Genomic DNA, 112502 nt, shown 5'->3' with positions numbered 1-112502 from the left:
AGGAAGCAAGCTGCCATGTCTCGCCATCGTCCCGCCTTCAAGCAAACGCGACTCACCCAGTCCATCCTCGCCGCCCTGCTCGCCCTGCCCTTTGCTGCTGCCCACGCCCAGACTGCCCCGGAAAGTCTGGGCACGGTGCAGGCCGGCACACAGGGCAGTGACCAGACTGCCGCCGAGCGCGAAAAGGCCAAACAGGACAGCGCGCCGCAGCAGGCACCCACGCAAGGCTCGCTCAAGGCGGCGCAGCCGCAGTCCATCATCAGCAAGCATTACATCGACAACACACAGTCGCAAACTGCAGATTACAGCGACATCGTCAGCATCGCGCCGAGCGTGGTCGACATCGAACCCAACGGCCCGGGGCTTGGCAACAGCAAGGGGCTGAGCATTCGGGGGTTCACCGATGGCCAGTACAACCTGACCTGGGACGGCATCCCGGTGGGAGACGCCAACGACTTCACGCACCACTCGGCTGAATACTTCATGCCGCAGGACATTGGCAGCATCACTGTCGATCGTGGCCCGGGCAATGCCTCGACCGTGGGCTATGCCACCTTTGGCGGCACCATCGCGATCTCCACCATCGAACCGTCGGACAAGGCGTCGGCCCGGGTCTACGGCAGCATCGGCAGTTTCAACACCAAACTGCTCGGCGCCGCATTCAACACGGGGCTGATGAACAACTGGGGCGACGCCCGCGCCTATCTCGACTATCGCCAGCTCAAGAGCGACGGCTATCTCACCGGGGCCAACATCGACCGCAAGAATCTGTTCTTCAAGCTGGAAAAGCCGGTCGGCGACAACACCCTGCTGACCTTCGTATCGATGTTCAACCGCAACAGCGGCAGCAACGCCGCCATCGTCGGCGCGACATCCTTTCCCTACGTTGCCCCACAGAAGCCACCCTACACCAGCAGTCTGCCCGGCCAGATCCAGCAGTTTGGGCCGAACTACGGCCTGAGCAGCAATCCGCAGAGCCAGGCGTACACCGGCTACAACTACGACGACTTCCAGACCGACTTCGAATACCTCGGGCTGAAGTCGACCATCGGCAATGTGCAGGTCGACAACAAGCTCTACACCTACGCCTACTACCACAGCGGTTGGAACGGCCTGGACCCGAATGGCGGCGGCTGCGATGACGGCCAGGTCAACTGCCTCAACCCGGACGGCACCTTCCCCAAGGGATATGACACGCCCAACGGCACGGTCTATGGTGCCAACAACATTCCGGGCCAGCAGATGTACCTGAACTATCGCAACTGGGGTGACCTGCTGCGCTTGAAGCAAGCCCTCGGCCCAGGCGAGCTGCACTATGGTCTGTGGGCGAACTACCAGACCTACCACCGCTACCAGGCGGAGATCGACTTCTCCAATAACGACGCGTTCAACGTCAAGCCCGGCAGCGTCTATCCGAACGGCTACAGCAAGGCGATCGACCGCCTGATCAACGGCACGCTCACCGTCGCCCAGCCGTATGTGCAGTATGACTGGGACATCACCAGTCAGCTGCAGTTGCGCGGCGGGGTGAAATATGCCTGGTTCCAGCGCCACGACAAGGCACCGATCGAACAAAAGAGCAAGCAGCCGCTGGACTACAGCCAGACCTGGAGCAAGCTGCTGCCGGCCGTGGAACTGCACTACGCCATCGCGCCGAACTGGAGCGCCTACGCGCAGGCGGCCAAGGGGTATCTGGCACCGAACGAAAACCTGTACTACATCCCCAATCCGTCGCTCGGAACCAGTGGTGTGGAGCCCGAGCAGACGACCAATTACCAGATCGGCACCACCTGGCGCAGCCAGCGCCTGACCCTGTCGGGTGATGTGTACGCCATCGACTTCAGCAATCAGGTGCAGCAGGTCAAGGTGGGAAGCAACACCTTTTTCACCAATATCGGCGGCACCAGGTACCGTGGCGTGGAAGGCGAGGCAACCTATTACGTCGGCGGCGGCTTCAGCACCTACGCCAATGCGTCGTACAACCGTGCCCGGCAAGATTCCAACGGCCTGCAATTGGCCAAAGTCCCCGACAAGACCGCAGCGCTCGGCCTGATCTACAACCGCGGCCCGTGGTATGCCTCGCTGATCGGCAAATACATCGGCAGCACCTACGGTGCGATCGACACCAAGAACAACAACACCCCGGTGTATCAAATCCCATCGTCGACCATCGTCAATGCGGCAGTCAACTACACCGTCGAGAGCGCCGGCATGCTGCCGCACGGCACCAAGGTCGGGGTGCAGGTGTTCAACCTGTTCAACAACACCAAGATCAGCAGCTACGCCGGCAGCACCGGAAACGGCATCCCGCTGTTCTACACCACGGCCGGCCGCAGTGTGATGGTCAATTTCTCCGTGCCCTTCGAGTAAATCCAACATGACGGCCGGGTTTCTTCGTGCTGTCACAACACCCGGTTAGCGTCCACGGTTTTGCTGTTTCCACCGGAGTTCAACCATGTCGTTCGACACCCTCATCCACCTTGCCCAGACCTCGGGCGGGATTCTCTACATCATGGCGCTGCTGCTGTTCGTCGCGCTGGCGGTCAGCGTCGAGCGTTTCTGGGCGATTTTGCGCATGCTGGCCTCGGCCAAGGGCTGGGTGCGGGAGCTCAAGAGCCATGCGCACGTGGACGCGAATCAGCTCAAGGCCAAGGTCGAGGCCGACGCCGGCTCGCCTGCGGCGCAGGTTGTCGCCGTCGCCCTGCAGCATGACCTGGCCGACCCGCTCGACCACTTCTCCGACCGGCTGGAAGAAGCGGTGATGGATCAGGCACCGCGCATCGACCGCGGGTTGTGGGTGCTCGACACCATCGTCACCCTGGCGCCGCTGCTGGGGTTGCTGGGCACCATCATCGGCATGTTCAACACCTTCTCGGCGCTGTCCAACCCCGGCGCGGCGACGCAGGCGGTCACCGGCGGCGTCGGCGAGGCGCTGCTGGCCACGGCGGCAGGCCTGTTCATCGCGGTGCTCGGGCTGGTGGCATTCAACGCGCTCAACCAGCGCGTGCGTCTGGTGATGCACCAGTTGGAGCGCATCAAGCTCATGCTCTCCAACCGCATGTATCCGCATTACCGCGAAGGCGGCGTGCGCCCGGTGGTGGTGACGCATAACGGACAGGGCGTGCGCCCGGCGCTGCAACCCTCACCGGTGCTGCAGCAGAAGATGGCCTGACCCTGGCGCTGCTGTTCCCGAACCTCTCCAGGTCGCGTGCGCTGGAGTTCGCACGCTTGGGCTGCGGCGTCACTGCCGCGGCATTTTTGCTGGACCGCCCATGAAATATTTTGAAGCCAAGAAGGCACGCATCGAGATCATTCCGATGATCGACATCATGTTTTTCCTGCTGGTGTTTTTCATCATGGTGACCCTGCACATGATTCCCGACGCCGGCATCACCTCGCGCCTGCCCACCAGCAGCACGGCGCAGAGCATGCCCAAGCCGCAGATCACGCTGGCCGTGGACAAGGACGGCGCCATCCATGTCGACAGCAAGGTGCTGACTGCGCAGCAGCTCACCGCGCTGCTCAAGAGCAAGCCGGACACGGATGCACTGCAGGTCACCATCGCCGGTGAGGAAGATGTGTCGCTGCAACAGCTCATGGCGGTCATGGATGCCTGCCGCGTGGCCGGAGTTACCAAGATCGGTCTGGCCGCAAGGCAAGCCGGGGACAGCGGGCAATGAGCGCGGTGCTGCAGCATGCGCCCGCTCCGTGGCGCGACGACGAGGACGGCAAACGCTGGCCGGTGGCGGCGCTTGCGGCGCTGCTGCTTGAAGTTGCGCTGATCGGCGCCGTCGTCTGGTGGAGCAACCACCCCGCGCCGCCGCCTCCACCACCGCCGATCCAGATCGTGCTCGAGGCGCCCAAGCCCGCGCCCAAGACGGTCGCGCCACCGGCACCCAAGCCCCCGGAGCCCAAGCCTGTGCCCAAGCCTGTGGTCAAACCGCTGCCCAGGCCCATGGTCCACAAGGTGCAACCCAGGCCGGTGCAGCCCAAGCCGGTGCAGCCCCCGACGCAGCCCGCGCCCCAGCCCATGCCCAAGGTCGAGGCGCCTCCGGCCCCTGCGCCCGACACCAAGCCAGCCATGCCCGTGGCCGCCCCCACGCCACCCGCCCCGCCACCGCCGCCCGCACCTGCGGCGCCGGATGTGGCCTCGATCAAGGCCACGTTCGAGGCGGAACTGCGCAGTGCCATTCAGGCCGCTGTGCGCTATCCGCAGGCTGCGAAGATGATGCAGCTCACCGGCAAGACGCTGGTGGGTTTCGACTTCCAGGATGGCACCGTCAGCCATCTGCGCGTGCTCACGTCCAGCGGCGCCGACGTGCTCGACCATGCCGCGCTCGACGCGGTCCGCAACGCCCCCTACCCTGCGACACCCCGGGAACTGCAAGGCAAGTCCATGGCCTTCACGATCTGGGTGCGGTTTCACCTGAGCGATTCCTGATGTCCCCCTTTCTTTGCAGACGTCCACGCGGCCTGCGGCGCCTTGTGACCGGCGCCACGCTGTGCTGTGCCGCCCTGGGCACGGCCCACGCCGCCAGCCTCACCGTGTATGGTGCGATGGGCTACGACCAGCATGTTGCGCAAGCCTTCACCAAGGCGACCGGCATCCCGGTCAACCTCATCCATCTGAGCACCGGCCCGCTGCTCGCGCGCGTCCAGGCCGAAGCGCGCAACCCACAATGGGATGTGCTCTGGCTCGACGGCAACCAAGCGATGCAGACCTTTGCCGCGCAGGGCCTGTTGCAATGCGGCTGGTCACCCGCCGTGCGCTACACCGTGCTGGGTGAGCAACTCGTGCCGCCCAGTCATTGCTGGCTGCCGGTGGGCGTGACCTATGCCGGGGTCATTCTCTACAACCCCAAGGCGATTGCCGAGACCGACTGGCCCAGAACCTGGGACGATCTGACCCGACCTGCGCTGCGCGGCAAGGTCGGGATGGACAACCCAGCCATCTCCGGCCCGACCTATCCGCTGGTCGCAGGTCTGCTGCAGCACTTCGGGCAGGGGCCGGGAGAAGCGTACTTCGAGCGCCTCAAGGCCAACGGACTCAAGGTGTTCCCGACCAACAGCGTGACCCTGCGCGCGCTGCAATACGGCCAGATCGACGCGGCCGTGGTGCAAAGCTCGGCGGCGATCGGCTTCCTGCATGAAATGCCCGAGCTGCGCATCGCCACGCCGGCACCGGCTACCGTGCTGCCGTCGGACCTGGCGATCGGCAAGCACGCTACCGGGCCGCTGCAGCAGCAGGCGCGGCGTTTCGTGCAATGGGTGCTGTCCCCTGCCGGACAAGCGGCGATGCAACAGGGCGACCCCGACGCCGACTCGAACTATGAACCCTTGGTCGAAGGCACCGCTGCGCTTCCCAGCCTGAAGCGGCTCGGCACGGTGCAACCGCTGGTGCTCGACCCGGCGGTGTGGGGGCCGAAGGAGCCGCAGGTGATCGATTGGTTCACCGCGCACATCGCGCGCTGAGCAGCCCATGTCTGCATGCGCACCATGATCGCCCTGCTCCAGGCCATGAACTGGCGGCCCGCCGCCACTGCCTCGTTCGGCGCAAGCGACCCGTGGGCAAGGGTGCGGCGCTGGACCCTGCCGCTCGGTCTGCTGCTCGCTGCTGCCGTGTTCGTTGCGCTGTGGGCCTATCCACTGCTGGGCTTCTTGCTCTCTGCCTTCATGCCGCACCTGCTGCAGGGCGCGCCCCGGCCCACTCTTGCGCCGCTGCGTGAGGCGTTGCAAGGCTATGAACTCCACGCCTTGTTCAACTCGCTGTGGGTGGCGCTTGCCGTCGGGCTGCTTGCGCTGCCCTTCGGCCTGTGGCTGGCCTGGCTGCGCGAGCGCACCGATCTGCGTGGACGCAGCTGGATCGAAGCCGGGGTGTGGCTGCTGCTGATCTTCCCCGATTTCTTTCTCGCTTCGGGCTGGATGCTGCTGGCCGCGCCCATCGGCCCGCTCGCGTCATGGCCTACTGCGCTGCACGCCGCACAGTTGCTGCTCGGCCCGGTGGGCATCGTCCTCACCCTGGTGCTCAAGGTCGTGCCCTATGTGTTCCTGGTGGCGCAGGGCAGCCTGCGCCACACCAGCGCGGAGCAGCAGGAAGCGGCACGGGTGCATGGCCTCTCGACGCTGTGGCGGCTGCGGCTCGGGCTCGTGGCCCTGCTGCCCGCGCTGGCCGCCGGCTTTGCCATCGCCTACGCCGAATCGCTGCGCAACTTCGCGGTGGTGGCCACGCTCGGCGCAAGCAGCGGCTTCACCATGGGCACTTACGCCATCTACCAGGCGGTCAACGGCATGCCGCTGAACTTCCCGCTGGCCGCGGCCACGTCCTGGTTGCTGCTCGGTCTGGTGGTTCCGGCGCTCGTCCTGCAGCACCGCGTGGGCCAGCGCGCCAGCCTGCACCAGACCCTGGGCGCCAAGCACCGGCCCGCAGCGAGGGTGCGGCTGCGTGCCAGCCATCGATTGCTGCATGGCGCAGCGCTGATCGCGCTCGCCGCTTTCGCGCTCGGCCTGCCCACTTTCGCCGCGCTGGGGGTGGCGTGGCCGCACGCGGGTTGGGTGCAGATTGCAGCCAGCCTGCCGCCGCTGCTTTCGGCCATCGGCTATTCGCTGCAATTGGCGCTCGTCGCGGCCACGCTCACCGTGGTCATCGCCCTGCCCGTGGCCTGGCTGATCGCCCGGCCCGGGCGGGTGGGCCGCGTGCTCGACGTGGCCTTGCTGGCGATGATGGCGCTGCCACTCATCGTGCTGGCCGCCGCGTATCTGCAGGCGTACAACCAGCCCTATGCGCCGCTGTATGGCGGCAGTCTGCTGCTGGCCATGGCCTATGTGGCGCTGGCCGTGCCGGCCACCAGCCGCGTGCTGATGGGGCCGGTGGCGCAATTGCACCGCTCGCTTGCCGACGCCGCGCGGGTGCATGGCCTGTCGCGCTGGCAGACCCTGCGCCACATCCATCTGCCGCTGCTGTCCGGCGCGCTGTTCTATGGCTGGCTGCTGGCGGTGCTGTCGATCGCCTTCGAGCTGCCCGCCTCGGAATTGCTGTACCCGGCCGGTCACCCGCCGCTGGCGGTGGCGCTGCTGCAATACGCCGGAGGCTTTCAGTTGCATCAGCAGGCGCGGCTGCAGGTGCTGGGCATGGCCGTGCTGCTGGCCTTTGCCCTGCTGGCGCGCTGGGTTTACCAGCGATTCACTCCCGTGGCGTGGCGCCAGCTGGGCTCGATCTGAACACACCATGACATTGCTCGACATCGACTCCGCGCGCAAGCGCTTTGGCACGACCACCGCGCTGCACGACCTCAGCCTGCAACTGCACGAGGGCGAAATCCTCTGCCTGCTCGGCCCGTCCGGCTCGGGCAAGACCACGCTGTTGCGGCTGGTCGCCGGGTTGGAACGGCTCGACGGCGGCCGCATGCGCCTGGGCGCGACCGTCATCGACGCCGCAGGCGGCCCCTTCCTGCCGCCGGAACGGCGCCAGCTCGGCATGGTGTTCCAGGACTACGCGCTGTGGCCGCACCTGAGCGCGCTCGACAACGTCGCGCTGCCGCTGCACCGCCTGGGCCGCAGCAAGGCACGTGCGCAGGCCCGGGAGATGCTGGCCGCAGTCGGCCTGGCCGATCTGGCCGAGCGCCATCCGCATGCCCTGTCCGGTGGCCAGCAGCAGCGTGTGGCGCTGGCGCGGGCGCTGGCCGTGCGGCCCCGGCTGCTGCTGTGCGACGAGCCGCTGTCCAACCTCGACGCCGGGCTGCGCGAGGAGCTGCGCGACCTCATCGGCAGCGTGGTGCGCGCGCACGGCATCAGCGCGCTCTACATCACCCACGACCACCGCGAGGCCCTGGCCCTGGCCGACCGCGTCGGCGTGATGGCGCAGGGCCGCCTGCTGCAACTGAGCAGCCCGCGCGAGCTGCTGCGCCAGCCCGCCACCGACTTCGTCGCCCGCTTCACCGGCGCGCACGGGCCGTGGCCGGTGCGCCTGCAGTTAGGCCGCCTGCATGCGCCCTGGGGCGAGGTGCCCGCGCCGCCCGGCTGCGCGGCGCTACCCGACGGCCCGCACACCCTGTACCTGCGCGCATCGGCGCTGCATCTGCCACACGCTCGCCTCGACCCCGACACCCCACACTGGCCGGTGCAGGCGCGTGTGCTCGGCCACCTGACCGTGGGCGAACACGCCGAACTGCGCATCGACCTGCACGGCGTGGCGCTGCGCCTGCCGGTCACGGACGCACAACACTACAGTGCCGGCAGCACCATCACCCTGCGCGTCGCCGCAGCGCAGACCCTGCTCTATCCCGCACTCCCGACGAAAATCCCAGAGGAACACCCTGCATGATCCCCACGCTGAACCCAACCCTGAACCCCACCCAATGGGGCGGCATGACCGCCATTTTCCTGGCCGCTGCCGTCGAGTGGGTCGAGGCCTTCACCATCGTGCTCGCCGTGGCGCTGACCATCGGCTGGGCGCGTGCCGCCGGAGCCGCCGCTGCGGCGCTGGCGGTCGTCGCCGCGCTCATCGCCGTCACTGGTGTGGGGCTGAGCGTGGTGCAGGCGGACATCGATGCGATCCGCGCCGCGATCGGTCTGTTTTTGCTGCTGTTCGGCCTGCGCTGGTATGTCAAGGCGATCCGCCGCTATGCCGGGCGCACCAAGCTGCACGACGAAGCCAAGGAGTTCGCCCAAACCCGTGAAAAGATCGACCACGCCGAAGCCCGCGTCGCCTGGGCCGTGGCGTTCAAGGGGGTGTTGCTCGAAGGGCTGGAAGTGTGGCTGCTGGTGGTGGCGCTGGGCCGCACCATCAGCTACGGCCAGGCCACGGGCAGCGCCGTGGCGGCGTTGCTGGCCGTCATTGCCGTGGGCCTGGTGCTGCGCCAGCCGCTGACCAAGGTGCCCGAGAACACCCTCAAGTTCACCGTGGCCTGCGCGCTGCTGGCTTTCGGCACCTTCTGGAGCCTGGGCGGCTTGCTCGACGAGGCGCAGGTCTGGCCGCTGGGAGACGCCACCCTGCTGCTGCTGTTTGCCGTCTATGCCATCGCGGGCCGCCTGTCTGCCATCAAGCTGCGTGTACCCAAACCCGCCACACCAGGAGTGCGCGCATGAAAAAGATTCTGCAGCTGATCTTTGGCGACGTCCGCAACGTCGCCTCGGTGGCCATCGCCGTGGCACTGGCCTGGGCCGCCGCGCAGGTATTGCCCGCGTCCAGCGGCTGGGTGCTGGTGGCCGCTTTGATTGCCGCAGCGATCTGGCAGGCGGGGTGAGCGCTGCCGTCGAGGCGGTGTTCGGTGCGTCAGGCTGACTTCGCCTTCTTCGGACGCCCGGTCTTGATTGCGGGCACCGCATCGAGCGCGGCGATCAACGCGGCGTCATTGAGCGTGGCGAGCAAGGCGATGCCAGCACGCAGCACTTCGCTTTTTTTCGCTGGGCGCGCCAGTTGGACGAGGCGCGCTTTCAGCGTGTCCAGGGTGTCGTACTCGTTGCGGGGAATGGTGAAGCTGTCGCGTACCAGTTTGATTTTGGGCGGCTTGACATCGGCCACGGCAGTGGCAACGGGCTTGGCGACAGCGGACTTCAATGCAGCCGACTTGCGAGCCAGCGCCTTGGCGGGTGCGGGCTTTGCGGCGCGTGTAGCGGATTGGCGCGCCGCAGGTCTGGCGGTGCGCGCCGTGACGGTCGCGGCCTTGGCCGTCTTGACGACAGCGTTGGTTTTGGCGGTGGGCATGTTGCTCTCCTCAAAAAGAATGACATAAATAGTTTATACGGTATTTTAAGTTTTCCAGTCCTCGCGGCAGGCCTTCTTTCTCTCACGCAGACCAGAACATGCCACGCAACAACACACTTCCCATCCTGCTTGCCCTACTCGGCAGCATCGCCTGCGTCTCGGCCACCGAACCGGCGGCCGGGCAACCCGCCGTGTTGCCCAGCGGTCGCCTGCTCACGCCCGTCGGACAACTGGTGCAGACGCCCAACTTCCCGACGCAACTGGCCATCAGCGACAACAGCGTGGCCGTGCTCACCGGCGGCGCCAGCAAGGTGCAGGAGATCCTGCGCTTCTCCGCGGACGCACTGCAGCCGCAGGGTGGGGTGTCCACGCTGTTCGACAAGGACAAAACGCATGCGGCACCCGGCGCCACCATCGCGCAGGGCAAGCAGGGCGGCGATGGCGCTCGGCAGAGCGAGAAGGTGATCCACGGCCAGAGCCTGTTCCAGGGACTGACCGCAGGGCCGGATGGCACGCTCTATGCCACCGGCGGCAACAGCGACGACCTGCTCGCCCTGGCGGTGCGCGATGATCGCCTGCAGTTGCTGCGGCGCTACCCCTTGCAATGGCAGCCGTTTCCGCGCACGCAGTACCCCTATCAATACGCCGGCGACTGGCAGCAGCCGCGGCATTTCTACCCGGACAGCGTGGTGCTCGGCCCGCAAGGGCGTCATGCCTATGTCACCGGGATGCTGGCCAACAGCCTGGCGCGCATCGATCTGCAGACTGGTCAGACCGACTATCTCAACGTCGGCAGCTATCCCTATGCCGTGACCCTGGCCGATGGCGGCAGGCGGCTGGTGGTGAGCGACTGGGGCGGCAATGGCGTGACCGTGATCGACCGCGCTGCGTGGCGGGTCGTCGGCCCAGTGCCCACCGGCCCGGTGCTCGGCCCGCGCAGTGGCGCAGCAGGCGCGCATCCCACCGCACTGGTCGCGCAGCCGGGAACGCCGCTGGTCTGGGTGGCCGACGCCAATCTCGACCGCATCGTCGCCGTCGATACGCAAACCCTGAAGCCAGTGCGCGTGATCGACGACAGCCCCTACCCCGGCGCGCCGCCCGGCGCTTACCCCGACGCCCTCGCGATCGCGCAGGGCCGGCTGTTCGTCGCCAACGCCGGCAATGATGACGTGGCCGTGTTCGACCTCGCCAGCGGCAAGCGCATCGCGCTCATCCCCACCGCCTGGTACCCCACGGCGCTGGCGGTGCGGGGCGACGCCTTGTTCATTGCCTGCGCCAAGGGCATGGGCAGCGGGCCCAATCTGCATCATCAGTGGGTGGGTGATTTCATGCATGGCGCGCTGCAACGTGTGAAGTTGCCCGACCTGTCCACGCACGCGGCGCAGTGGACGCAGACCGCTTTATCGAACGATGGATTCAGTGCCGCGCAACGCCTGCAGCGAGCCATGGAAAACGCCCGCGCCACTGCCTGGCTGCGCGGCCACGTCCGGCACGTGGTGTTCATTCTGCGCGAGAACAAAACCTTCGACGAAGACCTCGGCAGCTACGCCGCCGCAGGCCACTGGGCCGACCCTGCGCTCGATCTCTACGGCCCGCGCGAACTGCCCAACCTCTACCGCACGGCGGGCAGCGGCGCGCTGTTCGTCAACTTCTTCGCCGATGGGGAAGTGACCTCACAAGGCCATCAGTGGACCACCGCGGGCTCGGACTCCGACTTCCTCCAGCGCACCTGGCCGCTGTACTACTCCGGCCGCGGCTTTGTGGCCAATTCGGGGTGGACGCAGTCGCTCGCGCCCGGCGCCAGCGACGCGCGCAACCCGTATGCGATCTACCAGAATCTCTCGGCGCTCGGGCACTGGAGCAACCCTTGGATCACCTACCCTGCGCGGCTTTTTCTGTTCAACGATCTGCTCGCGCACGGCGTGAGCTTCGAGGACTTCGGCGAGTTCGCCTCACGCAACAAGATCGGCGACATGTCCCCCGCGCTGCGCGCGCATCTGGCAATGGACTACCCGGCGTGGGATCGCCTCATTCTCGACACCGACCGCGCCAAGGTGTTCGACCGCTGGGTGCGTGCCCACGCCGCGCACCTGCCGCGCGTGCTCTACATCTGGCTGCCCGACGACCACACCGCGGGCCGCGCCCCCTGCCTGCCCAGCCCCGACAGCTATGTGGCCAATAGCGACCTCGCCACCGCGCAGGTCATTCATACCCTGTCCACCCTGCCGAGCTGGAAACACACCCTGGTGCTGCTCACGGAGGACGACGCGCAGTCCGGTGCCGATCACATCGACGCGCACCGTACCTTCGCCGTGGCGGCAGGCCCCTGGGTCAAACCCGGCGTGCTGGTGACGCAGCATCTGTCGCAGGTCGATCTGTTGCGCACCATCGAAGCGGTGGCCGGCGTTCCGCCGATGTCGCAGTGGGACGCCAACGCGCATGTGCTGGCCGGCATCTGGCGCACACATCCCGACCTGACCCCGACACCCGTATTGCCGGCAGAAGTGCCGCTGCAACGCAACCCCGGTGTGTGCCCCTCGGATGCGCCGTTCCGCGATCTGCCTGTGGCGCAGCCGCCTGGCGCGCCAACCCCTGCCAGCGGGCCGCGCTACACCCCGACCGCGCTGCTCGAGGTCTCCGGCCCCGAGCAGATGCGGCAGGAATGGCTGGCGAGCAAGGGGACGCAGGCCTATGCAGCGATGCAGGCGCATCTGCAGGCGCTGGCGCACGCACAGCACAGGCCCATGTCGAGCCTGGTTGCCGGGGACGATTGACACCGCGCGCCGCGCCAAACTGTTGCGCGCAACAAACGTCACCAAATCTTCACAGGCGTTTCAAAAGGCTTTCATCGGCGGTTCCAACAATGGGGGGATTCATCTTTTCTCATCCCTCTTTTGGAGACCTTTTCGTGGCAGCCTCGAACTCAAACGTTGCGTTCCGTCCTCGTCACATCGCGCTGGCCGTCGCGCTGAGCTGCGCGCCCGCAGCATGGGCGCAAACCGCGTCCAATCTCGGTGAAGTCAGCGCCCAGGGCCAAGGTGCAGGCGGCTCCACCGGCAGCGGCCTGTTCCTCTCCGCGCCTGCCGGTACCGTGCAGTCCATCCCGCAAAAGCAGTTGGACAACGTGCAGTTGTTCAATCCGACTGCAACCCAGGCGCAGACCGAGATCACCCCCGGCCAGTATCAGACCCTGAGCCCGACCGACTCGTTCACCAGCGCGCTGAAGGTGCTGCCCAATGTGGTGGTCACCAGCGACGGCGACAGCCAGAACGGCGATACGGTTTACATCAACGGCTTTGCGCAGAATCTGATCAACTGGACGCTCGACGGCATTCCGCTCAACGACAACGACAGCTATGCCTTCTACACCAACGAGTTCATTCCCACGCGGCTGATCGCCGGAACACGCTACTTCCCCGGCGCGGCGTCCGCGGCGATTCCGGGCCTTGCGGCCTTCGGCGGATCGGTCGAGACCTACTCGCTCAACCCGGGGCCCAAACCCTCGCTCAGCCTGTTCGGCGGCGCCGGCTCGTTCGGCAAGCGCAGTTATGGGCTGCTCGCCAACACCGGTTTGCTCGGCGCCAACACCGGCGCGCCGACTGCCATCTGGTTCTACGCCAACCGCAACAAGCTCGACGGCTATGACGACAACACCCCGAGCGACCAGCGGCAGTATCTGTTCAAGAGCGTGACCCAGCTCGGTCCAGGGGCGCTGACCCTGTTCTACACACAGAACAATCAGGATTTCAATTACTACGGCGGCTGCACCGCGGCCAACCTCGCCAAGTTCGGCGTCACCTGCAACGTCTATACCGCAAGCCCCACGATCAACGGCAAGCCCAACGGCCTGTTCACCGGCTACAACAACAACGTCTACCAGAACTGGCTGACCTACGCCAAGTACGAGGCCAAGTTCGGCCAGGTCACCTTCTCCAACCAGCTCTACTACTACCGCGGCAACGGCTTTGGGGGCGGCGCCTACACCAACGCCACCTACAACCTGCTGCAGCCCAACGGCGCCTATGGTGCGGTCAAGGCGCCGGTGGGTGGGCTGTTCGTCTCGCACGGCATCAACGACACCCGGCGTATCGGCAACATCCTGCGACTGGCGATGCCGCTGGGCAGCATGGTGAGCATGGAAGCCGGCCTGTGGCTGAACAAGAACGACACCACGCACGACCAGCAATTCATCAGCAGCACCACCGGGCAGTACCTCGGGTCGGTGTACAAGGAGCCGGTGGCGACCAAGCTGTACGAGCCGTATGTGAACTTCACCTTCAAGCCCACGCACGCGCTGACCCTGCAGGCGGGGTTGAAGTATCTGCATGTCAGCCGCGACTTTACCGACTTTGCCGTGGTGGCCAAGACCGGCGGCAAGCAGGGCATCTACAGCAACACCTTCTCGACCACCATGCCCTCGCTGGGCGTCAACTTTGCTGCGGCCAAGGGCATCAACCTCTATGCCAACGTCACCCGCAACACCAACCCACCGCAGTACAACCAGTACTACACCGGCACCTACAACCCCAACCTGGCGCCGCAAAAGGCCACGACTTACGACGCGGGCGTGGTGTACGACTTTGGCGTCTGGAGCGGTGGGCTCGACATCTTCCGCGTGAATTTCGACGACTACATCCAGAGCTACACCTACACCCCACCGGGCTCGACCGGCTCGGTCACCATTCTGGCCAACGATGGCAAGGCGGTGAACGAAGGCATCGCCTGGCAGAACAACTTTGCACTGAGCAACAACTGGTCGGCATACGCCAACCTCGGTCTGCTCAATGCGCAGTTCACCTCGGCCAAGCTGCCCATGCCCTACGCCCCGCACAGCACCGTGGCCACCGGTCTGACCTACCGCACCGGCCCATGGAAAGCCAGCTTCGGACTACGCCATACCAGCGAGGCCTACTGGACCGACAGCAAATCGCCCATTGCCGCGCACACCACGGCAGACGCCGCCCTGCGCTACACCTGGAAAGCCGGGGACACTGCAGGCGGCCTGGGCTTCAAGCAACTGAGCGTGAATCTGAATGTGAACAATCTGTTCAACGAGCAGTATGTCTACAAATACAAGACGGGATTTCCGGGGAGCACGAGCAATCCGCTGCTCTACACCAGCAAGCCCCGCAGTGTCTTCCTTGGCCTGGAGGCACAGTTCTGATGGGCGCCGCGCCTGACGTTCCTCCCGTGCTGCCCACGCGGCGGGGCTTTCTGCGCGGCGGGCTTGCCGCCACGGCCCTGCTGGCCACCGGCGGCTGGAGCTTTCCGCCGGCCTGGGCAGAACCGGCGCCACCCGGCAGCCTGTTTGCCGGGCCGATGCAGGGCTATGTGGCCGCACGCTCGGCTGTGGTCTGGCTGCAGACCCCCGGCGCGGCGGAGGTGGTGCTGGAATACGCACCACTCGATCAGCCCGACAACAGAAAACGCACTGCGGCTCGCCGCACCGATGCGGCCGGGCAGTTCTGCGCCCACATGGTGCTCGACGATCTCGCCCCCGGCACCCACTATGTCTGCACCGCCCATGTGAACGGCAAGCCGGTGCCCGAGCGCAGCATCACGGTGCGCACGCAGAAGATCTGGCTGTTCCGCAGCCCGCCGCCCGACTTCACCGTGCTCACCGGCTCGTGTGCCTACATCAACGATCCGCCCTTCGATCGTCCCGGCAAGCCTTACGGCGGAGGCTACGAGATCTACGGCCCCATGACCGCAGAGCGGGCAGACCTGATGGTGTGGCTGGGCGACAACCTGTATTACCGCGAGGCCGATACCCTGAGCCCCGAGGGCATGGCGCTGCGTTACCGCGTCACGCGTGGATTCGCGCCGCTGGACAGTTTCTTGCGCTCCACGCCGCAAGTCGCCATCTGGGATGACCATGACTACGGCCCGAACGACAGCGACAGCAGTTTCGAGTTCAAGGACGACGCGCTGCAGCTGTTCAAGACCTATTGGGCCAACCCGACTTACGGGGTGGGCAATGTGGCCGGGGTGTTCACCAAGGTCAGCCTGTTCGATGCCGACATCTTCCTGCTCGACGATCGCTGGTGGCGCAGCGCGGACGCCACCATGCCGGGCGAACGCGGCAAGGTCATGTTCGGTCCGGCGCAGATGCGCTGGCTGCGCAATGCCCTGCTGTTCTCGCGCGCCCGGTTCAAGATCATTGCCGCGGGGGGTCAATTCTTCAATGACGACGATGCGTATGAAGGCTGGAACCAGTTCCCGGTCGAGCGCGCGGAGTTTCTGGGCTGGCTGCAGCAATACCGCATTCCGGGCGTGCTGTTCCTGTCGGGAGACCGTCACATCACCGAACTGATCAAATTCCCCCGACCCGCCTACAGCGGAAAACGCGACTATCCGCTGGTTGAATTCACCAGCTCACCGCTGAACTCCGGGCCCGCCAGGGGCGATGACAACTCGAACCGCGTACCCGGCACCCTGGTGACGGAACGCAACTACGGCGTGCTGAAATTCAGCGGCGCAGACAAGAGCCGCCGTCTGGAACTCGTGACCAAGAGCGTGGACGGCAAGGTGCTGTGGTCGCACGCCCTTGGCCTGGCCGATCTGGGCTGGAGCTGAACGGCCGCGCTGCCCCCGCCGTCTCACCACGACGCCTCGCGCTCCGGCGTGGCGGTGATGCGGTGGATGGACAGGTCGGCGCCGTTGAACTCCTCCTCGGCATCCAGACGAATGCCGAGGAGCTTTTTCAGCACCCTGTACACCACAAAGCCGCCGATCAACGCGACGGAGATGCCCATGAGCGTGCCCACGATCTGCGAGACCAGCGACACCCCACCCAGCCCGCCCAGCGCCTTCATGCCGAAAATCCCGGCGGCAATCCCGCCCCAGGTGCCGCACAGCCCGTGCAGCGGCCACACGCCGAGCACGTCGTCGATCTTCCAGCGGTTCTGCGTGAGCGTGAACATCCAGACGAACAGCGCACCAGCCACGGCACCGACCACCAGCGCGCCCAGCGGATGCATCACGTCCGATCCGGCGCACACCGCCACCAGCCCGGCCAGCGGGCCGTTGTGCAGAAAACCAGGGTCGTTGCGGCCCGCGACCAGCGCCGCCAGCGTGCCGCCGACCATGGCCATCAGCGAATTCACCGCGACCAATCCGCTGATCTGGTCGAGCTTTTGCGCGCTCATCACATTGAAGCCGAACCAGCCGACGATCAGGATCCACGAGCCCAGCGCGAGAAAGGGAATGGACGACGGCGGGTGCGCCGACATCTGCCCGTTGGCGTGGTAGCGGCCGCGCCGCGCCCCAAGCAGCAGCACTGCGGGCAATGCGATCCAGCCACCCATCGCATGCACCACCACCGAGCCGGCAAAGTCATGAAACGGCGCGCCGAAGGTCGATTGCAGCCAGGCCTGCACCCCCAGGTTACCGTTCCAGACGATGCCCTCGAAAAACGGATAGACGAACGCGACGATGGTGAAGGTGGCGATGAGCTGCGGCCAGAACCTGGCGCGCTCGGCAATGCCGCCGGAGATGATGGCCGGAATCGCCGCGGCGAAGGTCAGCAGAAAGAAAAACCGGGTCAGCGCATAACCATGCTCCTTGGTGAGCACGTCGTCGCCCACCAGGAAGTGCTGGCCGTAGGCGATGCCGTAGCCGATAAGGAAATAGGCGATGGCCGACACCGAAAAGTCGGTCAGGATCTTGGACAGCGCGTTGACCTGGTTTTTCTTGCGCACCGTGCCGAGTTCGAGAAAGGCAAAACCGGCATGCATCGCCAGCACCAGAATGGCACCGAGCAGGATGAACAACACATTGCCGCTGGAGGGATCGTGCACCATGATGAGCGTCTTGCAGGAGAAGGACATGCACCACAAGCAAACGTCATGCCCGAATTTGTGGCACGGTACATGTAAAACAGAAACAAATGCCAACATCTTGCCCGATCGCGGTGCATGCCTCGCACCGAGCGCCCTGAAATGCGGCACTGACGCACCGTCTCGGTGCGTTTGAGCGCTGCAGCGGGCTGCATAGAATGGTGGTTCCGTCTTCCCCCTCTTCGAGCGAAACCCCATGCCCTTCAAAGTCAAGCCCTATGTGTCTGAAGTGACGCATTTCCTCCAGGACCTCAAGCAAAGCGATCCGCAGCTCGAGGCCAAGCAGAAGGAAGGTCGTGCGCGGCTTTGGGACAAGCCGCAAAACCCCGAACTGGCCAAGGCCTTCAAGGCCGCCCGCGTGCCGCAGAAGGCCTACGTCTACGGCAGTCATTGAGAAGACGGGGCATGCCCGACACCGCCCAGGACGCCGCGCTGATTGCCCCGGCGATCGACAGCACCCCGGCCACGGTCGACGGCATGGCGGTGGCACGCCTCTATGGCGAGCCGCTGTTCGAGCTGCCACAAGACCTCTACATCCCGCCTGACGCACTCGAAGTGTTTCTGGAGGCCTTCGAAGGGCCGATGGATCTGCTGCTCTACCTGATCCGCAAGCAGAACTTCAACATCCTCGACATTCCACTGGCGCAGGTCACGGCGCAGTATCTCAGCTATGTCGAGCAGATCCGCCATCACAACCTCGAACTCGCCGCCGAGTATCTGCTGATGGCGGCCATGCTCATCGAGATCAAGTCGCGCATGCTGCTGCCACGCCCGCCCGCAGAGCCCGGCGCCGAACCCGAAGACCCCCGTGCCGAACTGGTGCGCCGCCTGCTCGAATACGAGCGCTTCAAGCTCGCCGCGCAGCAACTCGACGCTCTGCCGGTGCTCGGGCGCGATTTCTGGCGCGCGCAGGTGCTGTTCGACCGCGACGCCGCGCCGCGTCTGCCCGAGGTCACGGTGAGCGAATTGCAGCAGGCCTGGAGCGACATTCTCAAGCGCGCCAAGCTGCACACGCACCACAGGATCACCCGCGAACAGCTCTCGGTGCGCGATTACATGAGCCGGGTGCTGCGTCAGCTGCAGGGCCAGCGCTTTCTTGAATTTCACGAGTTGTTCGAACCCGCGCTGGGCGTGCCCGTGGCCGTGGTCACGCTGGTGGCGCTGCTTGAACTCACCCGCGAGGCGCTGGTGGAAATCACCCAGGCCGAGGCGTTTGCGCCCCTGTATGTGCGGCTGGCCTACAGGCCAAGCTGAGTGCCGCGAATCGAACGCTCGTTCGCCTTGTTCAAGCCCGCATGGCACACCCACGGCATAATGCCCCGGTTCCTTTTTCCGTCTCGCCATGACTGCCGAATCGACCGCACCCCCTTCCCCCTATGGCGCGCCGTCGCGCGAGACCGCGCCGCGCAAGCCACAGACCTTGCACCGCCTGCGCGCCCTGCGTGAAGCGGGCGAGAAAATCGCCATGCTCACCGCGTATGACGCGGCCAGCGCCCGCCTGCTCGACGACGCCGGGGTGGACTGCCTGCTGGTCGGTGATTCTCTCGGCATGGTGATGCAGGGCCATGCCTCCACCCTGCCGGTCACGCTGGAGCAGATGGCCTATCACACCCAGTGCGTGGCACGCGGCAACCGCACGGCGTGGCTGATCGCCGACCTGCCCTTCGGCAGCTATCAGGGCAGCACCGAGCAGGCCATCGCCAGCAGCGTGGCACTGATGCAGGCCGGGGCGCAGATGATCAAGCTCGAAGGCGGCGGCTGGACCGCACCGCTGGTGCGTGCGTTGGTGGAGCGCGGCATCCCGGTGTGCGCCCACCTGGGGCTCACGCCGCAGAGCGTGCACGCCCTGGGCGGCTATCGCATCCAGGGCCGCGACGCACAAGCCGCCGACACCCTGCGCCAGCACGCCGCCGAGCTGGGCGCAGCGGGCGCAGCGATGCTGGTGCTCGAACTCGTGCCGTCCGATCTGGCTGCAGACATCAGCGCCGCCTTTCCCGGCATCACCATCGGCATCGGCGCGGGAAGCCGCACCCACGGCCAGGTGCTGGTGCTGCACGACATGCTGGACATCACCCGCGGTCCCAAGCCGCGCTTTGTGCGCAACTTCATGGAGGGCGCCCCCAGCATGCTCGACGCGGTGCGCAGCTATGTCCATGCCGTGAAAGACGGCAGCTTTCCGAACGACGCCCTGCATGGCTACACCGCCTGACCTCTTGCCCTGCCTGTCATGCTGACCGTCCACACCCTTGTCGATCTGCGGGCTGCGCTGCGTCAGCAGCCGCACTGGGCGCTGGTGCCCACCATGGGCAACCTGCACGCCGGGCACCTCGCGCTGATCGCGCGGGCGCGGGCCGAACACGTTCCGGTGGTCGCCAGCATCTTTGTCAACCGCCTGCAATTCGGCCCCCACGAAGACTTCGACCGCTACCCCCGCACCCTGCAGCGCGACGCCGAATTGCTGGCCGAGGCCGGCTGCGACCTGCTGTTCGCTCCCGACGAAGCCGAGATGTACCCGCAGCCGCAGACCTTCCGCGTCCTGCCCGACCCGGCGATTGCCGACATCCTGGACGGCGCCGCCCGCCCCGGGCACTTCGAGGGCGTGGCCACGGTGGTCATGAAGCTGTTCCAGATGGTGCAGCCGACCCACGCCGTGTTCGGCAAGAAGGACTACCAGCAACTTCTGCTGATCCGCGGCATGGTGGAACAGTTCGCCCTGCCCATTCACATCATCGGCCTCGACACAGTGCGCGCCGAAGACGGTCTGGCGCTGTCCTCGCGCAACGGCTACCTCACGCCCGATGAACGTGCGCAGGCGCCGCAACTCCAGGCCGCGCTGCGCGCCCTGGCGGAAGACGTCCGCGGCGCCGCCACGCCCGAGCAGGTGCATCTGCTGGAACAACAAGCCCTCGCGCGGCTCAACCAGCTCGGCTGGACGCCCGACTACCTCACCCTGCGCCGCCGCAGCGATCTGCAGCCGCCCACCGCGCAAGACCTGCACCGCGGCACGCCCTGCGTGGTACTGGCCGCGGCGCGCCTGGGCCGCACGCGGCTGATCGACAACCTGGAGTGCTGACCCCCATGCCTCAAAGCGATGTGTTGATTCTCGGCGCCGGTCTGGCCGGTCTGTCCACCGCGCTGCATCTGGCCGAGCGCCAGAAGGTCACGGTGCTGGTCAAACGCACGCTCGACGTGTCGTCCAGCCAATGGGCGCAGGGCGGCATTGCCGCGGTCCAGGCCGAGAGTGACAGCGTCGAGGAGCATGTGCAGGACACGCTGGTGGCCGGCGCAATGCTCAACGATCTGCGGGCCACGCGCTTTGTCATCGAGCACGGCCCTGACGCCATTGCCTGGCTGCGCGACATGGGCGTGCCCTTCGACGTGGAGGGCAACGCGCTGCACCTCACCCGCGAGGGCGGGCACAGTCAGCGCCGCATCGCCCATGTGGTGGATGCCACCGGCGCGGCCATCCAGACCACGCTGCTGGCCCGCGCCAAGGCGCACCCCAACATCACCCTGCTCGAAAACCATGTCGCGGTCGACCTGATCACCGACCGTCATGTGGATGGCAAGGCCAGCCCGCGCTGCTGGGGCGCCTATGCGCTCGATACCGCCAGCGGCCGGGTGGAAACCTTTGCTGCCGCACACACCGTGCTCGCCACGGGGGGCGCGGGCAAGGTGTACCGCTACACCACCAACCCCGACACCGCCAGCGGCGACGGCCTGGCCATGGCCTGGCGCGCCGGCTGCCGCGTGGCGAACATGGAGTTCATCCAGTTCCACCCCACCTGCCTGTACCACCCCAAGGCCAAGAGTTTTCTCATCACCGAGGCGGTGCGCGGCGAGGGCGGCCGGCTGGTGCTGCCCGACGGCACGCGTTTCATGCCCGCGCACGACCCGCGCGCCGAACTCGCCCCGCGCGACGTGGTGGCCCGCGCGATCGATTTCGAGATGAAAAAGCGCGGCCTGGATTGCGTGTATCTGGACATCACCCACAAGGGCGAAGCCTTCATCCGCCAGCATTTCCCGACCATCCACGCCCGCCTGCTCGAGCTGGGCATCGACATGGCGCGCGAGCCCATCCCGGTGGTGCCCGCTGTGCACTTCACCTGCGGCGGCGTGCTCACCGACCTGTCTGGCCGCACCGACCTGCCCGGTCTGTACGCTGCCGGCGAAGTGGCCTACACCGGGCTGCACGGCGCCAACCGCCTGGCGAGCAACTCGCTGCTCGAATGCGCAGTGTTCGGCAAGGCCGCAGCGCTGTCCATCCTGCAGGCCGAACCGCCCGCCGTGCCCACCCCGCGCCGCTGGGACGAAAGCCGCGTGAGCGACGCCGACGAGCTGGTGGTCATCAGCCACAACTGGGACGAACTGCGCCGCCTGATGTGGAACTATGTCGGCATCGTGCGCACCGACAAGCGGCTCGAGCGCGCCGCCCACCGCATCGCCCTGCTGCAGGCCGAGGTGGACGAGTTCTACGCCAACTTCCGCGTCACCCGCGATCTGCTGGAATTGCGCAACCTGCTGCAGGTCGCCGCGCTGATCGTCCGCTCGGCGCAGCTGCGGCATGAAAGCCGCGGGCTGCATTACAGCCTGGACTGGCCGCAGACCGCCGCGCCTGCCGCGCCCACCATCCTCGTGCCCTGAAGAACGCGTGAACTCACCTGCCGCAACCTCGCCCGACCTTGCCTTGGTAAGCGCCCTGCTGCGCCACGCCGCCCGCGACGAAATCCTGCCCCGCGCCCAAGCGCCTGATGCACGCCTGAAAGCCGACGGCACCTGGATCACCGACGCCGATCTCGCGATGCAGGCCAGAGTGCAGCGCGAGCTCGCCGCACTCTGGCCACGCATCCCGCTGCTCGGCGAGGAAATGACAGCGCAGGAACAGCAGCGCCTCATGGCCGAGGAGGCTGCCGCGCCCAACGGCCCCGGCCTGTGGGTGCTCGACCCGCTGGACGGCACCAGCAATTTCTCCGCCGGTCTGCCGGTGTTCGGCCCGTCGCTGGCCTGGATTCAGGGCGGCAAAGTCCGCCTGGGCGTGGTGGTCGACGTGATGCGCGATGAGGTATTTGCCGCCGCGCTGGGCGCTGGCGCCTGGCTCAACGGCCAGCCGCTGGGCGTGCCCGCCGCGGTACCACCGCTGGCCAAGACCATTGCCTGCATCGACTTCAAGCGCCTGTCCGCACCGCTGGCCACCGCGCTCGCCATCCGCCCGCCCTACGCCTCGCAACGCTCCATCGGCTCGGTCGCGCTCGACTGGTGCTGGGTCGCCTGCGGACGCTTTCACCTCTACCTGCACGGCAGCCAAGGTCTGTGGGATTACGCCGCGGGCAGTCTGATCCTCGCCGAGGCTGGCGGCAACAGCCAGACACTTCCCGGCGAGCCAGTGTTCAACAACACACTGGACAAGCGCTCTGCGGTGTGCGCGGGTGATGCAGGCCTGTATGCACAGTGGGTGCAGTGGCTGGCGGCAAACAGCGCCCCATCCCCTTGAGCTTCCAAATCACGGCGCGCCAAAACACTGCGTCGATGTCGTCAGCCCGGCACGATTCAGAATCCGTTTCCGTTCGTCCATCACGACGAAAGCGCAACTTGAACGCTGGCGCGGAGAACTTGCCCGGGTGTGCGACCTGGGCCATTCGCGTGGCGATTGTGTTGATCATCATCCTGCAACAGATCAACCCGCTTGAAACCCAGACCACAGCGATTGATCAGGCTCTTTTCGGTCCACACAAGGCGACTTGTTGACACGTCCCGAAGCGCCAGTTATATTTCGCTGCTTTGCTGTTCCTCGATAGCTCAGTCGGTAGAGCGCCGGACTGTTAATCCGTAGGTCCCTGGTTCGAGCCCAGGTCGAGGAGCCAATCAATTCAGAAGAAAATCAAGGCCTTGCAGAGCAGTCTGCAGGGCCTTTTCGTTTTTCCCGGCCAGAGAACGGGGCATGTCAGTGCTTTTGTCCGTGACATGCTGTCGCTGCGTGCCACGCGGTGTCGCGCATTGTCATCGGCCACAAGGCGGTTCACTTGAACCACCCACCTCTGCTGCCGGCAATCACTCGACGAGTTTTTCGAGCCTGGCTTTGTCAAAGTGCTCGGTGCGCAGGGCTTCCGGGGGGCATGACTCCGGAGGGCAGACTCCGTGGCGTTCGAGTGCCTGCCAGAGCAAGGCCACCTGATGCTCAAGTTGCGCTGCGTGGTCGATCAGACCCAATACGGCGCGTGACTGCGGGTCATCTCCGTTCTGCGTGACCGCGTAGGCAGAAAAACCCATGCGTGCGGCTGTCGCTTCGCGCTGCTGTTCCACATCTTTCTGGATGATGCGTGCCGGGTTTCCCACCGCCGTCGCGCCAGCGGGAACCGCCTTGACCACCACGGCGTTCGAGCCGATGCGCGCACCCTCGCCCACGGTGAATCCGCCGAGCACCTGCGCTCCCGCACCCACCACCACGCCGGTCTCGAGCGTTGGATGCCGCTTGGCGCCTTTGTAGAGCGACGTCCCCCCCAGAGTCACTCCCTGGTAGATGGTGCAGTCATCGCCGACGATTGCTGTCTCTCCGATCACCACACCCATGCCGTGATCAATGAACACGCGCCTGCCGATGGTGGCTCCGGGATGGATTTCTATGCCGGTGAACCAGCGCCCCCAGTGCGAAATCCAGCGTCCCAGCCAGTACCAGCCGCGCGTCCAGCAGGCATGCGCGGCACTGTGGAACAGCAAGGCGTGCAAGCCGGGATAGCAGGTGATGACCTCCCAGGTGGAGCGCGCAGCCGGGTCGCGCTCCAGGATGGTCTGGATGGTTTCACGCAATCGTTGCAGCATAGACCGGGTTCTTTGGGCGGATTCGAACGGTTGATCAGTGTATTGAAGGGACGCAAATCCTGCCCGACGGACAAGCGGCTCAGGGCGACGGCACCTTGCGCAGAATGGCGGCGCACACCCCACGCAGAATCTGCACCTCCTCGCGCGAGAGTTCGGCACGCGATGCCAGGCGCTGCAGACGCGGCAGAAGCTTGCGCGGCGCATCCGGATCAAGCACCTCCAGTGCGCGCAATGCCTGCTCCACATGGGCCAGCATGCCCTCGACTTCGCCTGCCGTTGCCGCAATGGCCTGCGCTTGCGCGGGCTGCACCGTGTGCACCCCGACGGCCTTGCGCCACTCCCACGCGATCACCTGCACGGCCTGCGCCAGATTGAGCGAGGTGTAGGCGGGATTGGCGGGAATGCTCAGCAGCGCGTCGCAACGATACACGTCCGCGTTGCTCAGGCCATAGCGTTCGCTGCCGAACACAAAGGCCACGCGTCTTCCCTGCTGCGCACTGCGCTGGGCCAATTGCGGCAACCAGTCGGGCGTGTGCAGCGCAGGCCCGAAATCGCGGACCCGTGCAGACAGGGCCACCGTCAGCCCGCAATCGGCCACGGCAGAAGGCAGGTCGGGGGCCACTTGTGCCGCTTGCAACACGTCCTGCGCGCCGCTGGCAAATGCCAGCGTCTCGGGCAGCGTGAGCACGTCCGCAAAGCGCGGCGCCACGAGGCGCAAATGGCCAAAGCCCATGTTCTTGATCGCGCGCGCGGCAGCGCCCACATTGCCCGGATGACTGGTGCCAACAAGGACGAAAACCGTCTGATCCGGCACGTGTGCAGCCTGCGGCTGCCCGGCGTCGATAAAATGCGCGTGTTCCATCTGTTCTTTGTCACCCTCCGAATCTCTCGCGCCATTGTCGCTGCTGGCGCTCAGGACACCATGCACCCCATGCTCAATGTGGCCGTTCGCGCAGCGCGCGAAGCCGGCAAGATCATCAACCGCGCGAGTCTCGACATCGATCTGCTGCGCGTGGCGCAAAAGGCCGCCAATGACTTTGTCACTGAAGTGGACCGCGCCGCCGAGCAGGCCATCATCGACGTGCTGCTCAAGGCTTTTCCACAGCACGGCATCCTGGCCGAAGAAACCGGCAGCACCTTCGGCGATGCCAGCTCGGAATACCAGTGGATCATCGACCCGCTCGATGGCACGACCAACTTCATCCACGGCATGCCGGTCTACGCCGTCTCCATCGCGCTGGCGCATCGCGGCGTGGTGCAGCAGGCCGTGGTCTACGACCCGACGCGCGACGAGCTGTTCACCGCCACCCGCGGCGCCGGCGCATTTCTCAACAGCCGTCGTATCCGCGTGTCCAACCGCGTGCGCCTTGAAGACAGTCTGATCGGCACCGGCTTTCCGTTCCGCAAGAGCGACGACATCGACACATACCTGGAGATGTTCAAGCGCGTGGCGCAGCGTTGCGTCGGCCTGCGCCGACCGGGGGCTGCCGCCATCGATCTGGCCTATGTGGCCGCTGGTCGTTACGACGGCTTTTTTGAAACCGGCCTCAAGCCCTGGGACATCGCCGCTGGCAGCCTGCTCATCACCGAGGCCGGCGGCCTGGTCGGCAATTTCGCAGGAGATGGCAATTTTCTGTTCAGTGGCGAAGTGCTTGCCGCCACGCCACGGGTCTATGGACAGCTCGTCGCGCTGCTGCAGCCCTACTCCACAGTGTCCCCCTCAAAGCCGGACGACGTCGCCACGACTCAGGCTCCCACGGCGGCAGAGGCGCAAATCAGCGCACTGAACGCCGCAGCCACAAAGAAAAAGTCTGGAACCCTGGCCATGCCCGAGGACAAACGTCCCAAGGCCGTGCCGCGTCGCATCAAGGCAAGCGATGTCTCCAAACCGCGGCAGACCGAAAAATCATCTCCACCGTCGGTATACAAACCCAAGCGCCATAGGGAGTAGACGTTCAAGTCATTGATTTTTCTTTGGAAAATTAATTTGCTGCGACGCACAAATTTTTCTTGCATTTCGGTTTCGACGCTCTAGAATACGTTTTGTGCAGTGCACAAGAACCAGAGCAGACCGTCATCAGCATGACACCGTTCGAGGTTCAAAATGTGTTGGCTGCCGCCCCCGTAGCCAATGCCCCTTCACCTTAGGAGAAACATCATGATGACCCCCGAACAGTTCGCAGCCGCGCAAAAGACTCAATTCGAAACCCTTTTCGGCCTCGCCAGCAAATCCATCGACAACATGGAAAAGCTGGTCGATCTGAACATGCAGGCCATGAAAACCTCGCTGCAGGAAGGCGCCGATCACACCATGGCACTGATGTCGGTCAAGGACCTGCAGGAACTGTCGAGCCTGCAATCCGGCTGGATGCAGCCCATGGCGGAAAAAATGCTGTCCTACACCCGCCACGCCTATGAAATCGTCTCCGGCGCGCAGGCAGAACTGGCCAAGACCGCGGAATCGCAGTTTGCCGACTCGCACAAGAAATTCATGGAACTGGCCGAGACTGCTGCCAAGAATGCCCCCGCAGGCTCTGAAACTGCCGTGGCCATGATGAAAAGCGCCATGAACGCCGCCAACAACGCCTATGACTCGGTGCAGAAAGTCACCCGGCAAGCGGCGGAAGCGGTCGAAGCCAATATGAATGCGGTCACCAGCACGGCCATGAAGGCAGCGCAGTCCACCCGTGCCGCTGCCAAGCGCACGGCAGCCTGAACGCAGCAAATCCTCCAGCGCGGCGTGTCATCTTTTTGATGATGCTCCGCGTTTGAACCTCACAGGGCAAGTCGGCGAGTCGCCCCCAGGGGGCGCTCAAAACCGTCGTGACTGCCAACAAGTTGTCTCCTCGGTACCCCAAAGGTACCCTTCCAGCCGGTCTTCTGACCGGCTTTTTTTTGGGAGTCTTTGGGAGTTCTCAGTGCGTACAGACCTGGCGATCGAGTTCACCGAGCAGGGCGCTCAGCACCTGCAGGGTGGGCATGGGGTGGTGAGCGCGGCTTGCCATTTCCAGCGGGGCATGGAGCAGCGCGGCGATTTCCAGCGCACGGCCCCGTTCCAGGTCCTGCAGGGTGGAAATCTTCACCGGGCCAATGCCGCGGGCGATATCCAGACGCTGATCGATGCTCACCAGCGGATCACAGTCATAGGCACGCGCCAGGCCCATGATCTCTGCCATGCCGGAGCGAATCAGGTCGATCAGTTCCGGGTTGTCGCAGATGGCGTTCATGCGCGCCCGGGTCAGGCCAGCCACCGGGTTGAAGGTCGCGTTGCCGACCAGCTTCATCCAGATCGCGTCGCGGATGCGCGGGGTCACCTGCGGGTCGCAGCCTGCGGCGCCAAGCAAGTCGCCGAGCGCCTGAACGCGCTCCGTGATCTGGTGCGTGGGCTCGCCCACCACATAGCGGTACTGCCCGTTGCCGTGGATCACGCCGGGGCTGACCACCTCGGCGCTGGCGTGCACCACACAGCCGATCAGATGCGCGGGCTCGAGATCGGTCAGCATGCGCCCGCCAGGGTCGATGCTGCGCAGATGCGCCGTGTGGCCGTCCATGGTCTTTGCAAAGGCGCTGGAATCTCCATGGAAATACCACCAGGGCACACCGTTGATCGCAGGCAGCACCACGGTGTCTGGACGGAGAAGGGGGCGCAATTGCGGCAGCAACGGGGCAATCTGATGCGCCTTCACCCCCAGAATGACCAGATCCTGCGGGCCGAAAGTGGCCAGATCGTCACTGGCCGGCAGATCGACACAGAGGCGTTCGTTCGGGTCTTCCAGGCACAGCCCGGCGCGCGCAATGGCCTGCAGATGCGCCCCGCGCGCCAGCACACCCACCGCATGACCGGCCGCCGCCAGCTTCACCGCCAGGGTGCCTCCCACGGCGCCCGCGCCCACCACCACGATCTTCCAGGGTCTTGTCATCTGTTGTTCCAGTTTTGTCTGTCGCCCATGCGCCGCTGAGTGTGCGGCTTGCCATCTGCCAAGGACAATAGCATGCCAACACCCGCCATGCTGACGCCCCGCCAGGTTCTCATCCTCGTCCACGGCCGCTACTTCACCAGCGGGCTGGTGTCTGCCGTCGGCGTGGCCGTGCTCGGTCTGCTCACCTATGCGCTGGCTGGCCTGGGCCCGGCCATTGCGCTGGGCAGCGGTGCGCTCACCGTGTGCTTTGCCGACAATCCGGCCCCCACGCGGGTCAAGCGCGTGGAACTGCTGTTCACCAGTGTGGCCAGCACGGTGGCGTTTGCGCTGGTCAGTGCCAGCCTGTGGTGGCCGCCGGTGCAGATTGGACTGATTCCGCTCCTGGGCTTTTTCAGCGGGCTGATCGCGGCATGGGGCAAGCGGGCGCTGGCCGCGAGTTTCAGTGTGCTGTTCATCTCGGTCATCACCCTGGGCTCACCTGCCATGCAGAACCTGGCGCAGCTTGCCGCCGCCGTGGCGCTGTTTCTGTTCGGGGCGCTGCTCTACACCGCTTATGCCCTGCTGCTGGCGCACTGGCTGCGGCGACGCACCAAGCAGCAGGCGCTGGCCGAGTTGCTGGCCCAGCTCGGCCAGTTTGCCCACTGGCTGGCCGACAGTTTCAGCGCGCGCTCCAGCAATGTGAACGACGCTGTAGCCCATCTCACTGCGATCAACGACACCCTGCAGAACACCCGCGACATTGTGTTGCGCGATGTGAACTCCGAGGCCGACCGTGCGCTGGCGGCCCGCCTCATCCTGCTGCTGGAGGTCAATGAGGCGCTGCTGGCCAGCCAGACCGATGTCGAGCTGATCCGCAGCCAGTTCGATGCCACCACCGTGCCGGATGCCCTGCACGACTGGGCAACCACCATCGGCGACGCACTCGATCAGCGCGCCGATGCGTTGCTGCGCGGCACGCAGGCCAGCACACTGCCCACCCGGCTGCCCTGCGCGCAAACCATCGCCCATGCGCTCGAGACCTTGCAGCCCAGCCAACCCAGCGCCGTCTTCGATCAGGCCCGCATGGCCCTGCGTGCCACCGCGGACAAGCTGCAGCGCATCACCGATCTGCTGGGACAACTGCCGCAGACTCATGCCACTGCCGAAGCCGACCCGCTGCAGGGCATGGATCTGCAGGCCTTCCTCAGCCCGCTGCACTACGACCCGAAAACGCTGTGGCGGTCGATCCACTGGGAATCGCCCATCCTGCGCTATGCCATTCGCCTGGCGCTGGCCATGCTGGCAGGCGAACTGCTGCTGCGCGCCCTGCCCTACCACCCGCATGACTATTGGGTGCTGCTGACCATTGGCGTCATTCTCCGGCCCAACTACAGCGTCACCCGCCAGCGCATCAAGGACCGGGTCCTGGGCACACTGCTGGGCTGCGCCATGGTGGCAGCGCTGCTGAGCCTGCATCCGTCCCTCACGGTGATGGCCCTGTGCGTGTTTGTCTCCCTGGCCCTGGCACGCACCTTCATCACCCTCAACTACCGTTTCACCGCGCTGTTCGCCAGTGTCAATGCCCTGTTGCTGGTGGCCCTGCTGGAGCCGGGGAGCCAGTTTTTGGTGACGCTGCGTCTGCAGGACACCCTGCTCGGCGCCGCGCTGGCCTGGGCCTTCAGCTACGTGCTGCCCCGCTGGGAAGCCAACGATCTGCGCCGCCAGGTGGATGCCCTGCAGCGCGCCGCGCTGGGCTACGCCAAGGCCGTGCTCGACCCGCAACAGGTCAGCGATCTGAACTACCGGCGCGAGCGCAAGCGCATTCAGGACACCCTCGCCGCCGTGGGCGGACTGCACGCGCGCATGCTGGAAGAGCCGCGTCAGCATCAGCGCATGCGGCGCGAACTTGCTGATTTCATTGCCCACAGCGACGTGTTCAGCGCCCACCTGGCCACCCTGCGCGTGTTGCGGGCGCAGCGCGGCGACCGCGTGCTCCCTGCGCCGGAACGCGAACGGCTGCGCATCACGCTCGACCGGATCGCGCACTGTCTGACCCCGGGCAGCAACCTGGCCTGCGCCGATGCAGCCCCGACCGGTCCGGTGGACAATCCGGTCGAGCGTCGCCTGCGCGAGGTCGAGGCCGAGGCACGCACCATGGCCCGCCTGTCGCGGCAGCTCCTGTCGCCCGCGGGCACCTAAAATGCCAGTCTGCCCGGCAGTGTCCGCTCTCGCGGGCAAGTTCGTCTCCTCTTTCTGCCGTGCCACTCCCTTTTCGCTCACCATGACTTCCAAGCGCCGTCTGTTCGTCACCACCGCACTGCCCTACGCCAATGGCCCGTTCCACATCGGCCACATCATGGAATACATCCAGGCCGACATCTGGGTGCGGTTCCAGCGCATGCAGGGCAACGAGGTGCATTTCGTCGGCGCGGACGACGCGCATGGCGCGCCGATCATGATCGCCGCCGAAAAGGCTGGCAAGACGCCCCAGCAATTCGTCGCCGACATCGCCGCCGGGCGCCGGCAATACCTCGACGGCTTTCACATCCGCTTCGACAACTGGCACAACACCGACGGCCCGGAAAATCATCAGCTGGCACAGGACATCTACCGCGCACTGCGCAAGAACGGCCTGATCGCGGTGCGCGAGATCGAGCAGTTCTTCGATCCGGTCAAGGGCATGTTCCTGCCCGACCGCTACATCAAGGGCCAGTGCCCAAAATGCGGCGCGGCAGACCAGTTCGGCGACGCCTGCGAAGTCTGCGGCGCGGTCTATGCCCCCACCGAACTGAAGCATCCTTACTCCGCGCTGTCCGGTGCCACCCCCGAGCTGCGCAAGAGCGAGCATTATTTCTTCCAGCTCTCGTCCGACCGCTGCGCCGAATTTCTGCGCGACTGGACGCAGGCCAGCAATGCCCACGGCCAGCCCCATCTGCAGACCGAGGTGCTCAACAAGGTGCGCGAGTGGTTCACCACCGACGAAAACGGTCACGGCGGCCTGGCCGACTGGGACATTTCGCGCGACGCGCCCTACTTCGGCATCGAGATTCCGGATGCCCCCGGCAAATATTTCTACGTCTGGCTCGACGCGCCGATCGGCTATCTCGCCAGTCTGAAAAACCACTTCGACAAAGGCCAGGCCGCGCAGCACTGGCACGTGCCGTCGCGCACCACGCAGAGTTTCGATGCCTTCGTCGCCGATCCGCAGGTGGAACAGGTGCACTTCATCGGCAAGGACATCGTCTACTTCCACACCCTGTTCTGGCCTGCCACCCTGCACTTCTCCGGCCGCAAGACCCCGAGCCAGATCAACGTCCACGGCTTTGTCACCGTGGGCGGCGAGAAAATGAGCAAGAGCCGTGGCACCGGCATCTCGCCGCTGAAATATCTCGACCTCGGCCTCAACCCCGAGTGGCTGCGCTACTACCTCGCCGCCAAGCTGTCGGCGCGGGTGGAAGACGTGGATTTCACCCCGGAAGACTTCGTTGCCCGAGTCAACAGTGACCTCATTGGCAAGTATGTCAACATCGCCAGCCGCGCCGCCAAGTTCATCAGCCAATACTTCGACGGCAAGCTGGGCTACACCGAACCGACCGCCCCCTTGCGCGACGCCGCCCGCGCCTTGGCCGACGACGTCGCCGCAGACTTCGAGGCGCGCGAATACGCCCGCGCACTGCGCGAGATCATGGCCTACGCCGACCAGATCAACACCGCGTTCGACGCCGCCCAGCCCTGGATTGCCGCCAAGGATGCGTCTCGCCGCGCCGAACTGCAGGACGCCTGCTCGCGCGCGCTGGCCGGGTTCTGGCTGCTGTCGATCATGCTCACACCGGTGCTGCCTGCAGTCACGGCCCGCGTGGCGCGCGAGCTGTTTGGCCTCGACCGTGATTTCCTCTGGCTTGACGCCGCCGAGCTGCCGCAGCATGTCGCCCCTTACCAGCATCTGATGCAGCGCATCGACCCCAAGCTCCTCGACCGGTTGTTCGAGGTCGACTCTCCCTCCACCGCGCCAGCCAGCCCGGCTGCCGCCACGGCCAACGGCAAACCCATGTCCCCTGCAACAGAACCCACCGGGCAAGAGGCCTTCATCAGCATCGACGATTTCGCCAAGATCGACCTGCGCATTGCCCGCATCCAGCATGCCGAAGCCGTGGAAGGTTCCACCAAGCTGCTGCGCCTGACCCTCGACGTGGGCGAAACCACGCCCGACGGCCAGCCACGCACCCGCAATGTGTTCTCGGGCATTTCCAGCGCCTACAAGCCCGAGGATCTGATCGGCAAGCTCACCGTGCTGGTGGCCAACCTCGCGCCACGCAAAATGAAATTCGGCCTCAGCGAAGGCATGGTGCTGGCCGCCAGCAGCGCAGACGAAAAGGCCCAGCCCGGCCTCTACATCCTCGAACCCCACGCCGGTGCCCAGCCCGGCATGCGGGTGCGTTGATTTGTCCGCGACACCATCGCGCTCCCTTGACCCATGCCCCGATCGCCATGAAACGTGTTGAACATGCTTTGGAATTTCTGATTTTCAGCAGCCGCTGGCTGCTGGCGCCGTTCTACCTCGGACTGGTGCTGGGCATCCTTTTGCTGCTGGTGAAGTTTGTCAAAACCTTCGTCGGTGCGGTGTCCGTGGTGTTTTCGGGCACGGGCGGCGAAGCCATGCTGGCCATCCTGTCGCTGGTGGACATCGCACTGGTGTCCAATCTCCTGCTGATCATCATCTTTGCCGGCTACGAGAACTTCGTCTCCAAGATCAACACAGGCGACAGCGAAGATCGCCCGGGCTGGATGGGCCATGTCACGTTTTCCGACCTCAAGCTCAAGCTCATCGGCTCCATCGTGGCCATTTCCGGCGTGGAATTGCTCAAGTACTTCATCAATGTGCGCGAGGCCAATCGCGACGACATGCTGTGGGCCATCAGTATCCACCTCGTGCTGGTGTTCTCCGGCGTGATGTTTGCGCTGATGGACAGACTGTCTGGCATCAAGGCAGACAGCCACTGAGCGGGGTAGGCTGACCCTTTTCGCAGGAGAACCCCCATGGCCGCTCTCGACGATATCGTCCGCAATTTCCCCGACACCGACTGGAGCGCTGTCCCCACGGAGCGCGCGCCGACCACCCATGTGGAGCATCTGCTCGAAGGCGGGCATGTGCTGTGCTTTCCCCATCTGGCGTTTGCCTTGTCCGCGCAGGAACAGCGCTTTCTCACTCCCGCGATCAGCGACGGCAAGGCCAAGAACATCAGCCTGCGCGACGACGGCAGCATCCGCGGTGCCAGCGGCACTGCACAAGACCAGAGCGAACTGCGCGACATGATCCAACGCTTTTCCAATCAGGCGCAACATCTGGTCGAGCGGCTGTTTCCGCACTACTGCGGCAAGCTGCGTGCAGCCAAGGCCTCGTATCGTCCGATGCAGGTCGAAGGCCGCGACACCAGCTGGCGCAAGGACGACACCCGGCTGCATGTCGATGCCTTTCCGTCCAATCCGGTGCACGGGGTGCGGCTGCTGCGCGTGTTCACCAACCTCAACCCGGCTGGCGCGCCGCGCAAATGGCGTGTGGGCGAGCCCTTCCCCGATTTTCTGCAGCGTTTCGCGCCACGGCTCACACCGCCCGTTCCTGGCTCCGCAGCGGTGATGCGTGCACTGAAAATCACCAAATCGCAGCGCACGGCGTACGACCACTACATGCTGCAACTGCATGACAAGATGAAGGCCGATCTGGCCTATCAGAAGGACGGGCCGCAGCGCGACGTGGATTTCGCTCCCGGAACCACCTGGGTCGTGTTTTCCGATCAGGTGCTGCACGCCGTGATGAGCGGGCAATACATGATGGAGCAGACCTTCTACCTCGAGCCCGCGCATCAGCTCTATCCCCACACCGCACCGCTCAGGGCGCTGGAAGACATGCTCGGCAAGGCCCTGCTGCCCGCCGCATGACGCGTCTCGCCCTGCCGCTGCAGTGGGGACAGAACGGCCTGCCGGCCGCGCCGCGCCGCATCCTGCTGGTCCAGATTTCCGCCATGGGCGATCAGGTGCAGACCCTGCCGGCCGTGTCCGACATTGCGGCGCGCTGGCCCGGCATCGCCATCGATTGGGCGGTGGACGCGCGCTTCGCCGACATTCCGCGTCTGCATCCCGCTGTGCGCCGGGTGTTTGCGCTGCCGCTCAAGTTCGCCCAGCAGCAGCGCAGCATCGCCGGGCTGCGCGCGCTGTGGTCGGTCGTCAGCGCCCTGCGTACCGAACCCTACGATCTGGTGTGGGATCCGCACAGCGTGCTCAAGAGCGCCTTGGTTTCCCGCCTGGCGCGCAGCCCGCTGCGGGTGGGTTACCGGGCGCAAGACTGTGGCGGCGAACCGCTGGCGGCACAAGCCTATCACCTGCACTTCGCCCGTCCCGCCGGGGTCCACGGCACCGCGGGACGGCGGGTGTTTGCCCAGGCGGTGCTCGACACCGATCCCACGCGCCCGGTGGACTACGCCATGGATCGGCGCTTCCCCCACATGCCCGCAGCGACGGCCACCGTGTTTCTTGCCCATGGTGCGTCCAAGCCCGAAAAGCTCTGGCCGCTGGAGCACTGGCAGCAGATCGCTGCAAGACTGGTGGAGGGCGGCATGCAACTGCAGTTGACCTGGGGCAACGCGCAGGAGCGCGAGCGCGCGCAAGCCATCATCGCCCGCCTGCCCGGGGAAGCCGCACACTTGCTCGACCGTCGCAGCCTGCTCGACATGCTGCCGGTCATCGCGCAGAGCAGTCTGGTCATCGGTGTCGATACCGGTTTCACCCATCTGGCCGCCGCGCTGCGCCGCCCCGTAGTCGGACTGTTCGTCAGCACCGGGCCGGAACTGTTCACCCCGACTTCCCCCGATCTGGCACGCACCCTCGGCGGAGACGGCGTGACGCCCAGCGTCGATGCCGCCTGGCAAGCTGCGCAGCAATTGCATCCAGAACTTCAACGCGGTGCTGTCGTCGCAGCCGCATGAACCCCGGCGGGTCAAACCCCGCGCACGCACGCTCCAGTCGCACCCCGAACATGCACAACACACGCCGCATTCCTGCCTTCACCACGCCGCAGGTCCATTGGCTCGGCAGCATCGGCAAGCGGGAGGGTTGGGTGGCTGTCGACATGCAGCAGGCACAGTCCTTGGCGAATCAGGGCCAGTTTGTGCTCGCGGTCTGGGCCAATCCCGACCCGAGGCGATCGGGGCATATTGCCATCGTGCGTCCCAGCGAGCAAAGCCCCACGGATCTGCGCCTGCACGGCCCCGAGCTGACCATGGCCGGACATCTCAACGCCCTGCGCATCTCCACGGCGCGTGGCTTTGAGGACCACAAAGGCGCCTGGCAGGAGGACGGCAAGGGCAGTGTGCAGTATTTTGCCCACCCTGTGGATTGGGCTGTGCTGAACACGCCCGGCACAAAATAGGCGCGCAGCAAAAAAGGCCGCCATCTGGCGGCCTTTTTTGTTGACAGCGGACTTACTTGGCGGCGTAGCGCGCTGCGCTGGCGGTGATTTCTGCGCGGGCGGCGTCCACGCCGGCCCAGCCCTCGGTCTTCACCCATTTGCCCGCCTCGAGGTCTTTGTAATGGTTGAAGAAATGCTCGATCTGCCCCAGCAGTTCGGCGGGCAGTTCTTCGGGTTTGTGGATGTTGCGGTATTGCGGCAGCAGCTTGTCCACCGGCACGGCGATCAGCTTGGCGTCCACGCCGGCCTCATCGGTCATGCGCAGCATGCCGATGGGGCGGCAGCGCACCACACAGCCATGCACCAGGGGAATGGTGGTGACCACCAGCACGTCCACCGGGTCGCCATCTTCCGACAGGGTCTGCGGGATGTAGCCGTAGTTGCACGGATAGTGCATCGCGGTGGACATGAAGCGGTCGACGAACAAGGCGCCGCTGGCCTTGTCCACCTCATACTTCACCGGCGGGGCATGGGCGGGAATTTCGATGACCACGTTGAAATCATCGGGCAGGCTCTTGCCAGCGGGAACGTCACGCAAACTCATACACAGTCCTCTCGAAGTTGGGAATGGGGAAATGGGTGGAAGGGGCGATCAGGCAGGATTGTTGCCGCGCGGTTCGGGTGGCGGCGCGTTGGTCTTCTGCGGGTTTTCGATCTGCTGCAACTGCTGCTCGCTGATGATGTTGAACATGGTCACGACCTTGGACACGCCAGTCGTGCTGCGCGCAATCTCCACGGCGCGGTCCGCCTCGCGCTGGGTGACGATGCCCATCAGGTAGACCACGCTGTTCGACGTGGTGACCTTGAAGGCGTTGCCGAAAATATCGTGCGCGTCGATCAGACGGGCGCGCACCTTGGTGGTGATGAGGGTATCGGTGGCGCTGCGGTTCAGATCGGCCACCGGCCCGACATCGATCTCATTGAGCACCGCCTTGACATTGGGCACGCCCTGTACAACTTCTGCGGCCTTGAGCTTGTCGGCCTCGGTCGGCACCTGCCCCACCAGCAGCACCTGCTGGTTGTAGCTCACGGCGCGGACATTGGAGTATCCACCCAGCGCCGTGCTGATGCGGTTGTCTGCCTTGAGTTGAATCGTGTTGTCCTCGAGGATCGAGCCCGCCGTGCGCCGGTCGGTGGCCACGTACGCGGTCGTGCCCACCGCGCCCAGGCCGAGGACGAAACATCCCTGCAACTGCGTGGCCGCGAGCACGACGGCCAGCAGACTCGCCGCACGCCACATGCCGCGCCCTCTGCGCGGCGCGGCTGCAGCAGGAACAGATCGGGAAGGATTGTGTGCATTCAACTGTGTCATTCCGTGGACTCCGGTTCACCCATCAAGACCCAGTCTAAGCCATCGCAAAGACAGTGCAGGGTCAGCAGATGCACCTCCTGGATGCGCGCGGTGCGGTCGTTGGGTACGGCTATGTGCACGTCGGCATCGCGCAGCAGACCTGCCACCCGCCCGCCGGTGCGCCCGGTCAGCGCCAGCACGATCATCTCGCGCGATTGCGCAGCACGCACGGCTTCGACAATGCTTGAAGAATTGCCGCTGGTACTGAACGCCACCAGCACGTCACCGGGCAGCCCGAGCGCACGCACCTGCTTGGCGAACACATGGTCGAAACCATAGTCGTTGGCAACCGCGGTGAGGGTGGACGTGTCGGTGGTCAGGGCGATGGCGGCAAGCTCCGGGCGCTCGCGCTCGAAGCGGCCCACCAGTTCGGCAGCCAGATGCTGGCTGTCGGCAGCCGAGCCACCGTTGCCGCAGATCAGGATCTTGTGACCATTGGACACTGCGGTGGCAAGCAGATCGACCGCGCGCGCGATCGGCCCGGTCAAGACCTCCGCCGCCTGATATTTCAGATCGGCGCTGTCGAAAAAATGCTGCTGGATCCGCTGTTCGAGCATGATGTGTCAGAGGTGCAAAGCGGTCATGTTAGGGCCTGTTCACGCGATTGGTACACCCGCGCCAGGGGTCTGGGCGGATGCAATGCGAGGCGCAGGCCGCGCCGTGGTGTGTTGCACCACAAGCGGACTGCAACGTGGCAGTGCGCCGCCCAGACCCCCGGCCCGCAGGGTTGCCCCCAGGCGGGGCGTCTGCGGCGTTGTCAGCCAGGGGCAAGGCGTCCAGCCTTGCCCCTGGCCTCCGCCTTGCATCCATCCCCGCCTGGGGGCAACGCGGGTGCACCAATCGCGTGAACAGGCCCTAGTCGGCCCCGAGGGACGATTGACTGTACAAGCCCACCGACTTCAGCCCTCTGCGGCAAACGCGCCGGGCAGCCACTGCAGCCGGCCGGCGTCCAGCGTGACCACGTCGAAACGGCAGGCGGGCTCTTCGGGCAGGCGCGCCAGATAGTGCCGCGCCGCCAGGATGATGCGCGCGCGCTTGCGCGCACCGATGCTGCCCGCAGCGCCGCCAAACCCGTCGTGGCTGCGGGCGCGCACCTCCACGAACACCAGTGTGCCGTCCGGCGCTCGCAGGATGAGGTCGATCTCGCCGCCGCGCACCCGATAATTGCGCTCGATCAGTTGCATTCCGCGCTCCAGCAATTCGGCGCAGGCCTGATCCTCTGCCGATTGCCCCAGACGGCGCGCCGCGCGCTGTCGCCACAACTGCATCATGCCCACCCTGCCCTCCTTCACTCAAGCCGCGCTGGACCATTGCGCCCAGCAGGATTTTCCTCCCGCGCTCTACATGGTGGCCACGCCCATCGGAAATCTGGCGGACATCAGCCTGCGCGCCCTGGCCGTACTGCACCATGCCGACCGCATTGCTGCCGAGGACACGCGGGTGGCGCAGCGGCTGCTGGCTGCCTACGGCCTGCAAAAACCTGCGCTGCGCTGCGACCGGCACCGCGAGGCGCAGGCGGCGGAGCACATCGTTGCAGCAGTGGCTGCGGGCGAGCGCGTGGCGTTTCTCAGCGACGCGGGCACGCCGGGAATCAGCGATCCGGGCAGCCGCATTGCCGCGGCCATGCATGCCGCCAACCTGCGGGTGATGCCCATCCCCGGTGCCAGCGCCGTGCCGACTGCGCTCAGCGCCAGCGGGCTGGATCTGCAGGCCGGCTATTGCTTCGCGGGGTTTGCGCCCGAGAAAGCCGCAGCACTGCGCGCCTTTCTGCAGGCTGCGTTGCTCAGTCCGCGGGTGACCGTGTTTTTTGAAGCGCCGCACCGCATTCACGCCTGCCTGCGCGCCCTGCAGGACCTCGATCCGCTGGCGCATCTGGTGCTGGCCAAGGAATTGAGCAAGCAGTTCGAGACCGTGTTACCCGGCACCGCGCAAGCTGCGCTTGCCTGGCTGGACGCCGATCCGAAACGCGCCCAGGGAGAATTCGTGTTGCTGCTGCAACCCCGGCAGGCCCAGGCGTCACTGGATGCCCAGGCGTTGACATTGCTGCAGAGACTGGCGCAGGAGCTGCCGGCCTCACGCGCTGCAGCCGTTGCCGCCGACCTCACCGGGCTGAAGCGCGATGTGCTGTACCGCTGGCTGCTCGACCACAAGGACGCGGCGGCAGATTGAGCGTCAGGCTCAAACCGCGCGCGGAAACTCGCCCGTCCAGAGTTCCACCCGGTTGCGCCCGGCCTGCTTGGCGCGGTACAGCGCCTGATCCGCGCGATCGAGCAGCTCGTCCACGTCCACGATGGAGGCCGTGGGCAGGAACTCGGCGATACCGATGCTCGCCGTCAGGGTGAGATGCATGTCTGCCCTGGGCGCCACGGGCAGGCAGCTCGCCTCCTGAAAGCTCAGGCGCAGGCGTTGCGCCACGTCGAACGCCACTTGCCGCGTGGTCTGCGGCAGCAGAATGGCAAACTCGTCGCCGCCCAGTCGCCCGCAGATGTCCTGGCCGCGCAGCTGCTGCATGCAGGTCTGGGCAAAGCAGCGGATCACCGCATCGCCACCCTGGTGCCCGAGGGTGTCGTTGATCTGCTTGAAGCGGTCGATATCCAGTGCAAGCACCGCAAACGGGCTGCCTTCGCGCTGCGCCTTGCGCAGTTCCAGCGCGGCGCGCGCAAGGAAATAGCGCCGGTTCGGAATGCCGGTCAGCACATCGGTGTAGGCCAGGTTGCGCAGCTCGGCTTCGCGCTCCTTGGCCTCGGTGATGTCCTTGAACGCGAAGATCAGCGCGTCGTCGTCGCGGTAGCGTCCGCGGGTGACCGACAGCAACAGCCAGACCTCGCTGCCGTCGAAGCGCCGGAACTTGGCCTCCAGCCCGCGCACCACGCCGCCCTCGCGCTGCAGCCGGGTCACCAGCCTGTCGCGGTCAGCCGGATCGGCCCAGACCTGACGCATCGACAGGCCGGCGTTCTGGCTGTAGGTGGCGCGAAACAGATCGTCTGCAGCCTTGTTGGAGAACAGCAGCGCAGCATCACCCATGCGGGTGATGACCAGGGGCACCGGCGACTCTTCCGCGAGAAAGCGAAAGCGCTGCTCGTCCTCGCTGAGTTGCTGCTGCAACTGCTTGATCGCGGTGATGTCCTGCATGCTGGTGACCACACCGACAATCTGGCGGCTCACCGCGTCGCGCACCAGCGCCTTGTTCAGAATCCAGACGGTCGGATCGTGATCGGGATGCAGATAGGTGGCCTCGCGCGTCACCTGCAGACTGCCGCTGAGCAGTTCGCTGTCCATCTCCTCCCAGATGCGTCCCAGCGAGGGGCCGAGGATCTGCGAGCCGGTGCGCCCGTGAATTTCGGGGCTGCCCAGCGCCACCAGCAGATTGAACGCCGTGTTCACCCGCGTGAACCTGCCTTGCGGATCGCTGAACGCCACGGGGTTGGGCAGCGCGTTGAGCAGCGACTCCTGAAAGCGCAGCTGCGCATGCGTCGTGGCCTGCGCAATCTGCAGCGCAGCGGTGCGGCGGCTGACCTTCTTCTCCAGCGTGGCATTGATGTCACGCACCTGCTTGAGCGCCAGCGTGCGCTCGTTGGCCATCAGCCCGGCCAGCAGCAGCGCGCTGGACAGGGCCAGCAGAATGATCTGCATGGCCATGAACCGGTCGGCTCCCACCATGCTGTACATCGGACCGTGCTGCAGCAGGGTTGCCGTGACGATGAGCACACTGATTGCCGCCATCAGCGCCGCGGTCACCACCAGCGGCAGGCGCAGCGCCGTCCACAGCAGGGGCAGCATGACCAGGCTGGCCAGGCCAATCGGCAGCGCGCTCTCCCCGGTCGGCAGCAGATACACCAGCAGGGTGCCGCCGATTGCGAGCACCGGCAGCAGCATCGCCTCCCAGTGCAGAGCCAACCGCAACGCCGACCACTTCTGTCTGCGCAGCAGCTCCGCGACCGGCGTGAGCACCACGATGCTGGTCATGTCGGTGATCCACCATTGCAGCCCCAGATTGCTCGATGCCGGCGAACTGCCAAAGCCGAAATACGCCGCCGCTGTGGCACCAACGACGGCCGACACTGCCGCCGCCAGGATGCCCATGGCCCCGATGAACCAGGCCCCATCGGTCATCACCTGGAAACCCTGCCATCCACCGGGGCGACGCTGCAACACCCACAGGCCCAGCAGCGGCCCCAGCACATCTCCCAGCGCAATCAGGGAACTGGCCTGCAGCCCCCAACCCAGCAAGAGGTGATCGCTCAACCAGGAGGCCAGCACAATGGCCGGAATCATGCTGGGCCCGCGTGCGAGCATGGCAAACGCAGCAACTGCGGCCGAGGGCCACAGCACCACCTCGCCCGACCGCACACCGAGCACCGCCCACGCCAACAGCACGTAAGACGCCACAACCCCGGCTGACCAGAGCAGCCAGCGAAGCAGGGGGCGTGTTGGGAAGGCGGGCATGTCGGAAGTCCGAAGGGTTCAGTCGCGGTTCAGTCCATGAGCCAAGAGAAAAGCAGTCCGCACGAGAGGAGACAATGGCAAACGAATTGGCGCAGCATGCGATCTGGCAGAACCGTCGAGTTTTTGCATGTCATTTCAGCCTCGGGCGAATTTACATTTGTTCTTTTGATGGAAACATCTGATCACCTGCATTATTCATGGGGCATGGCGCACAGATCGATTGAGCTTGAGCAGATTCTCCCGAACATGCCGACACAAGTCCGTGAATTCCGTCACGCTTCCGAAGTGTCAGGCGTTCGATCGCCTTGGAGTTTGTGCGAAAGTGACAACTTGTTCACAGAATCCGCAGGACACACGGCGCGCATAATTTGCCCATTCCCACTCCTCGTTGCGCGCTTTCGTGTTCAAACTGTTTCGCCCCAAGCCGGCCACGGCTCCAACCGCATCCCCCTGCCCGGCCAGCGCCGAGTTGCGCGGCACGACCACGGAGGGCTACCACTTCGCGCTGCGTCTGGACCGCAACAGCAAGGGTCAGGCGCAGCGTCTGATTGGCTGGCACGGCTCGTCCCGAGGGGGCGCCCGGGTGGAAATGCAGTGCGGCCCGGACGGCGTCTGGCGCGATCTGCTGGGGCGGCACGCCACGGTCATCGACGATCTCATCCCGCCGCCGATCCGCCTCAGCGCGAGCTGGGCCACGCAATGGGCGCAACTGGCGCACGCCGATCCGCAGCCCAGCGCCATCGATGAAGACGTCCCTCCATCCCGACCCGTCCTGGACGCTCGATGAGACCTGCATGGCCCACGCCCTCGACCCGCCGCCGCGCGCTGCTGCACGCCACCCTCGGGGCGCTGCTGTGCGGTCCGTGGTGGGCTGCGGCAAACGTGCGCGCTGCGGTCAATCTGGCCACCGTGCCCATTGGCCGGATGGATCTGCCCTGGTGGCGCAAGCGCTTCGAGACCTCGCTGCAGCAGGTGCGCAACAGTCAGCCGGAACTTGTCTGGCTCGGTGATTCCATCACGCAGAACTGGGAGCGCAGCGGGCCGCAGCCCTGGGCCGATTACCAGCCCATCTGGCAGCGGGAGTACGGTCGCTACCGACCACTCAATCTCGGCTTCATCGGCGACACCACGGCAAGCGTGCTGTGGCGGCTCGATCACGGCCAGGTGCAGGGCATCTCGCCGCGGGTGCTGATTCTGCTGATCGGCGCCAACAACCTCGGCCGGCCGCACTGGGGTGCGCACCTGACCGTGCCGGGCATCGAGGCGGTGGTGGACAAGGTGCATCAGTTGCTGCCGCGCACCCAGGTGCTGCTGCTGGGCGTGCTGCCGAGTCGGCGCTCGGCATGGATCAGCGCCGAGACCGTCAAGATCAACGCCGCCCTTGCGGAGCGCTACGCACAGAGCACCCGTGTGCGCTTTGTCGATGTCGGCCATGTGCTGCTGGGCGCGAACGGCCAGCCCGATGCGCAGCTCTACCTCGAAGGGCACGCAGCGCACCAGACCGTTCTGCTGCACCCGGATGCGCAGGGCATGGAGCGCATCGCCGAAGCCATTGCGCCCATCGTCGCGCAGTTGATGCACACCGGTTGATCGACGTCTCCTGCACGGCCGCAAGGCGCAGCAATCCATGACATACTGCCCGCGCACGCCCCTGCCCATTCCAACCAGAGCAATTTCACATGCAGGAGACCACCATGCCCATGCGTTTGACCCATCTGTCTGCGGCGCTCTGCCTGGGCGCGCTGCTTGCAGCCCCGGCGCGGGCCGCCGAGCCCCTCACCGTGACGGTGCACCGCCTGACCCTCGACACCGCCGAGCGCATTGCCCAGGGCGCGATCAAGGCCTGCCGCGCCAAGGGCCTGCAGGTCAGCGCCACCGTGGTCGATCGCAATGGCATCGTGCAGGCCACGCTGCGCGACACCCTGGCGCCGCCGGTGTCGCTGGACATCAGCCGGCAGAAGGCCTACACCGCCGCGATGTTCGGCATCAAGGGCACGGCAATGGGGCCGCAGGCTGCGTCGTCTCTGGCACTGCTCGGCGACGGCCTGGCCTTCACCGCGGGCTCGGTGCCGATCGAGGCCGGTGGGCGCATGTACGGCGCCGTGGGCGTGAGCGGTGCACCGGACGGCAAGATCGACGAGGAATGCGCCCAGGCCGGGCTGGACGCCGTGCAGCCCGATCTGGACATGCAGTAAGCACGCACCCCAGGCGCCGGGAAGGCGCCAGCGCGCTGCCTACAATCGGGCGGGACCATCGGGCATGCAGGTGTTACTGCGCTGTTCTGCCCTGCCAACGGTCTGCCTTTTTTTTAGGCACCCCGATCAACCCGCATGAAATCAGGGGTTTCCGGCAAGCCACTGTGACATTTTCCCCAGCCTCTGGGGATAACTTCGCAGCGCCGCCAAACCTGTGGATAGTTTTTGACCTTCACCGCCCTTCCCCTCTCAACCCGCAATGGCCAGTCGCCGCCCTCCCGCCTATTCTGAATCGTCCATCCGCGTGCTCAAGGGTCTGGAACCCGTACGCCAGCGGCCGGGCATGTACACCCGCACCGACAACCCGCTGCACATCGTGCAGGAGGTCATCGACAACAGCGCCGACGAAGCGCTGGGCGGCTACTGCCGGCATATCGCGGTCACGCTGCACACCGACGGCAGCGTCAGCGTGGAGGACGACGGCCGCGGCATCCCCTTCGGCCTGCACCCGGAGGAGAACGCGCCGGTGGTCGAGCTGGTGTTCACCCGGCTGCACGCCGGCGGCAAGTTCGACAAGCTGCAGGGTGGCGCATACAGCTTTTCCGGCGGGCTGCACGGCGTGGGCGTGTCGGTGACCAACGCGCTGTCCGCGCGGCTGGAGGTCACGGTCTGGCGCGATGGACAGGTGGCGACCATCGCGTTTGCCGGCGGCGAGGTGGTGCAGCCGCTTGCCGTGCGCAAGGCCACGCGCGACGACCGCAGAAGCGGCACCCGGGTGCGCGTCTGGCCCGATGCCAGCTATTTCGACAGCCCGCAGTTGCCGCTGGGCGATCTGATCCATCTGCTGCGCAGCAAGGCGGTGCTGCTGCCCGGGGTCAAGGTCGATCTGCTGCAGGAAAAGTCCGGCGAAGTCACGCATTGGGAATACGCCCGTGGCCTGCGCGACTACCTGCAAGGCAGCCTGCCCACCGACCCGGTCATCGACCTGTTCGAAGGCGAGCATTACGCCAGCGCCGCCGATGGCGAGAGCTTCGCCGAGGGAGAAGGCGCCGCCTGGTGCGTGGCCTTCACCGAGGAAGGCGCAGCCCTGCGCGAGTCGTATGTCAACCTCATCCCCACCCCGGCGGGCGGCACGCACGAAGCCGGTTTGCGCGAAGGGCTGTTTCAGGCGGTCAAGGGCTTCATCGAGTTGCACAGCCTGCAGCCCAAGGGGGTGAAGCTGCTGCCCGAGGACGTGTTCGCCCGCGCGTCGTTCGTGCTGTCGGCGCGGGTGCTCGATCCGCAGTTCCAGGGCCAGATCAAGGAAAAACTCAACAGCCGCGACGCGCTGCGGCTGGTCGGCCAGGCGGTGCGCCCGGTGTTCGAACTCTGGTTGAGCGCCCATGTCGATCAGGGCAGGAAACTCGCCGAACTGGTCATCCGCCAGGCGCAGAGCCGCCTGCGCGCCGCGCAGAAGGTGGAGAAGAAAAAAGGCTCGGGCGTAGCCGTGCTGCCGGGTAAACTGACCGACTGCGAAAGCCGCGACCTGTCGCGCAACGAGCTGTTTCTCGTGGAAGGCGACTCGGCCGGCGGCTCGGCCAAGATGGGCCGCGACAAGGAATTCCAGGCGGTGCTGCCCTTGCGTGGCAAGGTGCTCAATTCCTGGGAGATCGAACCCGACCGGCTGTTTGCCAATACCGAGATCCACGACATCGCCGTCGCCATTGGCGTCGATCCGCATGGCAAGGACGACACGCCCGATCTGTCGAACCTGCGCTACGGCAAGATCTGCATCCTCAGCGATGCCGACGTGGACGGCTCGCATATCCAGGTCCTGCTGCTCACGCTGTTCTTCCGTCACTTCCCCAAGCTGATCGAGCATGGCCACGTCTGCGTGGCGCGACCGCCGCTCTATCGCCTGGACGCCCCGGCGCGCGGCAAGAAGCCGGCGCAGAAGATTTACGTGCTGGACGACGCCGAACTGCAGGCCGCGCAGGACAAGCTGCGCAAGGACGGGCTGAAGGACGGCGCCTGGCAGATCTCGCGCTTCAAGGGTCTGGGCGAGATGAGCGCCGAGCAGCTCTGGGACACCACCCTGAACCCCGACACCCGCCGCCTGTACCGTGTGCGCCTCGATGACGCGCAGGCGCTGTTTCATCAGCTCATGGGCAAGGGCGAGGCCCAGGCCCGCCGCGGGCTGATGGAGGAATACGGCGACCAGGTCGAAGTGGATATTTGAGTCACGACATGAGCGAACAAGCCACCCTCGCATTCGACGACCGGCCCGACGACGCGGCCGACACCCTGGCGCTGGGCGACTACGCCCGCCGCGCCTATCTCGACTATGCCATCTCCGTGGTCAAGGGCCGCGCCCTGCCCGATGTGTGCGATGGTCTCAAACCCGTGCAGCGGCGCATTCTCTATGCCATGTCGCGCATGGGGCTGACCGCCGACGCCAAGCCGGTCAAGTCCGCGCGGGTGGTGGGCGACGTGCTCGGCCGCTTTCATCCGCACGGCGATCAGGCCGCCTACGACGCGCTGGTGCGGCTGTCGCAGGACTTCGCACAGCGCTATCCGCTGATCGACGGCCAGGGCAACTTCGGCTCGCGCGATGGCGACGGCGCCGCGGCGATGCGCTACACCGAGGCGCGGCTGTCTCCCATTGCACGGCTGCTGCTGGCCGAAATCGATGCGGGCACGGTCGACTTCATTCCCAACTACGACGGCTCGACCACCGAGCCGCGGCTGCTGCCCGCGCGGCTGCCATTCGTGCTGCTCAACGGCGCCAGCGGCATCGCCGTGGGCCTGGCCACCGAGATTCCGTCACACAATCTGCGCGAGGTCGCCAGCGCCTGCGTCGCCTTGCTCAAAAACCCGCGGATGACGCTCGACGAGGTGCTGACCTTGCTGCCCGGCCCGGACTTTGCCACCGGCGGCCAGCTCATCTCCAGCCCGCAGGACATTGCCGCGGCCTACGCCAGCGGTCGCGGCAGCCTCAAGGTGCGGGCGCGCTGGACCATCGAGGAACTTGCGCGCGGCCAGTGGCAACTGGTGATCCATGAGCTGCCGCACGGCACCAGCGCACAGCAGGTGCTCGAAGAAATCGAGGAACTGAGCAACCCCAAGATCCGCCCCGGCAAAAAGACGCTGATGCCCGAGCAACTCGCGCTCAAGGCCAGCCTGCTCAACCTGCTCGACACCGTGCGTGACGAATCCGGCCGTGAGGCCGCGGTGCGGCTGGTGTTCGAGCCGCGCAGTGCGCGCGTGGACCAGATGGAGTTCGTCAACACCCTGCTGGCGCGCACCAGCCTGGAGACCAATGTGCCGGTCAATCTGGTGATGATCGGCACCGACGGCAAGCCGCGGCAAAAGGGGCTGATGGACATCCTGCGCGAGTGGATCGCGTTCCGCCGCGACACGGTGCAGCGCCGCAGCCGCCACCGGCTGGAGCAGGTGGACGCGCGCATCCACATCCTCGAAGGTCGGCAGCAGGTGCTGCTCAACCTCGACGAGGTGATCGACACCATCCGCAACAGCGACGACCCCAAGCCCGCGCTGATGGCGCGCTTTTCCCTCACCGAGCTGCAGGCCGACGACATTCTGGACATGCGGCTGCGCCAGCTTGCGCGGCTGGAAGCCATCCGCATCGACAAGGAACTCGAAGCGCAGCGCGCAGAAGCCGCCGAGCTGCGCAAGCTGCTGGCCGACGACAAGGCCATGACCCGCCGCATCATCAGCGAGATCGAGGCAGACGCCAAACAGTTCGGCGACGATCGCCGCACCCTGATCCAGCCGGAGCAGCGGGCGGTGGCCGAGGTCAAGGTGGTCGACGAGCCGGTCACGGTCATCGTGTCGCAAAAAGGCTGGCTGCGCACGCAAAAAGGCCACGGCCTGGGGCTGGAGTCCCTCACCTTCAAGCCGGGCGACGCGCTCTACGCCACGTTCGAGTGCCGCAGCGTCGATCCGCTGGTGGTGTTCGGCAGCGATGGCCGGGTGTATTCACTGGCGGTCGCCGACCTGCCCGGCGGGCGCGGCGACGGCCAGCCGATCACCGCGTTCATCGAACTCGCCCCGGGCACGCAGGCGTTGCACTATGTTGCCGGCGCGCGCAGCACCCAACTGCTGCTGTGGACTGCGCAGGGCTTCGGATTCCTCACCACCCTGGGCGACTGCCTGAGCCGCCAGCGCGCCGGCAAGACCTTCGTCACCCTGGAGGGCGGCGACAGCCTGCAGCGGCCCTTGCCCCTGTTGACCGTCGACGGCGGCGATGGCCCGACAGGTCGACTCGCCTTGCTCAGCGCGCAAGGCCGCCTGCTGATCTACGCGGCAGCCGAAGTCAAAACCCTGGCGCGCGGGGGCCGCGGGGTGACGCTGATGGCACTGGACGCCGCCGAGTCGCTGGTGAGCATCGCCCATCTCGCGTCCGAGCGCGATGCCCTGCTCCTCACCGGCAAGGGCCGCGGCGGCGCGGATCGCAGCACCCCCCTCAGCGCCCTGCAGCAAGCCGTGTACGCAGGCAAGCGCGCCAGACGCGGACGCCAACTCGACCTGACCTACAAGCCAGACCGGGCCAGCCGGGCCGCATAAACCACAACGCCCTGCGCAAAGGCAGGGCGTTGCGCGATGCAGTGCCCGATTTACTTGACGACCACTTCCACGCGGCGCGCTTCGACCGCATTGGCGCCACCGGTCGCTTCCGTCGGCTTTTCCAGGGTGATGCGATCGGCAGGGATGCCCTGCGCTTGCAGGGCGTCGCGCACCGCCAGCGCGCGTTTTTTCGCCAGTTCGGCGTTCAGCGCCGCCGAGCCGGTGGCATCGTGATAGCCGCTGACCACGACCGAATGCCCCTGCGCCACGGCCTGCGCCACCTGCTTGAGCGCAGCGTCCGCGCCCGCCGCCAGATCGGCCTTGCCGCTGGCGAAATAGAACTTGACCACACCGTTTTCCACCACCACCCGCGCCTCATCCGCACCTGCGGCCTGCGCCTGCGGCATGGAAGCCGCCAGCACCGGAGCCGAAGCCGCCGCTGTTGCGGCAGTTCCCGAACCGCCATCCTTGATGGCCACGCCCACAATCACCGCAACCGTCGCCAGCACGGTTGCGAGAACCACACCGACGATGGGCACGTAGTTGTCGTCATCCTGAAAAAACATCGCAAATCCTCCTGAGTGTTCTGTGGGTCATGGCGTCATGGCCTGCCGGCGTGCGGCGGGATCATCGGCGCGCATTCTAAGGACACGCCATGACCGGCCAGCACACGCGCGGCGGCAAGGTCACGGCGCCAGGGTGAGGAACAGGAAGGCCGCAAACACCACCAGATGCACTGCGCCGAGCATGAAGTCGGTGCGGCGTGCGCTCAGCGACACCACGCTGACCAGCAGGCTGAGCACCAGCAGCACCATGTCCTTGTCGCCGAGGCCGAAATCGATCGGCAGACCAAACACGATCGCCACCCCCACCACCACTGGAATGGTCAGGCCGATGCTGGCCAGCGCGGACCCAAGCGCGAGGTTCAGGCTGGTCTGCAGACGATTGGCCAGTGCCGCGCGCACCGAGGCGACGGTTTCCGCCGCCAGCACCAGCATCGCGATGATCAGGCCGATCACCGCATGCGGCAGTCCGGCGCCCAGCACCAGCGCCTCGATCGAGGGCGACAGCGTCTTGGCCAGACCGACCACAGCCACCAGCGCCAGCAGCAATGCCCCCAGGCTGATCCAGGCGTCGCGCCGGGTCGGCGCCTGCGCGTCTGCGGCGTGCTCTGCCGCCTCTTCCGCATCGAGAAAATACTCCCGGTGCCGCACTGTCTGCCCAAAGATGAACACCCCCCACAGCACCAGCGAACACGAGGCGATGAACAGCATCTGCGCCACGGTGTACTGCCCGCCCGGCGCGCTGACGGTAAACCGCGGCAGGATGAGAATGAGGGTGGACAACGCCAGCAGGATTGCCAGCGCCGGGCGCGCGCCCTCGGTCTGAAAGCTCTGCACCCGGTGACGCAGGCCACCTGCGAGCAGGCTCAGGCCAAGCACGCCGCCAGTGATGATCATGACCGTGGAGTAAATGGTGTCACGCGTGAGCGTGGCGGCCTTGGCCGGATCGGAGGTGAGCATCATCGAGACGATCAACGCCACTTCGATGATGGTGACCGCCAGCGCAAGCACCAGGGTGCCGAACGGCTCGCCCACCCGGTGCGCCACCACTTCCGCATGATGCACCGCCGCGCTGACCGCACCGATCAGCGCCACGCCACTTGCCAGCAGCACGAACGCCTGCCCCGGCTTCCACAGCGCCATGCCGAGAACGCCCAGCGCCAGCAGCGGGAACAGCGCAAACAGCCGCTCCCCCAAGGACATCACGGTCTCATTCTTCCGCTTCATGCGCGCTCCGGGGGTCGAAAACACGCTTGTGGGCCTGCGTCGGCGTGATCGAGATCCAGGCTGAACACATGCTGCACCTTCTGCTGCACAAAACCCAGCCGCTGGTAGAACCGGTGGGTACGCAGGCGCTCGGCGCGGCTGCGCACAACCAACGTGGGCAGGCCCTGCGCCCGCGCCCAGTCGGCCGCGCGCTGCACCAGCGCCGCCCCGATGCCCGCGCCGCGCTGCGCCTCATCCACCACCAGCCCGGCAATTTCGGCAAACGGCCCGGTCTCCAGATGCAGCACCGCGAGCACATGCATCCAGGCGATCACCTGCGCGTTGCGCACGGCGACGAACACCGCATGATCGGGCGCGGGCAGCAGCAGCGCCAGCCGCTGGCGCATCGCGCCGACGTCTGCCGGATAGCCGAGCTGGGTGGACAAACCGGCAAGCGCCGATGCGTCGTCCAGGCAGGCCGAGCGGATCAACTCAGACCTCGGCGATGAGCTCGATCTCCACTGCGGCGCCCATCGGCAGCTGCGCCACGCCGAAGGCGCTGCGGGCATGCGCACCGCGCTCGCCGAACACCTGCGCGATCAGTTCGGACGCGCCGTTGATCACCAAGTGGTGCTCGGTGAAGTGCGGTGCCGAGTTCACCAGGCCCATCAGCTTGACCACGCGCCTGACCCGCTCCAGATCACCCACGGCCGCCTGCAATGTGCCCAGCAGGTCGATGGCAACGGCACGCGCCGCCTCCCTGGCCGTCGCGGTGTCCATGTCCGTGCCGAGCTGGCCGGTCCACACCTTGCCGTCTTTTTTCGCAATGTGGCCGGACAGAAAGACCAGATTGCCGGTCTGCACAAAGGGCACATAGGCAGCGGCAGGGATGGACACGGGCGGCAGGGTGATGCCCAGATGCTTGAGGGTTTGCGCAATCGACATGAGAAGCTCCGACAGGAAAGCCTCAGTTTAGGGCCAGTGCCCAGACGCCCGCGCTCATGGAAAGATCACAGAGTGGGCGTTGAAAGGCCTTGAAGAGCCCCACGATCTGTCGGCCGGTGTCGGCCCAGGAGCGATCGCTCGGAAACCGTCACGCACTTGCAGGCTCGATGGCGTGGCCGTAACGTAGAGTTTGATGGGCGCGGAAACAGGCGCCGAAGCCGGTTGTTGTAGCGTCCCCCTCGAAGCGATTATTAGCCGTGGTTTTAACGAACAACGGCACGATGTTTCCTTTCCTCCACACGAACCATTTTTCCTTCCCGCATGAGTAGGCCAAGAACACTCCATGCGAGATAGTCTTTGGAACCGCCGGCGTAATCGCTCTGAAGGCCAAGAGACTTGGACGCGTCGGAATTGGTGATACCTTCAGGGTTGGCTTGGGCTAGCTCAAGAATTGCGGCTTTTAGGAGTTCCAAGCCAATTTGCGCTTTTTCGACAACGCCAGCGGGAACCGTTAAGTTACGCCGAGTCTTTGGTGCGGTGCCAGACGGCATTACCGAGTTTGTGAGAAGCCCGCCTATGTCTTCAGTGCCGAACGCCGCGATTAACTCAGCTTCCAATTTCAGCGCCTGTGCTTCGGTTAATTGGTCGCCCCTGCAAAATTCGTTTTCCGTTCCCCAACCGGACGGAACGCCACCCCATGAGACAGCCGCGTCGGGATTGGGGCGGCGAGCCCACAGTCTCAGGCCAGTGCCCAAGCGGGGCAGCGGGCGGGCGGTGAGGCGCCCATCGCCCGCGCACCCCCCAGCGCCTGGCGCAGCAGGCGCAAAAAAACCGGGCCCAGGCCCAGACGGACGATGGCGCGCAGCAGCCATTTGATGTTGTAGCCCGCCGCGCAGCTCAGGGCGTGCAGCGCATCGCCCAGCGCCCCCTTGAGCCAGCAGCGATCCAGGCGGTGATCGGCCTTCAAGTGTCCGATGGCCGGCTCTACCGCCGAGCGGCGGCGCAGCCAGGTGCGCTGCTGTGCAGTCAGGCGCTTGAACTTGCCGCGGTGCAGGATGTGCCGGCCCGGGTTGTCGGCATCCACCCCGCGAAAGCCCAGATCGACGACGACATGTTGGATGGTCACGGCCCAGTCCTGCATCAGAATGGTGGCCTGTTCCAGTGCCGCATGCAGGATGTGGCCGTCATAGGGATTGCCGGGGAAGGTGCGCGCCCCCAGCATCAGCCCCTGCTGGTGCGAGACCACCACGGCCGTCTTCACCCCAAACTCGTAGGGCTTGCGCGCCTTGCCCTTGCCGATGCACTCCACCTCCGGGGCATGCAGGGCGTAGAGTTTGTTCTTGTCTTTGGGTTGCTGCGTGCGCACGGCTTCAGCCCGGGCCATCCACTCCTGGAGCGCAGCCAGCGCTTTGGGGGAAGACGGGACAAAGTCCGCCGCCTGAAGCGTGCGCTGCACCGCGCGCAGCACAATCCCCAGGATCGTGCGCTGGCGTTTGATCACGCGCTGCAGACGCCGCAATTGCTTGGCGTGGGCATAGCCTGCCGCCTTGAAGCGCAAGGCCTTGCCTTCCTTGGCGTAGGTCTGCTTGAGGGGGATGCCTGCTTGTTTGGCGCTGCGCACCACCTTGTGGCGGGCGATCTCCAGCAGGCGGCTGTCGGTGGGGTGGGCGATGGCCTTCTCCTGCACGGTGGTGTCGACGATCACCCGCTGCAGCTCCTGGGGCTGCACGGCGCGGGTGGCCACAGCCGTGTCGATGGTGGCCTTGAGGAGTTCTTCCAGGCCGTCTTCCCCCAAGGCGCGGCGAAACCTCCCGACCTGGGTCGCGTCGCACGGCAGGCGGTGTTCAAAGTACGCCTGGCCCGAGAAGAACTGCCACAGCACGTTCTCGCTCCAGCGCACGACCAGTTCCTCATCGCTGACGTTGAAGGTGTGCTTCAGATACAGCAGGCTGATCATCAGCCGCAGGGGCAGCCGTGGACGACCCGCAGCACTGGCGCCTGCACCCACAAGTGCCTGATTGGGGCCGAACAGGTCCATGCCTTCGACCACGGTGCCTGCGCGCACTTGGCGCGCAAACTTCTCGGCAATGGCCGCCTCCAGTTGCGCCCAGGGCAGTCGTGTGGCCAGCACCGCCAGCGGGTCGCCCAGGTTGATCATCGCGTCGATGCGGCTGCGGAAAAAGTCGGGCGTTGCCATCCAGAAATCCCTCAGAAAATCGCCTCCACCATAACGTTTCTCAAGGGATTCGGTGCACCGAAAAACACAACAAAGTGTGCATTCATGCGGGGTGCAGGGGTTTTGCAGGGGGGACTAATTGATCGGCAAGCACTGCCGTTACGACCTCATGTCCTTGTTTTTGAATTTCAGCGATGCGTTTCCCCTTGCGCGTCGCGTCGACGCGCAAGGTGTGATCCCACGCGCGATTGCCTGTGCCTTTCCCGATGTAGAAGGGCTTTGCCGGAGAAGACCTCGGATCTTTCAGTGCATAAATGTAGTAGGGACTCATGACGCTTTACTGATCCGACCAGATAGCGGCTAACGTAGAGTTGGGGGGCGGCGCGCTTTTGCGCCGTACTACTCGAACGGCAGGTTAGCCCTATACGAAATCAATTGCATAAGCCTCAAATTCCGTTATCGCTTTGGTTTCAACACCAAGCGCGTAGCGAGGACGGCCAATGAACTTCACTTTGTTTTGGCCAGGCTCAGCGTATCGAATTTTGTCGAATAGATCGGGTTCAAGATATACCGTGCATTTTCCCCTCTTCGATTGTCGAATTGCAACGATTCCGCTGTTTGGATAGAGCTTGAATACTTCACCAGTAATTTCTTGAGCTTCACCAAGAAAATACTCGTCACGAAGAGAATTAATTTGTTCTTTTTTTGCTTCATCAAATAGAAGGGGTCGAGCGTTCGGTAAGGACGGGGCATTTATTTCTATGCCGTGAATTGCCGCCCCACCGTCTATGCGGCCAATAATGTTAGTCACTTCTGAGTAAATGGAACCGATAAACAGTTTCTTTGTTTCGTCTTTTTCGCTTCTCAGGCGTTCAATGACCTTGCCAGAGTAATAACCAACAACCCCGTTGAATACGGCATCAGCGCAGTACTTTAGGGTTTGAAGTGTCGTTGTGTTTGTAATGATTGGTATTAACCCAAATGCATCCGATTTGCGGCGCCTTTCTCCAATTTGCAGAGAAAGTTCTTGGCGTTGATTCTTATCAGGGAAAGCACCTTTACGAACGTTGTCGGTTTTTGCCAAATAAGCCTTGTGCACAAGGCGCTGAAATGCCACGAGTGTTAAGCCAAGGTCATAAATGCCCACGCCAACTGTATCAAGCTTCGGGCCGATGAACCGAACTGTAAACAGGCTTTCTTCGTAGCGCTTCATATTTCTCCCTATGGGCTAACGAAATGTAGATCGTCGAATAACTCGACAACCCGATGTTATCCGACAGAATAACCTCGGTGTTCCACTCTTGCCCTGAGCGCGCCGATCGTCTGGAAGCCACCTGACAATGAGCTTGCGGGCGATGTACTGTTTATAAAAACAATAATCCAGATCGCCATCAACCCGGTCGCCTATTCTCCCCAGTCACCACGCCTGCTCGATCAGTTGAGCGAGGTGATGCGGTACAGGCACTATAGCCTGCGCACCGAGCGGCATATCGGTATGGGGTGCGGTTTTTCGTGCGCTGGAGCGGCCGGGGTGGGTCGATGCGGCACCCTCGGGAGATGGGCGCCGGGGACGTGCAGGACTTTCTGTCCATGCTGGCAAATGAGCGCCAGGTCTCGGCGTCCACCCACAACCAGGTGCTGAGCGCGCTGTTGTTTCTGTATCGTGAGGTACTGGGCGGCGAGGTGCCGAATGCGCTGGCGGTGAAATATCCCAACCTGGGGCGCCGCTGGGGCTGGTTCTGGGTGTTTCCGGCGCCCAGGCTGTCGCTCGATCCGCGCTCGGGCTTCGAGCGTCGGCATCACCTGGATGGGGAGCGTCTGCAGCGCGCCATCAAGCTGGCCAGCGCGGCGGCACACATCGCCAAGCCCGTGTCCGTGCACACCCTGCGCCATTCCTTCGCTACGCATCTGCCGCAGGCCGGCACTGACATCCGCACGGTGCAGGAATTGCTTGGCCATTTGGACGTGAGCACTTTGATGATTGACACCCATGTGCTGAAGGTGGCGGCGGGCGGCGCGGCCAGCCCGCTGGATGCGCCCGGCGGCTTGGCATCATGACGGACGATTCCGCTTGGTCTTGCGCAGCCTTTGACGGCTCAAACGTCACTGGCTGCAGCAGGTCGAGATCGCCCCTCATGCCTGTTGACTTCCAGCCCCTCTCCACACGCCCATAAAAAAGCGGGGCCAGCGGCCCCGCCAAACACTGCTTGGAGGAAAGGAAGTGAGCGGTTGCGGACGCTCAGCCGATCTGCACCGGCACGAAGATGCGATTGCTGCCGCGCTGAATCAGCAGGGCCACGGACTTGCCCGCGCCCTTGAGAATGTTGCGCACCTGGTCGATGGTGTTGACCGACTTGCCATCGACCGCGATCAGAATGTCTCCCGGCTGAATGCCCGCTTCTTCTGCCGGGCCGCTGACCCCCTCGACCAGCAGGCCGTGCGACACGCCAGCCTGCTGCTCTTCGCTGGCGTTGAGCGGACGCACCACCAGGCCAAGGCCGCCGTGATCGCCGTGCGCGCCCGGGCTGGCCGACGCCAGGGTGACGTTGTCGCTGAAGTTGCCCAGCACTGCGGTGACCGTCTGCTGCTTGTGGTCATGCCACACGCCCAGAGTGACCTTGGTGCCGGGCGCGGACAGGCCGATCATCATCGGCAGGTCGGCCGAGTCGTTCACCGGCTGGCCGTTCACGCTGAGGATGATGTCGCCCGGCTGCAGACCCGCCTTGGATGCGGGGCTGTCCTTTTCCACCTGCGCCACCAGCGCACCGCGCGGGGTCTGCAGGCCGAAGGACGTCGCCAGGCTTTGCGACACGGTCTGCACCGCGATGCCCAGGCGGGCATGCTCGACCTTGCCGTGCTCGATGATCTGCTTGGCCACGCGCTCGGCCACATTGATCGGGATGGCGAAGGACAAGCCTTCAAACGCGCCGGTCTGGGTGAAGATCTGCGAGTTGATGCCGACCACTTCGCCCTTGGTGTTGAACAGCGGGCCACCGGAATTGCCAGGGTTCACCGCCACGTCGGTCTGGATGAACGGCACCATGCTGTCGTCGGGCAGCGAACGGCTCTTGGCGCTGACGATGCCGGCAGTCACGGTGTTGTAAAAGCCATAGGGCGAGCCGATGGCCAGCACCCAGTCGCCCGGCTCGAGGTTGTTGGGATTGCCCAGGCGCACGGTCGGCAGATTGGTCGCCGGGATCTGGATCACCGCGATGTCGGTCTTGGTGTCATAGCCCAGCACCTTGGCCTTGTAGGTGCGATGGTCGGTGAGTGTCACCCGCACCGAGCTGGCGCCCTTCACGACGTGCGCGTTGGTCAGAATCAACCCGTCCGAGCTGATGATGAACCCGGAGCCCAGCCCTTCGGTGGGCACTTCCTGCTGCTGGCCGTTGTTGAACTGCTGGAAGAAGCGGAAGAACGGGTCGTTCTGGAACTGCTTGGGAATCTGCTGCTGCACCGCTTCCTTGGTTTCGCCCTTCACATTGATGTGCACCACTGCAGGCCCGTAGGCTTTCACGATGGAGGCGAAATTCGGCGCACTGGTCACCACACTGGTCATCGGCGCCACCGGCGGATTGTTGAACAGCGGCACGACCTTGTGGTTCATCTCCACTTGCGGTGCCTGCTCGGCGTAACTGAACTGGTAGGCCATGGTGCCTGCCCCGGCGATGATGCCCGCTGCCGCGAGAGCGGTCCAAAGTTTTCTGGTTTGCATGACGACCTCCGAAACGAGTCAAACGAAATTGCGATGGGGGAATGTTCGCTGCGTCGCCTTAGACTCGCCTTAAGGCCTTGATCGCAGGCCATTTGGAGAGTCAGCATGTCATTGCGCCAACTGCAGCACACCACCGTTTCGTTGATCGCCAGCCTGATGCTGTGCGCCGCCGCCTCGGCCCAGACCGCAGCGCCACCGCCCGTCGGCGTGGTTGATCTGCAGGCCTCGGCACAGGTTGAGGTCGTGCCTGATCTGGCGGTCATCGCCCTGGCCGCCGAGCGCAGCGGGATGGATTCCGCCAGCCTCACCGCGCAGGTCAGCAAGAGCCTCGACGCTGCGCTGCAGCAGGCGCGCGCCGTGCCGGGCGTGGAAGCCAGCAGCGGCGGTTTCAGCACCCAGCCGCGCTGGAAAACGGTGAACAACCAGTCGCAGCGCGATGGCTGGACGGTGCGCGCCGGGCTGATTCTGAAATCGCACGATGTCGCCGCACTGGGCAAGCTCGCCGGGCAGCTCGCCCAGCAGGGCTTGATGATCGACTCCAACGGCTTCGAGGTGTCCCGCGCCCTGCGCGAGCGCGAGGAAACCGCCTTGATCGAATCGGCCATCGCCCGCTTCAAGGCCAAGGCCGCCACTGCGGCGCACGCCCTGGGCTATGCCGCCTATACCCTGCGAACCTTGCAGATCGAACCGTTGCAAGGCCAGATGCCGCAACCCCGCCCGATGCTGATGCGCGCCGAAGCCACCATGGCCGCCGACAGCGCACCCGCCGTGCCGCTGGCAACCGGGCGCACCCCCTTGCAGATCAACGTGCAAGGCTCCGTCCAACTCACCCGCTGAGCACCGCAAAGGGCCATGGCGCCTGCAGGCGCCATGGCGGCCGGGATGGCCTTCCGGCCTAAAATCGCGTGCTTTGCCGTTCAACCCACCGCCGCCAGCGCGGCCCGGTATGCCGCACACCAACCCAGAATTCGTTCTCACCCTGTCCTGCCCGGACGCGCCGGGCATCGTGCATTCGGTCTCTGGCCTGCTCTACCAGGCTGGATGCAACATCATGGATTCGCAGCAGTACGGCGACGCCGACACCCAGCTGTTCTTCATGCGGGTGCATTTTTCCGCGCCCGAGCACCTGCAGGACGCCGCCCAGCTCGCTCTGTTGTTCGGCGACGTGCGCAAGCGCTTTGACATGCAGGCGCAGTTCCACGATCTGCGGGTGCGGCCCAAGGTGGTGATTGCCGTCAGCCAGCACGGGCATTGTCTCAACGACCTGCTCTACCGCTGGAAGGCCGGACAACTGCCCATGGACATCGGCGGCGTGGTCTCCAATCACACGGTCTTTGCCGACCTCACCCGCAGCTACGGCCTGGACTTTCATCATCTGCCGCTGGCCGCAGGCGCCAGTGCGCAGGACAAGCGCACGCAGGAGCAAAAGATTGCCGAGATCATGCAGCGCACCGGCGCGGAACTCCTGATTCTTGCGCGCTACATGCAGATCCTCAGCCCCGAGTTCTGCCAGCAGCTCGACGGCCGCGCCATCAACATCCACCATTCCTTCCTGCCCAGCTTCAAGGGCGCGCGCCCCTATGCGCAGGCGTACGCCCGCGGCGTCAAGCTCATCGGCGCCACGGCGCACTATGTCACCGCCGACCTCGACGAAGGCCCGATCATCGAGCAGGATGTGGAGCGTGTCGATCACACCATGACCGCCGCCGACCTCACCGCGGTCGGGCAGGACGTGGAGAGCGTGGTGCTCGCCCGTGCGGTGCGCTGGCAGGTGGAACACCGCATCCTGCGCAACAGTCACAAGACCGTGGTGTTCCGCTGACGCCATCCCCACAACCGAGACCGCCCATGCCCCGCCGCAAGCTCCCACCCCAGACGCCCTGGACCAACTCTCCCGATGATGTGGAAGCCGCGTTTTACGACGCGCTGGCCAGCGGCAACCTCGATGCGCTGATGGCGCTGTGGGCCGAGGACGAAGAGATCTGCTGCATCCACCCCGGCGGGCAGCGGCTCGACGGCACCGCAGCCATCCGCGACGGTTTTGCGCAGTTGTTCTCCAACGGAGCCCTGCAGATCAACGCGGAAGTGCAGCACCGCTGGCACAGCATGACCAGCGCAACGCACAGCGTGGTCGAGCGCGTGCAGGTGGAGGTGGATGGCAAGCCGCAATGGGGCTTCGTGCTGGCCACCAATGCCTTCGTGCAAACCGCCTCCGGGTGGCGCATGGTGCTGCACCACGCCAGCCCGGGCACGCCCCAAACCCCACTGGACGCCATGACACCCGGTGACATGCTGCACTGACTCCGCTGGTTTGCGCTAACGTGAAAGGCGTGCGCGCTTCTGCCACGCCACTTCTGCCAGCTTCTGCCGTCCTCGCGTCCATGCCCGCGCCCAGACCCGTCCCGCCGTACACCGCGCCGCGCTGGCTGCCCGGCGGTCAGTTGCAGACCGTTATCCCTGCGCTGATCTCGCGCGCAGCAGACCGCGCGCCGGCGCTGCGCCGCGAGCGCTGGACAACGCCCGACGGCGACTTCATCGATGTGGACTGGCTTCAGGCGCCGCTGCCGCCCGAAGCCCCGCTGCTGGTGCTGTTCCACGGCCTCGAAGGATCGTCGCAGAGCCACTACGCCCAAGCCGTGCTCGCGGCCTGCGCTGCAGCGGGCTGGCAATGCGCCGTGCCGCATTTCCGCGGCTGCTCGGGCGAAGACAACCACGCCCCGCGCGCCTATCACTCCGGCGACTTTGCCGAGATCGACTGGATTCTGCAGCGTTTCGCTGCGCTGCAACCGCACACGCGCCTGTACGCCGCGGGGGTCTCGCTCGGCGGCAACGCACTGCTGCGCTGGGCGCAGGAGCAAGGCGCCAGCGCGAGCAGCCGGGTGTGCGCGATTGCTGCGGTGAGCGCGCCGCTCGATCTGGCCGCGGGTGGCCAGGCGATTGCCACCGGGCTGAGCTATCAGATCTACACCCGCATGTTTCTGCGCACCCTCAAGCCCAAGGCCCTGCGCATGATTGCACGCCATCCCGGTCTGGCCGATGCCCAGCGTGTGCGCCGCGCCCGCGATCTGGGCGCGTTCGACGACGCCTTCACCGCGCCCATCCACGGCTTCCGCGACGCGGCCGATTACTGGGCGCGGGCGTCGAGCAAGCCGCATCTGCGCCAACTGCACCTGCCCACCCTCATCCTCAACGCCCGCAACGATCCGTTCCAGCCCGCAGCCGTCCTGCCCGATGCCCGGCATGCGTCCAACTGGGTACGTCTCGAACAGCCGGCACATGGCGGCCATGTGGGCTTTGTCCAAGGCGGCCTGCCCGGGCGCCTCGATTGGCTGCCCAGGCGACTGCTCCAATTCTTCCAGCATGGCACCTGAAGTGAAAACACCCACTGACTGATATGGACCCAGCCGTTCTCCAGGCCATGGCACGCTGGCCACATGTCCCGCGCTGCACCGGCTGGCTGGCGCTCGACCAGCGCGGGCAATGGTGGATGCGCAATCACGCCGGCCCCGCCGTCTGGCCGCGCGACGCACACGGCCGCCTGGACAAGACCGATGCCGGCCCCGTGCTGCACGACGGACTGGCTGCGTTCATCGGCCGCAATTACGCCGCGGATGCGAACGGTTCGTGGTTTTTCCAGAACGGCCCGCAACGGGTGGATGTCAGCCTGGAAGCCGCTCCGTGGATCGTGCGGCTGCAACACACGGCGCAGGACGGCTGGCTCTGGCGCACACAGACCCGGCTGACCTGCGCGGTGGAATCCATCTGGCTGGATGCGCTGGGGCAGGTCTGGCTGCGCACCGACCGTGGCGGTGCCCTGCTGCACAGCAACGACATTCCACTGTTTGCCGATCATCTTGACGCGCAGGGCATCCAGTTGCGACTGCCCGGCACACAAGCGCTGCCCATCGGTCAGTTCTCCAGCGCCCCGGCGGCGTTTTTCGGATTTCAACCCGATCCGGCTGCGTAGACGCCGACAAAAAAGCCCGCGTGACGCGGGCCTTTCCGATTCGAACCGCTCAACAGGGTTGATGGAACCCGGAGCGGTCAGGGCATGCTTACTTCGACTGCGCCACCATGTAATCGACGGCCGCCTTCACGTTGTCGTCGCTTGCCGTTGATCCCCCCTTGGGCGGCATGACGCCATGCTTGCCGGTATAGCCATGAATGGCGCGGTCGTACAGCACCGCTTCACCCTGGGCAATGATGGGCGCCCACGCAGCCTTGTCGCCCACCTTGGGTGCACCGGCCACACCAGCACCATGGCAGGCGATGCAGGTCGATTCATACAGTCCCTTGCCGTCCACCTTGGTTGCGGCCACCGGCATGGCAGCTCCACTGCCGGAACCCGCCGGAGCTGCTGCGGCAGACGCCGCAGGCGCCGCCGCAGCCACCGTCGACATGGACGCGGCATTCGCCGCAGCGGCGGCCTGACTGCTGGCCGCCACTGCGGCAGAACCCACCTGAGCAACACGCGCATCCACCGCCGCGGTCGACAGCGATTCCGACCCGGCAGGCGGCTCGCTGCTGCTGCCAATGTAGAAGGCGATCAGCAACAACAGAATGATCGGGACGGCAAAACCAATGCTCATCACAACCAGGATTTTGCGCAAGGTGGGCGCAAAAGGCAGGTCAGACATGTCATTGGTGCTGGAGGAGGCCGAGTGGGAGTTCGAGTGCGGTGCGCTCATAGCTGTGAATTGGAAAGTGGAAAGACTAAAAAATCCAGACCGCATGATATGCGTTGCACACGATCCCTCGACCGGGTCAACCCCAACACCGCCAGAAGCAGCCCATGAAATTGATCCACATCACAGGCTGTTACGTTCAGTCACGCGACATACTGTCGCAGCCTGGGTTGTCAATCAACCTGCGCAGCCGCAGTCACCGCACCTCAACATGCGGCTGACAGGTGCCCCCATGGATCAGGTTAAGATGCTGGTCTGCGCAGAACTGGCATCTCTACGGTCTGCGTCCGTAGCTCAGTGGATAGAGTATCGGCCTCCGAAGCCGAGGGCCGCTGGTTCGATTCCAGCCGGACGCACCATTTTTCCATAAGAATCAAGTGGTTGGGCTCTTGTTTCGATAAACTGCCAGCCCGGCGATTGGGCACAAACAGCAGCAAGACGGCTCGGCACCGTCTCACGACCGGGCGCAACAGCCATCGCAACCCCGCTGCGCGCGAGACTCTTGAGCGCAGCCGTGATTGCAGTTGTACCCATGCCGTGCCCAAGCTGCGCCCATTTCGTGCCCACAGCGGATCGCGGCGAGCAGGCACGCCCAGGCTTTTGATCCTTGCGCGCCGTGCCCATCCACAGTGATTCGCCACTCTCAGCAACCGCGGTCGCCTGGTCCGCTCGCCTCGCGTCCTGCCACCGCCCCCCCACGCCGTTACGATCCGAAGTCATGCGTGTTCTGACCTACAAAGGCCTCGATCCAGGCCGTCACAAAGCGGCTGTCGATCGGCTGAGCAAGGCGATTGCCTCAGAGGATTGGCGAGCGGCCAACATCAAGAAACTACATCCCACTCCCTACTGGCGTGCAAAGCTATCCGACGCCGACCGGCTGCTCCTGCAATTCCTGCGCACGGGCGACGAGACCGTTTGTCTGCTGCTTGAGCTGATCGCCAACCATGCTTATGACAAATCCAGGTTCCTGCGCGGCGCCGAACTCGATGAGACCAAGATCGAGGCACAGTCCTGGGTCGACCGCCCTGCCGTGGAGCAGCACAGCGCCGAGTCCCCGACCTTGCGTTGGATTGGGCCAGACAGCCAGCGCTTCGAACTGCTGGACAAGCCAATCGTGTTCGACCCCGAGCAGGAGGGCGCGCAACGTCAGCCTCTGCCCGCGTTGATCATCGGCGCAGCCGGGTCGGGCAAGACTGCGGTGACTCTGAGCCGCCTGCGCGAGCAGACCGGCGCCGTTGCGTACATCACCCAGTCGGCCCACCTCGCACAGTCCGCGCGGACTTTGTTCGAAGCGCATGGGTTCGTCAATCCAGACCAAGAACCGCTGTTCCTCAGCTTGCGCGACTATGTCGACACCCTGCAGATTCCTGCGGGCCGGGAAGTGACCTTCGCTGCGTTTGCCGCCTGGTTGGCGCGACGCCGCCACGATCTGCGCGGCCTGCCTCCGGAACTCGACGCTCACGCCCTGTACGAGGAGTTTCGCGGTGTGCTCGGGGCTGCAGCCAGTGGCCCGCTTGACCTCGACGTATATCGGCAGCTTGGGATCCGTCAGTCACTGGTGCCGCCCGATCTGCGCGAGACCGTGCACGCGCTGTTCCTCAAGTACCGGCAATGGCTCGGCGAGGACGGCCTGTTCGACCTGAACTTCGTCGCCCATGCACTGCGGCCCCAGGTGCAGCCGCAGTTCGACTGCGTGGTGATCGACGAGGTGCAGGACCTCACCCCCGTGCAACTCGATCTCATTCTTGCGAGCCTCAAGCGACCAGGACAGTTTCTGCTGTGCGGAGATGCGCATCAGATCGTCCATCCCAACTTTTTTTCCTGGGCAGCGGTGCGCGCGCTGTTTCGCGAAGCGGGGGCCGATCAGGCCGCGCAGCAGGTCGTACGCATCCTGCAGGGCAATTTCCGCAATGCGCAGGCCATCACCCGTCTGGCCAACGACCTGCTGCGCATCAAGCATGCGCGCTTCGGCTCGGTCGACCGGGAGAGCAACCATCTGGTGCGCAGCACGGCGGCAAGCGTCGGCGAAGTGCGGCTGCTGCCCGCGAAAGAGGCGGTCCTGCGCAACATCGACGCCGCAAGCCGGGCGTCGGTGCACCATGCCGTCGTCGTGCTGCGCGACGAGGACAAGGCCACTGCGCGCGAGCATCTGCGAACGCCGCTGGTGTTTTCGGTGCACGAGGCCAAGGGGCTCGAGTATCCGCATGTCATTCTGTTCCAACTGGTCAGCGGCCAGCGCAGCGCCTACGCCACATTGTGCGAGGGCGTCACGGCTGACGATCTGCAGGTGGAGGAACTGGCCTGGTCAAGGGCGCGCGACAAGGCGGACAAGTCGCTCGAACTGTTCAAGTTCTACATCAACGCGCTGTACGTCGCCGTCACCCGCGCGGTCGAAACGGTCACGCTGGTCGAATCCGATGTCGGGCACCCCTTGTTCGGCGTGCTCGGCCTGCAGGAGAAAGCCGCGGTCGATGGGGTACCGCGCACCGAATCAACCCGCCAGGAATGGGAGATGGAAGCGCGCAAGCTTGCGCTGCAGGGCAAGGAGGAACAGGCACGCGCCATCCGCGAAACCTTCCTGGCCAGCAAGCCGGTTCCTTGGACGCCGTGGACACGCGCGTTCATTGAGGAACTCGCCCCCAGGGCACTCGACCGCCGCCAGCCTTCCAACAAACCGCGGCAGGCGCTGCTCGATTACGCCCTCTGGCACGGTCAACACCGGTGGATCGAACGGCTGGCAAGCGAGGCCGCTTTCGCCCAGGCGCGAAGCATCGCCCCCGATGGCATGTATCCGGTGCGCGACCCACGCATACGCGTCACAGAGTGGGATCGGCAGGCGGAGTTTGCCCAGCGGTCATGCCAGGTCATGCGCCAACGTCTGCTCCAGCCCTACGCAGGCAATGCATTCAAGGACATCCTGCGGCAATGCGACGTCCACGGCGTTGACCACCCCACCCCCACGGGAGCGACCCCTCTGATGATGGCAGCAAAGGCAGGCAATCTGGCATTGGTCGATGCGCTGCTGGCGCGCGGCGCCGACCCGTCGGTCCGCGACGAGTTCGGCCAAGACGCCTGGCTCATCGCACTGAACCGCGCCATCGAGGAACCGGCCTATGCCCTACGCTCCCTGGGCCCCTTGATCGATCGCATTGCACCACCGGCTCTGGACGTGCAGACCGAAGGCCGTCTCGTGCGTCTGGAACACGGTCAGGCGGAGTACTGGGTGCTGAGTGTGATGTTGGCGGGCTTGAAGACCCTGACATCGCGGGTCACACCCAAGAGCCTGCCACGGTACAAATATGCGCGCGGCTTTTTTGCTGACATGCTCCTCGATGTCCTGCTCACCCTGCCCGAGACGGTTTGGCCTGCGCACCGGCGCAAGCGCAGTCATGTGAATCAGGTGCTGGCGCGTGCCGAGGCACAAAGCAGCTACCGCCCGGCTCGGCGCCTGTGGATCCGAACGGCCAACGGACACTACCTGCCCAACACCGACATGCTGCTGCGCACAGGAACGGACGCGCAAACCTGGGCGCCGGTCTACGGAATATTGCAGGCCGACTGGGTTCTGCGGGGCACAGGCGATGAGGACGATCTCACCCGAGCGCCCTCGACGGTCCAGGATGCAGCCGTTTGATGTCTGCGGTACGAGTTGCATTTCTGCAACAGTAAACACATTCAATGCATGAGGCTTCGAAAGCACGCATGACGTCGTGCTGCAATGCAGCAACGCATTTCTGCAGCACACGGCATGTCCTGGATTCTGCATTCCCTACAGCTTGGTCAGGTTGGTGAGGAGCACCCTGCCGTCGACGCCTTTCTTGCCGAACTGGGTCTACCGCCACCGCGGCTGCCCGATCTGCCGCTTCCCCTGGATGACCGCGCACGCTCGACGCTGCTGCGGCTCGCTGAAGTCCTCCCCATCCGCGCAGTCGCTGTCCGCCCGGACGGCGCAGAACCGGCTTACCGCGTTGTCGGGGGCATCCGCACCGCGCGTTTCCTGAGCAGCGTCATGGCACCGGATACGCTGGTATCGGTCCGGCCGCCCTGGTGGGCGGAAATCTACCGATTTTTCCTGCGGCGGTTCATCGGGGTGCGGTAACAGGCGCAGGGGCGCTGTCGGAGTTGATCGCCTCCTTCCGCAACCCGCTTTGCGCTGTACCGACGAGCGGTTGCCCCACGCCGTCGCCGAGCAGCCGCTGTGCTGCTTCTTGCGCCGCGACGCGGATGCCGTTGGCGAGCGTCAATTATTTGGACCGGCGTATTTCCCGGCGGGGCGGCCCTGCGTTTCCCTGAGATGGACATTGCGCAGTTTTACGAAGCAGGCATGCCCTCCAGCGTTTTCGCGGCCTCAAGCAGCCCGCTGAGCACTTTGTCGGCCACCTCCTGGGAGAAGCCCTTGGGCAGCTGGGCCTGCACTGCCTCGACCACCGCCGGCGTGCGCGCGATGAACTCCTGCAGTAGCGGCTCAGCGTTCTCGCCGTAACCCACCTTCCTGGCCGTGCTGTTGAAATGCCGACGCTGCACAGTGTGCATGAGGTAATGCCGGTTCTTGCCCATGAGCGCCATCGCCAGTTTCAAATCCTGCCATGACCATTTATTCCGCCCGTCGCCGATGACGGGAAGGGCCGACATCACGTCGTACAGCGGCGTGAGACGAAAGCGGCCCATCTGACCAGGCAGCAATTGGATGCTGAAATTTTTGGCGTGACCGTCCGGCGCCCGCAGCATCCAGAAGAGAATTTGCGAGGCCATCAGCGTGCGCAGGTCATGCTCGGCATTCACAGATTGCTGCAGCAGCGTGAAGATCTTGACCAGTCCTGGGCCGCCCTCGTTTTCGTACTTCACGAGCGGCGAGGTCCCGGTTGCCTGACAGAAATCCTCCTGCACGAGCCGAAAGAGACGCTTGCCATCGTTCGACACCACACGATCGAAGCGCTGGACCACCAGCACACGCTGCTTGCCAAAGGTCGCAATGTCTGCGTTCGCCACAGGAAGCCCGTAGGCCTTCATCAGGCGCAGGCACAGCCACTCGTTGTCCACCGACGTGCTGAAATCCGCCTGACGGCCGCCCACCAAACCCATTGGCAGCTTGAAGATGTGCGTGGTTGGCGTGGCGCCACGCGGTTTCAGCCACTGCCCGTTCCACCGGAGGAAAGCATCCTTCTCCTGAGCACCGGCCAGTGAGATGCGGAAGTCATCGTCCGGATCCTGGCCTGCAAAGCGGTCCGGTGCCACAACCTCGAGCAGGTGGCGCTCAATGGCCTCATCGTCCACAGGCACGCCCTCGACTTGGTCGAGTCCTGTGGGCTCCTTGCCGTCTGGCAGCAGTTGCAGCGCCCCGACGCAGTCGCGGCCAATCGCTGCCAACAGATCGAACGCCTCCGTCGAACCGGTCTTGAAGCGGGCAGCCACGCGCCGGCGAATGGCGTCGCTGTCTGGCAGCAACCCCTCGAAATAGTGTGCAACGTTGTTGCCCTTGAGCGGCTCGTTGTTGAAGTTGAACGGCAGCGAGAGCGACAGTGGCCGTCCGAATGGCGAGGCGATCCACCCTGGGTCGTACTGCAGTTCCATGTCGCCGCGGCCGGAGACGGTCCAGCGGCCGACGCGTTCCCCGTTGGCCCAAAGAACGAGAGTCTGGCTGTGCGAGCGACGTCCCATGTCACCACTCTGTCGGGTTCGTCGGCGCGGCCGTGTCACGCTCGCCCAGACGCAATTCCAACCCGACGACGGCACACCAGGCGAGCAGCTGCTCAAAGCTGAGCTCGTTGGGATGCGACTCCAGGTAGGACACGCGGTTCTGACTCAGGCCGAGGCGACCCGCTACGGCGGTCTGCGTGAGGTTGCGGCGCTTGCGAGCAGACTTGAGCAGTTGGCCAAGCTGCGTGGCAGTGACCAAAGCCTGCGAGGCGCGGGTGGGTGTCATGGTTGTATCCGGTATGCAGCTATATGGAATTTAGCTGCATAGCAGATATTATGCAAATATCTGGATTTCAGATAAATGTCAAATCACCGTAATGCGGCTGTCTTTCAGCCTGAGGCCGCCACGTCCGCAACCGGTGGCACAAGCCTCGGCGCAACGTGAATTGCTACTCGCCTCGGCCTACTGGAACAGGTGCTTCGCAAAATTTTGTGCTGACGCCGTTTGGCGTGCCGCTGCATCCATTCGAGGCTGGCGTGGATCGCGTCGGTGGCGCTCTCGAGGATGTAGAGCATGGGAAACTCGAAGCCGAGGGCCGCTGGTTCGATTCCAGCCGGACGCACCAAGAATACAAAGCATCAGTCATTTGCAGCGGTGATGCCCTTGACCAGACAGGTCAAGGCTGGATCAACAGCGGAATGCGCGTCCATGCCGATTCCCGTGACAAAAAGCTGTAATCGTCTGCGCACTCGATGTCGCAAAAGCTCAGAACAGGCTGCTCAGCCCGCCGTACACCCCGAGACCAGCGGTCAGCGCCACCACAGCGACCACCACCCAGAAGTAAGCGCCGCGCAAGCGGTGTTCGGGCGGCAGCGCTCTCACCGCCAATGCGACCAGGAAACCCAGCACCAGCGGCAGCAGCAGCGCGTTCATCACTTCCACCGCGATCGACAGCGCCACCAGATCGGGCACGAAGGCCACGACCAGTGCGCCGCCGATCACGCCCGCGCTGAACACGGCGTAGAACCAGGGCGCTTCTGCCGGATGTTGTTCGAGCGAATGTCTGTAGCCGGTCACCTCGCCAAAGCCCCAGGCCGCCGCGAGCGCCACGACGATGGCGGCCACCATGGCTGCACCCAGGATGCCCAGGCCGAACAGGGTGCGCCCAAGCGTTTCTCCCAGCGACGGGGTGAGCGCCTGCGCGATCTGCCCCACGGTGTTCAGCGGCGCAGTGCTGTGCCCATTCCACAGTACTGCGGCGGTCACCATGAGCACAGCGGCCATGATGAGCTGGGTGAGCACCGCGCCCACAGCCGTATCCCAGCGCGCCGCGGTGTACTGCGCGGGCCGCAGCCCCTTGTCGGCCACGGCGGACTGTTGATAGAACACCATCCACGGCATGATGACCGCGCCGATATTGGCCGCCACCAGATACCAGTAGGCGGGATGCCGAATCGGCACATGGCCCAGCCCCTGCAGCACCTGCCCACCGTGAATCGGCGCATGAAACGCCACCCATACGAATACCAGCTCGAACAGCCCGAGCAGGATGGCGATGCGCTCCACCCGGCGGTACGACCCGGTCCACACCACCACCAGCAGAAACAGTGCCGCCAGACTCAGACTCCAGCCACGCGGCACGCCAAACAGCGCGCCCACGCCTGCCACGCCGGAGAACTCGGTGATGATCGCCCCCACCGAGGCCACCGCCAGCCCTGCCACCGACACCCAGGCCCAGCGCGCGCCGAAGGTTTCGCGGATCAGTTCGCCATGTCCCTTGCCGGTGAAGATGCCCAGCCGCACCGTGAGTTCCTGCACCACATACAGAATCGGGATGAGCACCAGCTGCAGGCTGAGCAATTGGTAGCCCCACTGCGCTCCGCTCTGCGCAGCGGTGATGACGCTGCCGACGTCTGTATCGGCCAGCATGACCACCAGGCCGGGGCCGAGCACAGCGAAAAACACCGCGAGGCGGGAGAGCGGCAGCGGGCCGGGTTGCGGCAATGACGGTGTGGCGGACATGGCATTTGCAGTTTGCCATCGCGGCTGCGACGACTCTGATGCAAATGCTATTTACTTTTATTTGAAATTCAATTCCATTTACTCTTGTTCACACCTTTGACGCCCTCCTTCAGCCCAGGAGTTTCCAGAGCAGCAGGACGTTCAGTCCGATGATCAACGCCGTCACCGCCCAGCCCAGCCGCCGCAGCAGGGGTGTGTTGGCCAGACCGCCCATCAGCTCGCGGCTGGAGGTGAACAGCAGCAGCGGCACCAGCGCGAACGGAATGCCGAAGGACAGCACCACCTGCGAAAACACCAGGGTGCGGGTCGGGTCGATGCCCAGCATCACCACGATCACCGCTGGCAGGCTGGTGAGCAGGCGGCGCAGCCACAGCGGGATGGTGAAACCCACCAGCCCCTGCATCACCACCTGACCCGCCATGGTGCCCACCACGCTGCTGGAAATGCCGCTGGCCAGCAGCGCCAGTGCAAACACCGTGGCCGCGCCCGTGCCCAGGATGGGCGTGAGGGTGCGATAGGCCTGGCTCAGATCATGGGCCGCCACACCCTGCTGGTGAAAAATGGCGGCGGCAACGACCAGCATGGCCATGTTGATCAATCCGGCAAGCCCCAGAGCCAGCCCCACATCCTTCCAGGCAAAGCGCACCAGCAGGGCGCGACGCTCGGAGGGAACCTGAATGCGTCGCTGGGTCAGGCTGGAATGCAGGTAGATGACATGCGGCATGACGGTCGCGCCCAGAATGCCCACAGCCAGATACACCGCATCCGGGTGACCGCCAAAACCAGGAATCAAGGTGCCCTTCACAATCGGAAACCAAGCCGGGCGGCTCAGCGCAAGCTGAAGGCCGTAGCCCAGCGCAATGACCCCCACCAGCGCAGCCACCACTAGCTCCAGCGGCCGAAAGCCCCTGCGCTCCAGCATCAGAATGCCCAGGACAACGACAAAGGCCACCAGCACCGCGCCACCCATCGGCAAGCCAAACAGCAGGTGCAGCGCCAGAGCGGCACCCAGAAATTCGGCCAGATCGGTCATCATCGCCACGATCTCGGCCTGCACCCAGTAGAACCACACCAGCTTGCGCGGGAAGCGCGCGTGGATCAGCTCGGGAAGATTGCGCCCGGTTGCGATGCCCAGCTTGGCTGAAAGTCCCTGCACCAGAATGGCGGCCAGATTGGCCCAGAGCACCACCCACAGCAGGGTGTAGCCATGCTGCGCGCCCGCCTGAATGTTGGTCGCGAAATTGCCCGGATCGACATAGGCCACCGACGCCACGACCGCCGGGCCGATGAAGGGCAGCACCCGCCGCAACCCGCCTCCGCCCGACGCGGCGCCACCCAGTGCGCGGTGCGCCGCTTGCGTGGTGCGCTGATCGAGTGTGGAGGCATACGACATCACCATCTCCTGCATTGGGGTCCTTTCGATAATTTAGATCAATCATTTGAGTTTTCTAATTGCAATTTTTTATTGATCATTTAGCCTTTGGTGATGCTGGAACCAGCGCGAAATTTGCGCCACCGCAGAGACCGTCCTGCGCGGCGGTATTGCGTGACAAATTAAACTGCATAGCTTTGACCCTGCGTTGCGGAGAACCGATGAACATCGAGCAAGCCCGTTTCAACATGATCGAACAGCAGATCCGCCCTTGGAATGTGCTGGACGCCGGCATTCTCGATCTGCTGGCCAGCGTGCGCCGCGAAGACTTTGTTCCGGCGGCCTATCGCGGTCTGGCGTTCATGGACACGGAAATTCCTCTGCCTTGCGGCCAGAACATGCTGTCTCCCAAGGTGGAAGCGCGCATCCTGCAGGAACTCGCCGTGCGCAAGGATGAATGGGTGCTGGAGGTGGGTGCGGGCAGCGGCTTCATGGCGGCGCTGCTCGGTCATCGCGCCGCCGCAGTGCAGACGCTGGAACTGCACGAGGAACTGGTCGCCCTGGCGCGGGCCAATCTGCACCGCGCCGGCATGAGCAATGTCACGGTGGAACAGGCCGACGGCGCGCACTACACCAAGCGTGCCGAGTTCGACGTCATCGTGCTCTCGGGCTCGGTGGCGCAGATCCCGCAGGACTTGCTGCAGCGCCTCAAGCCCGGCGGGCGGCTGGCGGCCATCGTCGGCGACGAGCCGGTGATGCGCGCGCAGATCGTCACCCGCGCCACCGAAACCGACTTCCGCACCCGCGATCTGTTCGATACCGTGGCCAAGCGGCTGGAGCATTTTGCCGAGCCGTCCCGCTTTCAATTCTGAACCAGAAAACAAGGAATCCCTGATGATCAAGCAACTGAGCGTGCGCGAACTCGCCGACAAGATCGAAGCCGCGACCGCACCCATCACCGAATGGCAATTCCTCGACGTGCGCGAGCCGTGGGAGTTCCAGATGGCTGCGATCAAGCACCCGCACTGCCCCGTCAACCACATCCCGATGAGCATCGTGCCGCTGCGGCAAAACGAGCTCGATCCGAACAAGCCGGTGGTGGTCATCTGCCGCAGCGGCAACCGCAGCATGATGATCGCCCGCTTTCTCGAGCAGAACGGCTTTGGCGAGATCTACAACTTGAACGGCGGCATGACCGCGTGGTCGCGCGAGATCGATCCGTCGGTTCCGCTCTACTGAGCCCGCGGCGTCGACCCGAACGCAGCGGCGATCCACTGCGCCTGACGCTGCGCCGCACCCAAGTGCGCTGTGGCGAACTCCAGTGCCCGCTCCGCCGCCCGATTGCGCGCCTGAGTGTCGTCGAGCCAGTGCGCCAGCGCCGCCCAGACCTGCGCCGCGTCGCCGACCTGCACTGCTGCGCCCGCCTGCAGCGCCGCCTGCGCTGCTGCCGCGAAGTTGAACTGTGACGGCCCCAGCACCACCGGACAACCGCAGGCGCAGGCCTCGATCAGATTCTGCCCGCCCAGCGGCAGCAGGCTGCCGCCGATGAACGCCGCGTCGGCCATCGCGTAATAGGCCGCCATCTCGCCGACCGAATCGCCCAGCCACACCGCGGTGTCTGCCGCTGGTGGCGCAACGCTGCGGCGCTGCACCGCCCAGCCACGATCCGCGAGCAATCGCGCCACCGCGTCGAAGCGCTGCGGATGGCGCGGCACCCACACCAGCAGCGCGCGCGCCGCCAGCGCGGTCGGCAGCGCGTCGAGCAGCAGCGCCTCCTCGCTCTGCCCGCCGCTGTCGCGGGTGGAGGCCAGCAACAACACCGGACGGCCAGCGGCGGCCTTCCACTGCGCCCCGCGCGCGAGCAGTTCCGCATCGGGCCGCATGTCGAACTTCAGATTGCCCAGAACCTGCACCTGCGCCGCACCCAATGCGCGGATGCGCTGCGCATCCTCCTCGGTCTGCGCTGCGGCCTGCAAACCGCTCCAGGCGACGCGCGCAAGCGTCGGCCAGCGCTGCCAGCGGCGGGCGCTGCGCGCGCTCAAGCGCGCATTGACCAGCAGCAACGGCACCCCGGCACGGCGGCACTGCGCAGCCAGATTCGGCCACACCTCGGTCTCGAGCAGCACCGCCGCCTGGGGCCGAAAGCGCCCCAGCAACCGCCGCATCGCTCCCGGCAGGTCATAGGGCAGCCAGACCTGCACATCGCCGGGCTGCAGCAGTTCAGCGCCGGCCGCGCGGCCCGTGGCGGTCATGTGCGTGAGCAGCAGGCGCATGCCGGGCAAGCGGCTGCGCAAGGCCGCGATCAGCGGCGCTGCGGCCCGCGTCTCGCCCAGAGACACCGCGTGCACCCAGATCACCGACCCGGCCAGCGCGGGCTCGGCACCATACCAACCCAGCCGCTGCGCCAGATGCTGCCAGTACAGCGGTTCGGCCCGCCCGCGCCACCACAGCCGGACGAACGCCAGCGGCAGCAGCACACGCCAGGCGGCTGTGTAGAGATGCAACGCCAGTCTCATGCCGCCACACCGCTGCCCGCCTGCAGCACGGCCATCGTTGCCTGCAGCACTGCGTCCACCGAGGGCTGTTGGCCGTTCTCGCCCAGGCTGCGCCACGGCCCCGCCGACTCGAACTCCACGCTGTGCGGCGACGACCCGGTGTAGATCGCCACCGCCGGTGTGCCCACCGCAGCCGCGAGATACAGCAGCCCGGTATCAACCCCGACCACCGCGCTTGCAGCGCGCAGCACCCGCATCCAATCGGACAGCGCAAACGCCTCCGGTGCGACCAGGGCAGAAACCGCCCCGTCATCGCCCCACCCCACGCGTGGGGTGGGGGTGCTCTCCCCTCCCCCATGCAGTGGGGGCGTTTGGGTGGGAGTCGCGTCCGCCGCGCCTTGCATCGCCACAGCCAGGCGCTGCGCGCGCTCCCGCTCTGCGGCATTGCCCCAGGCCAGCACACACACCCTGCCCTGCGCGACGAGCGCCCGACCCAGAGCGATCCACCTCGCCTCGTCCCACAGCTTGCGGTCTTTTGCCGTGGCGCTGAGCAGCAACACATACGGCGCGTCACCCGGCAGCCACGGCGGGCGGGCTGCATCCAGTCGCAAGCCATACTGCGGCTTGCCCTGCGGGGTATGGCCCAGCGCCCAGCCGACCAGCGCGCGGTAGCGCGGCACTGCGGCCTCGGTGCGGTGCAGCGCGGTTTGTTGCCGATGGGCATAGAACAGCGGGGCCAGCGCTTCGCGCGCGCTGGCCCAGGACAGGCCGTAAAGCGGCCCGCGCGCCAGCCGGGCGATCAGCGCGCTCTTGACCAAACCCTGCAGATCGATCACCGCGTCATAAGGCTGGGCGCGCAGCTGCGCTTTCCAGTCGCGCCACTCCTGCCGAATGTCACTGCGCCAGAACGCCTTGCGCCAGCGCCGCAGTGCCAGCGGGATCACGCGGCGCACGCCGGGATGGGCGCGCACGATGTCGGCGTAGGCTTCCTCGACCAGCCAGTCGATTTGCGCGCCGGGGTGGGCGGTGAGAATGTCGTGCACCACCGGCAGAGCGTGGACCACATCGCCCATCGAGCTGGTCTTGACGATCAGCACCCGCGGCGGCTGCGCAGTGGAGGGCGTGACCGGGCTCAAAACGGCAATTTCAGTGTGGCGTCCAGCGCCAGCAGCGCGGCGCGGAACTCGGCCTGCACCCGCTCGAGCGCCTGGGCGTCGGTGCCTTCGAAACGCAGCACCACGCACGGCGTGGTGTTGGACGGGCGAGCGAGTCCGAAGCCGTCAGCGTAGTCGGCGCGCACGCCGTCGATGGTGCTGACCTGCACCGCGCCAGGAAAGCGCCCCTCGCGCTGCAAGCGTTCGCACAGGGTGAAGTTTTCGCCCTCGGCGGTGTCGAGCTTGAGTTCCGGGGTGGAAACCGAGTCCGGCAGCGCCTCGAGCACCGCGCCGGGGTTGGCGCTGCGCGAGAGGATTTCCAGCAGCCGCGCAGCGCCATACTGCGCGTCGTCGAAGCCGTACCAACGGTCCTTGAAAAAGATATGCCCGCTCATCTCCCCGGCCAGCGGGGCGTCGATCTCCTTCATCTTCGCCTTGATCAGCGAGTGCCCGGTGCGGCCCATCACCGGATCGCCGCCATGCCGCCGGATCCACTGCGGCAGCTGCGCGGTGCACTTGACATCGAACAGCACCGCCGCTCCCGGATGGCGCGCCAGCACCTCCTGCGCATACAACATGAGCTGGCGGTCGGGCCAGATGACGGCGCCGCTGGGCGTGACCACGCCGAGCCGGTCGCCGTCGCCGTCGAACGCCAGGCCGAGCTCGGCGCCAGTGCGCTGCACGGTGCGGATCAGGTCTTCGAGGTTGTGCGGGTCGGCGGGGTCGGGATGGTGGTTGGGGAAGTTGCCGTCCACCTCGCAGTACAGCTCTTCGACGGTGCAGCCGAGCTCGCGCAGCAGCCGCGGCGCAAACGCGCCGGACACGCCGTTGCCGCAATCGACCACGACATGCATCGGGCGCGCGAGCTTGATGTCGCCCTGGATGCGGCCGATGTAGTCGGCCACGATGCTGGTCTGCCGCAGCATGCCCGCGCCAACGGCGTAGTTCTCGCTCTGGGTGAGTTCGCGCAACGCCTGGATCTGCGCGCCGAACAGCGCATTGCCGCCAAGCACCATTTTCAGGCCGTTGTATTCGGGCGGGTTGTGGCTGCCGGTGATCTGGATGCCGCTTGTCACCGGGGTGGTCGCGCAGGCGAAGTACAGCATCGGCGTGGCATTCATGGCCAGATCGATCACGTCCACCCCGCCTGCGCGCAGGCCTTCAGCGAGCGCCGCCGCCAGCGCCGGGCCGGACAGGCGACCGTCGCGGCTGATGTAAACCGCCGTCTCGCCGCCGCGCCGTGCCAAAGTGGCAAACGCCCGACCGATATGGCGGCAGGCGTCCTCGGTGAGGGCCTTGCCGACGACACCGCGAATGTCGTAGGCCTTGAACAGGGTGGGATCGAGCTGCGCCATGCAGGGCTCCAGTGAGCAGCGGGCAGAGCACGTGTCGACCTGCCTCGCTAGGATGATGAATCTGATTTCGGCATTCTAGGGAGAGGTTTTTGGCGACCTATCTGATCGGCGATGTGCAGGGCTGTGCGGATGCGTTCAGCGCCCTGATCGACGCGCTGCGCTTCGACCCGGCGCGCGACCGGCTCATCGTGCTGGGCGATCTGGTCAACCGCGGCGCGCAGTCGCTTGCCAGCATGGAGCGACTGATCGCCCTGGGCGACAGCGCGCAGTGCCTGCTGGGCAATCACGACCTGCACCTGCTGGCCGTGGCGCATGGCGTGCGCAAGGCGCACCGCACCGACACGCTGGACGACATCCTGCAGTCGCCGCGCCGCGCCGAGTTGATCGACTGGGTGCGCCGTCGCCCGCTGGCCTTGATGGAACAGGGCTGGCTGCTGGTCCATGCCGGGGTGCTGCCGCAATGGACTGCGCAGCAGACCCTTGCGCTTGCCGCCGAAGTCGAGCGCCGTCTGCGCGCGCCCGACTATGTGGATTTCCTGCGGGTGATGTTCGGCAACCAGCCCGACGAATGGAGCGACAGCCTCACCGGCTTCGACCGTCTGCGCATCGTGGTCAACACCCTCACCCGCGCCCGCTTTCTTCAGGCCAGCGGCCCGCACACCGGCCGGCTGGACTTCCACAACAAGCAGGCGCAGGCCAATGGCGCCTCCGCCGAACTCCAGCCCTGGTTTGCGCTGCCGCAGCGCCGCACCGCGCAGACCCCGATCGCTTTCGGCCATTGGTCCACGCTGGGACTGCGCTGGGAGCACAACGCGCTGAGCCTGGACAGCGGCTGCCTGTGGGGCGGTGCGCTCACCGCGGTGAAGCTGCCGCCGATCGGCCAGCCCTGGCTCGACATCACACAAATGCCCTGCGCACGCAGCCTGGAACCGATGCCGGACTGAAGCGCGCACGATTCTTTCGGTGTTGTGACGCAGGCGTGCAGCGCACTACGATCGTTGCACAACAACATCCGGAGACGACCATGCAACACGCCCATCCCGACTTCCTGCACGCGCGCGATGTTCTGCTGCGCCACCGCACCGACTACGTCCGCGCGTACGCCGAGTTTCGCTGGCCGGCGCTCGACCGCTTCAACTGGGCGCTGGACTATTTCGACCGCATCGCCGAGGGCAACTCCGCGCTGGCGCTGTGGATCGTCGAGGAAGACGGCAGCCAGTCGCGATTCAGCTTTGCCGACATGGCGCAGCGCTCGGCGCGCATGGCCAATTTCCTGCGCGCGCACGGTGTGGCGCGCGGCGACCGCGTGCTGCTGATGCTGCCCAATTGCGTGGCGCTGTGGGACGTGATGCTCGCCTGCATCAAGCTCGGCGCGGTGATGATCCCGGCCACCACCCTGCTCACCCCCACCGATCTGCAAGACCGCATCACCCGCGGCGGGGTGCGGCATGTGGTCTGCCTGCCCGCCGACGCCGCCAAGTTCGACGCGCTGCCACAGGCCGTCTGGTCGCAGGTCGCGGGGCGCTTCGCCGCAGACAGCGCACCTTCCGGGTGGACCGCGCTCTCCAGCTCCGACGCCGCCAGCGCCACGTTCACCCCGGACGCCCCGACCCTTGCCACCGATCCGCTGTTGCTCTACTTCACCTCCGGCACCACCTCCAAGCCGAAACTGGTGCTGCACACCCATCAAAGCTACCCGGTGGGCACGCTCGCAACCCTGTACTGGATCGGGCTGCAGCCGGGAGACGTGCACTGGAACATCAGCTCGCCGGGCTGGGCCAAGCATGCGTGGAGCAGTTTTTTCGCGCCGTGGAATGCGCAAGCGGCGATCTTTGCGTTCAACCAGAGCCGGTTCAACGCCGCAGCCACACTGCAGACGCTCTCGCGCTGCGGCATCACCACGCTGTGCGCCCCGCCCACGGTCTGGCGCATGCTGATCCAGGAAGATCTCAAGGCCTACCCCGTGCAGTTGCGCGAGCTGGTCGGCGCCGGCGAGCCGCTCAACCCCGAGGTCATCGAGCGGGTGCGCGCCGCCTGGGGCATCACCATCCGCGACGGCTACGGCCAGACCGAGACCTGCGCGCTGATTGGCAACAGCCCCGGGCAGCCGGTCAAACCGGGCGCGATGGGCCGGCCCATGCCCGGCTACCGCATCCGCCTGGTCGATCTCGACGGCAACCCCGCCGATGAAGGCGAAGTCTGCGTCGAGACCGACCCGCGCCCCACCGGCCTGCTGGTCGAATACGCGTGAGACGCCGAAAAAACCGCGCAGGTGCTGCACGACGGTCTCTACCACACCGGCGACGTGGCGCAGCGCGATGCCGACGGTTACTTCACCTTCGTCGGTCGCACCGACGATGTGTTCAAGTCCTCCGACTACCGCATCAGCCCGTTCGAGCTGGAAAGCCTGCTGATCGAGCACCCGGCCGTTGCCGAGGCCGCCGTGGTGCCGTGCCCCGATGCGCTGCGCCTGACCATCCCCAAGGCGTTCGTCTCCTGCCGCGCCGGTCACGAACCCAGCGCCGAGCTGGCGCGCGACATCCTGCGCTTCGTGCGCGAGCGCGCCGCGCCGTACAAGCGCATCCGCCGCATCGAGTTTTTCGAGTTGCCCAAGACTATCTCGGGCAAGATCCGCCGCGTGGAACTGCGCAAGCTCGAAGCGACGCGAGAGCCGGGAACACGCGGCGCGATGGAATTCCATGAAGAAGATTTCGCCGCGTGATGCGGCCTCAAGCCTGGATGTGGCGAAGCGCCCGCCCAGGAGTCTGCTGGACTTGGGAATCGCGGGCTGCAAGACGGCTGTGCGGCGCGCTGGGCTTTTTCGCCATCCGCCCCCAAGCCCGACTGACTCCTCATATGGTCGCCGCTGTCAATCGCGTCAGCGCATAGGTGATGGCCGGTGATGGGTTTCAGGATCGATCGGGTGATGCGACACGAGCGTTGCAGCGACGATGAATCAGACTCATATCCGCGGATTGATTACCAGCACTTCATCGATTCGTCGCGGGCCTGCCTCGCTCTAGAGTCGGGGATCAGCCTTGCGGTGCCCTGGTAGGAGTTTCGAGGGTTGCCCTCTCGGTGCTCGTGTAGCATCGCCCGATCGATCCCGGTCCTGTGTTCAGGTGGTCCCCCTTTCGCGTTGTGCGTGCATGCCGATTGCCCAGACGAAGCCCGCCAGCTCTCGGGCCACGGCCACGCAGACCTTGTTGGCCTGAACGCCACGCTTTTGTAGGGCGGCGTAGCGGCTGGTCAGTCGCAACTGTCCCTTCCACGCAATCGTGCGAATCGCCTCGGATAGCCCCTGCTGGCGCGCGTTGATCTCTTTGCCGACTCTGGCCTTGAATCGGTAGCTCCAGGCCGCCTCGATCAGCAGCCTGCGCGCATGGCCGTTGCCCGTCTTGGTGATGCTGCCTCGGCTCGTACGTTCGCCGCTGGAGTGCTCCGAAGGCACCAGGCCAAGGTAGCCCATGAGCTTGCGTGGGTGCTCGAATCGGCTGAGGTCACCGATCTCCGCGACCAGGCCGATCGCGCTGACCGCAGCCACTCCACGCAACGCCTGCAAAGCATCGACCACCGGCTCGAAGCGCCAACCTGTGATCGACTCCTGCAGCGCCTTCGTCAACCGCGCCACACGTTCGTCGGCAGCCTTCACCGCTTGCCAGTACTCGGTGAAGGCCGTCTGCGTGGCCGCCGAGTCGAAGCTCTGCCTGGCCAGCCAGTCATCGTGCGTGGCGCACCAGGAGGTCTTCCCGCCATAGCGCCGGTCGTGACGCAGCAGGAACCCCTTGAGCTGTTGACGCACCTGCGTGCGGTTGTTGACGGCGTCCTCGCGCGCCCGTGACAGATCGCGGATCGCCTCGTCCTCGGGGTCGGGGATCCACACTGGCGTCAGCGTGCCGGCACGCGAGTACTCGGCCAGATCCAGGCTGTCGCGGGCGTCGGTCTTGACCCGCTGGCCAGACTGCCGAGGCGTCTTCGACGGCGCAATGACCTCGCACGCATAGCCCCTGGCAGCCAATGCCCGCTGCAACCCGTAGCCCGTCGGGCCGGCCTCGTAGACGATGTGCAGTCCATCGACTGTGCCCAGCTTGGTCAGAACCTTCAACAGCTTGGGAACGTCATGCACGACCTTGCCCACCAAGCGAGCTTTGTCTCGCCCTGGCTCGGCCGCAGCCACCGTGATGCTGTCCTTATGGACGTCCAAACCCACATGTATCTTGGTACCCTTTTCCATGGTCGGTCTCCTGTTTGCTGATGGCCTATGCCACAGCATGTAGCTCTACGCGCCTCGGCGCGCAACCTACGATGTTGGGGACCGGCCATCTGCCCTCGGGCGGCGACCATGATGTCTAGAATCGCCGGCTTTCTTCACAATGCCATGATCCACAACGAACTCGACGTCCTCACCGAGCTGGTGCCCCTGGGCCATGGGTGCAGGATCATCGAGCTGGGCTGCGGCAATGCCCGGCTACTCACTGAATTGCTGCAGCGCTGCCCGCACTGCGAGGCGTTGGCGCTGGAAGTCGATGCCGTGCAGCACGCCAAGAACCTCGCGCGCCAGTCCGAGGATCTCAAGCCCCGGCTGCGGTTCTTGCAGCAAAGCGCCACGTCCATTCCGGCTGCGGACGCCAGCTTCGATCTGGCGCTGATGCTCAAGTCACTGCACCACATTCCACTCGATGCCATGCAGACCGCGCTGGCACAGACCTGGCGGGTACTGCGGCCCGGCGGCTGGCTCTACGTCTCAGAGCCGGTGTATGCCGGGGCGCTGAACGCCATCGTCAAGCTCTACAACGACGAAGGTGTGGTGCGCGCCGCTGCGCAGGCTGCGCTCGACCAGGCGCTGCGCAGCGGCGCTTGGCAGCAGACCGCTGAGCGCCACTTCGACATGCCTGCGCATTTCCCCAACTGGGAATCGTTCGAGCAGCGCATGCTTTACCCGAGCTTTGCCGATCACAAGATCACCGAGTCCCTGCGAAGTGCAGTGAAAGCCGCCTTCGATCCACACTGCGGCGCCGACGGCGCACACTTCACCCGGCCGATGCGCGTGCGGCTGCTGCAAAAATAACCTGCGTGATCCAGCACCAGTTGCCGCACTAACTCACCACGGCGAGAGCCACCGCCGCGGCGGTCAGAGCACTGAGGGCGAACACCAGCAACGACAAATGCATGCCGACCACAGCGCTCGCTGCGGTACCGAGAAAGCTGGCCAAGGCAAAGGCGCCGAACAGCAGGCCGAAAGCCGACTCGGCATGCCCGTCCTCCACCACATGCGCGGCCAACGCGGGCAGTTTGCCCGCCATACCGCCGAAAGCCAGGCCGATGAGCAAGGGATAGGCGGTGAATGCCCACACACCAACGCCGTGCAGAACGCAAAGCAACAGGGTTGCCGCCAGTGCGTTGAGGCTCAGCACGGCGTTGCGGCTGAAGCGTGGTAAGAGCCAGTCCGCCAGCATGCCGAACCCCAATCGCCCCAGACCGTTGCCAAGCGCCATCAACGAGACGGCCAGCACGCCGAAAGCCGGACTGAAGCCGAGACCACTTGCCAGATGACCGATGGCTGCAAAGGAAGCAGAACCCAGTGGGGTGGCAATAAGGACGATGACAACCGCCCAGCGCAAGGTTTGGTGTCTTAGCAGGCCCGCCAAGGGCAGGCGGACTGTCTGGTGCCCTTTCTGTGCAGATGCCACAGGTAGCAGGGCCCAGGCGACCCAGCCCACGGCGACATACACGCCAAACAGCATGGCGAGCGACAGCCGCCAGCCAAGCTGCCCATTCAGCCAGGCAAAGACCGGCGCGCTGACCATCGACGACATCCCATACAGTGCAAGCAGCGCCCCCCCGAGCGAACCGCGTAAGTCCGGATATAGACGAGAGACCATCGCAATGCAGGCCGCTGTGGACAGCCCCCCACCCATGCCCAGCGCCAGCAGGCTGTATCCCAGCATGAACGCAGCGGGCGCCGCCGTGGCGAGACCGATCAAACTCCCAGCCGTGAAGCAGGTCAGCGCCAATGCCAGCAGGGTCTTGGGCGCGATGCGCTGCAGCCAGTGCCCAGCCAGCAGGACAGCGGGCAGCAGTGCCAGCGGGGTGAGTGAGAACGCCAGATCGAGCGTGGACTGCGACCAGCCGTTCTGCACATGAATCGCGGGCGAGATTGTCCCCCAGGAATAAATCAGGCCGAAAATGAACTGGAACGGCGTGAGCAAGACAAACGGAAACCAGCGGCGCATGAGAAACTGACAATGGGCTGCGAATGATGGAGCAAGCGCGGACTGCGCATTGCGGCGGCATCGAAACAATTCGGTCGCTCGATGCTAGGTCGATCGACTCTGTCCACTTGTCTGAAACTGAACCGAAATCGAGGATGAGAATGCACAGGCACGATGCTTTGCAAGCACCCGGCATGACCCCGGCAGACTGGGAGCAATGGCTGGCGCACAGGTTTGTTCCTGGCTGCATCAGCCTGGATGCAGATGGTCCTGGCGGACTGGTGGGACAGGCGATCAGTGCCGGGCCCTTGCGGCTGACGCCACTTGCGGTTTGGCCGCAGACCATCACGCACACAGCGCAGCATCTGGCCGCCTTGCCAGCCGATGACCGCGCATCGGTTCTTGCTCATATTGTCGTGGAGGGTGAGGGCTTCATCGAGCAAGGTGGCGCGGCCTTGCGCTTTCAGGCGGGGGACGTTTCGTTTCGCAATCTCCAGCAGTCCTCGCGTGTCGTATTCCAGACGACCGGCCAATTGGTCGCGGTGCGCTTGCCAGCCAGTGTGCTGCACTGGCACCAGATGGGCCGCTTTGTTCAGCAGCGTGACGCTCCACGCGTGATTCCATCAGGCGGGCTGCTCAGCCAGCTGCCTTCGCCTCAAAAAACTCCGCTTGGCAACTTGTATTCCGGCTTCGCCCTGCCTTGGCTGTTCGCCGCGGCCTATCACGACATGGATGAAGGCATGGAGCCGACGGCTGCACCCAACGCCGTGCGCTGGCAGCAAGTGCTTTCGTTCGTCGAGGCACATCTGTTTGATGCGCGTGCTCTGACGCCCGCCCGCTGCGCACGCGAAGTCGGCATCTCCGAGCGCTACTTGCACAAGCTCGCCGCATGGCGTGGCGAGACGTTCGCCACGCTGGTGAAACACCGGCGGCTCGATGCCACCCTGGCCTTGCTGGAAAGTCCTGCTGGTCGCTCGTTATCGATTGCCAGCGTGGCCGCTCAATGCGGATTCAACGACCCCGCGCACTTCAGCCGGGTCTTCCGGCAACGCTTCGGCAAAGCACCAAATCAAATCCGCAAACGACGCGCCGGATTCAACTGAACTTCGTCCTCAGCCCGCCACTTCCGGATCGATGCCGGCCACCGGCACGCGCAGGAAGTGTTCGCGGTAGTGGCGCAGTTCGTCGATGGATTCCTGGATATCGGCCAGGGCGGTGTGTGCCTGCTGCTTCTTGAAGGCGCTCACCAGTTCGGGGCGCCAGCGGCGGGCGAGTTCCTTGAGGGTGCTGACATCGAGGTTGCGGTAGTGAAAATAGGCCTCCAGCTCGGGCATGCCGCGGGCCATGAAGCGACGGTCCTGGCAGATGGTGTTGCCGCACATCGGCGACTTGCCTGCGGACACATAGTTCTTGAGGAAGGCGATGATGGTCTTGCTCGCCTGCGCCTCGTCCACGGTGCTGGCGCGCACCCGATCGGTAAGGCCAGATTTGCCATGGGTGTTCTGGTTCCACGCGTCCATGCCGGCCAGCACCGCGTCGCTTTGATGAATGGCCAGCACCGGCCCCTCGATGCGCACGGTGAGTTGCGGATCGGTGACGACCACCGCGATTTCGATGATGCGGTCGGTGTCGGGATTCAGCCCGGTCATCTCCATGTCCACCCAGACGAGGTTGTCGTCATGGCAGGCGAGAGCGGGGGAAGCGGGCGCGGAGGAATCGGGCATGGGCGGCATTCAGTGTGGAAAACGAGGCGGTGCGCAGCAAGGCGGGGCCGGGTGGAATAATCTGCAGGCTGTCGATTGCGACAGACTCCCGAGGATTTTCGCATGAGCCCGCAACATCTTGCCCTGGCGTGGAGCGCCCTGTTTGCCGCCGCGCTGATCGGCGGCACGGCCCTGAGGCTTTGGCTGGCGCAGCGTCAGCAACGCCATGTGCTGGCACACCGCGACACCGTCCCCGCGCCGTTTCGCGCCAGCATTTCCCTCGAAGCGCACCAGAAGGCTGCCGACTACACCGTGGCCAAGTTGCGCTTTGGCCTGTGGACCACGCTGTTCTCCGCAGTCATCGTGCTGGTGTGGACGCTCGAAGGCGGGCTGCAACTGCTCAACGCCTGGGTCGGCAGCACCTTCGGCACGGGTCTGGGCGGGCAGCTTGCGCTGCTGGTGGCCTTCGCCTTGATCGGCGCGCTGCTGGACCTGCCGTGGGAGGTGGCGCGCACCTTCGGGCTGGAAGCGCGGTTCGGCTTCAACCGCCAGACGCCGCGCGCCTTCGCGCTCGATCTGCTCAAAAACGCCGTGGTCAGCGCCGTCATCCTGCTGCCGCTCGCGCTGCTGGTGCTGTGGATCATGCAGGTGGCTGGATCGTGGTGGTGGCTGTGGGCCTGGGCTGGGCTCACCGCATTCAGTCTGCTGATGATGGTGGTCTACCCGCTGGTGATCGCGCCGCTGTTCAACAAATTCCAACCCTTGCCCGATGGCGAGGTCAAGACCCGCGCGCAGGCGCTGATGCAGCGCTGCGACTTTGCGCTCTCCGGCCTGTTCGTGATGGATGGCTCGCGCCGCAGCGCGCATGCCAACGCGTATTTCACCGGCATGGGCGCGGCGCGGCGCGTGGTGCTGTTCGACACCCTGCTCGCCCAGCTCAGCCCGGCGCAGATCGAAGGCGTGCTCGCGCATGAGGTCGGGCACTACAAGCGGCACCACATTGTCAAGCGCATGGTGGTGATGTTCGGTGTGAGCCTGGCGGGGTTTGCACTGCTGGGCTGGCTGGCCAATCAGGTGTGGTTTTACGTCGGGCTGGGCGTGATGCCCAATCTGTTCGCGCCCAATCACGCGCTGGCGCTGATTCTGTTCAGTCTGGTGCTGCCGGTGTTCGGGGTGTTCTTCAGCCCGCTGGCTGCGTCCACCTCGCGCAAGCACGAATTCGAGGCTGACGCCTACGCCGCGCAGCACAGCGACGCGCGCGCGCTGAGCGAGGCGCTGGTCACGCTGTACCGCGACAATGCCAGCACCTTGACACCCGACCCGCTGTATGTGCGGTTCTACTACAGCCACCCGCCCGCGCTGCAGCGGCTGCAGCGACTGGGTGCGCTGCCTGCTGCCGCACCCTCCCCTTCTGCGACAACCGCAACCGCCTGAACCGACATGACCCTCGACGATCTGCTCGGCGCCCACTGCGCGCCGCTCGACCCCAGCCACCGCCTCGAAGGCGATGCGCTCACCACCCATCTGCAACTGCTCGACGGCTGGCTGATCGAGGACGGCGCGCTGCGCAAGACGTTCACGTTCGCCAACTATTACCAGACCCTGGCGTTCGTCAACGCGCTCGCCTGGGTGGTGCACCGCGAGGATCACCATCCCGATCTGCTGGTGCAGTACAACCGCTGCACCGTCGCGTTCAACACCCATTCGGCCGGCGGCATCACCCGCAACGACTTCATCTGCGCGGCCAAGACCGACTCTGTCCATGCGCAGGGCGCGGCGCGCTGAAAACGCCTCGCATGGACACTCTGGCGCCCGCCCAAGGCAAACGCAATACCAAACCCACCCGAGCCGAGGCGCACGGCCTGGGCGCGCGCATTGTTGGCGCGTTCGGTCGGCAGTTTCTTGCGCAGCTCGACGACGGCAGCACCGTCGCCTGCGTGCCCCGCGGCCGACGGGCGGATGTGGTCTGCGGCGACCGCGTCGCCCTCATCCCCGGCCATCCGCCGCTGGCCATCGCGCAGGTGCAGCTGCGGCGCAACGCCCTCTGGCGCGAGGACCCGTGGCGCAGCAAGATGTTTGCCGCCAACCTCGACCGCGTGCTGCTGGTCACGGCCACCTACCCCGGTATCCAGCATGGGCTGATCGGCCGCGCGCTGGTCGCGGCAGATGCTGCCGACATTCCCGTGACCCTGCTGCTGAACAAGTGCGATTTGCCACAGGCCGACGCCGCGCGTGCCGAAATGGCGCTGTACCGCGATCTGGGCTACGAGGTCGTCGAACTGTCGGTGCACGCCGATCCGAAGGCCGCGCTGCAGGCGCTCGCACCGGTGCTCGACGGACGGACGAGTCTGCTGCTGGGCGCATCGGGTGTGGGCAAGTCCAGCCTGACCAATCTGCTGGTGCCGCAGGCGCAGGCACCCACGCGCGAGATTTCCACCGCCCTGTCGGCCGGCAAGCACACCACCACCGCCACCCGGCTGTACGACCTGCCGGGCTTTGCACCGGGCAGCGCACTGATGGATTCGCCGGGCTTTCAGTCCTTCGGTCTGCACCATCTCTCGGTGTCGCAGTTGCAGCATGGCTTTGTGGAACTCCGCAGACGCATCGGCCAGTGCCGCTTCCAGAACTGCACCCACCGCGACGAGCCCGGCTGCGTGTTCACCACCGACCCACACGCCATCACTCCGGCGCGGCTGGCGCTGTATCGCACGCTCTACGCCGAGCTGACTTCGGCTCCGACGCGATGAAACGGGTGGACAGCGCACCCAATCTGGTCATCGCCACCCTCTGGGCCGATGCGTTGAATGCAGCGGGCATCCGCGCCGAGGTGTTCTCGCGCTATCTCACCAGCATCGCCGGAGAGATTCCGCCCGATCAGTGCGATCCGGCGGTGTGGGTGCTCGACGACGCCGAACTGCCCCGCGCCCGGCAGCTGCTGCATGAACTGCGTACTCCCGTGCGCGGCGCCCGCTGGATCTGCCCCGGCTGCGGCGAACGTCATGGCCCGCAGTTCGCGCAGTGCTGGAACTGCGGCAGGGCGCGCCCGGATCCTGCGATCTAGGGCCTGTTCACGCTATTGGTGCACCCGCGCCGGGGGTCTGGGCGGATGCAATGCGAGGCGCAGGCCGCGCGGTGGTGTGTTGCACCACAAGCGGACTGCAACGTGGCAGTGCGCCGCCCAGACCCCCGGCCCGCAGGGTTGCCCCCAGGCGGGGCGTCTGCAGCGTTGTCAGCCAGGGGCAAGGCGTCCAGCCTTGCCCCTGGCCTCCGCCTTGCATCCATCCCCGCCTGGGGGCAACGCGGGTGCACCAATAGCGTGAACAGGCCCTAACCCGGCAGCGTCGTCGGTGGCTCATCGGGCGGCGGGGCGCGCAGCCAGGCCTGCGCCGCCAGCAGGAACAAGAAGAGCAAGGCGTACACCGTGGTCGTACCCAGCACGTCACCCTTGTTGCCGGTGAAGCCCGGGCCATACGGGCCGCCGAAGCCCTCGGCGGTGCTCCACAACAGCAGGCTGTAGATCAGACCGCCCCACAGCACCGCGCGGCGCAGCAGCTCGGGCAGCCACGGCGCGAGCAGCAGCCCGGCAGCGATCGCGGTTTCGGCAAGCGCCGCCAGCACGGCAAAGTGCTCCATGCCGATCACATGGCCCAGGCCGATGAACACCGCGATCCATTCCGCAATCCAGGCCGGCTGCCCGGCCTGTGCGCCAGTGAGATACGAAGCGAAATGCTGCAGAAAACCCGGCTGCCATTTCCACCAGGCGTCGAACGCCCACAGCAGACCAAACAGCCAGAACGCCCAGCGCACCCGCAGGCGATCGGGCCGACGCAAGGGCGCATTCGACCAGGCCGCACCCTGCCAGGCGCGCAGCAGCAACAGCAGCGCAAACCCCAGCGCATAGACGATGGCGGTTCCCGGATCGGTCGCGCCGCTGGTGTACGGCCCACCCAGCCCGCCCAACACGCTCCACAGAAACAGCTCATACACCAGCCCCACCCAGGCCAGCGCCGGAAACCCCCAGCCGATGAGCAGCCCGACCGTGAGCAGCGCCTCGATGCCAAACAGCAGTGCCACCGCTTTGCTCATGCCGACCGCAGCCATGGCCCGCAGCACCGCATCCACCCAGACACCCAGCCAGTGCGCCTGCCCAGCGGCCAGCGCCGCATGCCTGGCATGCGCCGCGAACTGCGCCGCATACTGCGCATTGAAATGCAGCCCGAGGTTGATGGCGAAAAACACGCCGAATGCGATGCGCACCCAGTGCAGGGCACGCATCGCAGCGTGATCTTCCGCCCCGAGAGACGGAGCGCGGGATGTCTTCATCTCCAGCGGCAGATTGACATGCCGGACCCCGTGGTCAGGTTGGACAAGAAGGTTGGGTTGTTGGTCTGTGGACGACATGCTGCGCTCCCGGCAGCGCGTTGCAAACACGCCACCTGACGCCTGCATTCTCGTCAGTGGGACTTAAATCCGGCTTAGGGCAACACTGAACAAGTCCCCTGCGCGCTGCGCATCCGGCCTGCGAGCGGTCTGCGACGTTGCACATCCTCGCCATAGCTTGGGCTATGGCTGCCGTGTGCGCCTTGCATCCCATCCCGCAGCCCGGCGCGCATCATCACAGGGACTTATTCAGTGCTGCCTTAGGGAACGCAACCGTGCGTCAATCCAGACGCCCGAGCAGCAAGAACTCCATCAAGGCCTTCTGGCCGTGCAGGCGGTTTTCTGCCTCATCCCACACCACGCTCTGCGGGCCGTCGATCACCTCGGCTGCCACCTCCTCGCCGCGATGCGCGGGCAGGCAGTGCATGAACAGCGCATCGGGTTGCGCGCGGGACATCATGTCGGCATCGACCATATAGCCCTGAAAGGCCAGCTCACGCGCGCCCTTTTCTTCTTCGAAGCCCATGCTGGTCCACACGTCGGTGGTGACCAGATGCGCACCCACGCAGGCCTGGCGCGGGTCGTCGAAGGTGCGCAGATGCGCCGCCTGCGCCGCACTGACGGGGTAACCCGCGCGGTCGAATTCCACGCCATAGCCCTTCGGCCCGGCAAAATGCAGCGTGAAGTCGAGCACCTCCGCAGCCTGCAGCCAGGTGTAGAACATGTTGTTCGCATCGCCGATCCAGGCCACGGTCTTGCCCTGGATCGGGCCACGATGCTCGATATAGGTCATCACATCGGCCAGGATCTGGCAGGGATGGAACTCGTTGGTCAGCCCGTTGATGACCGGCACGCGCGAGTGCGCGGCAAAGCGCTCGACGATCTCCTGCCCGTAGGTGCGGATCATCACCAGATCGACCATGCGCGAAAACACCTGCGCCGCGTCCTCGATCGGCTCGCCGCGGCCGAGCTGGCTGTCGCGGGTGTTGATGTAGATCGCTGCGCCGCCGAGCTGGTGCATCCCGGCCTCGAAGCTCAGCCGGGTGCGGGTGGAGTGCTTCTCGAAAATCATCGCCAGGGTGCGGTCGACCAGTGGCTGGTGCGGCTCGTAGCGCTTGAACTTGGCCTTGATCAGCGCGGCGCGGGCGAAGATGTAGTCGTACTCCTCGCGCGTCAGGTCGGAAAACTGCAGGTAATGCCGCAAGGTAGTGTTCATGGCGTTGTCTCTGGATTCATTGCGCGGGGGAAGTCTGCAGAAAGTCCCGCACGGCGGGGACCAGTGCCTGGGTCAAGGCATCGGCTTGCTCTGCAGTGAAAATCAGCGGCGGCAGCAGGCGGATGACCCGCTCCTGCGTGACATTGAGCAGCACACCACGCTCGAGCAGGATGCGCACCAGCTCGCCCGCCGGACGGTCGAGCTCGATGCCGATCATCAGCCCCTGTCCGCGCACCTCGACCACGCCGTCCACCCCGGCAAAGGCATGATGCAGGGCATGGAGAATCTGCGTGCCGCGCGCGGCGGCATTGGCCAGCAGGCCCTCGTCCTCGATCACCGCCAGGGTTTCCAGTGCGGCGCGGCAGGCCAGCGGGTTGCCGCCGAAGGTGGTGCCGTGCTGGCCGGGGCCGAAGGTCGTCGCCGCAGCACCGCGAGCCAGGATCGCGCCAATGGGCACACCCGAGGCCAATCCCTTGGCCAGGGCGATGACATCGGGTTCCACCCCGGCCCATTGATGCGCGAACCACTTGCCGGTGCGGCCGGTGCCGCACTGCACCTCGTCGATCATCAGCAGCCAGCCGTGGCGGTCGCACAGGGCGCGCGCCGCCTGCAAGAAGTCGGCATGCGCCGGCTGGATGCCGCCTTCTCCCTGGATCGCCTCAACGAACACCGCCACCACATTCGGATGGGTATTGGCGACTTCCTGCAGGGCGGAGGCGTCATTGAGGGCAACCCGCACGAAACCTTCCACCAGCGGCTCGAAACCCTTTTGCACCTTGGGATTGCCGGTGGCCGACAGGGTGGCCAGCGAGCGCCCATGGAACGCGCGCTCGAACACCACGATTTCCGGGCGGGCAATGCCGCGGTGGTGACCGTGCAGCCGCGCCAGCTTGATCGCCGCTTCGTTGGCCTCCAGACCGGAATTGCAGAAAAACGCCGTCTCCATGTCGCCCAGGGCGCACAGCCGGTCGGCCAGCTGTTCCTGCAGCGGGATCTGATAGAGGTTGGAGGTATGGATCAGCTTGCCCGCCTGGTCGGCGATTGCCGCCACCAGGCGCGGATGGGCATGCCCCAGGGTGTTGACCGCAATGCCCGACAAGGCGTCGAGGTAACGCTTGCCCTGCGTATCCCAGACCCAGGCCCCCTCACCATGCGACAGGGCGATGGGCTGCCGTGCATAGGTCTGCATCACATGAGAGGGCATGGTCATTTCTCCTTTGCAAAAAAAGCAAACCCGGCGGGCAAAGCATCAAAACGCGCTGCGCCACCGGGGGCAAGTCGGAATTATAAGGAGGGGCAGATGACAGGACGCGGCACACACCGGGTGGAGTATTTGTTGCAACTGCAACACAGAATCACCCTTCGGGTTAACCCGGTAATACTGCGCTGCAGCATAATTGCGGCACCGCAGCAAAACTGCCTCTTCAAGGATTCAGCCATGAGCGCCTTCCCCCACACACTGCAACTTGTCAAACCCCGAGAAATTTTCATCCGCGGCATCACCGCAGACGGCCGCATCTTCCGCCCGAGCGACTGGGCAGAGCGTCTTGCCGGCCTGATGGCCCGGTTCCGCCCTGTTGGTCTGTGTCGAAAGGAAGCCCACCTGGGCTACTCGCCGTATTGCGTTCCGACCGTGGTCGAGGGCGTGCGCTGCCTGGTGGTGAGCGAGTCGCTGCGCGACATCGAGCCGATGGCGTTCGACTTTCTGCTCAACTTCGCCCGCGACAACCAGCTCGATGTGGTCGAGGCCTGCCTGACCCAGGTCGACGCTGCAGAGCCCGACATGGCGGACCTGGACCTCGCCCGCGACGCACTGCAGCGCGTGCTGCAGACGGCCTGAACGCTCGACCCGGATGGTTTGGTGACTTCGCGCACCGAGTTGCCCTGACTTGAAGAGGAAGGCGCAATGAACGCCAGTGCAGAACTGGCTTCGCAAAAAAGCCCGCTGCAAGCGGGCTTTTTCATGGGCTCTGCGCCGAGAGCACAGGGCTCGAAGCGCAGGCCGGAGCAGGCAAACCGAAATCAGGCGGCGAGCGCCTTGATTGCCGCATTCAGTCGGCTCTTGTGACGCGCGGCAGTGTTCTTGTGGAAAATCTTTTTGTCGGCGATGGAGTCGAGCACGGGCGCGTTGGCCTTGAAGACCTCCATGGCTTTGGCATGGTCGCCAGCGGCGATGGCCTTGCGCACCGACTTCACGGCGGTGCGAAAACGCGAACGCAGCGCCGTGTTGGCGGCGTTGGCCTTGATGGATTGACGCGCGCGCTTGCGGCCCGACGGGGTGCGAACGCTCTTGTTCTTGGCTGCGGCTTTGGTTGCCATGTGGAAAATCCTTCTGTGTTGCCTGCTCGGAAAACTAACCATTATAGACAAAATCAAGCGAGGCACCAGCAAGCGTTCGGGCGGAACGCCCTGCCTTCCTATAATGCTGCCGGGTGAATCTTCTCAAGGCCGCGTCCACCATCTCCCTTCTCACCCTGACCTCGCGCATCACCGGGCTGGTGCGGGAAATCATGGTGGCCACATTCTTCGGCGCCAGTGCCTGGACCGATGCGTTCAATGTGGCGTTTCGCCTGCCCAATCTGCTGCGCCGCATGTTTGCCGAGGGCGCGTTCTCGCAGGCCTTCGTGCCGCTGCTGTCGCAGACCCGGCAGACCAAGTCGGTCGAGCAAACCCAGGAACTGATCGATCAGGTCTCCACCGCGCTGTTCTGGATTCTGGCGGCCATCAGCCTGGCCGGCGTGCTGCTTGCCCCGGTGCTGGTGTGGCTCACCGCCTCGGGCCTGCACCCCGAAGCATTCGACGCCGCCATCTGGATGACGCGGCTGATGTTCCCCTACGCGGGGCTGATCTCGCTGGTGGCGCTGAGCGCCGGCATTCTGAACACCTGGAAACACTTTGCCGTGCCCGCAGTCACCCCGGCGCTGCTCAACCTGGCCATCATCGGCGCCGCGGTGGGATTGCACAGGCTGGTGCATCCGCCGATCTACGCGCTGGCGATCGGGGTGATGATCGGCGGCGTGGCGCAGTTTGCGGTGCAGTGGCCGGCGCTGCGCCGATACGCGGTGGTGCCGCGTTTCCGCCTGAGCTTTCTCAAGGCCTGGCGCTCGGAGGGCGTGCACCGGGTGGTGAAGCAGATGCTGCCCGCCAGTCTGTCGGTGTCGGTTGCGCAGGTGTCGATTGTCATCAACACCCAGATCGCCTCGCATCTGGCGGCGGGCAGTGTGTCGTGGCTGGCCTATGCCGACCGGCTGATGGAGTTTCCCACCGCGATTCTGGGGGTGGCGCTGGGGTCTGTGCTGCTGCCCAGCCTGTCGCGCGCGGTGGCCACCGAGGATGTCGCCAAGTACAGCACCCTGCTCGACTGGGGGCTGCGGCTGACGCTGTTGCTGGCGCTGCCCAGCGCGATTGCGCTGCTGATCTTCGCCCAGCCGCTGGTGTCCATGCTCTACAACTACGGACGTTTCGACCATGCCGACGTGCTGGCCACGACCAGCGCGTTGCGGGCTTACGGCATCGGCCTGATTGCCTTGATCGGCATCAAGATCCTCGCCCCAGGGTTCTACGCCCGGCAAGACCTGCGCACCCCGGTGAAAATCGCCCTGGTGGTGCTGGCCTGCACCCAGCTGATGAATCTGCTGTTCGTGCCCTGGCTGGGACATGCCGGGCTGGCGCTGGCGATTTCCATCGGCGCGCTGCTCAACGCCAGCCTGCTGTTTCGGGGTCTGCGCAAGCGGGGCATGTTTCAGCCGCAGCCGGGCTGGGGACGGTACGTCAGCAAGGTGGCGCTGGCACAGATTCCGCTGGGTGGCCTGATGTTGTGGGGCGCCGCCGCCCTGCCCTGGGACCGGGCGCACGGCAATGTGCTGCGGCTGGGCATGGGTCTGGGGCTGCTGGCCGTGTCTGCATTGCTGTATTTCGCCACCCTGCGGCTGCTCGGCTTCCGCCTGCGGCAATTCATGCACAGCGAGTGATGTGTTGCGCCAGCGCAAGCTGCTGGTGATGACCGTATTCCACAATGAGCGCATCATCTGCAACGGCAGACCCACTCAGGAGACCGACATGCCCCTCACCCCCGACCAGCGCGAGACCCTGCGCACCAAACTGCAACAACGCCGCACCCAGATGGTGGCCGATCTGCGGGATGAGTCCATCAGCGAGGACGGCACGCTGGCGGTGCGCAGCCACCGTGGCGAAACCGACGACGAGGCCGTGGTCGAGGCCATGGACGCGGTGGAAATCGCCTCGACAGCGCGCGACGCCACCGAGCTTGCCGCCATCGACAGCGCCCTGGAGCGCCTGGATACGCCAGACTTTGGCGTGTGCATCGACTGCGGCGCCGACATCGAGCCCGCCCGCCTGATGGCCGAGCCCACCGTACTGCGCTGCACCGTCTGCCAGCAGCGTTTTGAGCACCAGCACCTCACGCCGGGCGGCGCGCGGCTGTAGCATCCAGGGCATGTCCTCACGTCCCGTCCCGCCCCTTGAAACCGCCGGTCTCGAGCGGGTCCTCAACCGCTGGCTGATTCCAGCGTATTGCATCGGCGTCGGCCTGCCGTGGATCATCGGCGCCTGGCTCAAGACCAGTTACCAGCCTGGTCTGGTGGAGGGCGATCCACAGCCCACGCGCGACCTGATCGACATCTTCTGCCTCGGCGTGAGCCTATTCGATGCCACATTGGTGTTCACCGTGGGCATCGGCTGTCTGGTGGTCTCCATCATGAAAGGCCCGGTGCGCTGGGGCGATGCTTCCCACGCCACGCAGCAGGTCCGCGAGCCGGGCGAGCGCGACAGGTTTTGAGATGTCGGTCTCCATCGCCCGTGCCGACATCACCGGCCTGATCCTCGCTGGCGGGCGCGGCAGCCGCATGGGCGGCGTCGACAAGGGTTTGCAGCCCTGGCACGGTCTGCCGCTGGCGCAGCAGGTGCTCGCGCGGTTGCAGCCCCAGGTCGGCCCCGTGCGCATCAATGCCAACCGCAACCTGGACACCTACCGTACCTGGGGACTGCCGGTGCTGACCGACGACCGGGCGCGCGACTTTGCCGGACCGCTGGCCGGTTTTCTCGCCGGTCTGGATGCCTGCACCACACCGTATCTGCTCACCGCGCCGTGCGATTCGCCGCTGCTGCCGCACGACCTGGCGCACCGGATGGGCGAAGGGCTGCTGCAGGCGCAGGCGCGCATCGCACTGCCGAAGGCGGGTGGCCGCCTGCAGCCGGTGTTCTGCCTGATGGAAGCCGACCTGCGCGACGATCTGCGCGCCTTCCTCCAATCCGGCGGCAGCAAGATCGACCTGTGGGCGGCGCAGCACCGCATGGCCATCGTGGAGTTCGACGATGCCCGTGCCTTCGAGAACATCAATACCCAGGACGACCTGCAACGCCTGGAACGCACCGACTCGCCATGACCAGTCCTTTCGATCTGCAGCACGTCATTTCCTGCGTCAGCGGCTACGACCCCAACGCGCTGCGGGTGGACGCCGCCCTGGCCGTGATGCAGGCCAGTGTGCAGCCCGTTTTGGCCGTTGAGCGCGTGGCGGTACGCGCCGCACTGGGCCGGGTGCTGGCGCAGGATGTCGTCTCCCCCATCGACGTGCCGGCGCACGACAACTCGGCCATGGACGGCTACGCGCTGCGCGGAGACGATCTCGCCGCGCAGGGTGACACGGTACTCACCGTCGCCGGGCGTGGTCTGGCCGGGCATGCCTACGTCGGCGACGTGGCCCCGGGCAGTGCCTTGCGCATCATGACCGGCGCCGTCATGCCCGCCGGATGCGATACCGTCGTGCCACAGGAGTTCTGCCGCGTGGAGGGTGACACGGTCACCATCCCGCAGGGCGTGGTGCGCGCGGGCGACAACCGCCGCCTGCGCGGCGAAGACCTGGCGCGCGGCAAGGCCGCGCTGCCTGCGGGCAAGTTGCTGCGCCCGGCCGATCTGGGGCTGATTGCCTCGCTCGGCATGGCCGAAGTGTCGGTGCGGCGCAGGCTGCGCGTGGCCTTCTTTTCCAGCGGGGACGAACTGCGCTCGGTCGGCCAGCCGCTCGACGCAGGCTGCGTGTATGACAGCAACCGCTACACCCTGTGGGGCATGCTGGAACGTCTGGGCTGCGAGGTCATCGACCTCGGCGTGGTGCCCGACAACCCGCAGGCGGTGGAAGCCGCGCTGCGCACCGCCACCGAATGCGCCGACGTGGTCATCACCTCGGGCGGGGTCAGCGTGGGTGAGGCCGACTACCTGCGCAGCACGCTCGCCAGCATGGGCGAGGTGGTGTTCTGGCGCATCGCCATGCGGCCGGGTCGGCCTCTGGCCTTCGGTCAACTGCGCTCGGATGGGCACAGCGCCTGGCTGTTCGGCCTGCCGGGCAACCCGGTTGCGGTGATGGTGACGTTCTACGCCTTCGTCCGCCCTGCCCTGCTGCACTGCATGGGCGCAAGCCCCCAGCCGCAGCCGATGCTGCGTGCGGTCAGCGCGCAGACCCTGCGCAAGAAGCCCGGCCGCACCGAGTACCAGCGCGGCCTGCTCAGCCCGCTGCCCGATGGCCGCTGGCAGGTGAGCGCCATCGGCAATCAGGGCTCGGGCGTGCTCAGCTCCATGTCGCAGGCGCATGGCCTGATCGTGCTGCACCACGACCAGACCACCGCACAGGCCGGCGATCTGGTGGACGTGCTGCTGTTCGAGGGGCTGGTCTGATCAGAAAATCTTGTTGATCAGATCGTCGCCCAGGCCAAAGCCGGCGCCCATTTCCATCGCACGGCCAAAGCCGGAGTTCAGAAACCCGTCGAGTGCCCCGATGAGGCCTCCGCCCTGCTGCATGGGCATCGCGGCGTTCTGCGCCATCATGCCCTGCGGCATGTAGCCCGGCTGCATCGCGGCCGGCATGGTCTGCATCTGCTGGGCCTGGTTCTGCCACATGGCGTGGATCGCCTGCAAGACCTGACTCATCTGCTGCTGCTCGGTCTGCACGCCCAGCGCCACTTCGCGCAGGTCGAGCAGCCATTCGCGGGCGTCCTGATTGCCGCCCTGCGCTGCCGCCTGCAGCTTGGCGGCCAGCGCCTGCAATTGCTGTCCGACCTGCTGCGCCTCGCCCTGCAACTGCTGATACTGCTGATCGATGGTTTGAATGTCCACGCAAGACTCTCCGGTAGAGTGAATGCGTCAGATTGGACTCCAGCGGCGCGGTTTTGCGCGTCAATGGATGTCAAAGTCGCAACAGGTCGCAGCAAAGGGCTCATTCGAGCGCATCCAGCAGCTTGTCCTGCCCGTCCTGCGCGGCCTGCCTGCGTCCCAGCAGGGCGTACAGCGCAATGGAGCCGAACGTCGCGGTGCCGATGCCGCCCAGGGCGAAGTCACCGAACTTGAGGGTGAAATCCGCCGTGCCCAGCATCAGGGTGATGGCCACGATGATGAGGTTGCGGCTGTCGGAAAAGCCTACCTTGTTGTCCACCCAGATGCGCGCGCCCGACACCGCGATCAGCCCGAAGATCACGATGGCCACACCGCGCAACACCGGCGGCGGGATGAGGTGAATGAGCGCGCCGAACTTGGGACTGAAGCCGAACAGAATGGCGATCACCGCGGCCGTGGCAAAAATCAGCGTCGAGTAGATCTTGGTTGCTGCCATCACGCCGATGTTCTCGGCATAGGTCGTCACCCCCGTGCCTCCCACCGATCCCGACACCATCGTGGCAATGCCGTCACCAAGGAACGCCCGCCCCATGTAGCGATCGAGGTTGCGGCCGGTCATTGCGGTCACCGCCTTGATGTGGCCGAGGTTCTCCGCCACCAGAATCACGACGACCGGAACGATCAGGGTCATCGCACGCGGCTGGAACTCGGGCGCTGCAAACGTCGGCAGGCCGAACCACGCGGCCTGCGCCACGCCGGAGAAATCCATCGGCGTCCCCAGCCCGAGTCCATTGGTCAGCACGGCGTAGATCGCACTGGCAATCAGCAGCCCCACCAGGATCAGCAGGCGCTGCACCATGCCCCGGGTGTACACCGCCACAAGGCCGATGCTGACAAAGGTGATCAGCGCCATCCAGTCGTCGAAATTGCTGGCGCCGTGGCTCTTGATGGCGATCGGCGCCAGATTCAGCCCGATCACCGCGACCACCGAACCGGTCACCACCGGCGGCATCAGTCGCTCGATCCAGCGCACCCCCACACCCATGACGATCAGGCCGATGGCCGCATAGACCGCTCCGCAGGCGATGATGCCGCCCAGCGCCACACCGATGTTCGGGTTCGCCCCCGCGCCCGAATAGCCGCTGGCCGCAATGACCACGCCGATGAACGAGAACGACGAGCCCAGATAGCTCGGCACCCGCCCACCCACGACGAGGAAAAAGATCAGCGTGCCGATGCCGCTCATCAGAATGGCGATGTTGGGATTGAAGCCCATGAGCAACGGCGCAAACACCGTGGAGCCGAACATGGCCACCACATGCTGCAGCCCCATCGCCAGGGTCTGCGGGGCGGGCAGGCGCTCATCCGGGGCGATCACCCCGCTGGTCTTGAGTTGCCATTTGGGAAAGTAGCCTTCGGCCATGATGCGCTCCTCGCGTGGGTTGGTGTTGCGGTTACTTGGTGCCGAAAATGCGGTCCCCAGCGTCGCCCAGGCCGGGGACGATGTAGCCGTGGTCGTTGAGCCGCTCATCAATGGCTGCCAGGGTGATGGGCACGTCCGGGTGGGCTGCGCGCACGGTGCGCACGCCCTCGGGCGCAGCCAGCAGGTTCACCAGTTTCAATGTGGTGGCTCCGGCGCGCTTGAGATGGGTGAGTGCAGCAGCCGCCGAGTTGCCGGTGGCGAGCATCGGGTCGACCACGATCACCAGGCGCTCGGCCATGTCTTCGGGCACCTTGAAGTAATACTCCACCGGCTCCAGCGTGGCCGGGTCGCGGTACAGGCCGATGTGGCCGACACGCGCGTTGGGCAGCAGATCGATCATGCCGTCGAGCATGCCGTTGCCCGCGCGCAGGATGGACACCAGACACAGCTTCTTGCCGGCGAGGATGGGCATGCGGCAGTCCGCCACCGGGGTGCTCACGTCCACCAGTTCCGTGGGCAGGTCGCGCGTGGCCTCGTAAGCCAGCATGGCTGCAATTTCGCGCACCAGGCGGCGGAAGTTGTCGGTGGTCGTGTCCTTGCTGCGGGCCAGGGTGAGCTTGTGCTGCACCAGCGGGTGCGTGACGACGTGGACCAGGGGATCGTTCATGTTGTTCTCCGTTTTGTGTCGCGATGCAATGCAGACATCCAATTGTGCCCGCGACTGCGCAGCGCCCCTGTGGCATCCGGCTTTGCATGCAGCCTGCGGTTACATCGCGTGCCCGTCGCAGACCTAGTCTTGATGCAGCGCAACAGAGGCTGGCGCGTGTCGGCCGTTCGAGGAGGATTTCAACATGTTCAGCATGAGCACCCGTCGCCTGCGCACCCTGACCTTCGCCCTTGTTGGCATCTTGCTAGGCACGCTCGGTGCCGAGGCCACGGCTGCCGTTCCCGCTCCCAACGACCCTGAAGTGCTGCGCGGGGCCTATCTTGCCCGTGCCGGTGACTGCATTGCCTGCCACACGGCGCCGGGCGGCAAGCCCTTTGCCGGCGGGCTGCCGATGAATCTGCCCATGGGCATCGGCAAGGTGTACTCGCCCAACATCACCCCGGACAAGACCGACGGCATCGGCAACTGGACCTTTGCGCAATTCGACGCCGCGCTGCGCCACGGCAAATCGCCCCGGCTGGGTGACCTCTACCCGGCCATGCCCTACCCGTCGTACGCGCGCATCACCCCGCAGGACATGCGCGCGCTCTATGCCTACTTCATGCACGGCGTGCAGCCGGTGGCGCAGGCCAACAGACCGGAAGACATCCCCTGGCCGCTGAACATGCGCTGGCCGCTGGCAATCTGGGACTGGATGTTCGCCCGCGACGGCGTGTACCGCCCCGACCCGAAGCAGACCGCGCAGTGGAACCGCGGCGCATATCTGGTGGAGGGCCTGGGCCACTGCGGCGCCTGCCACACGCCGCGCGGCCCCTTCCTGCAGGAAAAGACGCTGGCACCCGGCGGCCCGGACGGCAGTCTGTATCTATCAGGAGCGCGCATCGACAACTGGTATGCGGCCAACCTGCGCGGCGACCTGCAGGATGGCCTGGGCCGCTGGACACCGGCGGAACTGGTGCAATTGCTCAAGACCGGCCGGACACCGACCTTCACCATCGTCGGCAGCATGACCGACGTGGTGCATGACAGCACCCAACACCTGAACGACGACGATCTGCACGCGATCGCGGTGTTCCTCAAGTCGCTGCCGCCCGTTCGGCCGAACTCGGCGATCAACAGGCCGACCCCGCCGGTGATGACCGCCGCTGCCCAGGCCGGCGCGCCGCTGTACGCCGCGCATTGCGCCATGTGCCATCAGGCGCAGGGGCAGGGCCTGCCCAATGTGTTTCCGGCGCTGGCGCTCAACCCCACGGTCAACACCCCCGACCCGCTCAACACCATCCGCATGATGCTGCACGGCGGACATACCGTCGAGACCCGGGGCAACCCCAGCCCCATGGCCATGCCCGACCTGGGCGCCACGCTCAACGACACCCAGGTGGCGGAAATCGCCAGCTATGTGCGCAGCAGCTGGGGCAACGACGCGCCCAATGTCAGCGCCAGCGAAGTGGCCAGGATCCGCAAAAGCACCCTGCACCACTGAGACGAAAAATCGCGCCTTCCAACCCGGCATCGCCGGGTTTTTCCGGTTTCAGATACGTCTCGTTTCTGCCCAACACACTTCCTCACCGCTTCGGGCAAAGTCCCGGAAGAGAATGAAACATGACATTCATCGGCGCGCGATGCACGCGTCGCTCATTCTCTGGAGACTCTCATGTCCGCACCTTCACCCAAAACCTTCCTTCGTCGCGTGGCCGCTGGCCTGGCCCTGAGTGCCACAGCCGTGGCAGCGCATGCCGCCGCAGCGCCTGCGGACATCAAGATCGGCACGCTCTACGCCAGCAGCGGCCCGTTCGCCGTGGCCTCGCAGGGCCAGTACGAGGGTCTGCAGTTCTGGGCTGCCGCCATCAACAAGGAAGGCGGCGTGTTCGTCAAGGCGTTCAACAAAAAAATCCCGGTGAAGATCGTCGCGTATGACGACCAGAGCTCCACCTCCACCGCGACCACGCTTTACAACCAGCTCATCACCCAGGACAAGGTGGACGTGCTGGTGGCCGACTTCGGCTCGGTGCTCACTTCGGTGGCCGTGCCGCTGGCAGCCGAGCACCACATGCTGCTGATCGATCCCACCGGCTCGGGCGCCAACTTCTTCACCAAGCCCACCGACTATCTGGCCGACGTGAGCATTCCGTCGAGCACGGTGTGGCCGATCCCGCTGGCCAACTACATCATCCAGCAGAAGATCAAGCGCGTGGCCATCCTGTATGGCGCCAACGACTTTGACGCGTCGCAGGCCACCACCCTCAAGGAGGTGCTGGCCAAGGCGGGTATCAAGCCGGTCTACGACCACGGCGTGCCCACCACCGAGTCCAACTACACCGTGTTGCTGCACACCATTGCCGCCACCCACCCGGACGCGGTGCTGGAATTCGGCTACGCCCCCAATGACATCGCCTTCCTGCGCGGGCTGTCGCAAAGCGGTCTGCACTTCCCCATGACCTTCACCATCTTCCCCGGTCAGTTGCTGGGGCTGATCACCAAGAACGTCGGAGCCAAGGCGCTGAACTACACCTACACCTACCCCACCCCGCCGCTGGTGAAGTACGAGAAGGTGACTTACGGCATGAACACTGCCGACTTCGTCAAGGCCTTCCAGGCGGCGAACAAGAAGGAACCCAACTTCCTCGACTGCGCCGGCTACAACACCGGGCTGATCGTGCAGCACATGCTCGACATGTCGCCGCAGTTCACGCAGAAGGACTTTCATCAGGCCATCATGGACATGTCGGGCAAGACCACCACGCTGCTGGGCGCGTTTGACGTAAACGCCAACGGCGCGCAGCTCGGCCAGCCTTTCCCGGTGGCGCAGATCGTGCCTGAGGGCGCGGGCAGCAAGATGGTGGTGGTCTATCCGCAGGACAAGGCCACCGGCAAGGCCGTGTATCCGGCGCCGCAGCAATAAACGGCAGGCGAGCGGCAGGGCCGCCCCGGTCTGGCCCCAACCCTCGGGAAGGAAAAGGCAGGGGCGCCGAAACGCCGCAGCACAGCTCAGGGAGGGCGCGTGGAACTGCTTGAATACGCCATCATCGGCGGCATTCTGTATGGCATCTTTTTCAGCCTGGTGGGCATCGGTCTGAATCTGATTTTCGGGGTCATGCGCATCATCAATCTGGCGCATGGCCAGTTCATCGTGCTGGGCGCGTATGCGGCCTGGCTGGTGTCGCGGCACTACGGCTTCAATCCGCTGTGGGGCGTGCCGGTGAGCATCGTGGCCGCAGCAGTCATCGGCTTTCCGCTCTATTACGCCGTGGTGCCCCGGCTGCAGCGCAGCGGCGACCCGGAGATGCTGTCCTTCATCCTGTTCTTCGGCATCGGTCAGATGCTCGAAGCGCTGACCGTGCTGGGTTTCGGCGCCGACCAGCGCTCGCTGCCCAGCGAGGCGCTGGGCGCGGGCAATATCGGTGTGCTCGGTCAGGAATTTCCAGACAGCTGGTGGTGGGCTGCGGCCTTCAGCATGGTTGCCATCTTGGCGCTGTGGCTGTATTTCACCCGCACCAAGCTGGGCTACGCCACCCGCGCCATCATGGCCAGCCGCGATGAGGCGCTGGCCACAGGCATCAGCGTGAACAAGGTGTCTGCGCTGGCCTTCGTGGCCGGGCTGGCGCTGGCCGGGATCGCCGGGGTGTTTCTGCCGTATCTGCTCGGCTCGGTCTCGCCGGATTTGGGCGACGGGCTGACCACCACGTCATTTGCGATTGTCATCATCGGCTCGCTGGGCAACCCGCTGGGCACGGTGATCGGCGGTCTGGTGTTCGGCCTGGGCACCATGCTGATGCAGACCTATTACTCCTCCTGGTCCAACCTCGTGCCCTATGTGCTGCTGCTGGTGATTGTGCTCATCCGCCCCACAGGCCTGCTCGGAAAGGCGGTGCGCAGTGTCTGATCGCTCCTGGCTCAAACGCTGGCGCTCCGGCCTGATCGTGCTGGTGCTGCTGGCCGCGCTGTTCCTGTTCCTGCCGCATGTGTATGGCAACGAGTCGCTGCTGTTCACGCTGATGACCTTCATCGTGCTCGCGCAGGGGCTCAATCTGCTGTACGGATTTACCGGCTACCTGCCCTTCGGCTATGTGGGCTTCTTCGGCTGCGGCGCCTACGCCACCTCGCTGCTGGTGCTGCACACCAGCCTGCCGGTGCTGCTGTGCGTGCTGGGCGGCGGGCTGGCGGCCGTGGTGATGGGGCTGATTCTCGGGCCGCTGCTGCGGTTGTCGGGCGCCTACTTTTCCATCGCCAGTCTGGCGGCCTCGCAGATTCTGTATTACGTGGTGTCCAACACCAATCTGGCCGACATCACGGGCGGGCCGTATGGCCTGAAGATCGAGCAGGTCTACGCACCGGCGGCGAGCTACCACACCATGCTCGCGGTGTTGCTGCTGGCCACCGCGCTGGCCGCCTACTTTCGCGTATCCAATTTCGGCATGGGCCTGCGGGCGATGAAGCAAGACCCGGTGAGCGCGGCGATGGCCGGTATCGACATCGTGCGGGCGCGACTGATCACCTGGCTGATCTCGGCCGGCGTGGCCGGACTGGCCGGCGGGGTGTATGCGTGGAATCTGTCGGTGTTCTACCCCGAGGCGGTGTTCACCTTGCAGATCTCGGTATTCGCCATCGTGTTTGCACTGTTCGGTGGCGTGGGCACGGTGATTGGCCCGCTGATCGGCGCCGGGGTGCTCTACAGCCTGTATTCGGCCATTGGCATTTCCACGCCGCAATACTTTCAGTTGATCTACGGTCTGCTCATCGTGCTGCTGGTGCTGTTCATGCCCGGCGGCGTGCTGTCGCTGTTCACCCGCAGGGGGCTGCGTGTCTTCTGAATTCCTTCTTCAACTGCAGGGCGTGAACAAGCGCTTTGGCGGTCATGTGGTGCTCAACGACGTGAGCTTTGGCGTGGCGCCCGGCGAGATTGTCGGACTGGTCGGGCCAAACGGCTCGGGCAAGACCACCACCATCAATGTGATCTCCGGGCTGTATCGCACAGACAGCGGACACATCACGTTCAACGGCCAGCCTGTGCACCACGTCCCGATGCACAAGCTGGTGCATCTGGGCATCAACCGCACCTTCCAGGTGCCCAAGACCTTCCGCGACATGACGGTGCGCGAAAACATCGAGGTCGCGGCGCACTTCGGCCAGCCCGGACATGCGGTGGACGTGCGCGGCATCCTGCGCGAGATCGATCTGGAGACGCAGGCGGACAAGCAGGCGGGTTCACTCACGGTCAACCAGCAAAAGCTGCTCGACCTGGGTCGCGCCCTGGCCACCGGGCCGAAGCTGCTGCTGGTCGATGAAATCGGCGCCGGGCTCAACCCGGCCGAGCTCGGCGCCATCGCCGATCTGCTGCGCAGGCTGGCCCAGCGCGGCATTGCGCTGATCGTGGTGGAACATCTGATGGCGTTTCTGGGCAGCATCACCTCGCGCGTCATCGTGCTGGGCGCCGGTCGCATGTTGTTCGAAGGTTCGCTCGACGCGGCCTCGCGCCATCCGGAGGTGGTTGCCGCGTTTTTCGGAGGCGAAGCATGAGCGCGGCAACCGCATCCCCACTGCTGAGCGTGCGCAATGTGCAGACCGGCTATGGCGCGCTGCAGGTGCTCTGGGGCGTGGATCTGGACGTGATGCCGGGCGAGACCGTGCTGCTGCTCGGTGCCAACAGCGCGGGCAAGTCCACCCTGCTGCGCACCTTGATCGGCCTGCTGCCGTGCTGGCGCGGCGAGATCGCCTTCGCCGCAGAGCGCATCGACCGACTGCCGCCCGACCAGCGCATCCGCCGTGGCATGGCCTACATGTCCGAGCTGGGGGTGTTTCCCACCCTGTCGATCGACGAGAACATCGCCCTGGGCGGCTATTTCCTGAGCGACGCGCAGGTGCGCGAGCGCAAGGAGCAGTTGTTCGCGCTGTTCCCCGATCTGGCCGCCAAGCGCCGCGACGCGGCGGGCACGCTGTCGGGCGGACAGCGCAAGATGCTGGGCATCGCCAAGGTGCTGATCTCCGAGCCCCGGCTGCTGCTGATGGACGAGCCGTCCTCGGGCCTGGCACCGGTCTTCGTGAAACAGGTCATCGACGTGCTCAAGACCAGCATCGGCACAGGCACCGCGCTGCTCATCGCCGAGCAGAACGTGGCCTTTCTCGATCTGGCTGACCGCGGCTATCTGATCGACCACGGCAAGGTCAGACTCTCCGGAACCCGCGCAGAGCTGCAGGCCAGCGACGCAGTGCGCGAGACCTACTTCGGCCTCTGACCCGCGTGGGGCAAGCAGGCCGCATGCCTGCCTGCGGTGATTACACTGCCCCCTTTTTTCTCGATGAAGCAACGGGTTCACTCGCTTGACTGGCTGCGGGGCATGATGGCTGTGTCCATCATGCTCTATCACATGAGCGGGCAGACAGACACCGTCACCCTGCTGGGCAAGCTGGGCGTCTACGGCGTTTGCGTCTTTTTCATCCTGTCCGGCCTGAGCATGGCCATTGCCTACGACGCCGTACTGCACGGTTTCAGGGACGCTGCCGAGTTTGTGGTGCGCCGACTGTTTCGCATCTGGCCCCTATTATGGCTGGCACTTGCCCTGGTCGTGATTCCGGCTCATTTTCAAGGCCTGCATTACAGCGTCGCCCCTGCAAAATTCGTTTTCCGTTCCCCAACCGGACGGAACGCCACCCCATGAGACAGCCGCGTCGGGATTGGGGCGGCGAGCCCACAGTCTCAGGCCAGTGCCCAAGCGGGGCAGCGGGCGGGCGGTGAGGCGCCCATCGCCCGCGCACCCCCCAGCGCCTGGCGCAGCAGGCGCAAAAAAACCGGGCCCAGGCCCAGACGGACGATGGCGCGCAGCAGCCATTTGATGTTGTAGCCCGCCGCGCAGCTCAGGGCGTGCAGCGCATCGCCCAGCGCCCCCTTGAGCCAGCAGCGATCCAGGCGGTGATCGGCCTTCAAGTGTCCGATGGCCGGCTCTACCGCCGAGCGGCGGCGCAGCCAGGTGCGCTGCTGTGCAGTCAGGCGCTTGAACTTGCCGCGGTGCAGGATGTGCCGGCCCGGGTTGTCGGCATCCACCCCGCGAAAGCCCAGATCGACGACGACATGTTGGATGGTCACGGCCCAGTCCTGCATCAGAATGGTGGCCTGTTCCAGTGCCGCATGCAGGATGTGGCCGTCATAGGGATTGCCGGGGAAGGTGCGCGCCCCCAGCATCAGCCCCTGCTGGTGCGAGACCACCACGGCCGTCTTCACCCCAAACTCGTAGGGCTTGCGCGCCTTGCCCTTGCCGATGCACTCCACCTCCGGGGCATGCAGGGCGTAGAGTTTGTTCTTGTCTTTGGGTTGCTGCGTGCGCACGGCTTCAGCCCGGGCCATCCACTCCTGGAGCGCAGCCAGCGCTTTGGGGGAAGACGGGACAAAGTCCGCCGCCTGAAGCGTGCGCTGCACCGCGCGCAGCACAATCCCCAGGATCGTGCGCTGGCGTTTGATCACGCGCTGCAGACGCCGCAATTGCTTGGCGTGGGCATAGCCTGCCGCCTTGAAGCGCAAGGCCTTGCCTTCCTTGGCGTAGGTCTGCTTGAGGGGGATGCCTGCTTGTTTGGCGCTGCGCACCACCTTGTGGCGGGCGATCTCCAGCAGGCGGCTGTCGGTGGGGTGGGCGATGGCCTTCTCCTGCACGGTGGTGTCGACGATCACCCGCTGCAGCTCCTGGGGCTGCACGGCGCGGGTGGCCACAGCCGTGTCGATGGTGGCCTTGAGGAGTTCTTCCAGGCCGTCTTCCCCCAAGGCGCGGCGAAACCTCCCGACCTGGGTCGCGTCGCACGGCAGGCGGTGTTCAAAGTACGCCTGGCCCGAGAAGAACTGCCACAGCACGTTCTCGCTCCAGCGCACGACCAGTTCCTCATCGCTGACGTTGAAGGTGTGCTTCAGATACAGCAGGCTGATCATCAGCCGCAGGGGCAGCCGTGGACGACCCGCAGCACTGGCGCCTGCACCCACAAGTGCCTGATTGGGGCCGAACAGGTCCATGCCTTCGACCACGGTGCCTGCGCGCACTTGGCGCGCAAACTTCTCGGCAATGGCCGCCTCCAGTTGCGCCCAGGGCAGTCGTGTGGCCAGCACCGCCAGCGGGTCGCCCAGGTTGATCATCGCGTCGATGCGGCTGCGGAAAAAGTCGGGCGTTGCCATCCAGAAATCCCTCAGAAAATCGCCTCCACCATAACGTTTCTCAAGGGATTCGGTGCACCGAAAAACACAACAAAGTGTGCATTCATGCGGGGTGCAGGGGTTTTGCAGGGGGGACTACAGCGGCTGGCAGATTGCGCTCAACCTGACCACCCTGTTTGGATTCATTTCCCCCACGCATTACATCAATATGGGTGCCTGGTCGATTGGAAATGAAATGGTGTATTACGCACTGACCCCAGGCCTGATTGCCGCATACCACTGGCGCAAAGCCATGGGCAATCTGCTCACCCTGATTTCTGCCCTGATTGGGCTCTATTTTGCGTTCAAGGTCATCGATCCCGCTGTGCATCTGCGATATCAATGGGCGCAATACATCAACCCGCTCAATAATCTGTATTTCTACTGCGCGGGTATCGCCATGTATTATAATTTTCGCAGTATCGAAGTTCCGGCGCCATGGCGGTCGCCATTGTTTACGCTGATTGTGCTCGCCTTCGTTTTATTTCCAACCTCGGGCGATCAAATCGGAATTGTTTCCGGCCCCCTCCGCGTCGCTTTTTCCTGCATGGCCATCGCGCTGGTTTTCGCATTTTATCAATGCGCTCCGGCATTACCCAAATTCCTGGACAACAAGCTCGAATGGCTCGGGCTGATTTCCTACGGCATTTACCTCCTGCATCCCATCGCCCTGATCTGGACCAAGGCCGCGCTGCACTGGTTGGGAATCGTCAATCCAGCCGTGATTCACACCGCGACCATCGTCATCACCCTTGCCGCCGCCCATCTGGTCTATCAAATCCTGGAGCGCCCGATGATGCGGCTGGGAAAAATCCTGATCAAGCCCGGCTGTCAAGCAACACGTCCGGACGGAATATCGCAAACGCTCGATTAGGGCAACACTGAATAAGTCCTTGTGATGATGCGCACCGGGCTGCGGGATGGGATGCAAGGCGCACACCACAGCCATAGCCGTCGCTATGGCGAGGATGTGCAACGTCGCAGACCGCCCGCAGGCCGGATGCGCAGCGCGCAAGGGACTTGTTCAGTGTTGCCTTAGCAGGCCGTTGAAAAAGTGCTCACCGAACTTGCGAAGTTCGTGGATTTCGAAGAAACGAGTGGCCCGGATCCGCATGCGAGGTGATTTCGAGGGCCATTTCGGCCTGTTTGCAGGCCTTTTTTCCCCTTTCGGGCGCACGTATCCCACGGCTCACGCATGATGCGCGTCCCACCAACCGCCGATTGCCCCAAGGCGCACCAGGTTGTAGGTGGCAAAGCACAGCAGCGCTTGGCCCGTGAGCTTGGCCTGGCCGATGAGCTTGGTCTTGGCCAGACCACCCACCGTCTTGATCCATCCGAACGCCTCCTCGATGCGCTTGCGCACTTTGAGGCTGGTCTTGTAGCCCTCGTGCCGTTTGGTGCGCGCATCAATGGCAGAGAGCTTGTCCTTGGCCGCCACGTGCGGCGTGACCTTGAGCGTTCTGCAGCCTTTGATGAAGTCCTTGGTGTCGTACCCCTTGTCGGCTGCGACCGTGGCGCGTTTGTGCTTGTTGCCTCGGCGACCCAGCATGGCCAGCGCCGCCTCGCGCTCTGCGGTGCCGCTGGCATGGGTGATCTCGACATCCACGATCAGGCCGTTGCGGTTCTCCATGAGGATGTGCCCCATGTGGCACAGACGGGACTTGTCCCCTGGGGCTTTCTTGTAAAGCCGGGCATCGGCGTCGGTGGTGCTGGCGTGGGTGTCGTTGCAGCGCTCCTGCCCTTTGAAGTCCACCTCGGGGTTGCGCCCGGGCGGGCTGGCGCTGTCATCGTCCTTGCGCTTGAAGCTCTTGTGAGAGGCCCAGGCTTCAATGAGCGTGCCGTCCACGCTGAAGTGTTCGTCGCTGGCGAGCTTGCCCCATTGGGCGCTGAGCTTGACGCGTTCGAAGAAAGCGCGGGCCAGGTCCTGGTTGAACAGGCGTTCGCGGTTGGCGCTGAAGGTGGAGTGGTCCCAGACCTTGTCCTCGATGTTCAGGCCCACGAACCAGCGGTACAGTAGGTTGTAGTTGACCGCCTCGACCAACAGGCGCTCGCTGCGGATGGAGAACAGGATCTGCAGCAGCAGGGCCTTGAGCAGCATCTCCGGCGGCACCGAGGGGCGACCACGGCGGGCGTAGACCGATTCGAACTCGCGGTTCATCGTTGCCAGCAACGCATCAACCACCGCGCGCAACTTGCGCAGTGGGTGGGCCTGCGGCACGCGCTCTTCAAGGCTGATGTAGCTGAACATCGCCACCTGGAAATCTGGGTTGCCTCTCATCGTCTTCGTCTGCGTCGTTCTCGGGTGGCTTCAGCTCGTAGTGGCCGACGCGAGCGTCCGCAGGGGATTTTTCAACGGCCTGTTAGGGCCTGTTCATGCTATTGGTGCACCCGCGCCGAGGGTCTGGACGGATGCAATGCAAGGCGTCCCTTGCTCGGAATCTGCACGTCGGCCTCCATCCCACAGCGCCAAAAATCCCCGTTCTGCGGAACTAGTTGTCTTTTTCGACTGGGAGAACGGCCCTTGCACCTTGGCGCCTCGGGTCGACGCATTTACATTGTTTTTCAATGATGCTCCGTGTTCAGCGTCCCATGCCGCCCAGCAACGCCACCACCACACCGCCCGAGACGATTGCCGCCGCCCGCAGCAACCTGCTGCTGGACACGCTGCCGGTCTCGGCGGTGACCAACGCGATGGTGGCGCTCATCGCCGTGGCCCTGCTGAGCAGCAGCCTGGCCAGCACGGGCCTGTGGATCTGGGCAGCAGTGATGCTGGGTCTGCAGGGCATGCGCCTGCTGCTCTGGCTGGCCTGGCGGCGCTCACCCAGCAGTGCCACAGACGCCGAAACGAACCAACGACACCGCAGGCTGCGGCTGCTGCGCGGCACCGCCTGGGCCACGGGCGCAAGCTGGGGAGCGATACCCGTGGCGCTGTTTCCTGCCGATCGGCTGGCGCAGAGCATGGTGGCGTTCATTCTGGCCGGAATCAGCGGCGCGGCAGTGGCAGGCCTGGCCTTCGATGCCTGGACCTCCGGGGTGTTCATCGTCTCGCTCATCCTTCCCCTGGCCGCGCGGCTGTTTTTCACCGACACGCCCATGACCACCGCGATGGCGGCCATGGTCTGCATCTATCTGCTCTACCTCGCGGTGGCAATCCGCCGGGGTCAGAGCCAGTTTCTGCAACTGCTCGACTGGCGCACGCGCGCCGAGGCCAGCAGTGCGCGTGCACAACGGCAGGCTCGGCTCCATGCGGTGCTGGCGCAGTCCAATCAACTCGGCGCGACCGCAACGCACGCCGAATCGTTCTACACGGCCGTCTGCGCGGCGGCAGTCGACAGCGGCGCGTTGCTGCGCGCCACCGTTCTGCTGTCCACCAGCGTCGAGCCACCGAAAGACGCAGCCGCACACCCCATGGCTGAAGCCGCCTGGCGCGAGGGCCAGCTCCAGTTCATCCCCCGCGACGGCGTGACCGCTGCGTGCATTCCCCTGCGTGTTCAGGGCCGGATCGAGGCGCTGCTCTGCGTGGAAGCCGCCACTTTGCCCGGTGAAGAGGCCAGCTTGCGCGAATGGCTGCAAAGCCTCGGCGCCAGCCTGGAGCGCGGGCTGCAGGCCATCGCCCAGCGGGCGCACATCGAGCGTCTCCAGAAGCTCTACAGCGCGCTGATCCGTGTTGGCGAAGTGGTGCTGCAGGCCCGCAGCGCCGACGAGATGGTCGTGCACACCTGCAACACCCTCGCCGAGGACACGCAATTTCACGCCGCGTGGCTGGCGCAGCCCGACCCGGACGGCGCGTTTCACATCCTGGCCCGCGCCGGAGAGGGCGCGGTGCAGCTCGATCACTTTCGCGTGCGTCTGAACGACACCAACCGTGCGCCACTGGTGCTGCGCGTGTGGGATACGCAGACCCTGCAGGTCTGCAACGATCTGCTGCACGACCCGCACATGCTGCCCTGGCGCCAGACGCTGGCGCACTATCGCTGGCATGCCGCGCTGGCTGCACCGGTGCTGCGCGGCGGGGCGCTGTGGGGCGTGCTGGTGTTCACCTCGCCGCAGGCGGGCGCCTTCGATGACCAGACCATCGGCCTGTGCGAACAAGTGGCCGCGCTGCTGGGCTACGGGCTGGACGAGCTCGACGTGAAGGAGCGGCTGAGCCAGTTGCAGCGCATCGAGGCGCACCGCGCACGGCACGACACCCTGACCGGCCTGCCCAACCGCTACGCGCTGGAGCAATACCTGCCCGCCGTGATCGAGCGCGCCCGGCGGCAGGGCAATGCCTTCGCGCTGGGCATGATCGACCTCGACGGCTTCAAGCGCATCAACGACACCTGGGGCCACAGCGCCGGTGACCGCGTGCTGCGCGAGCTCACCCGCCGCCTGCAGGCGGTGCGGCGCCAGGGCGACTATCTGGCGCGGCTGGGTGGCGATGAGTTCATCGTGGTGATGGAAGACCTGAACCCGCTGGAAGTGCACGGGCAGTTCGCCCACAGCGTGGAGCGCCTGCACCAGGCCGTGGCCGCGCCGTTCGACATCGCGCCCAATGTGCAACTGCCGATGGACATGAGCATCGGCATCGCCAGCTATCCCATCGACGCGCGCGATGCCGATATGCTGATGCGCCTGGCGGACAAGGCGATGTATGCGAGCAAGGCCGCCAAGTCCGCCGCTGTGATGCGCTGAACCGCGCCGTACTCACCTCCCCCACTCGTGGGGGAGGCCGGGAGGGGGATACCCTGCCGCCGCCCCACCCCAACCCTCCCCGCCAGCGGGGAGAGCGCAAAGATCGCCTGCCTGGCTGCCTTATTTCACCAGCGGCCGGATGTGGGTGAAGCCGCCGTCGACCGGCAGGATGTGGCCGGTGGTGCGGCTGGCTGCGTCCGACAGCAGCCAGGCCATCGCCGCGGCGATTTGATCTGCGGTCTGCACACCGCCCAGCGGGTATTGCTTGCCTGCGCCTTCGCGCATCGCGGGCACCTTGAGCATGCCGGCGGTCAGCGGCGTCTCGGTCATGCCCGGGGCGACGGCGTTGATGCGCAGGCCCTGCGCGGCATAGGTGGCTGCGGCGCTGCGCACCAGACCCTCGACCCCGGCCTTGGCCGCGGCGATCGCCTCGTGGTTGGCCACGCCGATCTGCGCGACCACCGAGCTCACCAGCACCGCAGCCCCCGGCGCCTGCGCCGCGCGGCGCGACGCGATCCAGGCGCCGAGCATGGCGACCGCGCTGTCCAGGTTGACACGCAGCACCTCGCGCCATTGCGCCGCAGACGTGCGGTGCAGCGGCGCGATCAGCGTGTTGCCGACGCAATGCGCCAGGTGTGTCGGCGCGCCGAGTTGTGCGGCGCAGGCGGCGACCGCGGCGGCTGCGCCTTCGGGCGTGGTGGTGTCTGCGCCGATGCGCGCGTGCGCCGGCACGTCGGCGAGCTGCGCGGCGTCGCGGCCGACCGCCGCGATCTGCCAACCCTGCGCGTGCAGTCGCGCGCACAGCGCCCGGCCGATGCCGCCGCGCGCGCCGGTGACCAAGACGATGGGGGGAGAGGCGTCAGTCATGGAACAGTGCTCCTTGTCGGTTGGGGATGGGAGATGCGGCCTGCGCTGCGTGTTTTTGCACCCAGGCCCAGTACGCGGAAAACGACCGGCAGCGCTGCGGCGGCTCGGGCCAGGGCGCCGGCGGCTCGGCCAGCCCCAGACCGTCCCACGCCGCGCCCAGATGCGGGCTGCGCCAGCCCTGCACCGTGCGCGCTGCGCGCAACGCGAGTAGCAGTTGCGCCTGTGGTGCGAACCAGCGCAGCTCGGCGAGCACCTGCATGCGCGCGACGACGAACTGCCAGCGCCGCGCCGACCACGGCCAGCGCGCGTGCCAGTCGGCGTCGAGCACGGCAACGGGCAGCAAACCGGCCGGCGCCTCGCCCAGCGCCCAGGGATGGACCAGCCAGACATCGCGCCCGGCGACCGCGCGCGCATCCGGCGCGGCAAATCCCGCCTCTAGCGGTGCGGTGTGCAGCGGCGGCTCGG

106 protein-coding genes, 2 tRNA genes and 2 pseudogenes (1 of these 110 cut by a window edge) are annotated in these 112502 nt (G+C 65.5%); 69 read left to right on the top strand and 41 right to left on the bottom strand.

Annotation, left to right across the window (positions count from 1 at the left end; genetic code table 11):
- Positions 1-15: 15 nt before the first annotated feature.
- The 9 genes from AC1ZQA_RS05965 (at position 16) to AC1ZQA_RS05925 (ending at position 9242) form a co-directional block, all read left to right on the top strand.
- Positions 16-2370: a TonB-dependent receptor gene (locus AC1ZQA_RS05965; RefSeq protein ID WP_482678899.1), complete on the top strand. Its 2355-nt coding sequence runs from the start codon at positions 16-18 to the stop codon at positions 2368-2370.
- Positions 2371-2455: 85 nt separating this feature from the next.
- Complete coding sequence (locus AC1ZQA_RS05960; RefSeq protein ID WP_482678898.1) at positions 2456-3172, top strand: MotA/TolQ/ExbB proton channel family protein; 717 nt, start codon at positions 2456-2458, stop codon at positions 3170-3172.
- Positions 3173-3272: 100 nt separating this feature from the next.
- Positions 3273-3680 (top strand): ExbD/TolR family protein, encoded by a 408-nt coding sequence (locus AC1ZQA_RS05955; protein ID WP_482678897.1) that lies wholly within the window; start codon positions 3273-3275, stop codon positions 3678-3680.
- Positions 3677-4441: an energy transducer TonB gene (locus AC1ZQA_RS05950; RefSeq protein ID WP_482678896.1), complete on the top strand. Its 765-nt coding sequence runs from the start codon at positions 3677-3679 to the stop codon at positions 4439-4441. The genes AC1ZQA_RS05955 and AC1ZQA_RS05950 overlap by 4 nt, the downstream gene beginning before the upstream one ends.
- Positions 4441-5472 carry an ABC transporter substrate-binding protein gene (locus tag AC1ZQA_RS05945; RefSeq protein WP_482678895.1) on the top strand — a complete coding sequence of 344 codons (1032 nt, stop codon included), beginning with the start codon at positions 4441-4443 and terminating at the stop codon, positions 5470-5472. Before AC1ZQA_RS05950 ends, AC1ZQA_RS05945 begins: the two co-directional genes overlap by 1 nt.
- A 15-nt stretch (positions 5473-5487) precedes the next feature.
- On the top strand, positions 5488-7218 hold the full coding sequence (locus AC1ZQA_RS05940) for an ABC transporter permease (RefSeq protein WP_482678894.1): 1731 nt from the start codon (positions 5488-5490) through the stop codon (positions 7216-7218).
- A gap of 7 nt (positions 7219-7225) precedes the next feature.
- Entirely contained in the window at positions 7226-8320 is a 1095-nt protein-coding gene (locus AC1ZQA_RS05935) for an ABC transporter ATP-binding protein (protein WP_482678893.1), read from the top strand.
- Positions 8317-9084 carry a COG4280 domain-containing protein gene (locus AC1ZQA_RS05930; RefSeq protein ID WP_482678892.1) on the top strand — a complete coding sequence of 256 codons (768 nt, stop codon included), beginning with the start codon at positions 8317-8319 and terminating at the stop codon, positions 9082-9084. The genes AC1ZQA_RS05935 and AC1ZQA_RS05930 overlap by 4 nt, the downstream gene beginning before the upstream one ends.
- Positions 9081-9242: a hypothetical protein gene (locus AC1ZQA_RS05925; protein WP_482678891.1), complete on the top strand. Its 162-nt coding sequence runs from the start codon at positions 9081-9083 to the stop codon at positions 9240-9242. Before AC1ZQA_RS05930 ends, AC1ZQA_RS05925 begins: the two co-directional genes overlap by 4 nt.
- Positions 9243-9271: 29 nt before the next feature.
- Here AC1ZQA_RS05925 and AC1ZQA_RS05920 read toward each other — a convergent pair whose 3' ends face one another.
- Positions 9272-9703: a hypothetical protein gene (locus AC1ZQA_RS05920; protein ID WP_482678890.1), complete on the bottom strand. Its 432-nt coding sequence runs from the start codon at positions 9701-9703 to the stop codon at positions 9272-9274.
- A gap of 98 nt (positions 9704-9801) precedes the next feature.
- Here AC1ZQA_RS05920 and AC1ZQA_RS05915 point away from each other — a divergent pair, with 98 nt between their 5' ends.
- The 3 genes from AC1ZQA_RS05915 (at position 9802) to AC1ZQA_RS05905 (ending at position 16279) form a co-directional block, all read left to right on the top strand.
- Positions 9802-12477, top strand: a complete 2676-nt coding sequence (locus AC1ZQA_RS05915; RefSeq protein WP_482678889.1) for a bifunctional YncE family protein/alkaline phosphatase family protein — start codon at positions 9802-9804, stop codon at positions 12475-12477.
- A gap of 134 nt (positions 12478-12611) precedes the next feature.
- Positions 12612-14867 (top strand): TonB-dependent receptor, encoded by a 2256-nt coding sequence (locus AC1ZQA_RS05910; protein WP_482678888.1) that lies wholly within the window; start codon positions 12612-12614, stop codon positions 14865-14867.
- Positions 14867-16279 carry an alkaline phosphatase D family protein gene (locus AC1ZQA_RS05905; protein ID WP_482678887.1) on the top strand — a complete coding sequence of 471 codons (1413 nt, stop codon included), beginning with the start codon at positions 14867-14869 and terminating at the stop codon, positions 16277-16279. The genes AC1ZQA_RS05910 and AC1ZQA_RS05905 overlap by 1 nt, the downstream gene beginning before the upstream one ends.
- A 23-nt stretch (positions 16280-16302) precedes the next feature.
- On the opposite strand, the gene AC1ZQA_RS05900 is transcribed toward AC1ZQA_RS05905, so the two are convergent.
- Positions 16303-17505: an ammonium transporter gene (locus AC1ZQA_RS05900; RefSeq protein ID WP_482678886.1), complete on the bottom strand. Its 1203-nt coding sequence runs from the start codon at positions 17503-17505 to the stop codon at positions 16303-16305.
- A gap of 232 nt (positions 17506-17737) precedes the next feature.
- Here AC1ZQA_RS05900 and AC1ZQA_RS05895 point away from each other — a divergent pair, with 232 nt between their 5' ends.
- From AC1ZQA_RS05895 to AC1ZQA_RS05865, 7 genes are all read left to right on the top strand, one after another.
- Entirely contained in the window at positions 17738-17935 is a 198-nt protein-coding gene (locus tag AC1ZQA_RS05895; protein WP_482678885.1) for a DUF3460 family protein, read from the top strand.
- 11 nt (positions 17936-17946) lie between these two features.
- The gene (locus AC1ZQA_RS05890; RefSeq protein WP_482678884.1) at positions 17947-18795 is read left to right on the top strand and encodes a segregation and condensation protein A; all 849 of its coding nucleotides are present in this window, start codon (positions 17947-17949) and stop codon (positions 18793-18795) included.
- Positions 18796-18883: 88 nt separating this feature from the next.
- Positions 18884-19750, top strand: coding sequence for a 3-methyl-2-oxobutanoate hydroxymethyltransferase (gene panB / locus AC1ZQA_RS05885; RefSeq protein ID WP_482678883.1), 867 nt, complete (start codon positions 18884-18886; stop codon positions 19748-19750).
- A gap of 18 nt (positions 19751-19768) precedes the next feature.
- Positions 19769-20614 (top strand): pantoate--beta-alanine ligase, encoded by an 846-nt coding sequence (panC, locus tag AC1ZQA_RS05880; RefSeq protein ID WP_482678882.1) that lies wholly within the window; start codon positions 19769-19771, stop codon positions 20612-20614.
- A 5-nt stretch (positions 20615-20619) separates the two neighbouring features.
- Positions 20620-22185: an L-aspartate oxidase gene (nadB, locus tag AC1ZQA_RS05875; RefSeq protein ID WP_482678881.1), complete on the top strand. Its 1566-nt coding sequence runs from the start codon at positions 20620-20622 to the stop codon at positions 22183-22185.
- Between the two features lie 7 nt (positions 22186-22192).
- On the top strand, positions 22193-23032 hold the full coding sequence (locus AC1ZQA_RS05870; RefSeq protein WP_482678880.1) for an inositol monophosphatase family protein: 840 nt from the start codon (positions 22193-22195) through the stop codon (positions 23030-23032).
- A 294-nt stretch (positions 23033-23326) separates the two neighbouring features.
- Positions 23327-23402, top strand: a tRNA-Asn gene (locus AC1ZQA_RS05865).
- Between the two features lie 187 nt (positions 23403-23589).
- On the opposite strand, the gene cysE is transcribed toward AC1ZQA_RS05865, so the two are convergent.
- Positions 23590-24357 (bottom strand): serine O-acetyltransferase, encoded by a 768-nt coding sequence (gene cysE, locus AC1ZQA_RS05860; protein ID WP_482678879.1) that lies wholly within the window; start codon positions 24355-24357, stop codon positions 23590-23592.
- A gap of 79 nt (positions 24358-24436) precedes the next feature.
- Entirely contained in the window at positions 24437-25219 is a 783-nt protein-coding gene (locus tag AC1ZQA_RS05855; RefSeq protein ID WP_482678878.1) for an RNA methyltransferase, read from the bottom strand.
- A 60-nt stretch (positions 25220-25279) separates the two neighbouring features.
- Here AC1ZQA_RS05855 and AC1ZQA_RS05850 point away from each other — a divergent pair, with 60 nt between their 5' ends.
- Entirely contained in the window at positions 25280-26308 is a 1029-nt protein-coding gene (locus AC1ZQA_RS05850) for an inositol monophosphatase family protein (RefSeq protein WP_482679279.1), read from the top strand.
- A 207-nt stretch (positions 26309-26515) separates the two neighbouring features.
- A complete protein-coding gene (locus AC1ZQA_RS05845) occupies positions 26516-27073 on the top strand; it encodes a phasin family protein (RefSeq protein ID WP_482678877.1) in 558 nt (185 codons plus the stop codon).
- Between the two features lie 199 nt (positions 27074-27272).
- Here AC1ZQA_RS05845 and AC1ZQA_RS05840 read toward each other — a convergent pair whose 3' ends face one another.
- The gene (locus tag AC1ZQA_RS05840) at positions 27273-28277 is read right to left on the bottom strand and encodes a ketopantoate reductase family protein (RefSeq protein ID WP_482678876.1); all 1005 of its coding nucleotides are present in this window, start codon (positions 28275-28277) and stop codon (positions 27273-27275) included.
- Positions 28278-28349: 72 nt separating this feature from the next.
- On the opposite strand from AC1ZQA_RS05840, the pseudogene AC1ZQA_RS05835 reads away from it, so the two are divergent.
- From AC1ZQA_RS05835 to AC1ZQA_RS05805, 7 genes and pseudogenes are all read left to right on the top strand, one after another.
- Positions 28350-29372, top strand: a pseudogene (locus tag AC1ZQA_RS05835) (FUSC family membrane protein); the annotation flags it as partial.
- A gap of 69 nt (positions 29373-29441) precedes the next feature.
- Positions 29442-30455 carry an FUSC family protein gene (locus tag AC1ZQA_RS05830; RefSeq protein ID WP_482679278.1) on the top strand — a complete coding sequence of 338 codons (1014 nt, stop codon included), beginning with the start codon at positions 29442-29444 and terminating at the stop codon, positions 30453-30455.
- A gap of 82 nt (positions 30456-30537) precedes the next feature.
- Positions 30538-32697 carry a methionine--tRNA ligase gene (gene metG / locus AC1ZQA_RS05825; RefSeq protein WP_482678875.1) on the top strand — a complete coding sequence of 720 codons (2160 nt, stop codon included), beginning with the start codon at positions 30538-30540 and terminating at the stop codon, positions 32695-32697.
- 47 nt (positions 32698-32744) lie between these two features.
- Positions 32745-33257, top strand: a complete 513-nt coding sequence (locus AC1ZQA_RS05820) for a TIGR00645 family protein (RefSeq protein ID WP_482678874.1) — start codon at positions 32745-32747, stop codon at positions 33255-33257.
- Between the two features lie 36 nt (positions 33258-33293).
- Complete coding sequence (gene kdoO / locus AC1ZQA_RS05815) at positions 33294-34193, top strand: Kdo hydroxylase KdoO (protein WP_482678873.1); 900 nt, start codon at positions 33294-33296, stop codon at positions 34191-34193.
- Positions 34190-35236, top strand: a complete 1047-nt coding sequence (waaC, locus tag AC1ZQA_RS05810; RefSeq protein ID WP_482678872.1) for a lipopolysaccharide heptosyltransferase I — start codon at positions 34190-34192, stop codon at positions 35234-35236. Before kdoO ends, waaC (AC1ZQA_RS05810) begins: the two co-directional genes overlap by 4 nt.
- A gap of 50 nt (positions 35237-35286) precedes the next feature.
- The gene (locus AC1ZQA_RS05805) at positions 35287-35679 is read left to right on the top strand and encodes a hypothetical protein (RefSeq protein WP_482678871.1); all 393 of its coding nucleotides are present in this window, start codon (positions 35287-35289) and stop codon (positions 35677-35679) included.
- Positions 35680-35731: 52 nt separating this feature from the next.
- On the opposite strand, the gene ppa is transcribed toward AC1ZQA_RS05805, so the two are convergent.
- The 4 genes from ppa to AC1ZQA_RS05785 form a co-directional block, all read right to left on the bottom strand.
- Positions 35732-36262 carry an inorganic diphosphatase gene (ppa, locus tag AC1ZQA_RS05800; RefSeq protein WP_482678870.1) on the bottom strand — a complete coding sequence of 177 codons (531 nt, stop codon included), beginning with the start codon at positions 36260-36262 and terminating at the stop codon, positions 35732-35734.
- Between the two features lie 48 nt (positions 36263-36310).
- Complete coding sequence (locus tag AC1ZQA_RS05795; RefSeq protein WP_482678869.1) at positions 36311-36958, bottom strand: BON domain-containing protein; 648 nt, start codon at positions 36956-36958, stop codon at positions 36311-36313.
- A 68-nt stretch (positions 36959-37026) separates the two neighbouring features.
- Positions 37027-37626, bottom strand: coding sequence for a phosphoheptose isomerase (locus AC1ZQA_RS05790; RefSeq protein ID WP_482678868.1), 600 nt, complete (start codon positions 37624-37626; stop codon positions 37027-37029).
- A gap of 342 nt (positions 37627-37968) precedes the next feature.
- Positions 37969-38340, bottom strand: a complete 372-nt coding sequence (locus tag AC1ZQA_RS05785; protein WP_482678867.1) for a YraN family protein — start codon at positions 38338-38340, stop codon at positions 37969-37971.
- On the opposite strand from AC1ZQA_RS05785, the gene rsmI reads away from it, so the two are divergent.
- Positions 38339-39238, top strand: a complete 900-nt coding sequence (rsmI, locus tag AC1ZQA_RS05780; RefSeq protein WP_482678866.1) for a 16S rRNA (cytidine(1402)-2'-O)-methyltransferase — start codon at positions 38339-38341, stop codon at positions 39236-39238. The two genes, AC1ZQA_RS05785 and rsmI, sit on opposite strands and share 2 nt — an antisense overlap.
- 9 nt (positions 39239-39247) lie before the next feature.
- Here rsmI and AC1ZQA_RS05775 read toward each other — a convergent pair whose 3' ends face one another.
- A complete protein-coding gene (locus tag AC1ZQA_RS05775) occupies positions 39248-41515 on the bottom strand; it encodes a sensor domain-containing diguanylate cyclase (protein ID WP_482678865.1) in 2268 nt (755 codons plus the stop codon).
- 400 nt (positions 41516-41915) lie between these two features.
- On the opposite strand from AC1ZQA_RS05775, the gene AC1ZQA_RS05770 reads away from it, so the two are divergent.
- The 5 genes from AC1ZQA_RS05770 to parC all read left to right on the top strand — a co-directional run bounded on the left by AC1ZQA_RS05770 (position 41916) and on the right by parC (position 48276).
- Positions 41916-42302 (top strand): hypothetical protein, encoded by a 387-nt coding sequence (locus AC1ZQA_RS05770; RefSeq protein WP_482678864.1) that lies wholly within the window; start codon positions 41916-41918, stop codon positions 42300-42302.
- Positions 42299-43105: a GDSL-type esterase/lipase family protein gene (locus tag AC1ZQA_RS05765; RefSeq protein ID WP_482678863.1), complete on the top strand. Its 807-nt coding sequence runs from the start codon at positions 42299-42301 to the stop codon at positions 43103-43105. The genes AC1ZQA_RS05770 and AC1ZQA_RS05765 overlap by 4 nt, the downstream gene beginning before the upstream one ends.
- Before the next feature lie 104 nt (positions 43106-43209).
- On the top strand, positions 43210-43710 hold the full coding sequence (locus AC1ZQA_RS05760) for a GlcG/HbpS family heme-binding protein (protein WP_482678862.1): 501 nt from the start codon (positions 43210-43212) through the stop codon (positions 43708-43710).
- 259 nt (positions 43711-43969) lie between these two features.
- On the top strand, positions 43970-45928 hold the full coding sequence (locus AC1ZQA_RS05755) for a DNA topoisomerase IV subunit B (protein ID WP_482678861.1): 1959 nt from the start codon (positions 43970-43972) through the stop codon (positions 45926-45928).
- Positions 45929-45936: 8 nt separating this feature from the next.
- Complete coding sequence (gene parC / locus AC1ZQA_RS05750) at positions 45937-48276, top strand: DNA topoisomerase IV subunit A (RefSeq protein WP_482678860.1); 2340 nt, start codon at positions 45937-45939, stop codon at positions 48274-48276.
- Between the two features lie 50 nt (positions 48277-48326).
- Here parC and AC1ZQA_RS05745 read toward each other — a convergent pair whose 3' ends face one another.
- From AC1ZQA_RS05745 to AC1ZQA_RS05710, 8 genes are all read right to left on the bottom strand, one after another.
- Positions 48327-48842 carry an OmpA family protein gene (locus AC1ZQA_RS05745; protein WP_482678859.1) on the bottom strand — a complete coding sequence of 172 codons (516 nt, stop codon included), beginning with the start codon at positions 48840-48842 and terminating at the stop codon, positions 48327-48329.
- A gap of 120 nt (positions 48843-48962) precedes the next feature.
- On the bottom strand, positions 48963-50066 hold the full coding sequence (locus AC1ZQA_RS05740) for a calcium:cation antiporter (RefSeq protein WP_482678858.1): 1104 nt from the start codon (positions 50064-50066) through the stop codon (positions 48963-48965).
- The gene (locus AC1ZQA_RS05735; RefSeq protein WP_482678857.1) at positions 50063-50536 is read right to left on the bottom strand and encodes a GNAT family N-acetyltransferase; all 474 of its coding nucleotides are present in this window, start codon (positions 50534-50536) and stop codon (positions 50063-50065) included. Before AC1ZQA_RS05735 ends, AC1ZQA_RS05740 begins: the two co-directional genes overlap by 4 nt.
- Before the next feature lies 1 nt (position 50537).
- Positions 50538-50990, bottom strand: a complete 453-nt coding sequence (locus AC1ZQA_RS05730) for a RidA family protein (RefSeq protein ID WP_482678856.1) — start codon at positions 50988-50990, stop codon at positions 50538-50540.
- A gap of 263 nt (positions 50991-51253) precedes the next feature.
- Positions 51254-51745: a hypothetical protein gene (locus AC1ZQA_RS05725; RefSeq protein WP_482678855.1), complete on the bottom strand. Its 492-nt coding sequence runs from the start codon at positions 51743-51745 to the stop codon at positions 51254-51256.
- On the bottom strand, positions 51730-53187 hold the full coding sequence (locus tag AC1ZQA_RS05720; RefSeq protein ID WP_482677112.1) for an IS5 family transposase: 1458 nt from the start codon (positions 53185-53187) through the stop codon (positions 51730-51732). Before AC1ZQA_RS05720 ends, AC1ZQA_RS05725 begins: the two co-directional genes overlap by 16 nt.
- An 82-nt stretch (positions 53188-53269) precedes the next feature.
- Positions 53270-53497 (bottom strand): GIY-YIG nuclease family protein, encoded by a 228-nt coding sequence (locus tag AC1ZQA_RS05715; protein WP_482678854.1) that lies wholly within the window; start codon positions 53495-53497, stop codon positions 53270-53272.
- A 90-nt stretch (positions 53498-53587) separates the two neighbouring features.
- Positions 53588-54379: a hypothetical protein gene (locus AC1ZQA_RS05710; RefSeq protein WP_482678853.1), complete on the bottom strand. Its 792-nt coding sequence runs from the start codon at positions 54377-54379 to the stop codon at positions 53588-53590.
- Positions 54380-54705: 326 nt separating this feature from the next.
- On the opposite strand from AC1ZQA_RS05710, the gene AC1ZQA_RS05705 reads away from it, so the two are divergent.
- Positions 54706-55224, top strand: coding sequence for a tyrosine-type recombinase/integrase (locus AC1ZQA_RS05705; RefSeq protein ID WP_482678852.1), 519 nt, complete (start codon positions 54706-54708; stop codon positions 55222-55224).
- Between the two features lie 181 nt (positions 55225-55405).
- Here AC1ZQA_RS05705 and AC1ZQA_RS05700 read toward each other — a convergent pair whose 3' ends face one another.
- Positions 55406-56881 carry a DegQ family serine endoprotease gene (locus AC1ZQA_RS05700; protein WP_482678851.1) on the bottom strand — a complete coding sequence of 492 codons (1476 nt, stop codon included), beginning with the start codon at positions 56879-56881 and terminating at the stop codon, positions 55406-55408.
- Positions 56882-56986: 105 nt separating this feature from the next.
- On the opposite strand from AC1ZQA_RS05700, the gene AC1ZQA_RS05695 reads away from it, so the two are divergent.
- The 5 genes from AC1ZQA_RS05695 (at position 56987) to AC1ZQA_RS05675 (ending at position 60848) form a co-directional block, all read left to right on the top strand.
- Positions 56987-57718: an SIMPL domain-containing protein gene (locus AC1ZQA_RS05695; protein ID WP_482678850.1), complete on the top strand. Its 732-nt coding sequence runs from the start codon at positions 56987-56989 to the stop codon at positions 57716-57718.
- A 109-nt stretch (positions 57719-57827) separates the two neighbouring features.
- Entirely contained in the window at positions 57828-58703 is an 876-nt protein-coding gene (purU, locus tag AC1ZQA_RS05690) for a formyltetrahydrofolate deformylase (protein ID WP_482678849.1), read from the top strand.
- 26 nt (positions 58704-58729) lie between these two features.
- Complete coding sequence (locus AC1ZQA_RS05685) at positions 58730-59182, top strand: YybH family protein (RefSeq protein WP_482678848.1); 453 nt, start codon at positions 58730-58732, stop codon at positions 59180-59182.
- 80 nt (positions 59183-59262) lie between these two features.
- Complete coding sequence (locus AC1ZQA_RS05680) at positions 59263-60252, top strand: YheT family hydrolase (RefSeq protein ID WP_482678847.1); 990 nt, start codon at positions 59263-59265, stop codon at positions 60250-60252.
- 23 nt (positions 60253-60275) lie between these two features.
- Positions 60276-60848: a DUF2946 family protein gene (locus AC1ZQA_RS05675; protein WP_482678846.1), complete on the top strand. Its 573-nt coding sequence runs from the start codon at positions 60276-60278 to the stop codon at positions 60846-60848.
- An 88-nt stretch (positions 60849-60936) separates the two neighbouring features.
- Here AC1ZQA_RS05675 and AC1ZQA_RS05670 read toward each other — a convergent pair whose 3' ends face one another.
- The gene (locus tag AC1ZQA_RS05670; protein WP_482678845.1) at positions 60937-61518 is read right to left on the bottom strand and encodes a c-type cytochrome; all 582 of its coding nucleotides are present in this window, start codon (positions 61516-61518) and stop codon (positions 60937-60939) included.
- A 331-nt stretch (positions 61519-61849) separates the two neighbouring features.
- On the opposite strand from AC1ZQA_RS05670, the gene AC1ZQA_RS05665 reads away from it, so the two are divergent.
- The 3 genes from AC1ZQA_RS05665 to AC1ZQA_RS05655 all read left to right on the top strand — a co-directional run bounded on the left by AC1ZQA_RS05665 (position 61850) and on the right by AC1ZQA_RS05655 (position 65665).
- A tRNA-Arg gene (locus AC1ZQA_RS05665) sits at positions 61850-61925 on the top strand.
- A 359-nt stretch (positions 61926-62284) separates the two neighbouring features.
- Positions 62285-65200 (top strand): ankyrin repeat domain-containing protein, encoded by a 2916-nt coding sequence (locus AC1ZQA_RS05660; protein ID WP_482678844.1) that lies wholly within the window; start codon positions 62285-62287, stop codon positions 65198-65200.
- A gap of 114 nt (positions 65201-65314) precedes the next feature.
- Positions 65315-65665: a hypothetical protein gene (locus AC1ZQA_RS05655; RefSeq protein ID WP_482678843.1), complete on the top strand. Its 351-nt coding sequence runs from the start codon at positions 65315-65317 to the stop codon at positions 65663-65665.
- Positions 65666-65877: 212 nt separating this feature from the next.
- Here AC1ZQA_RS05655 and AC1ZQA_RS05650 read toward each other — a convergent pair whose 3' ends face one another.
- A complete protein-coding gene (locus tag AC1ZQA_RS05650; RefSeq protein WP_482678842.1) occupies positions 65878-67224 on the bottom strand; it encodes a type II toxin-antitoxin system HipA family toxin in 1347 nt (448 codons plus the stop codon).
- A 1-nt stretch (position 67225) separates the two neighbouring features.
- The gene (locus tag AC1ZQA_RS05645; protein WP_482678841.1) at positions 67226-67489 is read right to left on the bottom strand and encodes a helix-turn-helix domain-containing protein; all 264 of its coding nucleotides are present in this window, start codon (positions 67487-67489) and stop codon (positions 67226-67228) included.
- A gap of 206 nt (positions 67490-67695) precedes the next feature.
- Here AC1ZQA_RS05645 and AC1ZQA_RS05640 point away from each other — a divergent pair, with 206 nt between their 5' ends.
- A complete protein-coding gene (locus AC1ZQA_RS05640; RefSeq protein ID WP_482678840.1) occupies positions 67696-67941 on the top strand; it encodes a hypothetical protein in 246 nt (81 codons plus the stop codon).
- A 28-nt stretch (positions 67942-67969) separates the two neighbouring features.
- Here the strand turns inward: AC1ZQA_RS05640 and AC1ZQA_RS05635 are convergent, their stop codons facing one another.
- Positions 67970-69226, bottom strand: coding sequence for an NRAMP family divalent metal transporter (locus AC1ZQA_RS05635; RefSeq protein ID WP_482678839.1), 1257 nt, complete (start codon positions 69224-69226; stop codon positions 67970-67972).
- Between the two features lie 109 nt (positions 69227-69335).
- Positions 69336-70619 (bottom strand): Nramp family divalent metal transporter, encoded by a 1284-nt coding sequence (locus tag AC1ZQA_RS05630; RefSeq protein ID WP_482678838.1) that lies wholly within the window; start codon positions 70617-70619, stop codon positions 69336-69338.
- A gap of 200 nt (positions 70620-70819) precedes the next feature.
- Between AC1ZQA_RS05630 and AC1ZQA_RS05625 the strand changes: the two genes are divergently transcribed.
- Together AC1ZQA_RS05625 and AC1ZQA_RS05620 are read left to right on the top strand one after the other, a co-directional pair.
- Complete coding sequence (locus AC1ZQA_RS05625) at positions 70820-71470, top strand: protein-L-isoaspartate O-methyltransferase family protein (protein ID WP_482678837.1); 651 nt, start codon at positions 70820-70822, stop codon at positions 71468-71470.
- Positions 71471-71492: 22 nt separating this feature from the next.
- Entirely contained in the window at positions 71493-71837 is a 345-nt protein-coding gene (locus AC1ZQA_RS05620) for a rhodanese-like domain-containing protein (RefSeq protein WP_482678836.1), read from the top strand.
- On the opposite strand, the gene AC1ZQA_RS05615 is transcribed toward AC1ZQA_RS05620, so the two are convergent.
- The 3 genes from AC1ZQA_RS05615 to AC1ZQA_RS05605 are packed head-to-tail and all read right to left on the bottom strand — an operon-like array spanning position 71831 to position 75602.
- Positions 71831-73114 (bottom strand): 3-deoxy-D-manno-octulosonic acid transferase, encoded by a 1284-nt coding sequence (locus AC1ZQA_RS05615; RefSeq protein WP_482678835.1) that lies wholly within the window; start codon positions 73112-73114, stop codon positions 71831-71833. The genes AC1ZQA_RS05620 and AC1ZQA_RS05615 overlap by 7 nt on opposite strands.
- Positions 73111-74229 (bottom strand): lipopolysaccharide heptosyltransferase I, encoded by a 1119-nt coding sequence (waaC, locus tag AC1ZQA_RS05610; RefSeq protein ID WP_482678834.1) that lies wholly within the window; start codon positions 74227-74229, stop codon positions 73111-73113. The genes AC1ZQA_RS05615 and waaC (AC1ZQA_RS05610) overlap by 4 nt, the downstream gene beginning before the upstream one ends.
- Positions 74226-75602, bottom strand: a complete 1377-nt coding sequence (locus AC1ZQA_RS05605; RefSeq protein ID WP_482678833.1) for a phosphomannomutase/phosphoglucomutase — start codon at positions 75600-75602, stop codon at positions 74226-74228. The genes waaC (AC1ZQA_RS05610) and AC1ZQA_RS05605 overlap by 4 nt, the downstream gene beginning before the upstream one ends.
- A gap of 89 nt (positions 75603-75691) precedes the next feature.
- Here AC1ZQA_RS05605 and AC1ZQA_RS05600 point away from each other — a divergent pair, with 89 nt between their 5' ends.
- Both AC1ZQA_RS05600 and AC1ZQA_RS05595 read left to right on the top strand, forming a co-directional pair.
- Positions 75692-76546: a symmetrical bis(5'-nucleosyl)-tetraphosphatase gene (locus AC1ZQA_RS05600; protein WP_482678832.1), complete on the top strand. Its 855-nt coding sequence runs from the start codon at positions 75692-75694 to the stop codon at positions 76544-76546.
- Between the two features lie 80 nt (positions 76547-76626).
- Positions 76627-78324 (top strand): annotated as a pseudogene (locus tag AC1ZQA_RS05595) (AMP-binding protein).
- Between the two features lie 396 nt (positions 78325-78720).
- Here the strand turns inward: AC1ZQA_RS05595 and AC1ZQA_RS05590 are convergent.
- Entirely contained in the window at positions 78721-79836 is a 1116-nt protein-coding gene (locus tag AC1ZQA_RS05590; RefSeq protein ID WP_482678831.1) for an IS110 family RNA-guided transposase, read from the bottom strand.
- Between the two features lie 144 nt (positions 79837-79980).
- Here AC1ZQA_RS05590 and AC1ZQA_RS05585 point away from each other — a divergent pair, with 144 nt between their 5' ends.
- Positions 79981-80670: a class I SAM-dependent methyltransferase gene (locus AC1ZQA_RS05585; RefSeq protein WP_482678830.1), complete on the top strand. Its 690-nt coding sequence runs from the start codon at positions 79981-79983 to the stop codon at positions 80668-80670.
- A 28-nt stretch (positions 80671-80698) separates the two neighbouring features.
- Here the strand turns inward: AC1ZQA_RS05585 and AC1ZQA_RS05580 are convergent, their stop codons facing one another.
- Positions 80699-81835 (bottom strand): MFS transporter, encoded by a 1137-nt coding sequence (locus tag AC1ZQA_RS05580; protein WP_482678829.1) that lies wholly within the window; start codon positions 81833-81835, stop codon positions 80699-80701.
- Between the two features lie 23 nt (positions 81836-81858).
- Here AC1ZQA_RS05580 and AC1ZQA_RS05575 point away from each other — a divergent pair, with 23 nt between their 5' ends.
- Positions 81859-82917, top strand: coding sequence for an AraC family transcriptional regulator (locus AC1ZQA_RS05575; RefSeq protein WP_482678828.1), 1059 nt, complete (start codon positions 81859-81861; stop codon positions 82915-82917).
- A 9-nt stretch (positions 82918-82926) separates the two neighbouring features.
- Here AC1ZQA_RS05575 and orn read toward each other — a convergent pair whose 3' ends face one another.
- The gene (gene orn, locus AC1ZQA_RS05570) at positions 82927-83538 is read right to left on the bottom strand and encodes an oligoribonuclease (RefSeq protein ID WP_482678827.1); all 612 of its coding nucleotides are present in this window, start codon (positions 83536-83538) and stop codon (positions 82927-82929) included.
- Between the two features lie 102 nt (positions 83539-83640).
- Between orn and AC1ZQA_RS05565 the strand changes: the two genes are divergently transcribed.
- The 4 genes from AC1ZQA_RS05565 to AC1ZQA_RS05550 are packed head-to-tail and all read left to right on the top strand — an operon-like array spanning position 83641 to position 86578.
- Positions 83641-84951: a M48 family metallopeptidase gene (locus tag AC1ZQA_RS05565; protein WP_482678826.1), complete on the top strand. Its 1311-nt coding sequence runs from the start codon at positions 83641-83643 to the stop codon at positions 84949-84951.
- Positions 84952-84957: 6 nt separating this feature from the next.
- A complete protein-coding gene (locus AC1ZQA_RS05560) occupies positions 84958-85302 on the top strand; it encodes a 4a-hydroxytetrahydrobiopterin dehydratase (RefSeq protein ID WP_482678825.1) in 345 nt (114 codons plus the stop codon).
- An 11-nt stretch (positions 85303-85313) separates the two neighbouring features.
- Positions 85314-86264, top strand: coding sequence for a ribosome small subunit-dependent GTPase A (rsgA, locus tag AC1ZQA_RS05555; protein ID WP_482678824.1), 951 nt, complete (start codon positions 85314-85316; stop codon positions 86262-86264).
- Positions 86261-86578, top strand: coding sequence for a putative signal transducing protein (locus tag AC1ZQA_RS05550; RefSeq protein ID WP_482678823.1), 318 nt, complete (start codon positions 86261-86263; stop codon positions 86576-86578). The genes rsgA and AC1ZQA_RS05550 overlap by 4 nt, the downstream gene beginning before the upstream one ends.
- A 266-nt stretch (positions 86579-86844) precedes the next feature.
- Here AC1ZQA_RS05550 and AC1ZQA_RS05545 read toward each other — a convergent pair whose 3' ends face one another.
- From AC1ZQA_RS05545 to AC1ZQA_RS05535, 3 genes are all read right to left on the bottom strand, one after another.
- On the bottom strand, positions 86845-87918 hold the full coding sequence (locus AC1ZQA_RS05545; RefSeq protein ID WP_482678822.1) for a hypothetical protein: 1074 nt from the start codon (positions 87916-87918) through the stop codon (positions 86845-86847).
- Between the two features lie 259 nt (positions 87919-88177).
- Positions 88178-89113: an ornithine carbamoyltransferase gene (argF, locus tag AC1ZQA_RS05540; protein WP_482678821.1), complete on the bottom strand. Its 936-nt coding sequence runs from the start codon at positions 89111-89113 to the stop codon at positions 88178-88180.
- A 16-nt stretch (positions 89114-89129) separates the two neighbouring features.
- Complete coding sequence (locus AC1ZQA_RS05535; RefSeq protein WP_482678820.1) at positions 89130-90317, bottom strand: acetylornithine/succinylornithine family transaminase; 1188 nt, start codon at positions 90315-90317, stop codon at positions 89130-89132.
- A 234-nt stretch (positions 90318-90551) separates the two neighbouring features.
- Between AC1ZQA_RS05535 and AC1ZQA_RS05530 the strand changes: the two genes are divergently transcribed.
- On the top strand, positions 90552-90953 hold the full coding sequence (locus AC1ZQA_RS05530) for a DUF3579 domain-containing protein (RefSeq protein ID WP_482678819.1): 402 nt from the start codon (positions 90552-90554) through the stop codon (positions 90951-90953).
- 182 nt (positions 90954-91135) lie between these two features.
- Here AC1ZQA_RS05530 and rpsT read toward each other — a convergent pair whose 3' ends face one another.
- Positions 91136-91432 (bottom strand): 30S ribosomal protein S20, encoded by a 297-nt coding sequence (gene rpsT, locus AC1ZQA_RS05525; protein ID WP_482678818.1) that lies wholly within the window; start codon positions 91430-91432, stop codon positions 91136-91138.
- A 113-nt stretch (positions 91433-91545) separates the two neighbouring features.
- On the opposite strand from rpsT, the gene murJ reads away from it, so the two are divergent.
- The 5 genes from murJ (at position 91546) to moeA (ending at position 95801) form a co-directional block, all read left to right on the top strand.
- Positions 91546-93084, top strand: coding sequence for a murein biosynthesis integral membrane protein MurJ (gene murJ, locus AC1ZQA_RS05520; RefSeq protein WP_482678817.1), 1539 nt, complete (start codon positions 91546-91548; stop codon positions 93082-93084).
- 88 nt (positions 93085-93172) lie between these two features.
- The gene (locus AC1ZQA_RS05515; protein ID WP_482678816.1) at positions 93173-93559 is read left to right on the top strand and encodes a TraR/DksA family transcriptional regulator; all 387 of its coding nucleotides are present in this window, start codon (positions 93173-93175) and stop codon (positions 93557-93559) included.
- Between the two features lie 10 nt (positions 93560-93569).
- Complete coding sequence (locus tag AC1ZQA_RS05510; protein WP_482678815.1) at positions 93570-93911, top strand: hypothetical protein; 342 nt, start codon at positions 93570-93572, stop codon at positions 93909-93911.
- Position 93912: 1 nt separating this feature from the next.
- Positions 93913-94518: a molybdenum cofactor guanylyltransferase MobA gene (gene mobA, locus AC1ZQA_RS05505; protein ID WP_482678814.1), complete on the top strand. Its 606-nt coding sequence runs from the start codon at positions 93913-93915 to the stop codon at positions 94516-94518.
- Positions 94515-95801: a molybdopterin molybdotransferase MoeA gene (gene moeA, locus AC1ZQA_RS05500; RefSeq protein ID WP_482678813.1), complete on the top strand. Its 1287-nt coding sequence runs from the start codon at positions 94515-94517 to the stop codon at positions 95799-95801. Before mobA ends, moeA begins: the two co-directional genes overlap by 4 nt.
- Here moeA and AC1ZQA_RS05495 read toward each other — a convergent pair whose 3' ends face one another.
- From AC1ZQA_RS05495 to upp, 3 genes are all read right to left on the bottom strand, one after another.
- Positions 95802-96239, bottom strand: a complete 438-nt coding sequence (locus tag AC1ZQA_RS05495; RefSeq protein WP_482678812.1) for a hypothetical protein — start codon at positions 96237-96239, stop codon at positions 95802-95804. It lies immediately after the preceding gene.
- A 100-nt stretch (positions 96240-96339) separates the two neighbouring features.
- A complete protein-coding gene (locus tag AC1ZQA_RS05490) occupies positions 96340-97659 on the bottom strand; it encodes a solute carrier family 23 protein (protein WP_482678811.1) in 1320 nt (439 codons plus the stop codon).
- 31 nt (positions 97660-97690) lie between these two features.
- Entirely contained in the window at positions 97691-98326 is a 636-nt protein-coding gene (gene upp, locus AC1ZQA_RS05485) for a uracil phosphoribosyltransferase (RefSeq protein WP_482678810.1), read from the bottom strand.
- A 193-nt stretch (positions 98327-98519) separates the two neighbouring features.
- Here upp and AC1ZQA_RS05480 point away from each other — a divergent pair, with 193 nt between their 5' ends.
- The 7 genes from AC1ZQA_RS05480 to AC1ZQA_RS05450 all read left to right on the top strand — a co-directional run bounded on the left by AC1ZQA_RS05480 (position 98520) and on the right by AC1ZQA_RS05450 (position 104982).
- Positions 98520-99809 (top strand): c-type cytochrome, encoded by a 1290-nt coding sequence (locus AC1ZQA_RS05480; protein ID WP_482679277.1) that lies wholly within the window; start codon positions 98520-98522, stop codon positions 99807-99809.
- A gap of 171 nt (positions 99810-99980) precedes the next feature.
- Positions 99981-101228: an amino acid ABC transporter substrate-binding protein gene (locus AC1ZQA_RS05475; RefSeq protein ID WP_482678809.1), complete on the top strand. Its 1248-nt coding sequence runs from the start codon at positions 99981-99983 to the stop codon at positions 101226-101228.
- Between the two features lie 99 nt (positions 101229-101327).
- Positions 101328-102209: a branched-chain amino acid ABC transporter permease gene (locus tag AC1ZQA_RS05470; protein WP_482678808.1), complete on the top strand. Its 882-nt coding sequence runs from the start codon at positions 101328-101330 to the stop codon at positions 102207-102209.
- Entirely contained in the window at positions 102202-103137 is a 936-nt protein-coding gene (locus AC1ZQA_RS05465) for a branched-chain amino acid ABC transporter permease (RefSeq protein ID WP_482678807.1), read from the top strand. Before AC1ZQA_RS05470 ends, AC1ZQA_RS05465 begins: the two co-directional genes overlap by 8 nt.
- Positions 103127-103843, top strand: coding sequence for an ABC transporter ATP-binding protein (locus tag AC1ZQA_RS05460; protein WP_482678806.1), 717 nt, complete (start codon positions 103127-103129; stop codon positions 103841-103843). Before AC1ZQA_RS05465 ends, AC1ZQA_RS05460 begins: the two co-directional genes overlap by 11 nt.
- The gene (locus tag AC1ZQA_RS05455) at positions 103840-104559 is read left to right on the top strand and encodes an ABC transporter ATP-binding protein (protein WP_482678805.1); all 720 of its coding nucleotides are present in this window, start codon (positions 103840-103842) and stop codon (positions 104557-104559) included. The genes AC1ZQA_RS05460 and AC1ZQA_RS05455 overlap by 4 nt, the downstream gene beginning before the upstream one ends.
- Before the next feature lie 63 nt (positions 104560-104622).
- Positions 104623-104982, top strand: coding sequence for an acyltransferase family protein (locus AC1ZQA_RS05450; RefSeq protein ID WP_482678804.1), 360 nt, complete (start codon positions 104623-104625; stop codon positions 104980-104982).
- Between the two features lie 38 nt (positions 104983-105020).
- Here AC1ZQA_RS05450 and AC1ZQA_RS05445 read toward each other — a convergent pair whose 3' ends face one another.
- Positions 105021-106478: an IS5 family transposase gene (locus tag AC1ZQA_RS05445; protein WP_482677112.1), complete on the bottom strand. Its 1458-nt coding sequence runs from the start codon at positions 106476-106478 to the stop codon at positions 105021-105023.
- Positions 106479-106530: 52 nt separating this feature from the next.
- On the opposite strand from AC1ZQA_RS05445, the gene AC1ZQA_RS05440 reads away from it, so the two are divergent.
- On the top strand, positions 106531-107370 hold the full coding sequence (locus AC1ZQA_RS05440; protein WP_482678803.1) for an acyltransferase family protein: 840 nt from the start codon (positions 106531-106533) through the stop codon (positions 107368-107370).
- A gap of 315 nt (positions 107371-107685) precedes the next feature.
- On the opposite strand, the gene AC1ZQA_RS05435 is transcribed toward AC1ZQA_RS05440, so the two are convergent.
- Entirely contained in the window at positions 107686-108774 is a 1089-nt protein-coding gene (locus tag AC1ZQA_RS05435) for an IS5 family transposase (protein WP_482678802.1), read from the bottom strand.
- Positions 108775-109085: 311 nt separating this feature from the next.
- Here AC1ZQA_RS05435 and AC1ZQA_RS05430 point away from each other — a divergent pair, with 311 nt between their 5' ends.
- On the top strand, positions 109086-111170 hold the full coding sequence (locus AC1ZQA_RS05430; RefSeq protein ID WP_482678801.1) for a diguanylate cyclase domain-containing protein: 2085 nt from the start codon (positions 109086-109088) through the stop codon (positions 111168-111170).
- A gap of 120 nt (positions 111171-111290) precedes the next feature.
- Here AC1ZQA_RS05430 and AC1ZQA_RS05425 read toward each other — a convergent pair whose 3' ends face one another.
- Both AC1ZQA_RS05425 and AC1ZQA_RS05420 read right to left on the bottom strand, forming a co-directional pair.
- Positions 111291-112037, bottom strand: coding sequence for an SDR family NAD(P)-dependent oxidoreductase (locus tag AC1ZQA_RS05425; protein ID WP_482678800.1), 747 nt, complete (start codon positions 112035-112037; stop codon positions 111291-111293).
- Positions 112030-112502, bottom strand: partial view of an FAD-binding domain-containing protein gene (locus tag AC1ZQA_RS05420; RefSeq protein ID WP_482678799.1) — the end only. Its footprint extends 730 nt past the window's final position; the window shows 473 of its 1203 coding nt (coding positions 731-1203); its start codon lies off the right edge, out of view; its stop codon occupies positions 112030-112032. The genes AC1ZQA_RS05425 and AC1ZQA_RS05420 overlap by 8 nt, the downstream gene beginning before the upstream one ends.

It is taken from the genome of Thiomonas sp. DCM-2 (assembly GCF_056820905.1).
Note: the sequence above shows the minus strand (reverse complement) of the source record. Positions and strands in the feature narration are given on the sequence as shown.

Coding starts and splice junctions, on each gene's coding strand:
- AC1ZQA_RS05965 (WP_482678899.1), top strand. CDS start 16: ATGTCTCGCCATCGTCCCGCCTTCAAGCAAACGCGACTCACCCAGTCC.
- AC1ZQA_RS05960 (WP_482678898.1), top strand. CDS start 2,456: ATGTCGTTCGACACCCTCATCCACCTTGCCCAGACCTCGGGCGGGATT.
- AC1ZQA_RS05955 (WP_482678897.1), top strand. CDS start 3,273: ATGAAATATTTTGAAGCCAAGAAGGCACGCATCGAGATCATTCCGATG.
- AC1ZQA_RS05950 (WP_482678896.1), top strand. CDS start 3,677: ATGAGCGCGGTGCTGCAGCATGCGCCCGCTCCGTGGCGCGACGACGAG.
- AC1ZQA_RS05945 (WP_482678895.1), top strand. CDS start 4,441: ATGTCCCCCTTTCTTTGCAGACGTCCACGCGGCCTGCGGCGCCTTGTG.
- AC1ZQA_RS05940 (WP_482678894.1), top strand. CDS start 5,488: ATGCGCACCATGATCGCCCTGCTCCAGGCCATGAACTGGCGGCCCGCC.
- AC1ZQA_RS05935 (WP_482678893.1), top strand. CDS start 7,226: ATGACATTGCTCGACATCGACTCCGCGCGCAAGCGCTTTGGCACGACC.
- AC1ZQA_RS05930 (WP_482678892.1), top strand. CDS start 8,317: ATGATCCCCACGCTGAACCCAACCCTGAACCCCACCCAATGGGGCGGC.
- AC1ZQA_RS05925 (WP_482678891.1), top strand. CDS start 9,081: ATGAAAAAGATTCTGCAGCTGATCTTTGGCGACGTCCGCAACGTCGCC.
- AC1ZQA_RS05920 (WP_482678890.1), bottom strand. CDS start 9,703: ATGCCCACCGCCAAAACCAACGCTGTCGTCAAGACGGCCAAGGCCGCG.
- AC1ZQA_RS05915 (WP_482678889.1), top strand. CDS start 9,802: ATGCCACGCAACAACACACTTCCCATCCTGCTTGCCCTACTCGGCAGC.
- AC1ZQA_RS05905 (WP_482678887.1), top strand. CDS start 14,867: ATGGGCGCCGCGCCTGACGTTCCTCCCGTGCTGCCCACGCGGCGGGGC.
- AC1ZQA_RS05900 (WP_482678886.1), bottom strand. CDS start 17,505: ATGGTGCACGATCCCTCCAGCGGCAATGTGTTGTTCATCCTGCTCGGT.
- AC1ZQA_RS05895 (WP_482678885.1), top strand. CDS start 17,738: ATGCCCTTCAAAGTCAAGCCCTATGTGTCTGAAGTGACGCATTTCCTC.
- AC1ZQA_RS05890 (WP_482678884.1), top strand. CDS start 17,947: ATGCCCGACACCGCCCAGGACGCCGCGCTGATTGCCCCGGCGATCGAC.
- panB (WP_482678883.1), top strand. CDS start 18,884: ATGACTGCCGAATCGACCGCACCCCCTTCCCCCTATGGCGCGCCGTCG.
- panC (WP_482678882.1), top strand. CDS start 19,769: ATGCTGACCGTCCACACCCTTGTCGATCTGCGGGCTGCGCTGCGTCAG.
- nadB (WP_482678881.1), top strand. CDS start 20,620: ATGCCTCAAAGCGATGTGTTGATTCTCGGCGCCGGTCTGGCCGGTCTG.
- cysE (WP_482678879.1), bottom strand. CDS start 24,357: ATGCTGCAACGATTGCGTGAAACCATCCAGACCATCCTGGAGCGCGAC.
- AC1ZQA_RS05855 (WP_482678878.1), bottom strand. CDS start 25,219: ATGGAACACGCGCATTTTATCGACGCCGGGCAGCCGCAGGCTGCACAC.
- AC1ZQA_RS05850 (WP_482679279.1), top strand. CDS start 25,280: ATGCACCCCATGCTCAATGTGGCCGTTCGCGCAGCGCGCGAAGCCGGC.
- AC1ZQA_RS05845 (WP_482678877.1), top strand. CDS start 26,516: ATGATGACCCCCGAACAGTTCGCAGCCGCGCAAAAGACTCAATTCGAA.
- AC1ZQA_RS05840 (WP_482678876.1), bottom strand. CDS start 28,277: ATGACAAGACCCTGGAAGATCGTGGTGGTGGGCGCGGGCGCCGTGGGA.
- AC1ZQA_RS05830 (WP_482679278.1), top strand. CDS start 29,442: ATGGATCTGCAGGCCTTCCTCAGCCCGCTGCACTACGACCCGAAAACG.
- metG (WP_482678875.1), top strand. CDS start 30,538: ATGACTTCCAAGCGCCGTCTGTTCGTCACCACCGCACTGCCCTACGCC.
- AC1ZQA_RS05820 (WP_482678874.1), top strand. CDS start 32,745: ATGAAACGTGTTGAACATGCTTTGGAATTTCTGATTTTCAGCAGCCGC.
- kdoO (WP_482678873.1), top strand. CDS start 33,294: ATGGCCGCTCTCGACGATATCGTCCGCAATTTCCCCGACACCGACTGG.
- waaC (WP_482678872.1), top strand. CDS start 34,190: ATGACGCGTCTCGCCCTGCCGCTGCAGTGGGGACAGAACGGCCTGCCG.
- AC1ZQA_RS05805 (WP_482678871.1), top strand. CDS start 35,287: ATGCACAACACACGCCGCATTCCTGCCTTCACCACGCCGCAGGTCCAT.
- ppa (WP_482678870.1), bottom strand. CDS start 36,262: ATGAGTTTGCGTGACGTTCCCGCTGGCAAGAGCCTGCCCGATGATTTC.
- AC1ZQA_RS05795 (WP_482678869.1), bottom strand. CDS start 36,958: ATGTGGCGTGCGGCGAGTCTGCTGGCCGTCGTGCTCGCGGCCACGCAG.
- AC1ZQA_RS05790 (WP_482678868.1), bottom strand. CDS start 37,626: ATGCTCGAACAGCGGATCCAGCAGCATTTTTTCGACAGCGCCGATCTG.
- rsmI (WP_482678866.1), top strand. CDS start 38,339: ATGCCCACCCTGCCCTCCTTCACTCAAGCCGCGCTGGACCATTGCGCC.
- AC1ZQA_RS05785 (WP_482678867.1), bottom strand. CDS start 38,340: ATGATGCAGTTGTGGCGACAGCGCGCGGCGCGCCGTCTGGGGCAATCG.
- AC1ZQA_RS05775 (WP_482678865.1), bottom strand. CDS start 41,515: ATGCCCGCCTTCCCAACACGCCCCCTGCTTCGCTGGCTGCTCTGGTCA.
- AC1ZQA_RS05765 (WP_482678863.1), top strand. CDS start 42,299: ATGAGACCTGCATGGCCCACGCCCTCGACCCGCCGCCGCGCGCTGCTG.
- AC1ZQA_RS05760 (WP_482678862.1), top strand. CDS start 43,210: ATGCCCATGCGTTTGACCCATCTGTCTGCGGCGCTCTGCCTGGGCGCG.
- AC1ZQA_RS05755 (WP_482678861.1), top strand. CDS start 43,970: ATGGCCAGTCGCCGCCCTCCCGCCTATTCTGAATCGTCCATCCGCGTG.
- parC (WP_482678860.1), top strand. CDS start 45,937: ATGAGCGAACAAGCCACCCTCGCATTCGACGACCGGCCCGACGACGCG.
- AC1ZQA_RS05745 (WP_482678859.1), bottom strand. CDS start 48,842: ATGTTTTTTCAGGATGACGACAACTACGTGCCCATCGTCGGTGTGGTT.
- AC1ZQA_RS05740 (WP_482678858.1), bottom strand. CDS start 50,066: ATGAAGCGGAAGAATGAGACCGTGATGTCCTTGGGGGAGCGGCTGTTT.
- AC1ZQA_RS05730 (WP_482678856.1), bottom strand. CDS start 50,990: ATGTCGATTGCGCAAACCCTCAAGCATCTGGGCATCACCCTGCCGCCC.
- AC1ZQA_RS05720 (WP_482677112.1), bottom strand. CDS start 53,187: ATGGCAACGCCCGACTTTTTCCGCAGCCGCATCGACGCGATGATCAAC.
- AC1ZQA_RS05715 (WP_482678854.1), bottom strand. CDS start 53,497: ATGAGTCCCTACTACATTTATGCACTGAAAGATCCGAGGTCTTCTCCG.
- AC1ZQA_RS05710 (WP_482678853.1), bottom strand. CDS start 54,379: ATGAAGCGCTACGAAGAAAGCCTGTTTACAGTTCGGTTCATCGGCCCG.
- AC1ZQA_RS05705 (WP_482678852.1), top strand. CDS start 54,706: ATGCGGCACCCTCGGGAGATGGGCGCCGGGGACGTGCAGGACTTTCTG.
- AC1ZQA_RS05700 (WP_482678851.1), bottom strand. CDS start 56,881: ATGCAAACCAGAAAACTTTGGACCGCTCTCGCGGCAGCGGGCATCATC.
- AC1ZQA_RS05695 (WP_482678850.1), top strand. CDS start 56,987: ATGTCATTGCGCCAACTGCAGCACACCACCGTTTCGTTGATCGCCAGC.
- purU (WP_482678849.1), top strand. CDS start 57,828: ATGCCGCACACCAACCCAGAATTCGTTCTCACCCTGTCCTGCCCGGAC.
- AC1ZQA_RS05685 (WP_482678848.1), top strand. CDS start 58,730: ATGCCCCGCCGCAAGCTCCCACCCCAGACGCCCTGGACCAACTCTCCC.
- AC1ZQA_RS05680 (WP_482678847.1), top strand. CDS start 59,263: ATGCCCGCGCCCAGACCCGTCCCGCCGTACACCGCGCCGCGCTGGCTG.
- AC1ZQA_RS05675 (WP_482678846.1), top strand. CDS start 60,276: ATGGACCCAGCCGTTCTCCAGGCCATGGCACGCTGGCCACATGTCCCG.
- AC1ZQA_RS05670 (WP_482678845.1), bottom strand. CDS start 61,518: ATGTCTGACCTGCCTTTTGCGCCCACCTTGCGCAAAATCCTGGTTGTG.
- AC1ZQA_RS05660 (WP_482678844.1), top strand. CDS start 62,285: ATGCGTGTTCTGACCTACAAAGGCCTCGATCCAGGCCGTCACAAAGCG.
- AC1ZQA_RS05655 (WP_482678843.1), top strand. CDS start 65,315: ATGTCCTGGATTCTGCATTCCCTACAGCTTGGTCAGGTTGGTGAGGAG.
- AC1ZQA_RS05650 (WP_482678842.1), bottom strand. CDS start 67,224: ATGGGACGTCGCTCGCACAGCCAGACTCTCGTTCTTTGGGCCAACGGG.
- AC1ZQA_RS05645 (WP_482678841.1), bottom strand. CDS start 67,489: ATGACACCCACCCGCGCCTCGCAGGCTTTGGTCACTGCCACGCAGCTT.
- AC1ZQA_RS05635 (WP_482678839.1), bottom strand. CDS start 69,226: ATGTCCGCCACACCGTCATTGCCGCAACCCGGCCCGCTGCCGCTCTCC.
- AC1ZQA_RS05630 (WP_482678838.1), bottom strand. CDS start 70,619: ATGTCGTATGCCTCCACACTCGATCAGCGCACCACGCAAGCGGCGCAC.
- AC1ZQA_RS05625 (WP_482678837.1), top strand. CDS start 70,820: ATGAACATCGAGCAAGCCCGTTTCAACATGATCGAACAGCAGATCCGC.
- AC1ZQA_RS05620 (WP_482678836.1), top strand. CDS start 71,493: ATGATCAAGCAACTGAGCGTGCGCGAACTCGCCGACAAGATCGAAGCC.
- AC1ZQA_RS05615 (WP_482678835.1), bottom strand. CDS start 73,114: ATGAGACTGGCGTTGCATCTCTACACAGCCGCCTGGCGTGTGCTGCTG.
- AC1ZQA_RS05605 (WP_482678833.1), bottom strand. CDS start 75,602: ATGGCGCAGCTCGATCCCACCCTGTTCAAGGCCTACGACATTCGCGGT.
- AC1ZQA_RS05590 (WP_482678831.1), bottom strand. CDS start 79,836: ATGGAAAAGGGTACCAAGATACATGTGGGTTTGGACGTCCATAAGGAC.
- AC1ZQA_RS05585 (WP_482678830.1), top strand. CDS start 79,981: ATGATCCACAACGAACTCGACGTCCTCACCGAGCTGGTGCCCCTGGGC.
- AC1ZQA_RS05580 (WP_482678829.1), bottom strand. CDS start 81,835: ATGCGCCGCTGGTTTCCGTTTGTCTTGCTCACGCCGTTCCAGTTCATT.
- AC1ZQA_RS05575 (WP_482678828.1), top strand. CDS start 81,859: ATGATGGAGCAAGCGCGGACTGCGCATTGCGGCGGCATCGAAACAATT.
- orn (WP_482678827.1), bottom strand. CDS start 83,538: ATGCCCGATTCCTCCGCGCCCGCTTCCCCCGCTCTCGCCTGCCATGAC.
- AC1ZQA_RS05565 (WP_482678826.1), top strand. CDS start 83,641: ATGAGCCCGCAACATCTTGCCCTGGCGTGGAGCGCCCTGTTTGCCGCC.
- AC1ZQA_RS05560 (WP_482678825.1), top strand. CDS start 84,958: ATGACCCTCGACGATCTGCTCGGCGCCCACTGCGCGCCGCTCGACCCC.
- rsgA (WP_482678824.1), top strand. CDS start 85,314: ATGGACACTCTGGCGCCCGCCCAAGGCAAACGCAATACCAAACCCACC.
- AC1ZQA_RS05550 (WP_482678823.1), top strand. CDS start 86,261: ATGAAACGGGTGGACAGCGCACCCAATCTGGTCATCGCCACCCTCTGG.
- AC1ZQA_RS05545 (WP_482678822.1), bottom strand. CDS start 87,918: ATGTCGTCCACAGACCAACAACCCAACCTTCTTGTCCAACCTGACCAC.
- argF (WP_482678821.1), bottom strand. CDS start 89,113: ATGAACACTACCTTGCGGCATTACCTGCAGTTTTCCGACCTGACGCGC.
- AC1ZQA_RS05535 (WP_482678820.1), bottom strand. CDS start 90,317: ATGCCCTCTCATGTGATGCAGACCTATGCACGGCAGCCCATCGCCCTG.
- AC1ZQA_RS05530 (WP_482678819.1), top strand. CDS start 90,552: ATGAGCGCCTTCCCCCACACACTGCAACTTGTCAAACCCCGAGAAATT.
- rpsT (WP_482678818.1), bottom strand. CDS start 91,432: ATGGCAACCAAAGCCGCAGCCAAGAACAAGAGCGTTCGCACCCCGTCG.
- AC1ZQA_RS05515 (WP_482678816.1), top strand. CDS start 93,173: ATGCCCCTCACCCCCGACCAGCGCGAGACCCTGCGCACCAAACTGCAA.
- AC1ZQA_RS05510 (WP_482678815.1), top strand. CDS start 93,570: ATGTCCTCACGTCCCGTCCCGCCCCTTGAAACCGCCGGTCTCGAGCGG.
- mobA (WP_482678814.1), top strand. CDS start 93,913: ATGTCGGTCTCCATCGCCCGTGCCGACATCACCGGCCTGATCCTCGCT.
- moeA (WP_482678813.1), top strand. CDS start 94,515: ATGACCAGTCCTTTCGATCTGCAGCACGTCATTTCCTGCGTCAGCGGC.
- AC1ZQA_RS05490 (WP_482678811.1), bottom strand. CDS start 97,659: ATGGCCGAAGGCTACTTTCCCAAATGGCAACTCAAGACCAGCGGGGTG.
- upp (WP_482678810.1), bottom strand. CDS start 98,326: ATGAACGATCCCCTGGTCCACGTCGTCACGCACCCGCTGGTGCAGCAC.
- AC1ZQA_RS05480 (WP_482679277.1), top strand. CDS start 98,520: ATGAGCACCCGTCGCCTGCGCACCCTGACCTTCGCCCTTGTTGGCATC.
- AC1ZQA_RS05475 (WP_482678809.1), top strand. CDS start 99,981: ATGTCCGCACCTTCACCCAAAACCTTCCTTCGTCGCGTGGCCGCTGGC.
- AC1ZQA_RS05455 (WP_482678805.1), top strand. CDS start 103,840: ATGAGCGCGGCAACCGCATCCCCACTGCTGAGCGTGCGCAATGTGCAG.
- AC1ZQA_RS05450 (WP_482678804.1), top strand. CDS start 104,623: ATGAAGCAACGGGTTCACTCGCTTGACTGGCTGCGGGGCATGATGGCT.
- AC1ZQA_RS05445 (WP_482677112.1), bottom strand. CDS start 106,478: ATGGCAACGCCCGACTTTTTCCGCAGCCGCATCGACGCGATGATCAAC.
- AC1ZQA_RS05435 (WP_482678802.1), bottom strand. CDS start 108,774: ATGAGAGGCAACCCAGATTTCCAGGTGGCGATGTTCAGCTACATCAGC.
- AC1ZQA_RS05430 (WP_482678801.1), top strand. CDS start 109,086: ATGCCGCCCAGCAACGCCACCACCACACCGCCCGAGACGATTGCCGCC.
- AC1ZQA_RS05425 (WP_482678800.1), bottom strand. CDS start 112,037: ATGACTGACGCCTCTCCCCCCATCGTCTTGGTCACCGGCGCGCGCGGC.